The organism is Gemmatimonas groenlandica (assembly GCF_013004105.1).
Lineage (GTDB): Bacteria > Gemmatimonadota > Gemmatimonadetes > Gemmatimonadales > Gemmatimonadaceae > Gemmatimonas > Gemmatimonas groenlandica.
This window is the reverse complement of the sequence record NZ_CP053085.1, coordinates 2,477,761-2,593,103: the sequence shown is the minus strand read 5'-3', so window position 1 is coordinate 2,593,103 and position 115,343 is coordinate 2,477,761. Positions and strand designations below refer to the sequence as shown.

At 63.9% G+C, this 115,343-nt stretch carries 101 protein-coding genes, 4 tRNA genes and 1 riboswitch (2 of these 106 only partly in view); of the genes, 78 read left to right on the top strand and 27 right to left on the bottom strand.

Annotated features, from left to right (window positions below; genetic code table 11):
• Positions 1 to 1,068, bottom strand: partial view of an NAD-dependent DNA ligase LigA gene (gene ligA / locus HKW67_RS10990; protein WP_171225424.1) — the 5' portion only. It extends 957 nt beyond the left edge of the window; 1,068 of the gene's 2,025 nt are visible here — the first part of the coding sequence; the start codon lies at positions 1,066 to 1,068; its stop codon lies off the left edge, out of view.
• 110 nt (positions 1,069 to 1,178) lie between these two features.
• Between ligA and HKW67_RS10985 the strand changes: the two genes are divergently transcribed.
• A complete protein-coding gene (locus tag HKW67_RS10985; protein ID WP_171225423.1) occupies positions 1,179 to 1,451 on the top strand; it encodes a YtxH domain-containing protein in 273 nt (90 codons plus the stop codon).
• A gap of 15 nt (positions 1,452 to 1,466) precedes the next feature.
• On the opposite strand, the gene HKW67_RS10980 is transcribed toward HKW67_RS10985, so the two are convergent.
• Positions 1,467 to 2,291, bottom strand: a complete 825-nt coding sequence (locus HKW67_RS10980) for a tetratricopeptide repeat protein (protein ID WP_171225422.1) — start codon at positions 2,289 to 2,291, stop codon at positions 1,467 to 1,469.
• 9 nt (positions 2,292 to 2,300) lie between these two features.
• Between HKW67_RS10980 and HKW67_RS10975 the strand changes: the two genes are divergently transcribed.
• The 3 genes from HKW67_RS10975 (at position 2,301) to HKW67_RS10965 (ending at position 5,640) form a co-directional block, all read left to right on the top strand.
• The gene (locus HKW67_RS10975) at positions 2,301 to 3,629 is read left to right on the top strand and encodes a thymidine phosphorylase (RefSeq protein ID WP_171225421.1); all 1,329 of its coding nucleotides are present in this window, start codon (positions 2,301 to 2,303) and stop codon (positions 3,627 to 3,629) included.
• A gap of 75 nt (positions 3,630 to 3,704) precedes the next feature.
• Complete coding sequence (locus HKW67_RS10970) at positions 3,705 to 3,950, top strand: hypothetical protein (RefSeq protein WP_171225420.1); 246 nt, start codon at positions 3,705 to 3,707, stop codon at positions 3,948 to 3,950.
• A gap of 244 nt (positions 3,951 to 4,194) precedes the next feature.
• Positions 4,195 to 5,640 (top strand): cytochrome c peroxidase, encoded by a 1,446-nt coding sequence (locus HKW67_RS10965; RefSeq protein ID WP_171225419.1) that lies wholly within the window; start codon positions 4,195 to 4,197, stop codon positions 5,638 to 5,640.
• A 134-nt stretch (positions 5,641 to 5,774) separates the two neighbouring features.
• On the opposite strand, the gene gyrB is transcribed toward HKW67_RS10965, so the two are convergent.
• The 4 genes from gyrB to HKW67_RS10945 all read right to left on the bottom strand — a co-directional run bounded on the left by gyrB (position 5,775) and on the right by HKW67_RS10945 (position 10,143).
• Positions 5,775 to 7,739 (bottom strand): DNA topoisomerase (ATP-hydrolyzing) subunit B, encoded by a 1,965-nt coding sequence (gene gyrB / locus HKW67_RS10960; protein ID WP_171225418.1) that lies wholly within the window; start codon positions 7,737 to 7,739, stop codon positions 5,775 to 5,777.
• A 151-nt stretch (positions 7,740 to 7,890) separates the two neighbouring features.
• Entirely contained in the window at positions 7,891 to 8,205 is a 315-nt protein-coding gene (locus HKW67_RS10955) for a DciA family protein (RefSeq protein ID WP_171225417.1), read from the bottom strand.
• A complete protein-coding gene (gene recF / locus HKW67_RS10950) occupies positions 8,202 to 9,350 on the bottom strand; it encodes a DNA replication/repair protein RecF (protein ID WP_171225416.1) in 1,149 nt (382 codons plus the stop codon). Before recF ends, HKW67_RS10955 begins: the two co-directional genes overlap by 4 nt.
• A gap of 13 nt (positions 9,351 to 9,363) precedes the next feature.
• The gene (locus HKW67_RS10945; RefSeq protein ID WP_171225415.1) at positions 9,364 to 10,143 is read right to left on the bottom strand and encodes an enoyl-CoA hydratase/isomerase family protein; all 780 of its coding nucleotides are present in this window, start codon (positions 10,141 to 10,143) and stop codon (positions 9,364 to 9,366) included.
• A gap of 91 nt (positions 10,144 to 10,234) precedes the next feature.
• Here HKW67_RS10945 and mtnA point away from each other — a divergent pair, with 91 nt between their 5' ends.
• The 7 genes from mtnA (at position 10,235) to HKW67_RS10910 (ending at position 19,802) form a co-directional block, all read left to right on the top strand.
• A complete protein-coding gene (gene mtnA / locus HKW67_RS10940) occupies positions 10,235 to 11,245 on the top strand; it encodes an S-methyl-5-thioribose-1-phosphate isomerase (protein WP_171225414.1) in 1,011 nt (336 codons plus the stop codon).
• Positions 11,246 to 11,252: 7 nt separating this feature from the next.
• A complete protein-coding gene (glpK, locus tag HKW67_RS10935; RefSeq protein ID WP_171225413.1) occupies positions 11,253 to 12,734 on the top strand; it encodes a glycerol kinase GlpK in 1,482 nt (493 codons plus the stop codon).
• Between the two features lie 90 nt (positions 12,735 to 12,824).
• The gene (locus tag HKW67_RS10930) at positions 12,825 to 13,280 is read left to right on the top strand and encodes a cytochrome c maturation protein CcmE (protein WP_171225412.1); all 456 of its coding nucleotides are present in this window, start codon (positions 12,825 to 12,827) and stop codon (positions 13,278 to 13,280) included.
• Between the two features lie 33 nt (positions 13,281 to 13,313).
• Positions 13,314 to 15,350, top strand: a complete 2,037-nt coding sequence (locus HKW67_RS10925) for a heme lyase CcmF/NrfE family subunit (protein ID WP_171225411.1) — start codon at positions 13,314 to 13,316, stop codon at positions 15,348 to 15,350.
• A complete protein-coding gene (locus HKW67_RS10920; protein WP_171225410.1) occupies positions 15,347 to 16,000 on the top strand; it encodes a cytochrome c-type biogenesis protein in 654 nt (217 codons plus the stop codon). Before HKW67_RS10925 ends, HKW67_RS10920 begins: the two co-directional genes overlap by 4 nt.
• Positions 16,000 to 16,602: a zinc ribbon domain-containing protein gene (locus HKW67_RS10915; RefSeq protein WP_171225409.1), complete on the top strand. Its 603-nt coding sequence runs from the start codon at positions 16,000 to 16,002 to the stop codon at positions 16,600 to 16,602. The genes HKW67_RS10920 and HKW67_RS10915 overlap by 1 nt, the downstream gene beginning before the upstream one ends.
• Positions 16,603 to 16,841: 239 nt before the next feature.
• Positions 16,842 to 19,802 (top strand): DNA/RNA non-specific endonuclease, encoded by a 2,961-nt coding sequence (locus tag HKW67_RS10910; protein WP_171225408.1) that lies wholly within the window; start codon positions 16,842 to 16,844, stop codon positions 19,800 to 19,802.
• Here HKW67_RS10910 and HKW67_RS10905 read toward each other — a convergent pair.
• The 3 genes from HKW67_RS10905 to HKW67_RS10895 are packed head-to-tail and all read right to left on the bottom strand — an operon-like array spanning position 19,768 to position 23,126.
• A complete protein-coding gene (locus HKW67_RS10905) occupies positions 19,768 to 20,604 on the bottom strand; it encodes an A/G-specific adenine glycosylase (protein ID WP_171225407.1) in 837 nt (278 codons plus the stop codon). The two genes, HKW67_RS10910 and HKW67_RS10905, sit on opposite strands and share 35 nt — an antisense overlap.
• Positions 20,605 to 20,662: 58 nt before the next feature.
• Positions 20,663 to 22,378, bottom strand: a complete 1,716-nt coding sequence (locus HKW67_RS10900; RefSeq protein WP_171225406.1) for a putative ABC transporter permease subunit — start codon at positions 22,376 to 22,378, stop codon at positions 20,663 to 20,665.
• Positions 22,371 to 23,126 carry an ABC transporter ATP-binding protein gene (locus HKW67_RS10895; protein ID WP_171225405.1) on the bottom strand — a complete coding sequence of 252 codons (756 nt, stop codon included), beginning with the start codon at positions 23,124 to 23,126 and terminating at the stop codon, positions 22,371 to 22,373. Before HKW67_RS10895 ends, HKW67_RS10900 begins: the two co-directional genes overlap by 8 nt.
• Positions 23,127 to 23,270: 144 nt before the next feature.
• On the opposite strand from HKW67_RS10895, the gene uvrA reads away from it, so the two are divergent.
• The 8 genes from uvrA to HKW67_RS10855 all read left to right on the top strand — a co-directional run bounded on the left by uvrA (position 23,271) and on the right by HKW67_RS10855 (position 32,356).
• The gene (gene uvrA, locus HKW67_RS10890; RefSeq protein ID WP_171225404.1) at positions 23,271 to 26,183 is read left to right on the top strand and encodes an excinuclease ABC subunit UvrA; all 2,913 of its coding nucleotides are present in this window, start codon (positions 23,271 to 23,273) and stop codon (positions 26,181 to 26,183) included.
• Positions 26,184 to 26,470: 287 nt separating this feature from the next.
• A complete protein-coding gene (locus tag HKW67_RS10885) occupies positions 26,471 to 27,097 on the top strand; it encodes a PEP-CTERM sorting domain-containing protein (protein WP_171225403.1) in 627 nt (208 codons plus the stop codon).
• A gap of 97 nt (positions 27,098 to 27,194) precedes the next feature.
• On the top strand, positions 27,195 to 27,863 hold the full coding sequence (gene sdaAB, locus HKW67_RS10880) for an L-serine ammonia-lyase, iron-sulfur-dependent subunit beta (RefSeq protein WP_171225402.1): 669 nt from the start codon (positions 27,195 to 27,197) through the stop codon (positions 27,861 to 27,863).
• Entirely contained in the window at positions 27,863 to 28,747 is an 885-nt protein-coding gene (gene sdaAA, locus HKW67_RS10875) for an L-serine ammonia-lyase, iron-sulfur-dependent, subunit alpha (RefSeq protein ID WP_171225401.1), read from the top strand. The genes sdaAB and sdaAA overlap by 1 nt, the downstream gene beginning before the upstream one ends.
• 4 nt (positions 28,748 to 28,751) lie before the next feature.
• Positions 28,752 to 29,723 (top strand): hypothetical protein, encoded by a 972-nt coding sequence (locus HKW67_RS10870; protein WP_171225400.1) that lies wholly within the window; start codon positions 28,752 to 28,754, stop codon positions 29,721 to 29,723.
• A 100-nt stretch (positions 29,724 to 29,823) separates the two neighbouring features.
• Positions 29,824 to 30,228 carry a YbjN domain-containing protein gene (locus tag HKW67_RS10865; RefSeq protein WP_171225399.1) on the top strand — a complete coding sequence of 135 codons (405 nt, stop codon included), beginning with the start codon at positions 29,824 to 29,826 and terminating at the stop codon, positions 30,226 to 30,228.
• A gap of 3 nt (positions 30,229 to 30,231) precedes the next feature.
• The gene (locus tag HKW67_RS10860; protein WP_171225398.1) at positions 30,232 to 31,161 is read left to right on the top strand and encodes a PspA/IM30 family protein; all 930 of its coding nucleotides are present in this window, start codon (positions 30,232 to 30,234) and stop codon (positions 31,159 to 31,161) included.
• Positions 31,162 to 31,264: 103 nt separating this feature from the next.
• Positions 31,265 to 32,356, top strand: a complete 1,092-nt coding sequence (locus HKW67_RS10855; RefSeq protein ID WP_171225397.1) for an N-acetyltransferase DgcN family protein — start codon at positions 31,265 to 31,267, stop codon at positions 32,354 to 32,356.
• 696 nt (positions 32,357 to 33,052) lie between these two features.
• Here the strand turns inward: HKW67_RS10855 and HKW67_RS10850 are convergent.
• Positions 33,053 to 33,667, bottom strand: coding sequence for a hypothetical protein (locus HKW67_RS10850; protein ID WP_171225396.1), 615 nt, complete (start codon positions 33,665 to 33,667; stop codon positions 33,053 to 33,055).
• 139 nt (positions 33,668 to 33,806) lie between these two features.
• Between HKW67_RS10850 and cysS the strand changes: the two genes are divergently transcribed.
• The 18 genes from cysS (at position 33,807) to HKW67_RS10760 (ending at position 50,381) form a co-directional block, all read left to right on the top strand.
• The gene (cysS, locus tag HKW67_RS10845; protein WP_171225395.1) at positions 33,807 to 35,213 is read left to right on the top strand and encodes a cysteine--tRNA ligase; all 1,407 of its coding nucleotides are present in this window, start codon (positions 33,807 to 33,809) and stop codon (positions 35,211 to 35,213) included.
• 93 nt (positions 35,214 to 35,306) lie between these two features.
• Positions 35,307 to 35,379, top strand: a tRNA-Thr gene (locus HKW67_RS10840).
• A gap of 51 nt (positions 35,380 to 35,430) precedes the next feature.
• A tRNA-Tyr gene (locus tag HKW67_RS10835) sits at positions 35,431 to 35,513 on the top strand.
• A 42-nt stretch (positions 35,514 to 35,555) separates the two neighbouring features.
• Positions 35,556 to 35,628, top strand: a tRNA-Gly gene (locus HKW67_RS10830).
• 168 nt (positions 35,629 to 35,796) lie between these two features.
• A complete protein-coding gene (locus HKW67_RS10825; RefSeq protein WP_171225394.1) occupies positions 35,797 to 36,423 on the top strand; it encodes a hypothetical protein in 627 nt (208 codons plus the stop codon).
• 68 nt (positions 36,424 to 36,491) lie between these two features.
• Positions 36,492 to 37,190 (top strand): helix-turn-helix domain-containing protein, encoded by a 699-nt coding sequence (locus HKW67_RS22770; RefSeq protein WP_425486248.1) that lies wholly within the window; start codon positions 36,492 to 36,494, stop codon positions 37,188 to 37,190.
• Between the two features lie 183 nt (positions 37,191 to 37,373).
• Entirely contained in the window at positions 37,374 to 39,728 is a 2,355-nt protein-coding gene (locus tag HKW67_RS10815) for a chemotaxis protein CheA (protein WP_171225392.1), read from the top strand.
• Positions 39,721 to 40,161 carry a chemotaxis protein CheW gene (locus HKW67_RS10810; RefSeq protein ID WP_171225391.1) on the top strand — a complete coding sequence of 147 codons (441 nt, stop codon included), beginning with the start codon at positions 39,721 to 39,723 and terminating at the stop codon, positions 40,159 to 40,161. Before HKW67_RS10815 ends, HKW67_RS10810 begins: the two co-directional genes overlap by 8 nt.
• 35 nt (positions 40,162 to 40,196) lie before the next feature.
• Positions 40,197 to 41,810 carry a methyl-accepting chemotaxis protein gene (locus HKW67_RS10805; protein ID WP_171225390.1) on the top strand — a complete coding sequence of 538 codons (1,614 nt, stop codon included), beginning with the start codon at positions 40,197 to 40,199 and terminating at the stop codon, positions 41,808 to 41,810.
• Positions 41,811 to 41,817: 7 nt separating this feature from the next.
• Positions 41,818 to 42,198: a response regulator gene (locus HKW67_RS10800; RefSeq protein ID WP_171225389.1), complete on the top strand. Its 381-nt coding sequence runs from the start codon at positions 41,818 to 41,820 to the stop codon at positions 42,196 to 42,198.
• Positions 42,192 to 43,304, top strand: a complete 1,113-nt coding sequence (locus HKW67_RS10795; protein WP_171225388.1) for a protein-glutamate methylesterase/protein-glutamine glutaminase — start codon at positions 42,192 to 42,194, stop codon at positions 43,302 to 43,304. Before HKW67_RS10800 ends, HKW67_RS10795 begins: the two co-directional genes overlap by 7 nt.
• The gene (locus tag HKW67_RS10790; RefSeq protein ID WP_206044691.1) at positions 43,301 to 44,164 is read left to right on the top strand and encodes a CheR family methyltransferase; all 864 of its coding nucleotides are present in this window, start codon (positions 43,301 to 43,303) and stop codon (positions 44,162 to 44,164) included. Before HKW67_RS10795 ends, HKW67_RS10790 begins: the two co-directional genes overlap by 4 nt.
• Entirely contained in the window at positions 44,154 to 44,639 is a 486-nt protein-coding gene (locus HKW67_RS10785; RefSeq protein WP_171225387.1) for a chemotaxis protein CheX, read from the top strand. The genes HKW67_RS10790 and HKW67_RS10785 overlap by 11 nt, the downstream gene beginning before the upstream one ends.
• A gap of 57 nt (positions 44,640 to 44,696) precedes the next feature.
• Complete coding sequence (locus HKW67_RS10780) at positions 44,697 to 46,355, top strand: HD domain-containing phosphohydrolase (RefSeq protein ID WP_171225386.1); 1,659 nt, start codon at positions 44,697 to 44,699, stop codon at positions 46,353 to 46,355.
• Positions 46,356 to 46,573: 218 nt separating this feature from the next.
• Positions 46,574 to 47,008, top strand: a complete 435-nt coding sequence (locus HKW67_RS10775; RefSeq protein WP_171225385.1) for a BLUF domain-containing protein — start codon at positions 46,574 to 46,576, stop codon at positions 47,006 to 47,008.
• A 127-nt stretch (positions 47,009 to 47,135) separates the two neighbouring features.
• On the top strand, positions 47,136 to 48,950 hold the full coding sequence (locus HKW67_RS10770; RefSeq protein WP_171225384.1) for a sensor histidine kinase: 1,815 nt from the start codon (positions 47,136 to 47,138) through the stop codon (positions 48,948 to 48,950).
• A 29-nt stretch (positions 48,951 to 48,979) separates the two neighbouring features.
• Positions 48,980 to 49,417, top strand: coding sequence for a response regulator (locus HKW67_RS10765; RefSeq protein WP_171225383.1), 438 nt, complete (start codon positions 48,980 to 48,982; stop codon positions 49,415 to 49,417).
• Positions 49,404 to 50,381, top strand: coding sequence for a GGDEF domain-containing protein (locus HKW67_RS10760; protein ID WP_171225382.1), 978 nt, complete (start codon positions 49,404 to 49,406; stop codon positions 50,379 to 50,381). The genes HKW67_RS10765 and HKW67_RS10760 overlap by 14 nt, the downstream gene beginning before the upstream one ends.
• A gap of 1,004 nt (positions 50,382 to 51,385) precedes the next feature.
• On the opposite strand, the gene HKW67_RS10755 is transcribed toward HKW67_RS10760, so the two are convergent.
• Positions 51,386 to 51,589, bottom strand: a complete 204-nt coding sequence (locus HKW67_RS10755) for a hypothetical protein (protein ID WP_171225381.1) — start codon at positions 51,587 to 51,589, stop codon at positions 51,386 to 51,388.
• Here HKW67_RS10755 and HKW67_RS10750 point away from each other — a divergent pair.
• Positions 51,539 to 51,964, top strand: a complete 426-nt coding sequence (locus HKW67_RS10750; RefSeq protein WP_171227632.1) for a GGDEF domain-containing protein — start codon at positions 51,539 to 51,541, stop codon at positions 51,962 to 51,964. The two genes, HKW67_RS10755 and HKW67_RS10750, sit on opposite strands and share 51 nt — an antisense overlap.
• Before the next feature lie 373 nt (positions 51,965 to 52,337).
• Here the strand turns inward: HKW67_RS10750 and HKW67_RS10745 are convergent, their stop codons facing one another.
• Positions 52,338 to 55,505, bottom strand: coding sequence for a PAS domain S-box protein (locus tag HKW67_RS10745; RefSeq protein WP_171225380.1), 3,168 nt, complete (start codon positions 55,503 to 55,505; stop codon positions 52,338 to 52,340).
• 88 nt (positions 55,506 to 55,593) lie between these two features.
• Positions 55,594 to 56,025, bottom strand: a complete 432-nt coding sequence (locus HKW67_RS10740) for a pyridoxamine 5'-phosphate oxidase family protein (RefSeq protein ID WP_171225379.1) — start codon at positions 56,023 to 56,025, stop codon at positions 55,594 to 55,596.
• Between the two features lie 155 nt (positions 56,026 to 56,180).
• Between HKW67_RS10740 and HKW67_RS10735 the strand changes: the two genes are divergently transcribed.
• The 3 genes from HKW67_RS10735 to HKW67_RS10725 all read left to right on the top strand — a co-directional run bounded on the left by HKW67_RS10735 (position 56,181) and on the right by HKW67_RS10725 (position 62,671).
• Positions 56,181 to 60,683 carry a PAS domain-containing protein gene (locus HKW67_RS10735; protein ID WP_171225378.1) on the top strand — a complete coding sequence of 1,501 codons (4,503 nt, stop codon included), beginning with the start codon at positions 56,181 to 56,183 and terminating at the stop codon, positions 60,681 to 60,683.
• 158 nt (positions 60,684 to 60,841) lie between these two features.
• Positions 60,842 to 61,549, top strand: a complete 708-nt coding sequence (locus HKW67_RS10730; RefSeq protein WP_230981165.1) for a response regulator — start codon at positions 60,842 to 60,844, stop codon at positions 61,547 to 61,549.
• 162 nt (positions 61,550 to 61,711) lie between these two features.
• Entirely contained in the window at positions 61,712 to 62,671 is a 960-nt protein-coding gene (locus tag HKW67_RS10725) for a sigma-54 interaction domain-containing protein (protein ID WP_206044690.1), read from the top strand.
• Here HKW67_RS10725 and HKW67_RS10720 read toward each other — a convergent pair.
• Entirely contained in the window at positions 62,668 to 63,354 is a 687-nt protein-coding gene (locus HKW67_RS10720) for a hypothetical protein (protein WP_171225376.1), read from the bottom strand. The two genes, HKW67_RS10725 and HKW67_RS10720, sit on opposite strands and share 4 nt — an antisense overlap.
• A gap of 234 nt (positions 63,355 to 63,588) precedes the next feature.
• Between HKW67_RS10720 and HKW67_RS10715 the strand changes: the two genes are divergently transcribed.
• Positions 63,589 to 63,993, top strand: coding sequence for a response regulator (locus HKW67_RS10715; RefSeq protein WP_171225375.1), 405 nt, complete (start codon positions 63,589 to 63,591; stop codon positions 63,991 to 63,993).
• A gap of 475 nt (positions 63,994 to 64,468) precedes the next feature.
• Here HKW67_RS10715 and HKW67_RS10710 read toward each other — a convergent pair whose 3' ends face one another.
• Together HKW67_RS10710 and HKW67_RS10705 are read right to left on the bottom strand one after the other, a co-directional pair.
• Positions 64,469 to 64,849, bottom strand: a complete 381-nt coding sequence (locus HKW67_RS10710) for a response regulator (protein ID WP_171225374.1) — start codon at positions 64,847 to 64,849, stop codon at positions 64,469 to 64,471.
• A 59-nt stretch (positions 64,850 to 64,908) separates the two neighbouring features.
• On the bottom strand, positions 64,909 to 65,430 hold the full coding sequence (locus tag HKW67_RS10705) for a hypothetical protein (protein WP_171225373.1): 522 nt from the start codon (positions 65,428 to 65,430) through the stop codon (positions 64,909 to 64,911).
• A 305-nt stretch (positions 65,431 to 65,735) separates the two neighbouring features.
• Here HKW67_RS10705 and HKW67_RS10700 point away from each other — a divergent pair, with 305 nt between their 5' ends.
• Positions 65,736 to 66,158, top strand: coding sequence for a response regulator (locus tag HKW67_RS10700; protein WP_171225372.1), 423 nt, complete (start codon positions 65,736 to 65,738; stop codon positions 66,156 to 66,158).
• A gap of 2 nt (positions 66,159 to 66,160) precedes the next feature.
• Here the strand turns inward: HKW67_RS10700 and HKW67_RS10695 are convergent, their stop codons facing one another.
• From HKW67_RS10695 to HKW67_RS10680, 4 genes are all read right to left on the bottom strand, one after another.
• On the bottom strand, positions 66,161 to 68,113 hold the full coding sequence (locus HKW67_RS10695; RefSeq protein WP_206044689.1) for a sensor histidine kinase: 1,953 nt from the start codon (positions 68,111 to 68,113) through the stop codon (positions 66,161 to 66,163).
• An 85-nt stretch (positions 68,114 to 68,198) separates the two neighbouring features.
• A complete protein-coding gene (locus HKW67_RS10690; protein ID WP_171225370.1) occupies positions 68,199 to 68,630 on the bottom strand; it encodes a response regulator in 432 nt (143 codons plus the stop codon).
• Positions 68,631 to 68,737: 107 nt separating this feature from the next.
• Positions 68,738 to 69,952, bottom strand: a complete 1,215-nt coding sequence (locus HKW67_RS10685) for a hypothetical protein (RefSeq protein WP_171225369.1) — start codon at positions 69,950 to 69,952, stop codon at positions 68,738 to 68,740.
• A gap of 40 nt (positions 69,953 to 69,992) precedes the next feature.
• Positions 69,993 to 71,558, bottom strand: a complete 1,566-nt coding sequence (locus HKW67_RS10680; RefSeq protein ID WP_171225368.1) for a DUF4852 domain-containing protein — start codon at positions 71,556 to 71,558, stop codon at positions 69,993 to 69,995.
• A 176-nt stretch (positions 71,559 to 71,734) separates the two neighbouring features.
• On the opposite strand from HKW67_RS10680, the gene HKW67_RS10675 reads away from it, so the two are divergent.
• A complete protein-coding gene (locus HKW67_RS10675) occupies positions 71,735 to 72,265 on the top strand; it encodes an ECF-type sigma factor (RefSeq protein ID WP_171225367.1) in 531 nt (176 codons plus the stop codon).
• Positions 72,262 to 74,910, top strand: a complete 2,649-nt coding sequence (locus tag HKW67_RS10670; RefSeq protein ID WP_171225366.1) for a serine/threonine-protein kinase — start codon at positions 72,262 to 72,264, stop codon at positions 74,908 to 74,910. The genes HKW67_RS10675 and HKW67_RS10670 overlap by 4 nt, the downstream gene beginning before the upstream one ends.
• Before the next feature lie 292 nt (positions 74,911 to 75,202).
• Here the strand turns inward: HKW67_RS10670 and HKW67_RS10665 are convergent, their stop codons facing one another.
• Positions 75,203 to 76,432 carry an RNA polymerase sigma factor gene (locus tag HKW67_RS10665; RefSeq protein ID WP_171225365.1) on the bottom strand — a complete coding sequence of 410 codons (1,230 nt, stop codon included), beginning with the start codon at positions 76,430 to 76,432 and terminating at the stop codon, positions 75,203 to 75,205.
• Between the two features lie 37 nt (positions 76,433 to 76,469).
• Complete coding sequence (locus HKW67_RS10660; protein ID WP_171225364.1) at positions 76,470 to 76,823, bottom strand: YciI family protein; 354 nt, start codon at positions 76,821 to 76,823, stop codon at positions 76,470 to 76,472.
• Between the two features lie 352 nt (positions 76,824 to 77,175).
• Here HKW67_RS10660 and HKW67_RS10655 point away from each other — a divergent pair.
• Positions 77,176 to 77,248, top strand: a tRNA-Thr gene (locus tag HKW67_RS10655).
• Positions 77,249 to 77,408: 160 nt separating this feature from the next.
• Here HKW67_RS10655 and HKW67_RS10650 read toward each other — a convergent pair.
• Genes HKW67_RS10650 through HKW67_RS10640 form a run of 3 tightly spaced genes read right to left on the bottom strand, consistent with a single transcriptional unit; the run spans position 77,409 to position 80,920 of the window.
• Positions 77,409 to 78,908, bottom strand: a complete 1,500-nt coding sequence (locus tag HKW67_RS10650) for a sensor histidine kinase (protein ID WP_171225363.1) — start codon at positions 78,906 to 78,908, stop codon at positions 77,409 to 77,411.
• Positions 78,909 to 78,957: 49 nt separating this feature from the next.
• On the bottom strand, positions 78,958 to 79,242 hold the full coding sequence (locus HKW67_RS22655; RefSeq protein ID WP_171225362.1) for a ubiquitin carboxyl-terminal hydrolase 14: 285 nt from the start codon (positions 79,240 to 79,242) through the stop codon (positions 78,958 to 78,960).
• A gap of 28 nt (positions 79,243 to 79,270) precedes the next feature.
• Positions 79,271 to 80,920 carry an FAD-dependent oxidoreductase gene (locus tag HKW67_RS10640; RefSeq protein WP_206044688.1) on the bottom strand — a complete coding sequence of 550 codons (1,650 nt, stop codon included), beginning with the start codon at positions 80,918 to 80,920 and terminating at the stop codon, positions 79,271 to 79,273.
• 228 nt (positions 80,921 to 81,148) lie between these two features.
• Between HKW67_RS10640 and HKW67_RS10635 the strand changes: the two genes are divergently transcribed.
• The 11 genes from HKW67_RS10635 (at position 81,149) to rpoC (ending at position 95,306) form a co-directional block, all read left to right on the top strand.
• Complete coding sequence (locus HKW67_RS10635) at positions 81,149 to 81,556, top strand: metal-sensitive transcriptional regulator (protein ID WP_171225361.1); 408 nt, start codon at positions 81,149 to 81,151, stop codon at positions 81,554 to 81,556.
• An 11-nt stretch (positions 81,557 to 81,567) separates the two neighbouring features.
• Complete coding sequence (locus HKW67_RS10630) at positions 81,568 to 82,875, top strand: amidohydrolase family protein (protein ID WP_171227630.1); 1,308 nt, start codon at positions 81,568 to 81,570, stop codon at positions 82,873 to 82,875.
• Positions 82,876 to 83,102: 227 nt separating this feature from the next.
• Entirely contained in the window at positions 83,103 to 83,255 is a 153-nt protein-coding gene (gene rpmG / locus HKW67_RS10625) for a 50S ribosomal protein L33 (RefSeq protein WP_171225360.1), read from the top strand.
• 2 nt (positions 83,256 to 83,257) lie between these two features.
• On the top strand, positions 83,258 to 83,491 hold the full coding sequence (gene secE / locus HKW67_RS10620; protein WP_171225359.1) for a preprotein translocase subunit SecE: 234 nt from the start codon (positions 83,258 to 83,260) through the stop codon (positions 83,489 to 83,491).
• 8 nt (positions 83,492 to 83,499) lie between these two features.
• Positions 83,500 to 84,057: a transcription termination/antitermination protein NusG gene (nusG, locus tag HKW67_RS10615; RefSeq protein WP_171225358.1), complete on the top strand. Its 558-nt coding sequence runs from the start codon at positions 83,500 to 83,502 to the stop codon at positions 84,055 to 84,057.
• 100 nt (positions 84,058 to 84,157) lie between these two features.
• A complete protein-coding gene (rplK, locus tag HKW67_RS10610) occupies positions 84,158 to 84,580 on the top strand; it encodes a 50S ribosomal protein L11 (RefSeq protein ID WP_171225357.1) in 423 nt (140 codons plus the stop codon).
• A 5-nt stretch (positions 84,581 to 84,585) separates the two neighbouring features.
• Positions 84,586 to 85,275: a 50S ribosomal protein L1 gene (gene rplA / locus HKW67_RS10605; protein ID WP_171225356.1), complete on the top strand. Its 690-nt coding sequence runs from the start codon at positions 84,586 to 84,588 to the stop codon at positions 85,273 to 85,275.
• A 15-nt stretch (positions 85,276 to 85,290) separates the two neighbouring features.
• Positions 85,291 to 85,794, top strand: coding sequence for a 50S ribosomal protein L10 (rplJ, locus tag HKW67_RS10600; RefSeq protein WP_171225355.1), 504 nt, complete (start codon positions 85,291 to 85,293; stop codon positions 85,792 to 85,794).
• A gap of 66 nt (positions 85,795 to 85,860) precedes the next feature.
• Positions 85,861 to 86,244, top strand: coding sequence for a 50S ribosomal protein L7/L12 (gene rplL, locus HKW67_RS10595; RefSeq protein ID WP_206044686.1), 384 nt, complete (start codon positions 85,861 to 85,863; stop codon positions 86,242 to 86,244).
• Positions 86,245 to 86,412: 168 nt separating this feature from the next.
• A complete protein-coding gene (gene rpoB / locus HKW67_RS10590) occupies positions 86,413 to 90,972 on the top strand; it encodes a DNA-directed RNA polymerase subunit beta (RefSeq protein WP_171227628.1) in 4,560 nt (1,519 codons plus the stop codon).
• A 2-nt stretch (positions 90,973 to 90,974) separates the two neighbouring features.
• On the top strand, positions 90,975 to 95,306 hold the full coding sequence (gene rpoC / locus HKW67_RS10585) for a DNA-directed RNA polymerase subunit beta' (protein ID WP_171225354.1): 4,332 nt from the start codon (positions 90,975 to 90,977) through the stop codon (positions 95,304 to 95,306).
• A gap of 309 nt (positions 95,307 to 95,615) precedes the next feature.
• On the opposite strand, the gene HKW67_RS10580 is transcribed toward rpoC, so the two are convergent.
• Both HKW67_RS10580 and HKW67_RS10575 read right to left on the bottom strand, forming a co-directional pair.
• Positions 95,616 to 95,879: a four helix bundle protein gene (locus HKW67_RS10580; protein WP_171225353.1), complete on the bottom strand. Its 264-nt coding sequence runs from the start codon at positions 95,877 to 95,879 to the stop codon at positions 95,616 to 95,618.
• A 218-nt stretch (positions 95,880 to 96,097) separates the two neighbouring features.
• Positions 96,098 to 98,032 (bottom strand): serine/threonine-protein kinase, encoded by a 1,935-nt coding sequence (locus tag HKW67_RS10575; RefSeq protein ID WP_171225352.1) that lies wholly within the window; start codon positions 98,030 to 98,032, stop codon positions 96,098 to 96,100.
• A 248-nt stretch (positions 98,033 to 98,280) separates the two neighbouring features.
• Between HKW67_RS10575 and HKW67_RS10570 the strand changes: the two genes are divergently transcribed.
• The 21 genes from HKW67_RS10570 to rpsQ form a co-directional block, all read left to right on the top strand.
• Positions 98,281 to 98,826: a hypothetical protein gene (locus tag HKW67_RS10570; protein ID WP_206044685.1), complete on the top strand. Its 546-nt coding sequence runs from the start codon at positions 98,281 to 98,283 to the stop codon at positions 98,824 to 98,826.
• 175 nt (positions 98,827 to 99,001) lie between these two features.
• Positions 99,002 to 99,418, top strand: a complete 417-nt coding sequence (gene rpsL, locus HKW67_RS10565; protein WP_171225350.1) for a 30S ribosomal protein S12 — start codon at positions 99,002 to 99,004, stop codon at positions 99,416 to 99,418.
• Entirely contained in the window at positions 99,415 to 99,885 is a 471-nt protein-coding gene (gene rpsG, locus HKW67_RS10560) for a 30S ribosomal protein S7 (RefSeq protein ID WP_171225349.1), read from the top strand. Before rpsL ends, rpsG begins: the two co-directional genes overlap by 4 nt.
• Positions 99,886 to 100,055: 170 nt before the next feature.
• Positions 100,056 to 100,145, top strand: a riboswitch (cyclic di-GMP riboswitch).
• Between the two features lie 37 nt (positions 100,146 to 100,182).
• On the top strand, positions 100,183 to 100,968 hold the full coding sequence (locus HKW67_RS10555) for a hypothetical protein (RefSeq protein ID WP_171225348.1): 786 nt from the start codon (positions 100,183 to 100,185) through the stop codon (positions 100,966 to 100,968).
• Between the two features lie 312 nt (positions 100,969 to 101,280).
• The gene (locus HKW67_RS10550; RefSeq protein WP_171225347.1) at positions 101,281 to 102,561 is read left to right on the top strand and encodes a tetratricopeptide repeat protein; all 1,281 of its coding nucleotides are present in this window, start codon (positions 101,281 to 101,283) and stop codon (positions 102,559 to 102,561) included.
• Positions 102,562 to 102,572: 11 nt separating this feature from the next.
• A complete protein-coding gene (locus tag HKW67_RS10545; protein ID WP_171225346.1) occupies positions 102,573 to 104,102 on the top strand; it encodes a glycosyltransferase in 1,530 nt (509 codons plus the stop codon).
• Positions 104,099 to 105,301, top strand: coding sequence for a non-hydrolyzing UDP-N-acetylglucosamine 2-epimerase (gene wecB / locus HKW67_RS10540; RefSeq protein WP_206044684.1), 1,203 nt, complete (start codon positions 104,099 to 104,101; stop codon positions 105,299 to 105,301). The genes HKW67_RS10545 and wecB overlap by 4 nt, the downstream gene beginning before the upstream one ends.
• Before the next feature lie 243 nt (positions 105,302 to 105,544).
• Positions 105,545 to 106,408, top strand: a complete 864-nt coding sequence (locus HKW67_RS10535) for a PEP-CTERM sorting domain-containing protein (RefSeq protein WP_171225345.1) — start codon at positions 105,545 to 105,547, stop codon at positions 106,406 to 106,408.
• A 576-nt stretch (positions 106,409 to 106,984) separates the two neighbouring features.
• On the top strand, positions 106,985 to 109,105 hold the full coding sequence (fusA, locus tag HKW67_RS10530; protein WP_171225344.1) for an elongation factor G: 2,121 nt from the start codon (positions 106,985 to 106,987) through the stop codon (positions 109,103 to 109,105).
• Positions 109,106 to 109,147: 42 nt separating this feature from the next.
• The gene (gene tuf / locus HKW67_RS10525; RefSeq protein ID WP_171225343.1) at positions 109,148 to 110,347 is read left to right on the top strand and encodes an elongation factor Tu; all 1,200 of its coding nucleotides are present in this window, start codon (positions 109,148 to 109,150) and stop codon (positions 110,345 to 110,347) included.
• A 79-nt stretch (positions 110,348 to 110,426) separates the two neighbouring features.
• Entirely contained in the window at positions 110,427 to 110,735 is a 309-nt protein-coding gene (gene rpsJ / locus HKW67_RS10520; protein WP_171225342.1) for a 30S ribosomal protein S10, read from the top strand.
• A 129-nt stretch (positions 110,736 to 110,864) separates the two neighbouring features.
• Positions 110,865 to 111,548, top strand: coding sequence for a 50S ribosomal protein L3 (rplC, locus tag HKW67_RS10515; RefSeq protein ID WP_171225341.1), 684 nt, complete (start codon positions 110,865 to 110,867; stop codon positions 111,546 to 111,548).
• A 2-nt stretch (positions 111,549 to 111,550) separates the two neighbouring features.
• Complete coding sequence (gene rplD / locus HKW67_RS10510; RefSeq protein ID WP_171225340.1) at positions 111,551 to 112,192, top strand: 50S ribosomal protein L4; 642 nt, start codon at positions 111,551 to 111,553, stop codon at positions 112,190 to 112,192.
• 3 nt (positions 112,193 to 112,195) lie between these two features.
• Complete coding sequence (locus tag HKW67_RS10505; RefSeq protein WP_171225339.1) at positions 112,196 to 112,483, top strand: 50S ribosomal protein L23; 288 nt, start codon at positions 112,196 to 112,198, stop codon at positions 112,481 to 112,483.
• A 5-nt stretch (positions 112,484 to 112,488) separates the two neighbouring features.
• The gene (rplB, locus tag HKW67_RS10500) at positions 112,489 to 113,319 is read left to right on the top strand and encodes a 50S ribosomal protein L2 (protein ID WP_171225338.1); all 831 of its coding nucleotides are present in this window, start codon (positions 112,489 to 112,491) and stop codon (positions 113,317 to 113,319) included.
• Positions 113,320 to 113,343: 24 nt separating this feature from the next.
• Positions 113,344 to 113,643, top strand: coding sequence for a 30S ribosomal protein S19 (gene rpsS, locus HKW67_RS10495; RefSeq protein WP_171225337.1), 300 nt, complete (start codon positions 113,344 to 113,346; stop codon positions 113,641 to 113,643).
• A 3-nt stretch (positions 113,644 to 113,646) separates the two neighbouring features.
• Complete coding sequence (gene rplV / locus HKW67_RS10490; RefSeq protein ID WP_171225336.1) at positions 113,647 to 114,024, top strand: 50S ribosomal protein L22; 378 nt, start codon at positions 113,647 to 113,649, stop codon at positions 114,022 to 114,024.
• Positions 114,024 to 114,683, top strand: a complete 660-nt coding sequence (rpsC, locus tag HKW67_RS10485) for a 30S ribosomal protein S3 (RefSeq protein WP_171225335.1) — start codon at positions 114,024 to 114,026, stop codon at positions 114,681 to 114,683. Before rplV ends, rpsC begins: the two co-directional genes overlap by 1 nt.
• 11 nt (positions 114,684 to 114,694) lie before the next feature.
• On the top strand, positions 114,695 to 115,117 hold the full coding sequence (gene rplP, locus HKW67_RS10480; RefSeq protein WP_171225334.1) for a 50S ribosomal protein L16: 423 nt from the start codon (positions 114,695 to 114,697) through the stop codon (positions 115,115 to 115,117).
• Complete coding sequence (gene rpmC / locus HKW67_RS10475) at positions 115,114 to 115,317, top strand: 50S ribosomal protein L29 (RefSeq protein WP_171225333.1); 204 nt, start codon at positions 115,114 to 115,116, stop codon at positions 115,315 to 115,317. The genes rplP and rpmC overlap by 4 nt, the downstream gene beginning before the upstream one ends.
• 14 nt (positions 115,318 to 115,331) lie before the next feature.
• Positions 115,332 to 115,343: the start of a 30S ribosomal protein S17 gene (rpsQ, locus tag HKW67_RS10470; RefSeq protein WP_171225332.1), read on the top strand. The gene runs 285 nt beyond the window's last position; only the first 12 of its 297 coding nucleotides appear in the window; its start codon is at positions 115,332 to 115,334; the stop codon falls past the right edge of the window.

Below are 115,343 nucleotides of genomic sequence, written 5' to 3'. Positions count from 1 at the left end.
GCCCACATCCACCGGCTCCAGCACGGCGAAGGGCGTAAGGACGCCCGTTCGGCCAACGCTCACGTCGATGCGGATCAGCTTCGTGACCGCCATGTCGGGCGCGAACTTGCGGGCGATCGCCCAGCGCGGCGTGCGATCGTTGCGCACGCCAAGTTCGTCCTGCAGCGACATGTCGTTCACCTTGACGACCCCGCCGTCGATCGCGAAGCCGAGTTGTGCCCGCGTTTGATGCTCGACGGTATGCGCCCACACCGACACGTCGGCCATCGTGTGGCAGCGCTCGCGATGCGGCGCCACCGGAATGCCCCACGCGGTCAGTTGTTCGAGCAGATCCCACTGCGAGCGCACGGGCGCATTGCCGTCGGGAAGCACGGCGGCGTAACCAAAGAATCGCAACGGACGCTGCGCCGTAATCGACGGATCCAGCTGGCGCAGGGCACCGGCTGCCGCATTGCGCGGGTTTACGAACACCGGTTCGCCGGCGGCTACGCGTGCCTCGTTCATTGCCTCAAAGCCGGCGAACGGCATATAGACCTCGCCGCGTATTTCCATCAGCGGCGGATGACCGTCGCCCAGCAGCCTCAGCGGCACGCCGCGGATCGTGCGGATGTTGACCGTCACGTCTTCGCCTTCCGTCCCGTCGCCACGCGTGGTGCCTGTCACCAAGACGCCGTCTCGATACGTGAGCGCGATCGCCGCCCCGTCGATCTTGAGCTCGACGGTGTACCCGCTCTTGTGCACCGACGCACCCACCACACGCTCGATAGACTGCTCGAAGGCCAGCAACTCGGCATCGTCGAACGCGTTGTCCAGCGACAGCATCCGCACGAGGTGCCGATGGGTCTGGAACGCGCTTTGCACTGGTGCACCCACACGCAGCGTGGGAGAATCTTCTGTACGCAGTGTGGGGTGTGCCTGCTCGATGGCCTGCAACTCGCGGAATAGCCGGTCGTACTCGGCATCCGACAGGGCGGGACGGTCGAGCACGTAATACTCGTGCTGCGCGTTGGCCAGCTGTTCGCGCAATTCCGCCGCGCGCTGATCGATGGGAAGTGGAACGACGCTCATGTGCGGAATGTATCTCTTCAGGAGAGATGCGTCACCACGGGAAAATCACCGAACGATTCACGCGCTCCGGCGCGGGAGGTCGCATGTTCAACAGCGGTAAGCGAGATCGAATGGATGGCCGTGCACTCGGCCTTGGACTTCTCATCGGCGCTGCGATTGGTGCCGGCGCGGCATTGCTGATGGCACCGGCGACCGGCGAGCAGACCCGTCGCCAACTCCGACGCAATGCGCGGCGCCTGGCGGAGCAGGGCGGCGACACGCTCTCCGAATGGTGGGATGATGCCGACGAATCGGCGCGTCGTATGGCGCGTCGGGGCATGAAGGAGGGTCGCAAAGCGGCCGTGCGCGTCCGTGATCGTGCTCGTGATGTCGCGCCGTGGTAAACGCGCGGACCTTGCCTACTTGAGCTTCTTCAGCTCCTCGTCGGCGAGCTTGCGGTACTGATCATCGTTCGCGTCTTGGATCGGAGCGCGCAGTGCGGCCTGGTAGGCGCTGCGCGCTTCGTTCCGACGCCCGGCGTCGCGGTACACGCGCGCGAGGTCCAAATCGTGCACCAGTCGATTGGGCTCCGCCACAACGGCGAGCTCCATGTACCGGACGGCTTCCGCCCAGCTCGCGCTTCCCAGAACCTGACCGCCGAGAAAGGTCTTGGCGATCGCGCGCGAGAACCCGCTCAGTCGCATCACCTCGGCATTCCAGACGCCAAGCACGTGCAGCGCTCCGGGATGTTTGGGGTGCAGCTGTAGCGCCCGCAGCGCCTCGTCACGCACTTCGAGTGCGTACTTCACGCGCTCGCGCGGATTCGCCGCCAGTGCGGTGCGGCCGACCGCACGCGCCAACTGAAAATGCCCTTCGGCATCGTTCCCATTGGCCGCGACCGCCCGTCTTGCGTAGTCGGTCGCGCGCGCGTACAGCCCGGTGCGCGTTTCGGGATTCTTCTCGAACTCGCCGAGGTCCACGGCTTCGCGCGCAGACTTCCACAGCGCCACATAGGACGTCGGCTCCGCCTTCACCGCCCGCTCGTAGTTGCCGAGTGCGGCCGACGGCCGACGTGCGACGCTCTCCCGATCGCCCGCGCTGAGCAGATCGCTCACGCTCTGCGCCACGAGGACGCGCGGAGCGAATAGCAGTGCCGACAGCGCGACCGATGCGGCCCCGACGGTGAGTCCAAGCGCCCATCGGCGTGCGGTGCGGACGGCGAGGATGTAGGTTGGCTGCATCATGAGCACTCTATGTTGGCACGCGCGCTGATCGAGCGAAAGCGCGACGGCGGTCGAATTACTCCCGCTGAGTGGCGCACGCTCATGTCGCAGTACGCGACAGACGAGGTTCCGGACTACCAGATGGCTGCCCTGGCGATGGCCATCTACTTCAACGGGCTTGATCGCGACGAGATCGGCGCGCTCACCGATGCCATGCTGCACAGCGGCGCGATGCTCGATCTCGACCATCTGACGATGGCACGGGTCGACAAACATTCCACCGGTGGCGTAGGAGACAAGGTGTCGCTCGTTCTGGCACCGCTGGTCGCGTGCCTCGGCGTCGCGGTGCCCATGATGTCGGGTCGCGGACTGGGGCATACGGGCGGTACCCTCGACAAGCTCGAATCGATCCCCGGTTTTCGTACCGATCTCTCGTTGGCCCGTGCCACGGAGCAGCTGGAACGGATCGGTTGTGCGCTGATCGGCCAGACGCGCGAGATCGCACCGGCCGACCGCCGTCTGTATGCGTTGCGCGACGCCACCGCGACCGTGGAGAGCATTCCGCTGATCTCCGCGAGCATCATGTCGAAAAAGCTCGCCGAGGGCCTCACGGGGCTTGTGCTCGATGTGAAACGCGGCTCGGGGGCGTTTCTGCCGGAACTCGATCGCGGACTCGCCTTGGCCCGCACCATGATCGCGCTCGGGGCCGACCATGGCTGCCCCGTCGTGGCGCTGATTACCGCGATGGACCGGCCTCTTGGTCGGGCCTGCGGCAACGCCCTCGAAGTCGAGGAGTCGATCATGGCGCTCCGCGGTGAGGGCCCGCCTGATCTCATGAAGGTCACCTACGCGCTCGGTGCGGAGATGCTGGTACTGGCCGGGGTGGCCACGGACCGCGATGACGCTCTACGCCGCATGGAGGTCGCCATTTCAAGCGGGCGGGCGGCGGCCAAGTTCCAGGAGATCATCGCGGCCCAGGGCGGCGACCCAAAAGTCGTCGACGATCCATCGATCTTGCCGCAGGCCGCCGAGTGCGAGCTGTATTTGGCGCCCCGCGACGGCGTGATCGCGCAGGTGGAGCCCAGGGCGATCGGCCGCGGCATCACCGAGCTAGGTGGACAGCGAACGAAGGTCGAAGACGGCGTGGACCACAGCGTGGGCTTCGTGATCACCGCCCGGCCGGGTGACATCGTGCGGGCGGGAGAGCCCCTGGCGACGATATTCGCGAAGGATCGAGCCGGAGTGGATACCGGTGTGGCGGCCCTGCGCCGCTCGATCATCATCGGCGAAGAGGCCGAGCCCCCCTTGCCGCTGATCTCGCACCGGGTCACTGAGGCGGGGGTGGAACTGTACGACTAGACCGAATACCTTCCAGCTCGGCCGTAAATCGGCTGCCTTTCGATCACTGACGCCTCGCGTCCCCGTCGCCATACCATGATCGCTCCGAAGACGAACAGTCTGCTCAGTCTCGTGGCCGCCGCCGCCGTGCTGCCACTGCTCGGGTTATATGGGCTGCTGATGTACATCGCGACTCCGAGCCCGACGGGCGGTATGGAGCCAACCGTTACGACGATCTGCTATATCGCGTTCACGTTCATCTTCACGGCGCTGATCATCGTCGCGCTGAACTTCTCGAAGCAGCTCTCGCGTGAAGCGAAGGGCGTGTACCTCACGCCGTAATACGGGCGCTGGTCATAAGTGGAAGGGGTGCGGGATCAATGCGATCCCGCACCCTTTTTGTATTTGTACCCATAACTCCGGACCTCAACTCAAAACCCGACACTCACGTGAGTGCCGGGTTTTGAGTAAAAGTTCGGAGTTCTGGGTTCAAACCGCTCGGGCGTAGGGTTCAGCCGCATTGTCGGTGTTCAGGATCACAACATGAGAATGCCAGTGCACGATCTCCACGCCCGAGAATCCCGCCATGCGCCACGTCAGACTGATCGCTCTTCTCACGGCTTCGCTCGCGATCGGCGCGTGCGCCGGCGATGCGACGACGAGCCCTGCTGCAATCGATACCCCTACGGTCACACCGAGTACGGACGCGGTGAGCGTCGTGTCGCCGAATAGCACGCAGGCGGCGATGGTTGGCGTGCCGTTCGCGTACGACGCGACCAAGGCCGGCACGGCGTTCAGCGATCCGCGAAAGTCGGGGCTCACGTACACCGTATCGTTCACGCCGGCGGTCACTGGCATGACGGCGGCCAATGGCACCATCTCGGGCACGGCCAGTAATCCCGGTGTGTACACCGTGACGATCACGGCGCGGGATAACAGCGGCAGCAGCGCGTCGCACAGCTTCGCGATCGTGGTGTTTGCCGGTGATCTCACCGCACCGACGTTGCCGGCCACGACTCACCTGTATTCCGACGCCAGCAACCCGCTGCCGCGCCATTTCTCGCAGGCTGCACCGAACGCCGGCAGTCCGATCGGTGCCGACAACACCCCGGCATCGAACATCACGACCAACGCCGGTGCCACGCTCGGCCGCGTGTTGTTCTATGATCGCCGGCTCTCGGCCAACGACCGCGTGTCGTGCAGCTCGTGCCACCAGCAGCAGTTCGCCTTTTCCGACACGTCGCGACTCAGCCACGGCTTCGCCGGCGGATTCACCGGGCGCCACAGCATGGGGCTGGCCAACTCACGCTTCTATGCGAGCGCGAGATTCTTCTGGGATGAACGTGCGGCAAGCTTGGAAGCGCAGGTGCTGCAGCCGATTCAGGACGCCACCGAGATGGGGATGACGTTGCCGAACGTGATCGCCAAGCTGTCGGCGACCACGTACTACCCGGCGCTCTTCAGCGCCGCCTTCGGCACGAGCGAGATCACGAGTGATCGTGTGAGTCTCGCCCTCTCGCAGTTCGTGCGATCGCTGGTGTCGGTGAACTCGAAGTTCGATCGCGCGTTTGGCGTGAACGGTGTGCCCAACTTCGCCGCCACGTTCACCGCGCAGGAGCTGGCCGGCCAGGATCTGTTCAACGGCCGCGCCGGATGCGCGCGCTGTCATGGCACCAATGCGCACATCAGCGACGGTGTGCACAACACCGGCCTCGACGCCACGATCACCGATGCCGGCGCGGGCAACGGCCGCTTCAAAGCACCATCGTTGCGCAACATCGCCGTGCGCCCGCCATACATGCACGATGGTCGCTTCCAGACACTGGAGCAGGTGATCGCGTTCTACGACTCGGGCGTGCAGAACAATCCGGGGCTCGACAACCGCTTGCGTGGCGGCGGCGGAGGCAATGGGCCGCCATTGCGGCTCAATCTGTCGGCGGCCGAGCGTGCGTCGCTTGTGGCGTTCCTCGGGACGCTCACGGACAACACGTTCCTGACGGATGTACGGTTCTCGAATCCGTTTGGGCGGTAAAAGCAAACGTGAGTTTTGGGTTTTGAGTAAAAGTTCGGGGTGCTGAGTTTGCACTCACGACTCGGGACTTAAACTCAAAACCCGACACTCACGTGAGTGCCGGGTTTTGAGTGAACGTTTCGAGTCACGAGTTGCTAGATGTCGAGATTACTCACGAATCTCGCATTGGTTTCAATGAACAACCGGCGCGGCTCGACTTCGTCGCCCATGAGCGTCTGGAACGTCTGGTCGGCCAGCACGGCGTCTTCCATCGTCACGCGGAACATCGTGCGCGTCTCCGGATCCATCGTGGTCTTCCAGAGCTGCTCGGGGTTCATTTCACCGAGACCCTTGTAGCGCTGAATGTTGATGTTGCCGCGGCCTTCGGGACCACCGAGTCGCTCCACGTAGCCGTCGCGCTCCTTCTCGGTGTAGGCGTAGAACTCTTCCTTGCCCTTGGCCACGCGATAGAGGGGCGGCTGCGCGATGTACATGTAGCCGGCGTCGATCAGCTCCGGCATCTGACGGAAGAAGAACGTGAGCAGCAGCGTGCGAATGTGCGCGCCGTCCACGTCAGCGTCGGTCATGATGATGATCTTGTGATAGCGCGTCTTGGTCAGATCAAACTCTTCCTTGATCCCTGAACCAATGGCGGTGATGATCGTCCGGATTTCCTCGTTGTTCAGCACCTTGTCGAAGCGCGCCTTTTCCACGTTGATGATCTTGCCGCGCAGCGGCAAAATTGCCTGGAAGTCGCGCTTGCGACCCTGCTTGGCCGAACCGCCGGCCGAGTCACCCTCGACGAGATAGATCTCGCAAAGTGCCGGGTCGGAGAGTGAGCAGTCGGCCAGCTTACCGGGCAGGTTGGCCACGTCGAGCGCCGACTTCTTGCGCGTCAGGTCACGTGCCTTGCGCGCCGCTTCACGGGCACGCGCGGCCGACATCGCCTTGTCGATGATGATGTTGGCCGACTTCGGATGCTCGTCGAGATACTGCGAAAGCAATTCGTTCAGGACGCTGCGTACGGCGCCTTCGACTTCCGAGTTACCGAGCTTGGTCTTGGTCTGCCCTTCGAATTGCGGCTCGAGCACCTTCACCGACAGCACGGCCGTGAGCCCTTCACGCACGTCGTCGCCGGACAAGCGCGTTTCCTTGTCTTTCTTGTTGAGCGTCGACTTTTCCTGGATGTACTTGTTGATGACCGTCGTCAGCGCGCTCTTGAAGCCGGTCAGGTGCGTGCCGCCTTCGTGCGTGTTGATGTTGTTCACGAACGAAAACACGTTCTCGGCGTAGCTGTCGTTATACTGCAGCGCCATCTCGATGCCGATGTCGTCGCGCGTGGTATCGATGTAGACCACGTCCTGATGCAACGGCTTCTTGTTGCCGATGAGGTACGTCACGAACTCCTTGAGACCGCCACGCGCGAAGAACACTTCTTCACGGGCCTGACCGTCCTTCATTTCATCGGGGCGCTCGTCGCGCAGCGTGATCTGAATGCCCTTGTTCAGATACGCCAGTTCGCGGAGACGGCTGGCGAGGGTGACCCACTCGTAGCGCAGCGTTTCCTGAAAGATCTCAGCGTCGGGCTTGAACCACACTTTCGTGCCCGTTTCCTTTGCCGCGACAGTGCGCATGACTTTGAGCTTCGTCTGCGTGATGCCACGCTCGAAGTCCATGTAATGCTCCTTGCCGTCGCGCTTGATCCACACCTTGAGCTGCTTCGACAGCGCGTTCACCACCGACACGCCGACACCGTGGAGACCGCCGGACACTTTGTACGTGTCCTTGTCGAACTTGCCGCCGGCGTGCAGCACGGTCATGGCAAGCTCGACGCCCGGCATCTTTTCGACCGGGTGCATGTCCACGGGAATACCACGGCCGTTGTCTTCAACGGAGATGGAATCGTCTTCGTGAATGATCACGTGCACGCGGTCGGCATGGCCGGCCAACGCTTCGTCGATCGAGTTGTCCACCACTTCGTACACGAGGTGGTGAAGACCGCGCGCCGACGTGGAGCCGATGTACATGCCGGGGCGCTTGCGGACCGCTTCGAGCCCCTTGAGAACGGTAATGCTGTTTGCGCCGTACCCGTTCTCGGGCTGTTCGCTGCTATTCGCCATGAGGTGGGGATATCCCGAAGAAATGAACTGCTGCGGCCATTCAACTGGCCTGCAAACACAACCCCTAAATGTACTCGATCCGGCCGCCGCAAGCAACTCGGCCTTTATATCGCAAGTCATTGATGTGAAATAACTTGCGAGGGAGGCGAACTCAGCGCTGCAGCATCCAGCGTAGGCGCGTAACCGGCGGACGCGACGTGTCCCGGTTCAGCGAGCGCAGCAGGTCGGGCTCGAGAAATGTGAGCTCCTGCATCCACGCGTGGGTCTTCACCATCACCACCAAGGTGCCATCCTGCTGCAGCAGCAACGGCTCCGTCACCGTCGCGATCTGCACGCCCACCAGCGACGGCCACTCCGGTATCACCGCCGCCTGGGCCACGCGATCGGTGAGCCCCGCGTGCTGTAACACCGACGCGAGTACATCGCTGAGTTTGGCGGGCGCGCGCTTTTTGGGATCGGAACTCATGAAGGACTCGCCAGCGGCTGCAGCAAGCCGTCACACATTGAGCGCTGCTCGAGGCGCGTGAACGCCGCCGGAATGTCGTCCACGCGCGGCACCGCCAACAATACCTGCGAGGCGCCCGAATCTTCGAGCAACGCCAACACGCGGCCCGCCCGTCCGAGGTCAAGCTCGGCGAAGGGATCATCCAGCAGCAACAGGGGCGGATAACCAACGGCATCGCGCAGCGTGGCCAGCTCAAGCAGTCGAAGCGCGATCGCCGCGCTACGCTGTTGTCCAGCCGATCCGAACGTGCGCAGATCACGACCGCCCAACAGCAACTGAAGATCGTCGCGATGCGGTCCAACCAACGTGACGCCACGACGCAGCTCCTGCGTGCGCTGCTGCGCATAGGCCCGACGATACGCGTCGGCCTGCGCGTCTGCGCTCGTGAGCTGCTCGTCCGACGTCTCACCGCCGGTGGCCGCGTACTTCATGACCACCGCTTGTCGCTCGCCGATGGCGGCCGAGAGCTGCGTGAACCGCTCGGTGTGGTCGCGCACGAACGCATGCCGCGTGGCCGCCACGAAGCCGCCGTGTTCGGCCATCGCCGGCTCCCACACGCTTACCCGCGCTTCGTGCTCGGCGCTACGCGCCCCGTCGCGCTGCGCCGTACGAAGCGCCGCGTTGCGACGCAGCAGCGCGCCGCGATACAACTGCAGCGCCTGAAGATACGCCCGCGATGACAGCGCGAGCATGACGTCGAGATAGTGACGACGCTCACTGGGGCCACCGGCCACCAGCGCCACATCGGCCGGCGAGAATTCTACCGACGGCACCGCGCCGAGCGCGCTGGTGAGACGCGGCTGCTCCACGCCGTCGAGCGTCGCCCGTTTGCGTCGCGTGTTGCGTTCGAAGCCGACGGTCACGGTGTTGAACGCCGATGGGTGCGTCAGCTCGGCGCGCACGTGAAACGCTGGTGCACCAAAGCGCACGACGTCAGCGTCTCGCGCGCCGCGAAACGATCGCAGCAACGCGAGATACGCGACGGCTTCAAGCAGGTTCGTTTTGCCGTGACCGTTCTCGCCAATGATCACGAGCCCGGTCGAGGGGACCTCGAGGTCGAGCTGCGTGAAATTGCGGTAGTCCTTGGCGACCAGGCGGGCGAGCACGTCGTCGGTGCGATCAGCGCCCGGTGAAGTGGGGAGGGCGCTTCTCGAGGAACGCGCGCATCCCTTCCTTCATGTCGGCCGTGCTGGAGAGCAAGCCGAAGAAGTCGGACTCGATCGTGCACCCCTCTTCAAGCGGGACATCCTGTCCGCGGTTCACCGCCTCGATGCAGCCGGCGATCGCGAGCGGCGCGTTGGCCAGCATGCTCGTGAGTACGGCGCGCACGGTGGTGATCAGCTCGTCGGGCGTCGTGACCTGATCCACCAGGCCAAGTCGATGCGCTTCGGCCGCGTCGATCATGTCGCCCGTAAGCAGCAGGCGCAGCGCGGCGCCACGTCCGATCAAGCGGGGCAGGCGTTGCGTGCCACCGTACCCCGGCACGATGCCGAGCTTGGCTTCGGGCTGGCCGAGCTTCGCCTTCTCGCTCGCGATGCGCATGTGACAGGCCATCGCCAGCTCACAGCCGCCGCCGAGGGCGAATCCATTGATGGCCGCGATGGTGGGCTTGGGGCTCGTCTCGAAGCGCCGGAAGATCACCTGACCAGCCCGGGCTCGGCGCTGCGCCTCCAGCGGCGACTGGCTTTCGAGCTCCGAGATATCCGCGCCCGCCACGAACGCACGGCCCGCTCCCGTGAGCAGCACCGCGCCCACGTCGTCGCGCGCGTTGGCTTCATCGATGGCCACCCCGAGCTCGGCGATGGTGGCATCGTTGAGCGCGTTCAGCTTGTCCGGACGGTTGACCGTGATCGTGGCGATGCGGTCGGAGACGTCGAAGCTCAGGAACTGATAGGACATGGCGGACGGGTGCAAAGCGGGGTGAAAAGTGCGGAGCGTGAAATCTACACGGGACGCTGGCATCGACGCTCCGGCCTGCTACGTTTGGCCCGTGCTTCCCCTCCTCGCCGTCGGATGGTCGCCCGACCATCGCGCGCTCCGCATTCTTGATCAACGTCACCTCCCCGGCGCCGAGGTGATGCGGGACCTCGTCACGCTCGATGAGGTGATCGACGCCATTCGCACCCTGGCCGTTCGCGGCGCGCCGGCCATCGGCGTCGCGGCCGCCATCGGGCTGGCGGTGGCGCTCCATCACGAAAGTGAGGGGCACGGCGATCGCGCGCGGGCGGAGTTGGCGAACTACGCCGAGCGGCTCATCGCGGCACGCCCCACGGCGGTGAATCTGTCGTGGGCCGTGAATCGCCTGCTCGTGGTGGCGGCGGGCGTGGACGATGGCGCGTTGCTTGCCGCGCTGCGGGCCGACGCGGAGGCGATCCGCACCGAGGATGTGGCCATGTGCGAGGCCATCGGCCAGTTCGGTCTCGAGCTCATTCCCGACGGTGCGCGGGTGCTCACCCACTGCAATGCGGGTTCGCTGGCCACGGCCGGCATCGGCACCGCGCTCGCTCCCGTGCATCTCGCTCACGGGCAAGGCCGTCGGGTGCACGTGTACGCCGACGAAACGCGCCCCCTGCGTCAGGGGGCCCGACTTACGGCGTGGGAACTGCAGCGCGCCGGCATTCCCGTCACCGTGCTGCCCGATGGCGCGGCGGCGTCACTGCTGCGTAGTGGGGCGGTGGATCTCGTTATCGTGGGCGCCGACCGGATTACGGCCAACGGCGATGTCGCCAACAAGGTGGGCACCTACGGCGTGGCGCTCGCCGCCCGCGAACACGGCATTCCCTTCTATGTGGCGGCGCCGTGGAGTACGATCGATGCGGCCACGCCCACCGGCGCCGACATCGAGATCGAGCATCGCCACGCCGACGAACTCGGCGACCTTCCGCTGGGTGCTCGGGTATGGAACCCGGCATTCGACGTGACGCCGCGCGAACTCATCAGCGGTTACCTCACCGATCGCGGCTTCGTGAAGCCGCCCTTTTCCGGAGCCACCGGCGTATGAGCTGCCTATGACGTGCGTACTAGCCATCGACCAGGGCACGACGGGCACGACCTGCCTCGTGATAGGTCAGAACGGACGGATCCTCGGACGCGCGTATCGCGAGATTACGCAGTACTACCCTCAGCCGGGGTGGGTGGAACACGACGCCCACGAAATTCTCGATCGCACCGTAGCTGCCGCTCGTGAAGCGATCGCCGACGCCGGCGTGGACCCGATCGTCATCGGGATCACCAATCAGCGCGAAACGATTGTGGTGTGGGAGCGCGCCACAGGACGGGCGGTGCATCACGCCATCGTGTGGCAGGACCGCCGCACCGCCGATCGCTGTCTCGAGCTGGCGCCGCAGGCGGCGATGATCGCGGAGAAGACGGGACTGGTGACGGACCCGTACTTCAGCGCGACGAAGCTCGAGTGGCTGCTGCAGCAGCCGGGCATGCGCGAGCGGGCGAAACGCGGTGAGTTGGCGGCCGGCACGATCGACAGTTGGCTGGTATGGCATCTCACCGGCGGCGAGTCGCATGTGACTGACCATACGAATGCGTCGAGAACGATGCTGTACGATCTCGGTACACATGCGTGGTCGCCCGAGCTGTGCGCCCTGTTCGGTGTACCGGCCGACCTGCTGCCGCGCATCGTGCCCTCGAGCGGTTTGATCGGCACGGCCGTGGCCTCCGTGCTCGGCCACGAGATCCCGATCATGGGTATCGCCGGCGACCAGCAGGCGGCGCTCTTCGGGCAGGGCGGTTGGCACACCGGGAGCGGCAAGAACACCTATGGTACTGGGGCGTTCCTGCTGCTCAACACGGGCACCGTGCGTCCACAGAGTGCGACGGGTTTGCTGACCACGATTGCTTGTGATGAGCGCGGGAACCCGGTGTATGCGCTCGAGGCGTCGATCTTCATCGCCGGCGCCGCGGTCCAGTGGCTGCGTGACGGCTTGGGCATAATCGCCGACAGTAGCGAGACGGAAGGGCTGGCGCGTTCGCTCGATAGCAACGACGGCGTGTATTTCGTGCCGGCTCTGGTCGGCTTGGGCGCGCCCGACTGGGAGCCGAACGCCCGCGGCACGATCGTCGGCCTTACCCGCGGGTCCACGCGCGCGCATTTCGCTCGCGCGGCGCTCGAGGCCATGGCCTACGCGACCAACGATGTCTTGGGGGACATGCGTACACAGGGTGGGGTCCCGTTCGACCGGTTGCGCGTTGACGGCGGCGCCACCGCCAACGACTGGCTCATGCAGTTCCAGGCCGACGTGCTTGGGGTGCCGGTCGAGCGTCCCGACATCGTGGAGACCACGGCGATGGGCGCGGCCGGTTTGGCTGGTTTGGCCGTGGGGCTCTGGGCCAACGGGGATGAGTTTCTGGCCGGGCGTCATTTCACACGGTTCATCCCTACCGGCGACGCGACAGCGACGGCGGGATATGCCGGCTGGAGACGGGCGGTCCGTGGTGCCCTGAGTTGGGCCCGTGACACCGATCGGGCACTCTGAGCTTCTCGAGATCGTTTGCGCCGTAGCTGCCGCACGACCGTCCCGCAGCTATCTTCTACGAACACCATCCGGACGACGAGGACGGGTCCCGTGAAAGCTCGAAACAAATTTCTGTTCGGCGGCGTGCTGGTGCTGGGCACCGCCGGCTATCTGATGGCCAGCTCGATCGACGAGACGGCTACCTATTATCTCACGCCGGGCGAGCTCGCGAGCAAAGTCTCCGAGAACCCGCGCTTCGTGAATACGGGTGTGAAGGTCGGCGCCCGTGTCGTCAGCGGCACGATCGTGCGTGACCCGTCGGGACGTTCGCTCACGTTCAAGATGACCGACGGCACCAAAGTGTACGACGTGCAATACCGCGGCATCGCGCCGGATACGTTCACCGATGGTGTGGACGTCGTGGTCGAGGGCCGACTCGATGCCAACGGCACCTTCCAGGCTACTACGCTGCTGGCCAAGTGTGCGTCGCGCTACGAGAACGCTCCCGAGAAGTACAAGGACACGCCCGGCTACAAGCAGGGCACGTCGGCAACCCCCCGCGCGTAGCTGTCGCGCGCCTGCGCGTAAGCGCGAGGCCCCATGATTCTCGTTGGTGAATTGTCGCTCTGGGTCGCCCTGTTGATGGCGGCCTGGACGACTACCGTGTCGTTCTCCGGGGGCCTGCAGGGGCGCCCTGACCTTGTGAAGAGCGGTGAGCGGGCGCTGTACGCAACGTTCGGGTTCACGTTGCTCGCGTCCATCGGGTTGTGGACCGCCCTCTTCATGCACGACTTCTCGATCAAGTTCGTGGCCTCGTACACGAGCTCGAACCTGCCGAAGATCTATACGTTCACGGCCTTCTGGGCCGGGCAGTCCGGGTCGATGCTGTTCTGGGCGTTGATTCTGACCACGTATTCGGCGATCGCGGTCTTTTCGAATCGCAAGACGAATCGCGCCATGATGCCGTATGTCACCGGGACCTTGGGCATCATCTGCCTGTTCTTCCTGATGACGATGTGCTTCGGCGCCAATCCGTACGAGCGCCTCGATTGGATTCCGCCCGAAGGTCGCGGCATGAATCCGCAGCTGCAGAATCCGGGCATGGCGATCCATCCGCCGATGCTCTATCTAGGGCTTGTCGGCACGGCGATTCCGTTCGCCTTCGCGATCGGCGCACTGGTCACCCGAAAACTCGACACGCAGTGGCTTGGTGCCGTTCGCCGTTGGGCGTTGCTGTCGTGGTTCTTCCTGACCATCGGCATCGTGCTTGGTATGTGGTGGGCGTACGTAGAACTCGGCTGGGCCGGCTACTGGGCTTGGGATGCCGTCGAGAATTCGTCGTTCCTGCCCTGGCTCACGATCACGGCGTTCCTGCACAGCATCATGATCCAGGAAAAGCGCGGCATGCTGCGCAAGTGGAACGTGACACTGGTGGCGATGTCGTTCCTGCTCACGATCCTCGGCACGTTCATCACGCGTAGCGGCATCATCGAGAGCGTCCATGCCTTCGCGCAGTCGCCCGTGGGTGACTGGTTCCTCGGCTTCCTCATCGTCGCCGCGATCAGCACCGCGTATCTCGTGTCCACGCGCCTGAACGATCTGCAGGCGAACGCCGAACTCGAAAGCATGGTGAGCCGCGAGGCGGCGTTCTTGTACAACAACCTCGTGCTGGTCGGTATCTGCTTCGCCACGCTGTGGGGGGTGCTCTTCCCGATTCTCAGCGAGTGGGTGAAGGGCGACAAGATCACGGTGGGTCCGCCGTTCTTTAATGCGGTCAATGGCCCGCTCGGTCTGCTGCTGCTCGCGCTCACCGGCATCGGCCCGCTGATCGCGTGGCGTCGCGCATCCATTTCGAATCTCAAGCGGCAGTTCACTTGGCCGGTCATCTCCGGCGTGGTCACCTTCGCGGTGCTGTTCGCGATGGGCATGCGCCAGATGTATGCGCTGGTGTCGTACCTGCTGGCCGGTTTCGTCTTCGGCACGATCATTCAGGAGTTCGTCAAGGGCATCGGCGCGCGTCGCCGGATGTACGGCGAGGGCTTGTTCGGCGCCTCCATGCGCCTGATCGGCCGCAACCGTCGTCGCTACGGCGGCTATATCGTGCACTTCGGCGTGGTCATTCTCTTCTGCGCCTTCGCCGGTCTGATGTTCAAGAAGGACCTCACGGCCACGCTCAAGGCTGGCGAGTCGGTGAAGGCGAAGGATTCGTACGGCAGCGAGTGGGTGTTCACGAGTCAGGGCATCTCGTCGTTCGAGCAGCTCAACCGTCGGGTCGTGGCCGCGTCGTTCAGTGTCACGCGCGACGGCAAGAGCATGGGGATCCTCTCGAGCGAGAAGCGTCAGCACGTGAACGCCGCGGGCGAGCCCACGTTCGAGCCGTCCACCGAAGTCGGCATTCTCGAGTCGCCGAAGCAAGATGTGTATCTCGTGTTCACCGGAGCGGTCGACCGGGAAACGGCGGCGATTCACATCAACTTCAACCCGCTGGTGTGGTGGGTGTGGTTCGGCGGCATCATCATGGCGTTCGGTGGATTGATCGTGATGTGGCCGCAAGCAGTCCGAGCGGAGCGTGAAGGTGGCTACGTGGCGGAACTGCCGTCGGAGTCGACCATGACGTTGGTCGGGGCGGGCGCGTGAGCACGGTACGCGAATCGTCGGGCGGCTCACGCCGGGAGTTTCTCTCTCGCGCGGGATCGGTTGCCGTGATCGCCGTCGGGTCGCTGGTACTGGCGCGTACGGGGTGGGCGCAGGACGCCGCCACGCCGCAGGCCGCGACCGCGCCCGGCGGCGAAGAGATGACCTCCGATTCGTACAAGCCGGTGGTGCGACCGGCCAAGTCGAACGCCGTGAAGCAGATGGACGAGAAGCAACTCGAAGCGTTCGAGCGTAACCTCGCCTGTCCGTGTCCGTGCACGCTCGACATCTACACGTGCCGCACGACCGATTTCAATTGTGGCATCTCCCCAGCGGTGCACGGCGATATTCAGCGGCTGGTGGAAGGCGGCTACAACGCCGACGAAATCATGGCCGCGATGACGCAGACGTACGGGGACTTCATCCTCATGCAGCCGCGGAAGCAGGGGTTCAACTTGCTGGCCTGGTTTGCGCCGTTTGCCGCGATCGCGCTCGGTGCCGTTGCGATCGGCGCGCTGCTGCGCGGCTGGCGTCGGAATGCCGACGTGGCGGCGGCCAAGCGTGCCTCGGCGCCGGTGGAGATCGACACGTCGATCGATGCGACGCCCGATGAATTGGCGCGCCTCCAGGCGGCCTTGCGGGAGGAGCGCTGATGTCGCTGGTCGCGATGCCGGAAGGCTCCGTTCCGCTGGTCCTGGGGACGGTGCTGGCTCTTGGCGCCCTCACGCTGGTCCTCTCGCCGCTGTTGAGCGGTGAGGCCGAAGTGCGGGCGGACGACGACAAGAAAGCGGCGACGGAAGCGGCGCGCGTGAAGGCTGCGCGGGCCAAGCGCTCGGGCCGAGCAGAAGAGCAGCTGGACGGTGCCGTGGCCGCGCTTCGCGAAATCGAGTTTGATCGCGAGACCGGTAAGCTATCGGACAGCGACTACGCCGAGCTCAAGACGCGGTACACGCGCGAAGCGCTGGCGGAGTTACGTGCGGCCGACGTGCGGGATGCGGCGGCGGCTCCGGTCGCCGTGGCCATCGTGGCTTTGAGCCCTGCCGACGCCGCCGACCCCGTGGAAGCGGCGATCCGTCGGGCGCGCGAGAATCAGCGCTCCTGCGGCGTGTGCGGCCCGCGGCCGGAGCCCGACGCGACGTTCTGCTCGAGCTGTGGACGTTACCTGCCGGGCGCCTGCGCGAAGTGCGGCACAAGCGTGGATTTGGTCGGGTCCCGCTTCTGCAGCGGCTGCGGCGATCAGCTCGCGGCGGCCTGAATCGCGGCGGGCGTCACCGCGCGTTCCCGGAGCGGAATAGAGCGTCACGGATATCTCGCATGGGGCATATTTCATGCGTTTCGTCCCGCTCGTAAGCTCTTGTGTAGTAGTCGTTTGACGGTCTCAGCGGCGTGACGGGTAACATCACCGTCACGCCGCTTTTCTATTCCTTACAATGGATTTGTTGCGTCGCTACCATATGGCTCTACCTCTACACTCGCACTTCTGCACCGGTACCCATGAGATCTCGCCCATCCCGCGCCGCGCTGTTCGCGCTGGCCCTCGTTGCCTCGGCGTGTTCGAGCGCTGACGTCGTCACGCCTGACGCGGCGACACCGTCGGCGCCGCGCTTCTCGGTGACGTCCACGCGACCGTCGGTCGTGATCAGCCAGATCTATGGTGGCGGCGGCAATGGCGGCTCGGTCTACAAAAACGATTTTATCGAGCTGCACAACACCGGCTCGTCGTCGGTGAGCGTGGCGGGATGGAGTGTGCAGTACGCGTCGTCGGCCAATGCCGTGTCGTCGACCACGCCGTTGTCCGGCACGATCCCGGCAGGCGGCTACTATCTCGTGCAGGAAGCGGCGGGGACGGGGGGAACGACGAATCTTCCCACTCCAGATGCTGCGGGCACGATCACCATGAGCGGCACGAGCGGGAAGATTGTGCTGGTGTCAACACTGGCTGCGCAGACCGGCACATGCCCCGATGGCCCTGACGTCGTAGATCGCGTCGGCTACGGCCCAACAAGCTGCCCTGCCAGCGACAACACCGCGACGCTTTCCAACAGCACCGCGGCCCTCCGCGCCACCAACGGCTGCGCATGGACGCGTAACAACGCCGTCGACTTCACCACGGGTGCCGCCGCGCCGCGCAACAGCGCGACGACGCCGGTGCTCTGTGCATCCGGCCCCGTCGTCGGTCCGATCACAACGATCGTAGTCACGCCGGCCACCGCGTCGACGCCGATCGGTGGCACCCGCACCTTCACGGCCGTGGCGACCGATGCGAATGGCCTTACCGTGTCCAACCCGACGATCACGTGGAGCTCGAGCGCCCCGCTCGTCGCCAGCATCAGCACGACCGGCGTGGCTACGGCGCTCGATATCGGCACCACGACGATCACCGCCACGGCGGCCAACGGCGTAGCCAGTACGGCCACGATGACCGTGACCGAAGCGGCGTCGTTGCCCGCCGTGCGCATCAGTGAAGTCCACTACGACAACGCCAATACTGACGTCGGCGAAGCGATCGAAATCGAAGCGCCGGCTGGAACCAACCTCAGCGGATGGCAGCTGCTGCTGTACAACGGCAACGGTGGCACGGTGTACAACACCCGCGTGTTGAGCGGTATCGTGGCGTCCACCTGCAGCGGCCGCGGCGTGTTGTACTTCGAGTATCCGACCGACGGCATTCAGAACGGTTCGCCCGATGGCATCGCCCTCGTGAATGCGCAGGGCACCGTGGTTGAATTCCTGTCGTACGAAGGCGCCTTCACTGCGACCGACGGACCGGCGGCCGGTATCCCGTCTATCGACATCATTGCGAAGGAAGATCCGGCGCCGGGCGTAGGCAACTCGCTGCAGCGCTCACTCGCCAACACGTGGAGCGCCGGCCTGGAGAACTTCGGCGGCTGTAACGGGCGTACGCCCGGCGTGCTGCGAACGGCGTTCAGCTTCTCCGGTCGTGTACCGGCGGACCCCGCGCTTCCGGTCGGCTTCCAGGATCAGATTTTCGCCAATGCGTCGCGCCTGGGCGTGGCCGTTCCGGGCACGATTCTCTGGAACAGCGATACGCCAGCTATCGCCAGCATTGATGCGAACGGCGTCATCACCGGCCTCGCGGTCGGCACTGCGGTGCTCCGCGCCACGACGGCCGACGGCCTCTCGAGCGCGACGTACTCGTTGCCCATCGACGTCGCGACCGCCGGCAACACCGCCGCCTACGGCAACAACACGGAGTTCGGCACGCCGTTCGACGGCACGCCCGCTGATGACTTCATCATCGAGCGCCCGCAGTTCACCGTGTCGTACAGCAAGACGCGCAACACACCGAACTGGGTCGCGTACAATCTCGAGGCGACGCACATCGGTTCCTTCGATCGCTGCGATTGCTTCACCTACGATCCGGCGCTGCCGGCCGACTATCCGCGCTACACCACGGCCGACTACACCGGCGCTGGCGCCATCGCCGGCTATGGCATCGATCGCGGCCACCTGGCGCGCTCGTTCGACCGTACCACGGGCTCGCTCGACAACGCACGCACGTTCTACTTCAGCAACATCGTGCCGCAGGCCGCCGACAATAATCAGGGTCCGTGGGCAGCGCTGGAGAACGATCTCGGCGCACGCGCCCAGAGCAGCAACAAGGAAGTGTTCATCGTGGCCGGCGTGGCCGGCAACAAGGGTACGGTCAAGAACGAAGGCAAGATCGTGATCCCCGAGTATGTGTGGAAGGTCGCCGTGATCCTGCCGCGCAATCAGGGACTCGCCAATGTCACGTCGCTCGATGCGGCCGAGATCGTGGCCGTCGTGATGCCGAACGTGGCCGGTATCCGTAACGTCCCGTGGGCGACGTACAAGACCACGGTCGATTCCGTCGAGGCGCTGAGTGGCTACGATCTGCTCAGCCTCCTGCGCAACGACCTCGAGATCGCACTCGAGAGCAACACCAAGCCGCCGGTCGCGGTGGTGAACGGTCCGTTCAACTCCATCGAAGACGAATCCGTAGCCATGTCGGCGTCGGCGTCCACCGATCCCGACGGGGACGCGCTCACCTACGCCTGGAGCTTCGGTGACGGCACCACGGCCTCCGGCGTGAACACCTCGCACGTGTACACCACGTCGGGCGTGTTCACGGTGCGTCTGATCGCCACCGACATTCGCGGGCTCGCCGACACGGTAACGACCACGGCCACGGTGCTCTCGCCGGCGCAGGCGCTCGACAACACAGCCATCATGATCGACGCGCTTGCCGGCACCGGCCGCGTGAATAAAGGCGTGTTGAACTCGCTCAATGCCAAGCTCGGTGCAGCGGCCAACTCGATCCGTCGCGGCAACGAAACCGCGGCGATGAATCAGCTTGAAGCGCTGATCAATGAGCTCGATGCGCTGGTGCGCAGCCGCGGACTCACGGAACTGCAGGCTGCACCGATCCGCACCATGCTCAACCGCGTGATCCGCTCGCTGTCGATTTCGTAGTCGATTTCGTCATCGGCTTCTTCGCCCGCACACTGCGCCGCTTGCCCTTCGGGGTGAGCGGCGCAGATGCGTTGAGCGCCTCGGGTTCGGCCGCGTCGCGTTCGGCCGCTTCCAACAACGGAAACGTGGCGCAGCCGGCTTTCACTGGGCAGATCCCGCACCGAGGCACCCGCGCCGTGCACACCAGCGCGCCCAGCTCCATCAGCGCCTGATTGTGCGTCCACGTGGTCTTGCCCGTACGGGGTAGCAGCTGCTCGGCGATGAGCCACAACTGCTTCAGGCCGGGCCCCGATTTTGGATGCAGGTGCGGCGCGAAAACGCGTTGCAGCACACGGGCCACGTTGGTGTCCACCAAGGCGGCACGCTTCTCATACGCGAACGAGGCCACCGCACCGGCGGTGTAGGCACCGACACCGGGCAGTTCGCGCAGCGCGATCGGTTCGCTCGGGATCACACCATCCTGCTCGGTGGTCACATGCTTCGCGAGCGCGTGCAGATTGCGCGCGCGGGCGTAGTAGCCCAGCCCCTCCCACGCCTCCATGACCTTCTTCGGCCGTGCGTCGGCAAGCGAATAGAGATCGGGAAAACGATCGAGAAAGCGGCGATAGAAATCGAGGACGCGCGAGACCTGGGTCTGCTGGAGCATCAGCTCCGACACCAGGATCCGGTACGGGTCGCGCGTCTGCCGCCAGGGCAAGTCACGCGAATGCTTCTTGAACCAGGCGTGCAGCCGACGGCGAAACGCCGTCGCGGCAGCAGGTACGACCGTCAGGTCGATCGGGGCAGGGCGTCGTGTGGCCATCGCGCAAGAACCTAGTGGCCGGACACCGGAAAGAACAAAGCGGGACGACCGTGCGCCGTCAGGCCCGTTCGGTCGCGTCCAGCCGACGACGAGCCATCATGAGTGGGGCCACCGTGGCCGCCACACAGGCGGTGGCGGCCAGCGCGAACGGGAGTAGCATGTCAGTCGGCGTGCGTGCCCACCCGAAGTGCTCGGCCACCACGAATCGCGCGGCCGGCCGACCGGTGAGATAGGCCACCGCACCGATCAACACGATGGCCGTCATCATGAACAGCAGTCCGCCGAACGACGTCGGGATCTGGGCGGCATTCTCCGTGTCGAACTGCGGATAGAACGTGCCGTAGCTCAGCGCCAGCGCCGTGAGCGGGAACACCAGTGCCGTGATCGCCGTCAGCGACACGATGTGCACGAAGGTCCGGACGCCGAGCATCAGGTTCGTGCATCCGACCAGCACCAAGGCCAGCATCAGCAGCGGCACCGCGCCCACCCAGAACTTCGCCCAGAGCAGGTCCGACATGCGCAGGGGGCTCGAACGCAGGAGCCAGAGCGCGCGTCCTTCGAGACTGACACTCGGAAACACGAACCGCGCCGCGATCGACGCGAGTACGAAGCCAGCCAAGGCGAGATTCAGGAACGGAATCACGTTGCGCAGGAGCTCCGTCATGCCGGCGCCCGACAACGGCAGATACCGCACGTTCGCGACGTACACCACCAGCAACACGGCGAGCATGACCAGCTGTGACCATTGGGTACTGTCGCGCATGAATACGCGAAGTTCTTTCAGCACGAGTTCTCGCCGCGTGGTGCCAAGGAAAGACAGCATGCGGTCCAGGAACGGCCGTCCTGTGCGCTGCTTCGCCCGCGAATTCGCCCCTTCCTGGGCCATGCTGTACGCGCGGTGCCATCCGCGACCGTGCAGCAGCTGGCCGACCACAATCAACAGGGTCGCGACGCCCCACAGGCGCAGCATCGGCGACCACACACTTCGCCCATCGAGAAACTTCACGATCGACTCGGCCACCCACTCACTCGGCAGCCACGGAGACGACGGCGTATCCAGCGCGGCGATGAACTGCACGAAGTTCTGAAAGCCCTCCGGACGCGCCAGCTGCTCGGGACGGGCGGCGCGGAACATCAGCACGAGACCGCACACGGCCATTGCCGTGATCACACTGAGGAGGTCGCGCGTGCGACGCGCCGGGAACACGTTCACCAACAGGAGAGTGACCGTCGATCCCGCGGCAGCGGGGATCATCAGAAACGGCACGAGTACGGCGGTCGCGAAGAGCACGAACGACGCGTTCGCCTTGTAGGCCACGCCGTACGCGGCCACGAGCGGAATCAGGAGCAGCGCCACCATCCAACTCGAATGCAGCGCTGTTTCCAGCAATCGCGCACGATACAACGCACCAGCGCGAATCGGTGCGGCGGCGAGTTGATCGAGATCGCGAGCGAGAAAGAAGTTCGAGAGGGCCGCGATCGTGTTCGACAACAAGAGGATGGAACCGAACGACAACAGGATCATCGACAGCAGCTTGGCGGCCAGCAGCGCACCGATATCCTCGGCGCTGCGGAAGTAGCGCAGCAGCTTGAGTGAAATCGCGAACGCGGCTAGCCAGAAGAGTGCGCCGAGCGTGGCCACCACGAGCATGCGACGGATGTCGCCCTTCTCGTGCCGGCGCATGCGGTGTCGCGCCATCTGCCACTTGGGCTCCAGCAGTTGCCACGCGGTCGTCGCCGGCAACGATGCGACGGGTGCCGCCGCCTCAGGCATCCAGCACCTCGATCAGCTCGCGCGCCACGTGATCGCCGGTGAGGCGGAGGAAGATGTCTTCGAGCGCGTCGTCCTCACCCGACGTCCGACGTAGCTCGTCCATCGTGCCGCACGCCACCAGTTCGCCACGCTGCATGATCCCGATGCGATCACACATGCCCTCGGCGATTTCCAGGGTGTGGGTGGACATCATGACCGTGTGTCCGCGGCGCGTGTACTCGCGGAACAGATCCTTGAGAATCTTGGAGGATTTGGGGTCGAGTCCGACCATGGGTTCATCCACCACGATCACCGCCGGCCGGTGCACAAAGGCGCTGGCGATGATCAGCTTCTGGCGCATGCCGTGGCTGTAGCTCTCCACCAGCTCGTCCCGCCACGCCTCGAGGTCGAACAGTGCCAACAACTCCTGTCCCCGCTTCTCGACCTCCGGACCCTGCTCCCCGTACAAACCTGCGCTGAAGCGCAGGAACTCGATCCCGGTGAGCTTTTCGTAGATGAATGGCCGGTCGGGAATGAAGCCCAGTGCCTTTTTCGCGGCCAGCGGATCGACTCGCAGGTCGTGGCCGGCAATCCGGACCGAACCGGCGGTCGGCTGCAGGATGCCGGCGATCATGCGCATGGTGGTGGTCTTGCCAGCGCCGTTCGGTCCGAGAAACCCGAAGAGCTCGCCGGAGGGTACCACCAAATCCAGGGAGCGCACGGCCGTGAAGGACCCGTAGCGCTTGCAGAGCGAACTGATCTCGATCATGCCCGCAGGACGATCAAGCGGGACCCCGACGCAACTTCTTCGCGGCAATCCGCATTCCGGACCCGGGGAACGTTTCGGCACTGGCCCCGATTCGCACGCTGGCGGGGTTGTCTTGCCCGTCGGGTCCCCGCACCTTCAGAGACTATGTCCGAACCGGTCCGTCCGTCCGATGCGCTCGTGGTGCGTGGTGCCCGCGAGCATAACTTGCGCAACATCAGCGTCACCATCCCACGCGATAAGCTGACGGTCGTGACCGGCTTGTCCGGCTCCGGGAAGTCGTCGCTCGCGTTCGATACGATCTACGCCGAAGGGCAGCGACGCTACGTCGAGTCGCTCTCCGCGTACGCGCGACAGTTCTTGGGGCTGATGGAGAAGCCCGATGTCGACGCCATCGAGGGGCTCTCTCCGGCCATCTCGATCGAGCAGAAGTCGGCCGGTCACAACCCGCGCTCAACCGTGGGGACGGTGACGGAAGTGTACGACTATCTGCGCTTGCTCTACGCGCGCACCGGTACGCCGCATTGCCCGAATTGCGGACGTGCCGTGCAGCGACAGAGCCCCACGCAGATCGCCGAAATGGTGCTGGCTTGGCCGGAAGGCACGCGCCTCGAGATTCGCGCGCCGCTGGTGCAGGAGCGAAAGGGCGAGTTCAAGGATCTGTTCGAAAGTGCGCGGAAGCAGGGCTTCGTGCGGGCCGTCGTCGATGGTGAACTCATCGAGTTGGCCGATCCGCCGAAGCTGAACCGGCGTCTCAATCACTCCGTGTCGGTCGTCGTCGATCGCCTGGTCGTGCGCACGGAAGACCGTGGTCGCATCACGGACTCGCTGGAAACGGCCTTGCGACTGGCTGAAGGACTCGCCGAAGTCGTGCGCTACGATGGCTCGGAGCCGGTCACCGAAATGTTCTCGGAGCGCTACGGCTGCGCCACGTGCGGCATTTCCATGCCGGAACTCGAGCCACGTCACTTCTCGTTCAATTCGCCGTTCGGCGCCTGCGAGATGTGCAGCGGGCTGGGCACCACGCGAACGGTCAGCGAAGAACTGATGTTAGGCGATCCGAGCATCTCGATCCTCGAGGGCGTCGTGCTGCCCTGGGGAGAGCCCGACGGCTACATGCGGAAGGTGATCCTGCCCGGTCTCGCCAAGCAGTTGGGCTTCGATCTCAACAAGCCATGGGGACAGATCCCGGCCAAGGTGCGTCAGCAGCTGCTGCACGGTGTCGGTGATGCGCCGCCGCGTGCGCGCAAGGCGGTCAAGAAGGCGGTGAAGGGAGCGGTGGCGAAGACGGCGGCCAAGACCGCCGCGAAGGCGGCCGCCGAGAGCACCTGGGAAGGCATCGTCGCGCATGTGCAGCGTCGCTATGACGAGAGCAGCTCTGACGGTGTACGGCTCGATCTCGAGTCGTTCATGGTGGCGGGACCGTGCCCGGCGTGCGAAGGCCGACGGCTGCGCCCTCAATCGCTGGCGGTAACCGTGCACGGTCTCAACATCGGGCAGGTCGTCGAACGCAGCGTCGTCGATTCGCTGGCGTTCTTCGAAACCGTGCCCGTGCGCAGCGCTGGTCATCCGGGACTCGATCCCGGTATTGCCGGTCCGATTCTCAAGGAAGTGCGCGAGCGGCTGCGCTTTCTGGTGGATGTCGGGCTCGACTACCTCACACTCAATCGCAGCGCCGAGTCACTGTCAGGAGGCGAAGCGCAGCGCATCCGGCTCGCGACGCAGATCGGATCGCGTCTCGTTGGCGTGCTGTACATCCTCGACGAGCCCAGCATCGGCTTGCATCAGCGCGACAACGGCCGGTTGCTCTCTACGCTCAAGGCGCTCCGCGATCTCGGCAACACCGTGATCGTCGTCGAGCACGACGAGGAGACGATCCGTGAGGCCGATTACCTCATCGATCTCGGCCCCGGCGCCGGCAAGCACGGCGGTGAAGTGATCGCCGCGGGATCCGTGCAGGATGTCATCGATACGCCGGCATCAATCACGGGGCAGTACCTGCGCGGCACCCGCCGCATCGACGTACCGGTGCAGCGCCGTAAGCGAGACGTGGCACGGATGCTCACCGTGCAAGGAGCGCGGGAGCACAACCTGCGCGATGTCACCGCCGAGTTCCCGCTGGGTTTGTTCGTGGCGGTCACCGGCGTTTCAGGGTCGGGCAAGTCCACGCTCGTCACCGATATTCTGCAGCGCACACTGTCGCGTCACTTCTTCCGGGCACGCGTGCTGCCAGGTGCACACACGCGCATTACTGGCTTGGAGCATCTCGACAAGATCATCGATATCGACCAAAGCCCGATCGGTCGCACGCCACGCTCGAATCCGGCCACGTATACCGGCATCTTCACGCCGGTTCGTGAACTCTTCGCAGAACTGCCTGAATCGAAGATTCGCGGCTACGGACCCGGTCGCTTCTCGTTCAACGTCAAGGGTGGACGGTGCGAGAGCTGTCAGGGCGACGGACTCGTGAAGATCGAAATGCACTTTCTCCCCGATGTGTTCGTGCCCTGTGATGTGTGCAAGGGCAAACGCTTCAATCGCGAGACGATGGAAGTGCACTTCCGAGGGCGCAGTATCGCCGAGATTCTCGATCTCACTGTCGAGGAGGCGTGCACGGTGTTCGAAAATCAGCCGCGGATCCTGCAGAAGCTCGAAACGCTGCGCGATGTCGGATTGGGGTATATCCACCTTGGACAGAGCGCGACGACGCTCTCGGGTGGCGAAGCGCAGCGCGTCAAGCTGGCGACCGAGCTCTCGAAGCGTGATACGGGTCGCACGTTGTACATCCTGGACGAGCCGACCACCGGGTTGCACTTCGAGGACGTTCGCGTGTTGTTGGGTGTGCTGCACAAGCTGGTCGAGCGCGGAAACACGGTGTTGGTGATCGAGCACAATCTCGATGTGATCAAGACCGCCGACTGGATCGTCGATCTGGGACCGGAAGGTGGCGTGCGCGGCGGTACCATCGTGGCACAGGGCACTCCGGAAGAGGTCGCCCGCGTGAAGGAGAGCCACACCGGGCGCTATCTGGCGCCGATGCTGTCAAGCACTGGTGCGTGAGCGCTGGCGGCGTTGCACGAGCAGTCGCGAGGCTGCATCGCATTTTGCCAATTGCAGTAGGTCAAAATTCTTGCAATGAATTGTCGATGCCGAGTGTGACGGCGTCGCGTCCGATCAACGTGCGATATGTCACCGTGTGAAGCGGACGGGACAATGCATCACGCTATCGTAGATGGGGCACGGCTATTGCTCTAGTGTGGTTGACGTCACGATTGCGCACTGCAGTCGCACAGAGACTTCCAACCGAGAGAGCAATCCAAATGCAGCTCACATCCCTAGTTCGTTCAATGCACCGTCTCGCCGCCGCGTCGCTGTTCGTCGCCGGTAGCGCAGCGAGCGTGAGCGCGCAGGTCCCGACGGCCGTGGATTTCCTCGGAAACAACAGCATCGTCACGGTGCGCTTTGTTGGCTCCGAGGCCGCAGATCGCAGCACTTTGGCCTACCAGATCGGCGCTATCGGCAGCTTTAACGCAGCCGGTACGTGGACAGATCTGTTCACTAACAACGGTGTAGGCGCCTCGGCGCCCGGCACGCAAATGCAGATCGGGAATGTCTCCTCAGGGCAAAACGTGTTCTTTCGTTTAACCAACACGACGCAGGGCGTAGGGCCGACGTTCACCAACTTCAGGTTCTACAGCGGCCTCGCATCGCGGAATCCTGACAACGCTCTCCACATGGCTGTTTCAGCCGGCTCCGGCTTGGCAGCATCGGGCGGAGGAACCTTCACGACAGCCTTCAGCTTCGAGGACCGCTCGGGTACCATCGTGCCGATCTCAGACTTCGACTACAACGACCTGCGCTTTGAGATCTCGAACGTCTCCACGGTAGTCCCCGAGCCGGGCACGTACATCCTGATGGCCTCGGGCCTCGCTGGCTTGGGCATGATGGCGCGCCGTCGTCGCAACAACGCGTAATCACGCGCTGTGACGCAGGTCTGAAGCAGGCGTCCGGCGAGTATCGCCGGGCGCCTGCTTTCTGTTGTACGGCACCGACCGCAAGTAGATTCCCCGCATGGTCTCTCTCCTCGATATCATCGGTCCCGTTATGGTCGGACCGAGCAGCTCGCATACTGCAGGTGCGTGCCGCCTCGGACTCCTCGCGCGCTGTCTGGTCGGTGGCACGCCCGAAAAGGCCCACATCGAATTGCATGGGTCCTTTGCCCGAACCGGTGAAGGGCACGGTACCGACAAGGCGATCGTAGGCGGCCTCATGGGATTTCGCCCCGACGACGAACGCCTGCGCACCGCGCTCGACATCATGGAGCGTGAAGGACTCGACTATCAGTTCGAGAAAACGTCGCTTGGTGATGATGCGCACCCCAATACCGTTCGCATCACGCTCGACCGCGGCGACCGCACGGCGCAGATGGTCGGTGCGTCGCTCGGCGCCGGACGCATCATGATCACCGAGATCGATGGGTACCCGGTGGAGATTCCGGGCAACCTGCACACCATCGTACTCGTGGCCGAAGATGTGAAAGGATCCGTCGCCCGTATCGCGGGCATTCTCGCCGATGCGAGCTGCAACATTGCCACGCTCAAGCTCTCGAGAAAGGAGCGCGGTGGTGATGCCTTCATGGTCATCGAGGTCGACGAGCAACCCGATGAGTCTGTTCGCGATGCGATCCGCGCGCTCAGCTGGGTGAAGTGGGCGTTCCGTCTCGACAAGGTGAGTGCCTGATGTATAAAGCGTTAGCTGACGCCATTCGCGACGCGGAAGCGCGCGGTGTGACCCTCTCGAAGGTCGCCCTCGAGGCCGAGGCGAAGGATCAGGGGCGCACCGTGGAGAGCATCCGCGATGCGCTGCGGCGCGCGCTGGTGGTGATGCGTGAAGCGGTCGACCGCGGCATGATCGGCGATCTCAAGTCGTCGTCGGGTTTGGTTGGCGGTGACGCCGCCAAGCTGCGCACCGGTCCGGATGGTCCGCTGGCCAACACGCCGTTCCGCGACGTGCTCGCGCGCGCCATTGCGGTGCAGGAAGTGAACGCGGCAATGGGCGTCATTGTCGCGGCACCGACCGCTGGTGGCGCCGGCGTGTTGCCGGCGGTGCTCACCGGCATTGCGAACGCGCGTGGCATCGACGACGAGCGGGTCATTGACGCGCTCGCGACGGCGGGACTGATCGGCGCGGTCGTCGCGGAACGGGCCTCGCTGTCAGGCGCCGAAGGTGGATGTCAGGCCGAGACTGGTGCGGCGGCGGGAATGGCTGCAGGGGCAGCCGTGGAGATGCTGGGCGGCTCACCGCGACAGGTCGGACACGCCACGGCACTCGCGCAGCAGGGTACGCTTGGTCTGGTGTGCGACCCGCTCGGCGGTCTCGTCGAACTCCCTTGCGTGTTCCGCAACGCGACCGGTGCCGCGATCGCGATGGCGGCCATCGAAATGGCCATGGCGGGCATCGAGTTCGCCATACCGGCCGACGAGGTCATCGACACGATGGGCGAAATCGGTGCAAACATGGACGTGCGTTACCGCGAAACGGCTGGTGGCGGACTCGCCGCGACGCCGACCGGGCGTCGGCTGGCCAAAGAACGTCTATACGAGATCAAGCGCGCGGGTGCCTGATTGCATGCGGATGCGAGCCGGCTCACTGCTCCTGCTCGCGCTGGCGTTCGCGAACGCCTGCACCGGCGGCGAGAAGGAGAGTAACTCCGCGAAACCCAAGCAGGACCGCTGGACGGTGCCGGGAGAGCCGCCACTCCGCGAACTGGTGCGCACGGGTGCGTTCGGTGATTCACGTCTCACTGAAGCCTCCGGAGTTGCGGCGAGTGTGACCGAGCCGGGCGTGTTCTGGTCGCAGAATGATCGCGGCAACGCGGCGACGCTATACGCGTATGACTCGACCGGCGTATCGCTCGGCACGGTCCGCGTACGAGGCGCCGAGAATACCGACTGGGAAGCGATCGCGCTCGGTCCATGCGCCAACGGATTGTGTCTGTATATCGGTGACGTGGGCGACAACTATGCGGCGCGCGCAGAGGTGCGCGTATGGCGCGTAGCCGCGCCGGTCACGAGCGCGCGTGACACCGAAGCTCCTGCATCGCTGCGCATCGTCTATCCCGGTGGAGCGCGCGACGTCGAAGCGATGTGGGTCGCACCTGATACGAGCCTCTGGTTCGCCACCAAGCGTCCGAATCCTGACGCCAGCGGGCAATTGCGCGCCTCGCAACTGTATCGCGTGGCGGCCGCGGCGTGGTCCGTCAATGCCGTCGCGACGGCCGAGTGGATCGATTCGCTGCCGATCGTGCCGGGTACGTCGGTGTCGCGCGATTGGGTGACCGACGCCTCACTGTCGGCCGTCATGCCCGGCGGGCGGCGTCGGCTCGCGATCCTCACGTACGGCTCGGTGTATGTCTTCGATGCCGACCCCGTGACCGGACGACCTGGAGCGCAGATGGCCCGCTGCGCCGTTCCACCGGGCGAACGGAATGCCGAGGGCGTCACCTGGCTTCCCGATGGCCGGCTGATGCTGGTGAACGAGGGGCGCGGCGCGAAGCTCTATCGCGGACACTGTCCAGGAGCGGATTTGCTAGGCAGATGATGCGATGGCCATACTTCAGCGGTACAATTCGACACACCTGACGAAACGATTTGGCGGGCACCGCCGTACGGACCGATATCCGAACCTCAAGGAATCGAACATGGTCACGCGAGAAGATATCGAGGCATTCCTCGATCGACTGAGTGCCGACGGCGCCTCCCATCAAGAACTGGAGCCGGGGCTGTGGCTCGTGCGCCCGAGTGGCGCGCTGGAATTCGATGTGGTGGTCACGCACAATCCGCCCGTGGTGTTGCTCCGGGTGAAGGTGATGCCACTCCCGGCCGAGGCGTCCGATCAGGCCGCGCTCAACCGGCGGCTGCTCGAGCTCAATGCCAGCGACCTGCTGCACGGCTCCTACGGCATCGACCAGGAAAACGTCGTACTGACCGAGGCACTCGAACTCGCGCATCTCGATTTCGAGGAATTTCTCGCGTCGTACGAAAGCATGACTCTCTCGCTCACATCGCATCTTCGTGAGCTGGCCGCCTTCCGCGAGGCTCGCTGAACCATGGGTATCTTCGATCGTCTTTCGACTCTCATCAAGTCGAATCTGAATGAGCTCATTTCCTCGGCGGAAAACCCCGAGAAGATGCTCAATCAGATCATCGTCGACATGCGCAACCAGTTGGCCAAGGCCAAGCAGCAGGTTGCCGCGTCCATCGCTGACGAAAAGCGCCTGAAGGATCAGGCCGACGCTGAATTCAAGCTGGCCGACGAATGGGAGCGGCGGGCCATGCTCGCCGTGCAGGAGGGCCGCGACGATCTCGCGAAGCAGGCGCTACTTCGCGGGCAGGAACACCTCGAGCATGGCCAGCAGCTCGCCAGCACGTGGGAAACGCACCGCATGGAAACGGAGAAGCTCAAGCAGTCGCTCCGTGACCTGAACGACAAGATCGAAGAAGCGAAGCGCAAGAAGAATCTGCTGCTCGCCCGTCAACGTCGTGCTGAGGCGCAGGCGCGTATCTCGCAGACGATGTCCGGACTCTCCGACAATTCGGCGTTCGATGCGTTCAACCGCATGGAAGAGAAGATCACGGCCAACGAGCGGCAGCTGCAGGCGGCCCAGGAGATTGACGAGGAGTTCAGCGGCGATCGGCTGGCCGGCGAGTTCAAGCAGCTCGAGCGTGCGTCGGGCGGCGTGAATGCCGATCAGCAGTTGCTGCAGCTCAAGCAGCGTATGGGCATGCTGGGCGCCGGTGCACCGGCCGCCTCGCGTCAACTCGCCGCTGGAGCTACCGAGGCGGCCTCGGCCGCCGCGCCAGCGCAGCTCGCCGCGGGTCCGGATGCCGCCGCGGTCGCTGCTGCTCAAGCCGCTGCCGCCGCTCAGGCCGCTGCCGCCCAAGCCGCTGCGGCCGCCGCTAAGGAACAGGCCAAGACGGGAGAAGCGGAATTGATCGCGGAAATCGAACGGCTCAGCAGCATTCAGCCGAGGTCGTAATTCGCGAGATCGTGGCTCAGCGGTAGATTACCGGTTTCCCTTCCGGTCGCCGACGGCGGCTCCCTATCAGGGGCCGCCGTCGGTGAATTCGCCCCTCCGCATCATGGCTCTGTCGCGTCGCTTTCTGATCCTCGCCGAAGGCAGCTTCGGCCCGCTCAGCTCCAAGACAGCAAACGCCTGCATCCGCTATGTGCCGGATGAGGTGGCCGCCGTTCTCGATAGTAGAACGGCCGGTCGCAAGGCGCAGGACGTGCTTGGGTTTGGTGGCAACATTCCGGTCGTCGACAGCTTCGCGGCCGGCATGATCCATCTGCCCAATGCGCTACTGATCGGCATCGCGCCCGCCGGCGGACAGTTCCCCGACGCGTGGCGCTCCATCGTCTGCGACGCGTTGCGCGCCGGACTCGATGTCTGGAGCGGCCTGCACACGATGCTCGGTGACGACCCCGAGTTCGCCGCACTCGCCGCGGTTTCGGGTGCGACGATTCGTGACCTGCGGCGGATGCCCTCAGGACTCGAAGTGGCGTCCGGTCGCGTGCGCGACGTTGAGGCGACGGTGGTGCTCACCGTGGGCACGGATTGCAACATCGGGAAGATGACCGCGCAGCTCCAGGTGCAATCGTCCGTACGGCAACTCGGGCATCGCGTGAATTTCGCGGCCACGGGACAGACTGGGATTCTGGTGGAAGGTCGCGGGATCGCGGTGGACGCCGTCATAGCCGATTTCATCGCCGGCGCCGCCGAGTCGCTCACGATCGAGGCGGCGGCCGAGGCGGATATCGTGTTGGTGGAAGGGCAGGGATCGATCATTCATCCCGCCTACTCCGGCGTAACGCTCGGGCTGATGCACGGCGCATTGCCGCACGCCATGGTGCTCTGTGCGCAACCGTCACGCACCTCGATACATCGCAATCCCTGGGTCTCGATCCCGTCGCTCAGCGAGATGATCCGATTGTACGAGGCGGCCATGGAGCCCCTTCGGCCGTCGCCGGTGATCGCGATTGCGCTCAACACCTTCGACCTCGACGATCGCGAGGCCCGCCTCGCGGTCGAGCGCGTGCGGTCCGAGACCGGCTTGCCCACGACCGATCCCGTGCGCTACGAACCACTGGTCATCGCCGAGGCCATCGCCGCGTTTCACGTGGAGCGTGTGTCCGAACGCAATGTTTTGAGCCCGCCCGCAATGATCGGGTGACACGCGCTGGACGACACGGCAACATCGTGTCGTCCATGACGCATCCACATTTGCTTTCGCTGGCGCGCGCGAGCGCTGAAATCTCGGCCGGCATTCCCGGACGCTGCGCCGTCAGCGTCCGCGTGCTCGATGACGTGACGCTGCGCATTCACGCCGGCGAGCTGCTCTTACTTCAGGCGCCCGAGGCGCTCGGTCAATCCATGCTGCTTGCGGCGCTGGCGGGACGCGAGCATTCGCCGCAGCATCGATACGTGCGCTCCGTACGCGATGCCGCGCCCGGACTTCGGATTCGGCGTGCCGCCCTGCACGTCGATGCCGTAGAGGCAATCACGCGCGGCTGGCAGGACGCGCGCGTGCTATCGACGGCCCCCGCATCACGCACGCTGTACTTGCTGCGCGCGACACGTGCCGGTGTCCTCACGCCGCGTGAAGCCGCCGAATGGCGGCGATGGGGCCGACAAGCGCACGAGCGCCGCGACGGCGTCGTGATCGCCTGTCCGCCACGCGCTGCGGGTTGCTACCGCGCATCGCATGCGCCGCCGGTGCAGTCGGCGCACGAGCCGTCCGCGTGGTACGCGACCGACGCGACGGACACCCCCGTCGAGCCATCACGCAGTATTCGTCTATTTGAACTGCGAGCGGGGCGCCTGCACAGTGTCAGGACGCCCCGCCGAGGTCCAGCGAATGCTGAGCGACTTACTGCTGGCCCAGTGCCGCGCCTGTGGTCTGGGGACGGTAGTGGCGACGCTCACGCGCCGACCGCTTCCCATCGATCGACCACAGCGTCGACTGAATCATGATGCCGCGCATGCGGCGCGTGTGTTCTGGCGCAGGCACGGTGTACGAGCTCCCCACGTTCGCGGCCTCGGGCGCGGTCGGCTCTCCATCGTACTGCGCCTGCCACTTGCCCAGCTTCACCGTGCCGTCCGTCTTCTGCATGATGAACACGCGGCCGACGACCGGCTCGCCGTTGATGATCGTCTGACCGGTCACCGGGTCTACCGGCCACATGGCCGACGCCTGAGGGGCCGGTGCGGCCGCCGTATGCTGCATCATCATGCTGTCGGGCATGGCCAGCATCGAGTCGGCCTTCGCCGTGGTGTCTGCACGCTGGGTGGAGTCCTGCATGGTCGAGTCGGTAGCGGCCGGCGCTGCACTCGGCGCGGCCACCGGCGGCTGCGGAGCCGACGGCGGTGTGGCCTGCTGGCCACCCTGACTGCGCGCCGCCATGGCGACCGCCACGAGGGCGCCGATGCCGACAACGGTGGAAACGCGCGAGAGAACGCGTGGGCGATCCTGGCGAAGCATCATGGAGACGGTCCGGGTGGAAGTGGGGGAGCAACATGGGTGACTTACCTTCTACATTCAACGAACGCAAGAAATCGTCGGGAGATCCCAGAAGGAAATCCCGAACGGGAACCCTATCCGCACCACGCCCGCTTTCACGCCGATGCCTGAATTCCGCCTGTACAACACGCTCGCGCGCCGCGTCGAGCCGTTCGCACCCGCCGATGGACAGACGGTGCGCATGTACACGTGTGGGCCGACGGTCTATAACCCGGCACACCTGGGCAATTTCCGCACGTTTCTCTTCGAGGATCTGCTGCGGCGTGTCATTCGCTTGGCCGGCTGGCAGGTCGAGCAGGTCATGAACCTGACCGACGTCGACGACAAGATCATTCGGAAGGCGGCTGCGACCGGCGCCAACATTCTCGAGGTGACGGAGCCGTTCACGGAGCTCTTTCATCGTGACCGGCGGTATCTCCGTATCGAAGATGCGGAGCGGTATCCGAAGGCTACCGAGCACATCCCCGAGATGATCGCGCTGGTGGCGCGTCTGGTGGCCAACAACGTGGCGTACATCGCCGACGATGGCTCCGTGTACTTCGCGATCGATCGCTTCCCCGACTACGGCAAGCTGTCGCAGCTCGACAAGCGTGAGATCCGCGCCGGCGCGCGCGTGGCACAGGATGAGTACGCCAAAGAAAACGCGCAGGACTTCGCGCTTTGGAAAGCGGCCAAGCCGGAAGACGAAGCCACCGGCGCCGCCTGGGATTCGCCATGGGGCCGCGGACGCCCGGGATGGCACCTCGAGTGCTCCGCCATGGCCATGAAGTACCTCGGTGAAACCTTCGATCTGCATGCCGGCGGCATCGATCTCATCTTCCCGCATCACGAAGACGAAATCGCGCAGTCGGAAGCGGCCACCGGTAAGCAGTTCGCCCGCTGCTGGTGCCACGGGGAGTTCCTGCTCACCGACGGTGCCAAGATGGCCAAGCGGGTCGGCAACGTCGCCAACGTCGTCGAGATGCGCGATCAGGGCATCAGCGGCACGGTGTATCGCCATTTTGTCTTCAACGCGCACTATCGCAAGCAGCTGAACCTGGGCGACGACTCCCTCGAGCAGTCGCGAGCGGCGGTGAATCGCATCGGCGCGTTTGCGCGGCGGCTGTCCGAAGCCACGTCGGGCACCGCGGCGCTCGCCGACGCCGCCACGAAGGCCGAGAAGGCGTTTCTGGAGGCGTTGTTCGACGACCTCAACGCCCCGGAGGCGTTGGCCGCGCTGTTCACGTTCATCAGCGAAGCCAACAAGGAGCTCGACGAACAGGGTACCGACCTCCCGGCGCTGGAGCGGGCCCGGGCCGCCTTCCGGCTCATGGATAGCGTGCTGGACCTCGTGCCGGAGCAAGAGGTCGACGCGGAATTGGCCGCCTGGGTCGAGGAGCGACTGGAGGCTCGTCGTGCGGCCCGCGAGCGCCGGGATTTCGCGGCGGCCGATGCGGCGCGGGCCGAACTGACCGCCCGCGGCATCCTGATCGAGGACGGCCCCGAGGGGACCCGCTGGCGGAAGGGGTAAATCCCATCGGGTATCCGCGCGGGGCTGCTTGAATTCGGGGCCCCGTCGGATTATCCTGCTCGTCTTGTCCGGAGTGGGCGGTATGCCCGTTCTGCTGACGTAGCTCAGTTGGTAGAGCAGCTGATTTGTAATCAGCAGGTCGTCGGTTCAATCCCGACCGTCAGCTCTTTCAAAGCTCGGCAGCCGCGCCCGCAATGGCGCGTCGGAGAGAGCCCCCGGTGGGGTACTCAAGTGGCCAACGAGAACAGACTGTAAATCTGTCGGCGCAAGCCTTCGAAGGTTCGAATCCTTCCCCCACCACTGCAGGACCGCTGGTCATTCCAGCGGGTAGCATAGAAGAACGCGGGAGTAGCTCAGTTGGTAGAGCGCTAGCCTTCCAAGCTTGATGTCGCGGGTTCGAGTCCCGTCTCCCGCTCTTGTTTCATCGTTGATTTTAAACGACTTAACCGCCGGCCTCGATCGCTTGAGGCCGGCGGTTTTGCGTTGGTTCCACCGTGGTTCCGCCGCCGCTCGTCGAGTTCGCGCGCAAAGGCGAAAACAAGTTCACCAATGAGAGAATGTTAATCACAAAGTGAATGTAAACATGTTGACATTTTATCCCTTGTCTAGAAACCTTGGCAGACTCGGCGTTGCCGATTTCGAGGACGAACTGACTCCAATACGACGAGAAATGGGATCGAAAAGGACTGACAGTAAAAATCCTCGCGCTGAAATGAGGCCCGTTCGAGCCACACCGACTGCCGTTCTCCTGTCGTGCACTCTCCGTCCCTGTGAGGGAAGCGATGAGGCGGTTCTCAGGGAACTCTGGAATGACGATCCGACCTTTTCTAAGGCCGTAGTGCAGGATTCGAGTTCGGATCTCTCGTTCGTACGCCTCTTCGACCAGTCGGTCATCAGTATCGTAGAAGCGGGCGGGTTGCCCGTGGGCAGCATCTGGCTTGACAAGCATGTGCCGCACATCGAAGTACTCGCCATTCAGCTCCGTGCCGGTTGGCGAACCCTTGAACTATACGAGCGGATACTGAGCCGAATTCTGCTCGAGGCGAGTGACCTCGTCCTTGTGGCAAAGGTGCGGGCGTCTCAAAGCGACCACACGCTCTTACAAGCCTGCCACTCCCTTTCGTTGGAAATCGCTTTCGCCGACGAGCACGAGGTTGTCTTCGTCTACGCCGACGGGCCTGAGGAACGGCCGGCGACAGGCAGAATATGATATTGGACTTACAGTCCTAAGTAGGATCGGCAGTTGTCACTTTCAAGCGGGAGCCGCTAGTGTTGGGCATGGGCTTTCAAACACCGTCGGCTTCGGCCGAGATGAGTTCCACTCCAGTACGCGTTTCCCGAGCGTCGCCGCGGCGGAACGCGGAACTGACCCGGTTGGCGATCCGTCGCGCCGCTCGCCAACTCTGGGCGGAGCGGCCGTATGACATGGTTGGCGTTCGAGAAATCGCGGCGCGGGCGGGAGTCACGGCATCGCTCGTCAATCGGTACTTCGGTACGAAGGCCGAGCTCTTTCGACAGTCGCTCGAGTCAGACCCCGACCCGGCCGATTTAGATCGGCGACGAGGCGAGGATCCGAAAGGGACCGGCGCCCGGGTCTCAGCGAGACTACACGGGCCACTTGGAGAAGTCGTCGCGAACATCGCCTCTGCAGATCCGGCGGTCTCCGCCGAATCCGAGCGGTCCCCGTTCGATCCCACACTCCTCCTTCTGCGCTCGACGCCGAGTTTGGCCGCTCGAACCATGGTTAGTGACCGTGTCGCTGGACTACTGCTGAAACCGCTCATCTCGAGTATTCGGGCCCAGGGCCGCTCGCACCCCGAGGCTAGAGCGGCTGCGCTGTTGTCGATCGCCCTCGGGATATCGGGACTCTCGGAGATTTTCGGTCAGCTCGTGCCAGAAGGCGAGGATAATGAGCCATTCCGGAGCTTGTTGGTGTGTATTGTCGACGCGATTACGAGATGGGCTCCAGTAGTCTAAAGTAATAAATAGCAACTACTTGGAGCCCCCGCCGTGCAATAGCGCGTCGGGGGCTTTTGCATTCCCCAATCCGAAATTGAGCAGTTTGGTTACCGGAATGAAAGACTCTCGTCCATAAGTACACAAGCGTTTACTTGTAGTAAATGAGCGTAAACATTAACCCGCGACGCAGCGGAGCGACTAATGGACGGAGTCAACGACACCGCCGAAATCGTCAAGGACTTCTTGATCGAAAGTCTCGAGGGACTCGATCAGGTGGACCAAGACCTGATGGACCTGGAACGAGAAGGCCCTGACGCGGAGCGCATCGGACGGATCTTTCGATGTGTGCACACGCTGAAAGGCACCTGCGGCTTTCTCGGGTTTTCCGTGTTGGAGTCGGTGACGCATGTTGGCGAGAACCTGCTGGTAGAGCTGCGAGACGGCACGACCGCAGTGACGCCGGAGGTGGTGGATGCGCTCCTCGCCTTGGTCGACGCCATCCGCTTGATGTTGAACCTCATCGAGCAAACTGGCACCGACGGCGAGCCCACGTTTCAGGCGCTCATCGCTCGGCTCACCGCGCTCACTCGCGAGCACGCTGACGCCCACGGCGCTGCCGCTGCCGCTGCAGCGTCCATGCCGACCTCAGAAACGGCCGAGGGGACACATCCTCCAATCGGCGAGCTGATGGTCGCGCGCGGCGACGTCACCGCCAGCGACGTATCCGCCGCCCTCCATGAGCAGGAGCAATCCGACGCCCTGCTCGGAGAGATTCTCGTGCAGCGTGGCTACACGTCACCCGCCGCTGTTCGTGAGGCACTGGACGTCCAGGAAAACAACGTCGACATCAAGTCAAGCGCGATCGCGGACTCCTCCATACGGGTTGATGTCGCGCTACTCGACAAGTTGATGAACTTGGTCGGTGAGTTGGTGCTCGCGCGTAACCAACTGCTGCAATCGGATGGTCGTTTTGACGCCGCCGCGCACACGGGAACGACCCAACGACTGAACCTGATCACGACCGAACTGCAGGAAGGGGTCATGAAGACCCGGATGCAGCCCATCGGCAACGTGTGGAACAAGTTTCCGCGCGTCGTGCGCGATCTTGCACAGGCATGCGGAAAGCAAGTGGTGCTCGAGATGGCCGGCGCCGAGACAGAACTCGACAAGACGATCATCGAGGCAATCAAAGACCCACTGACGCACATCGTGCGGAATGCCGTCGACCACGGCGTCGAAACGCCGATCGAGCGTGTCCGCCATGGGAAAAGCCCTGAGGGCCGACTCATCATCCGAGCGTTCCATGAGGGCGGCAAAGTCAACATCGAAATCCGCGATGACGGGCGAGGCATCGACCCCGAGGCCATCAAAGCCAAGGCGATCTCGATGGGCGCGGTGCGCGCTGATGCAGCGGCGCAGATGTCGGATCGCGAGGCACTCCACCTCATCTTCCACGCTGGTCTCTCCACCGCAAAAACCGTCACCAACGTGTCGGGGCGCGGCGTGGGCATGGATGTCGTGCGCACCAATATCGAGCGCATCGGCGGTTCGCTCGAGGTCTCGAGTGTCGTGGGGAATGGTACCACACTCCGCATCAAGATCCCTCTCACGCTGGCGATTATTCCCGGGCTGATCGTGACCACGGGAGGAAGTCGGTTCGTCATCCCGCAAGTCAATCTGCTCGAGCTGGTGCGGCTCGAGGGCGCTGACGCCGTCGCGCGCATCGAGCGCGTCTACGATGCGCCGGTTCTCCGGCTACGCGGTCGACTTCTCCCGTTGATCACGCTGACCGAAGCGCTCGGCGTTGATCGTCACTGCGGCAAGTCCACGGACGATGTCACCAACATCGTTGTGGTGCAGGCCGAAGGAACGGCATTCGGTGTCATCGTCGATGCCATCAACGACACGGAAGAAATTGTCGTGAAGCCGCTGAGTGTTCAGCTCAAGGGCATCGCCGCATTCGCCGGTGCCACAATCATGGGCGATGGACGCGTCGCGCTGATCTTGGATGTCCACGGGCTGGCGCAATCACGCGGCTTGTTGGCCAGGGGCGATCGCCAAGCCGAGAGCCGCGTTGATCAGCGGGCGCAGGAAGCGCACTCACAGCAGCTCCTGCTGGTAGCCGTCGACGACACCCATATCGTAGCCTTTCCGCTCGATGCGATCGCGCGACTCGAGGAGATTCGGTCCAGTCAGATCGAGTGGACCGGATCGCAGGAGGTCGTCCAGTATCGTAAGCGCATCCTGCCCGTCGTCCGGCTCGACGAGATGCTCGAGGGCATCATCCCATCGCTCGGTCGAGCGGAGTCCATGCCGCTCATCGTCTATGAGGATTCCACGCGGTCGATCGGCTTCGCCGTGCAGCGCATCCTTGACGTGGTTGCCGTAGAAATGGACACCGTCGGTGCGTCAGGTACCGGCATGGTTGCCAGAACGGCCGTGATTCAGGGGCGAGTCACTGACGTGCTCGATGTGCAATCGTTGCTCGCCACGCTTGACGGTCGACTGCCGGCGTCCCTTGACACCGTCCACCATGACGAGGCCGCCCATGCCTGAGACAACACAGTTCTGCACGTTCCGAGTCGACGACCTCTTTCTCGGCATCGACGTGCAGCGCGTCCAAGAGGTCATTCGTTCACTGGAAATCACCAGTGTTCCGCTTGCTCCTTCGTCTGTCGAAGGGCTCATCAATTTGCGCGGCCAGATCGTGACCGCCATCGACCTTCGTCGGCGGCTTGGGCTGACATCGCGTCTGTCCGAGCACGAGCCGATGCACGTGGTGGTGCGGGGAGACGACGGGGCGGTGAGCCTCATGGTGGATTCGATCGAAGATGTCATCGAGGTCGACCCGCGCGACTTCGAGCGCGTACCCGAATCCATCGAGCCATCCGTCCGCGACCTCCTCGCGGGGGTCTACAAGCTCGACACTGGTCTCCTGCTCGCGCTGCAAACCGATCGGGCCGTCGCCGTCACGACGGCCACCATCTAATCCAACTCTCTCCCCAATTCCGAGGAAATCGCATCATGGCAACGTCTGTCCGTCCCACCAGCCGTCGGTCCGTTGGCACGACCACTCCACGCTCGGCCGCGTCCAAGGTCGATCAGCATGCACTGCAGGCATCCCTGGCCGCACTGGACCGAGTGCAGGCGATTATCGAGTTCGATCTTGATGGTACGGTTATCACGGCCAATGACAACTTTCTCCACGCGCTTGGCTATTCGCTTGACGAGATCCAGGGTCGTCATCACCGGATGTTCGTCGAGCCGGCCTATGCGCAGAGCGAAGACTACCGCCGATTTTGGGAGAAGCTGGGTCGTGGTGAATTCGAGAAGGCGGAATACAAGCGGATCGGCAAGGGTGGCCGTGAGGTTTGGATCGACGCCTCGTACAATCCCGTCTTCGACCTGAACGGAAGGCCGTTCAAGATCGTGAAGTTCGCAAACGATGTCACCGTGGCGAAGCTCAGAAATGCGGACTTCGAGGGGCAGATCGCCGCCATCAGCAAGGCCCAGGCGGTCATCTCGTTTCACGTCGACGGCACCATCATCGACGCCAACCATCACTTCCTGAACGCGCTCGGCTATTCCCTCGACGAGATTCGTGGCAAGCATCATCGGATGTTCATGGATCCCGCCGAAGCCGCCTTGCCGACATACGCACAATTCTGGGGCGACCTGGCCACCGGTGAATTCAAAGCTGGCGAATTCCGCCGGATCGGGAAAAGCGGGAACGAAGTCTGGATCAACGCCTCGTACAATCCCATTTATGACCTGAACGGCAAGCCGTACAAGATCGTGAAGTACGCCCGGGAGGTATCAAATGCCGTTCAGCAGCGCCTGCTGCTCAAGACCGTCACCGAAAGTGCGGCGCAGCTGTCCGTCGCCGCGGACGAACTGACCACGGCAAGTCAGTCGATGAGCGCGAGCGCCGAGGAAACGAGTGCGCAAGCCAACGTCGTGACGGCGGCTTCTGAACAGGTCAGCAACAACGTGGTCACCGTTGCGACGGGTACCGAGGAAATGAGTGCGTCGATCCGTGAAATTGCGCTCAATGCGTCGGAAGCGAGCAAAGTGGCGTCGCATGCTGTACGTGTGGCGGATTCCACCAACGGCCTTGTTGCCAAGCTCGGTGAATCCAGTGCTGAGATCGGGAAGGTGGTGAAGGTGATTACGTCAATCGCGCAGCAGACCAATCTCCTCGCATTGAATGCCACCATCGAAGCCGCTCGAGCTGGAGAAGCGGGGAAGGGCTTCGCCGTCGTCGCGAATGAGGTCAAGGAGCTCGCGAAGGAGACGGCGAAGGCAACGGAGGACATCTCCCAGAAGATCGACGCGATCCAGACGGATACAGCAGGAGCTGTCAGCGCGATCCGTGAAATCGGTGAGATCATCAATCGCATCGCGGACATTCAGACCACGATTGCGAGTGCCGTCGAGGAGCAGACCGCCACGACCACGGAAATGAGTCGCAACGTGGCCGAAGCGGCGAAGGGCTCGTCGGAAATTGCAGGAAACATCGTCGGTGTGGCCCAAGCGGCCGTCGAGACGTCCCGAGGGGCGACGAAGACTATGGAAAGTGCTGCGCAGCTGACCGAGATGGCCGCGTATCTGCAGTCGGTTCTCGCCCAATTCAACTGAGACGCCCATGTACGCTCTCATCATCGATGACTCGCGCGCCATCCGCACGTTGATTGGTCGGATGGTCACGTCCTTCGGCCTCGAGCCGCGATACGCCGCCAACGGACTCGAGGCCCTCGGCATGCTGGGCGCGTCGGAGCAACCCACCGTGGTCCTCGTCGACTGGAACATGCCGGTCATGAATGGCATCGACTTTGTGCGCGCTATGAGGGCGAACACAGCCAACGCCGACGTACGGGTTGTGATGGTAACGAGCGAGACCGATCCTGCCCAAATGCAGGAGGCTCTTGCTTGTGGCGCCAACGAATGGGTCATGAAGCCGTTCAACGGCGACATGCTGCGTGACAAGTTGCTTCAGCTCAACGTGATCGAGAGTCTGCCGTGCTGAAAATTCGAGCCCTGGTCGTCGACGACTCCGTCGCGATGCGGCGCCTGGTAACGCTCGCGCTCAGCGACTGTGTCAACATCGACGTGATCGGATCGGCAGCGAACGGCCGCCTCGCACTCCAAAAGGTGGAACAGCTGTCTCCGGATGTGGTCATCATGGACGTGGAGATGCCGGAGATGAACGGCCTGGATGCTATCGTCGCGCTTCGCAAGACGCATCCGCGCCTTCCGATCATCGTCTTTTCGAGTATCACCGACGGCACAGCCGTACTGGCGGTCCAGGCGCTTTCGCGCGGGGCGAGTGAACTCGTACTGAAGCCTTCGGAGTGCGGTGACTTGTTGATCGCCCGGCAGCGGGTGCGACAGGAGCTCGAATCGCGGATCCTCGCGCTTTGTGCACCGTCTCGCCAAACGGCTGCGTCAGAACGCGCGCGCCCGAACCCCTCCAAGCTGGCAACGAAGGCAACAGTGAATCCTGCGCGTCGAACGCCGCGTGTGGCAGCGATCGGCACATCCACCGGTGGGCCCAAGGCGCTGGCGACCATCATGGCAGCGCTGCCTGCGGACTTTCCTGTTCCCGTTCTGATCACGCAACACATGCCACCGATGTTCACGCGTATGCTTGCCGAGCGCCTCTCGCAGCTCTCACCGCTGGAGGTACGCGAGGCGGAGAGCGGCGCGCGCCTCGTTCCGGGGGTGGCGTGGGTCGCGCCCGGAGATCGCCATCTCGGCCTGCGTCGCGACGGAGGGCACGTATACATCGCTCTCGGAGATGGCCCCCCCGAGCATTCATGCCGTCCCGCGGTCGACGTGATGTTCAGGGCGGTGCACGCCGCGTACGGAGGAGACGCGCTCGCCGTTGTGCTGACCGGCATGGGACGTGATGGGGCCGCTGGTGCGACGCTCCTCCGGTCCGCCGGAGCAACGGTTTTTGCGCAGGATGAGAGCTCTTCCGTCGTCTGGGGTATGCCCGGGGCAGTCGTGGCGAGTGACGCAGCGGATCGCATTGTCGAGCTCGACGACATGGCTCGCGAAATCGACGGGCATTTTCGGCCCCGTGCAAATCGACCGACCACTCCCATGCGACGTTCAGAGGTTATGACATGAGCTCCCTAATGACGGACCAAACCTTTCGCTTCTTCCGAACCTTCGCCGAAACCCATACCGGCATCGTTCTCGACGCGGACAAGGAGTACTTGGTGGAGTCGCGCCTCGTACCTGTTGCTCGCGCCCACGGCTTTGCGTCACTCGACGCGATGGCCGCCGCGTTGATGAAAAGGCTTCCCGGGGCTCTGAACAAGGAGGTCCAGGAGGCGCTTACCACCAACGAAACGAGCTTCTTCCGCGACATTCATCCATTCGAGATGCTGCGCACGGTGATCTTGCCGGACGTGATCGCGCGCCGACGAAACGATCGCTCGCTGACCATCTGGTGCGCGGCTGCATCTACCGGACAGGAGCCGTTCAGCGTCGCCATGCTCATCCGGGAACACTTCCCGGATCTCGTGGACTGGAAGATCAAGTTCATCGCCACTGATCTATCTCGCCCCGTGCTCGCCCGTGCGCGCGAGGGACTCTTCTCGCAACTCGAAGTCAACCGCGGCTTGCCGGCGCCACTCCTCGTCAAGTACTTCACCCGGCAGGGAGCGCAATGGCAGCTGCGCGAGGACATTCGACAGATGGTCGAGTTTCGTGAGCTGAATCTGCTCGAACGATGGCCCGCGCTGGGCAAGTGCGACGTCGTGATGATGCGCAATGTGCTCATTTACTTCGACGTCGAGACGAAGCGCGAGATTCTTGCGCGCTGCCGAGAGCTGATGCCGGCGCACGGATATCTGATGCTGGGCTCGGCCGAAACGACGCTGATGATCGACAACTCGCTTCGCCGAGTCACCGGGCACAAGGGCATTGCCTATCAACTTACCACCGATGCGCCGATCGGCCGAGGACAACTGCATGTCGCATGATGCTGCACCCGTAGGTCTTCACGATGCCGTGGAATCGAGTATCGTCGACCTGTTCGACACCATGCTCGGGCTTCCGATTCGCCCCAGCAGCGTATTGCCGTTCAGCGCCAGCGAGACCAGCAGCTACACAGGTGTGGTTGCCTTCGATGGTGCATGGAGCGGCATGATCACGGTGCAGATGACGCCGAGCATCGCCAGGGCGTGCGCGCTGACCCTGATGAATGTACGCGGCGAGGATTTGACGTACGACGATATCGTCGTCGTCGTCGGCGAGATCGCCAATATGATCGGTGGAAATCTCAAATCGGTCCTCGTTGCACCGGCCACCCTGAGTCTACCGTGGGTGGTCGACGGAAAGGAGTTCCGCATCGGGATGCCTGATCGGCAGGAACTCGCGCTGTGTGCGTTCGAGTGTGTGGGTTCGCAGGTGCACGTCGGTGTCTTTCGGCGCGACGTGCGCGTGCTCGCGGCGTAAGCAGTGGAAGAGCGCCGTCTTCCATAGACCGTTCAATTTCAGTTTCGGTGCCACCTGATGTCCTCTCACGACGATGTGTTGCGTGACCCCAATCGCCTCGCTGCTCTCACGCACAGCGGCCTGCTCGCGGAGCGGGTACCGGATCAAGCACTGGACCGCCTTACACGGCTCGCCTCCAGTCTTCTCGGCACGCCCATGATACTCTTGTCGCTCCTGACCGATGAGCATCAGGTCATCACGAGCGCCCAGGGGCTCACCGGCACATTAGCGGCGCAGCGGGGGGTGCCTTTGTCGCACTCGCTCTGTCGCTACGTCGTGGGTTCCGGAAAGGAGCTCGTTCTCGACGATGCGCAGGCGCATGCGGTAGTGTGCGATCATCCCGGCGTGAGGGCACATCAGGTTCGAGCCTATGCCGGCGCCCCCATCACCCTCTCCGACGGTCGGACGCTGGGATCGTTCTGCGCGGTAGACACGGAGCCGCGGGTGTGGTCGAATGCCGAGATCGCAGCGTTACGCGACCTCGCTTCCATTGCGAGTGCAGAAATTGAGGCGCGCGTGAACGCCGGTGAAGCGACCGTCGCTCGCCGAGATGCAGGTCTCGCGGAAGAGCGATTTCGCGCAACGTTTGAGCAGGCGGCGGTCGGCATTGCGCACGTCGGGCTGGACGGCCGCTGGCTGCACGTCAATCGCCGACTCTGCGAGACTCTCGGCTATGCGTACCACGAACTACAGACGCGCACTGCGCGAGACTTCGATCACGACGCTGACGAGTCGGAGGAGGCTACGCAGATCTCGGGTCTGCTCACCGGCGTGGTGATGTGGTACCAGCGTGAGAAGTGCTATCGGCATCGCGATGGGCACGCCGTCTGGGGCCTGCTCACGGTTTCGCTCGTACGCGACGACGCGGGTGAGCCGGCTTACTTCATCGAAGTGATCGAAGACATCAGCGCACGGAGGCAGGCGGCCGCCGCACTCGAAGCGAGCGAGGCCGGCCTGCGTGCATCGCAGGCTGAGGTACTGGCGCGACTCGCGCGCGCCGGGGAGGTCCGCGACGATGAGACCGGTCTGCATACGCGCCGCGTCGGTGAGCTCTCCGCGCTCATCGCACACGAGCTCGGATGGGCACCTGCCGAGGTCGAGCTCATCCGCCAAGCCGCTCCGCTCCACGACGTCGGCAAGATCGGAGTTCCGGACGCTATTCTCCTCAAGGAGGGCCCGTTGACTGCGAAGGAACGCGAGCAGATGCAAGCCCACGCCGCGCTCGGAGCCGCGCTCCTGTCCGGTGGCAACGCGCCCGTCGTTCGTCTCGCCGAACAGATCGCCCATGCGCATCACGAGCGTTGGGACGGCACCGGTTATCCGCGCCAACTCGCCGGGACGGAGATCCCGTTGGGTGCACGGATAGTCGCGGTCGCGGATGCCTACGATGCGCTCGCGAATGCACGACCGTACCGGCCCGCATGGCCAGTCGATCGCGCGCTCGCCTTCTTACGCGAGGGTGCCGGCTCACACTTCGACCCGACCGTGGTCGCCGCGTTCATGCGTGTGCAGGCGAACGATCTCGCACGGCGACCTGCCTCGACGGAGTTGAACCCATCGGAAGACTTTATTTTTCCTCTAGTCGCATCACGCGACGCGGCGCAGATGGATGTTGCGGGGGATAGCACGGAATTCGTCGCCTTCGCAGCGATTGCCATGCACTCACGTGCGAGTTAGTCGGTGAGCGCGTCACGACAGACGGCACGGCGCTGCGGCGGTCGGTTGATTCGCTCGCGGTACGGCGACGATCGGCTCGCTTTTCGGAATTGCCGACTGATGCGTAACCGAAGAGCCGGGTACGGGGCGCCCAAGCATCTCGTCTCCGCGTCGGCGACCGAGTTTCTACGCGGCAACGCGCGCTCCGATAGCGTTTCCGCCGCCGGCCGAGCGATCCCATGACTTATCTCGCGCACCTGTTATACACGAGCCACTCAACCCAGCGCGTCACGACGGATGATTTGCGCACGCTGACCGCAGAAAGTGCAGCACGAAATCATTCCGTGGCCGTAACCGGCATGCTGCTCTACAGCGCTGGCACATTTCTGCAGTTGCTGGAAGGGCGCGCCCGTATCCTGGATGCACTGATGAAGCGTATCGCGATCGACCCGCGGCACACCGACGTGCGCGTGCTGATCCATGCACCGGCACCGCAGCGCCTCTTTCCGCGCTGGTATATGGGGGCGCTTGACCTCGACACGGCGGGCACCGCGGACGATCGGGCCCGCGTGTCGGCCGCGCTCAGTGAGGGGCTCGGGCAAGTCGAAGCGGGACAGCGCGCCCTGACCGTGTTGCGCGAATTTCGGCGCCTCCTACCGGCACGTCACGGCTGACGCACGCCCGTCACTCGCGACATCTAAGTCTCGCGCTCGATTGCAGGACCCATTGCGTGCTCATGCCGCCCGACTGTTCCGGGCTTTCCGTTTACCATCGCGCTGGTCGCGATGCTGCAGACCCCTGATGCCAAGAAGTAGCCTCGTTCCACTGCTCGCCGCCGCAGCGGTGAGCCCCCCCCTCGATCCGGCGGTCGCCGGTGACGCGAATAATGCCGAAGCCCTCAGTGCCGATGAGCCGTTCACGCGGCGCGGCGGTGCGCTGGAGCGCGCGCACAGCCGACTCCATCGACAGCGTGCTGCACTTGCTGCACTCGCGCGGAGCAGCCGACTTGAAAGTGGCGACCTGGCGCTGGCCGGCGCGGAGATCACCGAGACGGCCGCTCGGACGCTCTCGGTTGCGCGGGCCAGCGTGTGGATGTCCGCCGACGAGCGCGACGGCATCCGTTGTGCCGACCTGTTCGATGCGCTGACGGGAGTACATTCGCACGGCATGGTATTGCCGCGAGCCGGCCTGTCGAAGTACTTCACGGCGATGGAAACGGAGCGGATCGTCGCGGCGCATTGCGCTCAAGCCGATCCGCGCACGGCGGAGTTCGCCGATTCGTACCTTATTCCCCTCGGCATCACATCGATGCTCGACGCGCCCGTGTGGGCGAATGGCGTGCTGACGGGCGTCGTGTGCCTCGAACACATCGGGGGCCCTCGCGAGTGGACCGACGACGAACAGTCCTTCGCGGGGTCGGTCGCCGACTTGCTGTCACGGGCCCTTGCCGCGCGCGAACGCGTCCAGGCAAAGGCTGCGCTGCTGCGCAGCGAGGAGCGCTTTCGTTCGATGATCGAGCGTGCTGCCGACGTCGTGACCATCCTGAGCGGCGACGGCACGATCAGCTACGAGAGCCCGTCCGTCGCACGGGTGCTTGGATACGCGCATCAGCAGCTCGTGGGCGCGTCGCTCTTTGACTACGTGCATCCCGATGACCGCACGAGCGTCAAGCGTGCACTGGAGCAAGTGATGTCGGTTCCGAACATGGGCGTGACGATCGAGTTTCGCTTTCGCCATGCCGACGGTTCCTGGCGAGTCCTTGAGTCACTCGGCACGAATCTGGTCAATAATCCAGCCATCAACGGAATTATCGCGAATTCGCGCGACGTGACCGATCGACGCGCTGTGGAGGCAGAGCTCGAACGGCAGCGTCGGGAGTTGGCGCGATCGAATCAGGAGCTCGAGCAGTTCGCGTATGTGGCGTCGCATGACCTTCAGGAGCCGCTGCGAAAGATTCAGGCATTTGGTGACCGTCTGCTCGAAGACTACGACGCGGCATTGGCCGGACCTGGCCAACACTATCTGTCTCGCATGCGCGATGCTGCACGCCGTATGCAGGATCTCATCTCGGATCTCTTGTCGTTTTCACGCGTCGCCACCAAGCCCAATCCATTACGGCCGGTTGACCTCAACGAGATCGCGGAGGACGTCCGGCGCGATTTGGACGTCCTGATGCAGCAGCCAGGCGCACGGCTCTCGCTCGATCTGCCGGTGGTCATGCTGGCTGACCAGATGCAGTGCCGCCAGCTCCTGCAGAATCTCATCGGCAACGCGCTGAAGTTTCATCGCGAAGGCATTCCGCCGATGGTCGACGTCCGGGCCCGGCTAGAGGACGGCACGGACACCAGGGGGTTGCCGACCGGACGCTGGTGCCGCATCGCGGTGGAGGATAACGGCATCGGCTTCGACGAGAAATTTCTCGACCGGATCTTCAATCCGTTTCAGCGCCTGCATGGCCGCGGAGTGTTCGACGGCACGGGCATGGGACTCGCTATCTGCCGCAAGATCGTGGAACGGCACGGAGGCAACATCACGGCAACAAGCACGGTGGGCGTCGGGACGACGTTCATCGTGCGGCTGCCCGTTCACGACAGCGGACAGGGAGCGACGGCGTGAATCCCACCTTTCGACCTACCGTCATCCTGATGGCTGAGGATGACGCAGATGACCGGCAGTTGGCGCGGGATGCGTTCGAGCGGAGTCGAGTCGCCAATCTGTTGCAGTTCGTCGAGGACGGGGAAGAGTTGCTCGAGTATCTGCATGGTCGTGGACGATACGCCGAGCATGGCTCCGCGCCGAGGCCCGGCCTCATCCTCCTCGACCTTAATATGCCGCGCAAGGACGGACGCGAAGCGCTGCGCGAGATTAAGGCCGATCCGGCGCTGCGCAGCATTCCTGTCGTCGTGCTGACGACATCGAAAGACGAGGAGGACATTTTGCGGACCTACGAGCTCGGCGCCAACTCGTTCATCATGAAACCGGTGTCGTTCAATGGGTTGGTGGGCGTGATGCAGGTCTTGGATCGCTACTGGTTCCAGATGGTCGAACTTCCCACCAGGGCGGGGTCGCGTGCTGGTTACTGAGGCTCCGGAGGTCGTCTCGAACGACGGTGAGGACGTCCATCGGCCCATTCGGGTTCTCCTCATTGAAGATGATATCGACGACTTTTTGCTCACGTGGACGCTGCTCGACCGTGTGCCGGGCGCCTTGTTCTCGCTCGAGTGGACCGATAGCTACGAAACTGGATTAGCGGCGCTCCGTCGTGAGGCACATGACGTCTGCCTGCTCGATTGCCAGCTTGGCGCCCGCACCGGCCTCGAGCTTCTCACCGCCGCCGCCGAGTTTGGATGTCGCACTCCCATCCTGCTCCTCACCGGTGTCGAAGACCGGGACACCGATCTCGCGGCCCTGCGGGCGGGCGCAGCCGAGTACCTCGTGAAGCAGGAGATCACGGGTCCTGTACTGGAGCGGGCGCTGCGCTACGCACGGCAGCGGGCCGCACTGCTCGAGGAAATTCGGCGCCTCTCGGTGACGGACGAACTCACCGGCCTCAAGAACCGACGGGGGTTTCACCTCCTCGGCTCGCAGCGAATTCGCGAGTACCCGGCCGACACCCAGGTGCTGTTGATGTATGCGGATCTTGACGGGCTCAAGTCGATCAATGACCAATTCGGTCACGAGGCAGGGGATCGCGCGATCCAGGCAGTCGGCAGCGTACTCAGCCGCGCGTTTCGTGCGTCGGACGTGATCGCGCGTCTGGGCGGCGACGAGTTTGTCGTTCTGGCAGTCGACGTGCCGTTGCACGCCGAACGGGATATCGCCTGGCGTATCCGGCATCATCTAGCTGCGCAAAATCTCGCTTGGACGCCAGCGTTTGAACTGTCGATCAGTTTTGGCTTTGTGCGGCACGTCTTGTCGTCGACTCTTTCACTGACGGAGCTGGTCGCCGAGGCCGACGCGCGAATGTATGAAGAGAAGTCGGCACGGCGTCGGCAGCGAGAGGTCGCGCGAGCGCCGGTCCCGCAGCCGAGTGAAAGCGCCGCCTAGCACCACCGGCGTTCCGGGCAGGCCATCGTGGGAACGTTACCGCTCGGACGCGAGCGCAGGCAGACCACTCGCGAGAATCGTTCAAAATGCGGCAACGACGGCTGGATCGAAGTGCCGTCCCATCCGGCGTGCGGAAGTCGCGCTTGAGGAAAATCGAATCCGGGATGCCGACCTTTCCGACGTCGTGCAGCTGATCCGCGAAGCGGCTCCGCTATAAGCCCTCCAAGCACCGGCCCCCTGTTGGGGGCCGGTTTGCTGAGGTGGGCTCGGTGCGTCCGGGAAACACCCCGTATCCGTCGCCGTCGCAACGCGTGTACTGAGCAGACTCTTGTCGCTCGCGAAGTCCGGAGGCGCCCGCCCGAATGGACGCGATCGCGCGATCCGATCGATCGCGATAGCCCGGCACCCTTCATGACTGCTACCCCACCTCTGCAGACCCGGCAATGGCCTGCGCTCGGCTCGCACAGTTCAACGAGGTGATCCGGCACCTCCCCGAGAGTCGGACTGCCATTCCGTCGCCGGATGGCACCAATGCCGATATCGATCGTCTGGACGAGTACCTTCTCAATCTGGCCAACCGGATGGCCACACGGCAGAAGGCGGATGCAATCGTAGCCGCCTTCAGTCAGCAGGCGGTGCAGGGTCTTTATGTCGAGGACATCCTCGATCACGGGTCGCGATCGAAAAGGGTAGGGTTTTGCCGCGAAACTCGCCGACACCTCACTGGCGTCGGTGATGGAATCGGGTCGTCCTCGTATTCTCAACGACCTCTCGGATTCCACCGCTGATCATCCAGTGTCACCCGCGACTGAGTTGCTCCTCAAGGAAGGGGTGCGAAGTAGCCTGACGTGCCCCCTGATCGCGTTGGGTCAGCCGGTCGGAATACTTTTTTCAGCAGTTGCACACCGTCTCAGTATGCAACGATCCACACGGAGATCTTCCTGCAACTGGCCGGAATCATCTCGGTCGCGATCGAAAAGGGTGTGCTCTATGAGCGGCTTTCGTCAGCCAACGAAGCGCTGCGAGCAGCGCGCGATGCACTCGCCATCGAAGCCACGAACGACGCCCTGACCGGGATCAAGAATCGCCGTGCCATCATGCGCAGAGCGGGCGAGATGCAACAACCCTGACGGCGCCACGTTCGCGAGGCTGCCCTCATCCTCATCGACATCGATCATTTCAAGGCCGTCAACGACACGCTTGGTCATTCCGCTGGAGACGAAGTGCTTCGCGAGGTGGCCCGACGAATCGCAGCCGTACTGCGCGCAGGTGACGAAGTCGGTCGCTACGGTGGTGAAGAATTTCTGGTGTGTCTGGACGAGGTCTCGCACGAGGGTCTTCAGATCACTGCTACCCGCATTCTTCAGTCGATCCGCGAGCACCCGATCATCATCGCCAATCAGCCCATTCGCGTGACCGAGAGCGCGGGTCTTGCGCACAGCGCTGACTTCGGACGTGTCAATCTGGAAAGGATGATCGATCAGGCCGATCGAGGCTTGTATGAGGCCAGGGAGAAGGGCCGCGACCGGTATCGTGAGGTGTCGCCGGATGAATCCGTGCGTGCACTGGAGTATGGGCCGTAGTTCACGCCGCATTGTGCGAACAGGTCGCCGCGCTCCGTGGTCGATTTGCTCGGCGCTGCCGCGAAAGCTCGGCTCGGCTCCGCGAGAGCGGCCACGTCAAATAGCTCGTACACGCCCGTGGCTTCCAGTACGATCAACGGCGGACGGCTCTCGGCGATGCGCTGCGCCAGCGTACGTACGCCCGGTTCGTCGTTCTCCACAGTGAATCGCTCTGCACTCGGCAGCGCGCTGATCACCAGTTCCGCTTTCGCCACATCGTGGGTGGCCCCCGGCTATTCTGCGCCGCGGCACCCGTGCACATCACGGGGCCACGGTAAGGCAAGTGCATTCCGGTCATCCGCGCTGGTAGGCTGATCGCCAGCGGTACGACGTATCACGTCGCCGTCGCTCGCACGCTCGTCAGCAACTCGATGAGCTGATTGATCTCGACGGGCTTCACGAGGTGATGATTGAATCCGGCGTCCGCACTCTGTGTGCGGTTCTGCTCCTGACCCAATCCGGTCAGCGCGATCAGCAGCACGTCGCTTCCCCACGCGTGGTCACGGATACGTCTCGCGGCGTCGTATCCGTTCAAGGTCGGCATGCTGATGTCGAGCAGGATGACGTTGGGGCGGAACGCCTCGGCGGTCTGCACCGCCTGCAGGCCATCGTTGGCGGTGCGCACGTTGTGCCCGAGCAGCCCGAGTACGCGTGCGAGCGTCTCGACGGCATCCACATTGTCGTCCGCGACCAGGATGCGGAGGCTGCTGGACGTGGTCACCGGCGGTTCCACGGTCATCGACAACGCGTGTCGGTCGCCCAGAGGCAGCACCGGCAATCGCATCACGAACTCGCTGCCACGACCTTCACCCTCGCTGCGCGCCTCGATGGTGCCGCCGTGCAATTCGACCAATCGCTTCACCAGTGACAATCCGATGCCGAGCCCACCCGTCGTCCGCTCCAGCGACCGGTCCACCTGGGTGAACATGTCGAAGACCTTGTCGAGCATGGCGGCAGGGATGCCGGTGCCGTCGTCCGCCACGGATACCACGGCCATGTCGTCTTCACGGACGACGGACAGACGCACGTGCCCCCCTCGTTGCATGTACTTCGCGCTGTTGTTGAGCAGGTTGGAAAGCGCTTGCGCCAGACGCGTGGTGTCGCCGTACAGCCAGATCGGCTCATCCGGCAGGGTGGCCGTGAGCTCGTGCGCCGCCTCGTCGATGATGTGACGGCTCGCCTCCAGCGCCGCGTCGATCACGGCCCGTATCTCGACTGTGTCTCTACGAAGCTCTAGCTTGTCGCTCGTGATGCGGCTGATGTCGAGAAGATCATCGACCAGCCGGACCAGCTGAGTAACCTGTCGCTCCATGATCGCCCGGGTCTGATCAATGGTCCCGTCCGGGGCGATCATCCGGATCACCTGAAGGCCATTACGGATCGGAGCCAGGGGATTGCGCAACTCGTGCGCCAGCGTCGCCAGGAACTCGTCCTTCCGCCGGTCGGCATCCCGCAACGCGGACTCGGCGTTCTTGTACTCGGTCACGTCGATGCACGACCCGATGTACCCATCGAACATACCGTCGGTGCCGTATCGCGGCACGCCATGGTCGATCAGCCAACGATACTCACCATCGTGCCGCTGGAGCCGGTACTCCATTGAGAACGGCACGCGCGCGTCGAAGGCTGACGTGTAGACGCGAAGGCAGAGGTCGACGTCATCCGGGTGAACTCTTTCCACCCATCCGTTGCCGACTTCGTGTGCCATCGACCGGCCCGTGAAGGCCAGCCACGGCTGGTTGAACCAGTTGCACAGCTTGTCCGTGCCGCTCAGCCAGATCAGCACCGGGGCCGCGTCGGCCACCACGCGGAAGCGCTGCTCGCTCTCGCGCAAGGCGGCGTCGAACCGCTTCTGGTCCGTGACGTCCATGGTCACGCCGTCGAAGCGCAGTGGCGTACCGTCCGGCGCGTAGAATGTCCGCCCGATGGCGCGAAGCCACGTGATGACGCCGGTCGTCGGGTGCACGGTGCGGTAGTCGATCTTGTAGGGAGTGTGTCTCTCGATGGACTGTGCGATGGCGAGGCGTGTCGGCTCGCGGTCGTCCGGATGGAGTCGGTCGTAGAACGTGTGGATCGTAACGGTCGCGTCGGGCGGCAAATGGAAATGCGCCTTCACCAAGTCGTCCCATTCGAGGACGTCGAACGGCAGGTCGCAGTACCAGAACCCGACGCCGCTGCTTTGCCGCACGAACGCCGCACGCTCCTCGCTCCGTCGCAGCGCGGCCTCTGCGCGCACCCGTTCGACCGACGCCCATGTCCGCTCCGCCGTCTCCTCGATGGTCGCGATCTCCGTCGCCGTCCACATCCGCACGTCGGCCGAGTGGACTACGAGGCCGGCGACGAAGACGCCGTTCTTCACCAGCGGCACGGCAGCCCAGGAGCGGACGCCGAGCGCAGCGTACGCCTCCTTTTCGGAGCGTGAGCGGGAAGGCACGGCGTCCACATCCGTTTCCACCATCGTGCGTCCGGCGTAGAACGCGGCGAGTTGATCCAGTCCGAACGACGCGATGGCGTGGCGACCGGCGATTGACGGCACCGCGTCCGCGTGATCCTGCTCGATCACGAAGTCGTCGCCCGCGACCTCGAAGTACGCGCATCGTTTTGCACCGAGCCACTCACAGAGCGACCGGCTGGCCGACGCCTGCACGACGGACGGCTCGGACAGCGGCCGTAAGGTGTCGGCGAGCGTGGCCAGAAACAGCTGGCGGCCCTGATTCTCGTGCTGCTCCGTGACGTCACGGGAGGTACAGGCCACGGTCGTGACCTCGCCATTCGCCCCGAGCACGGGCACGAAGACGTATTCGTACTCTCGTCGCCCGCTCGTCCCGGCGAGCGACACTACGCCGCGGATCGGCTGCCGCGTGGCGCTGACCTGATCGATCGCTTGTTCATGTCTCGGCGCGCGCGACGGCCCATACCCGATCTCGAGCAGCGTCTTCCCGATCACGTCGTCGCGGACGCGCCCCCACATCCTGAGCTGCGCCTCATTCGCGTAGAGCACGCGGTGGTCGAGGCTGAACACGGATACGAGATCGAGGGTGCTGTTGAGGATTGTCTCGTACTCCTGCCGCTTCCCCTCCGCGTCGGCGGCAAGCACGCTGATGCGCCGCTCGGCCCGCTTTTGTTCGGTGATGTCGAGGAATGTGAACACCACGCCGGCGATGTGATCATCCGCCGTGAGGTACGGTAGCGCACGTGCGACGAACCATCGCTCGCCGGCGCTGACCTCGCGCTGCGTGGGCTGCAGCTGCCGCAACGCCTGCTCCGCATCCGCCACCAGCTCCGGATACGCAAGTTCCCGGTTCAGGTCGGCAAGCGGGCGGCCGACATCGGAGGCGATGATGCTGAAGAGTGCCTTGGCCGACGGGGTGAAGCGCGTGATCCGCAACTCGCGATCCAAGAACACCGTCGCGATCTGTGTCGCCGCGATGATATCCATCTCGTCGACCGGAGACCCATCGCGCTCATGCGCGTCAGACGCCGGGCTCTCCGTGTTCGTCATGAGATAAAGGCGGTGATGGCAGTGTGGAAATCTTGCAGCGGGCAATTCTACGGCCTGCCTTTGTTCGAGCGCTAGTCTGGACCGATGTTCAGGCGAGCTCGAGTTCGCCGTCTTCGTCGCCCATCCAGTACGCGACCTTCGTCGGCGTCACCTTGATCAGCACCACATCGTCGCTGTCGGGTCCGTCGGTGAACCAGCGTTCGAGCTCCTTCTGCCACAGCTCGCGCTTCTTCGCGGCGTCGCGTACGATATGCGCCGTGCCCGACATCGCGATGAAGGTGAAGTCCTCCACCTGTGCGTAGTTCAGCACCACCTCGGGTGTCGCCTCGATGTCGGCGACTTTGCGCGTCGCCGCCCCGCTGAAGAACCACACGTCGCCGTCGAACTCCACCTCGCCGTTGTTCGACATCGGACGCGAGCGCAGGGCACCGTGTAAGTCCTGCGTGGTCATCAGGCAGAAGTCGAGGTCCCGCATCATGTCGGCTACCTGCGTGATCATCGCCTGCCGTTCGTCGCTCATGTGTCGTGCTCCATGCAGTGCGTTGTGCGCCAGGCTTTGCGGCCGGCATTCGGCCGTGTGTGGTCGACGCGCACACCACGCTCTTCAAGTTCCGTGCTCGATAAAGGCCGCGTGGCCATGTCCGAAGCCCAGCGGAAGCGCGTCGATTCCAGTTTGTGGGAAACACAGCGCCGTCACACTGGCGGCAACATATTTGCGATTCCGAATGCATAAGTCCTATATGGATGTCCAAGGCGAGTCGCTGTTCGGGCGATATCCCTCAGGAAAGTCAAACGCGAAATGGGTCGAGGGAGCGCATAGTGATTGGCGCGGAGCACGGGTCGATGAACGAAGCATTATCAGCAAAATCACTGCGTCGGATGCGCGCCTGGTGGATCGACGCCGCGACCGCCGCGGGTGCTGTTGCTGTCGCTACCATGGTGCGATTCGCTGTCGATCCCGTCTTGGAAAGCAACTACCCGTACCTCACGTACTTTGGGGCCGTTGCGCTGGTTGCTTGGCTTGGACGCACGGCGTCCGCCGTGCTCACACTCGCTGTGGGTGCAGTACTCTCCACAACGCTATTCGCTCCGCAGGATGCCAGCAGGTGGCTGGGAACGGGGCTGTTTCTCATGTCGGCCTCCGTGATCGTGGCGATGAGTCACGCGCTGCGACGCGAACGCGTACGCTGCGAAGACCTGCTTGATCAATCCGTCCAACGCGAAGACGAGATGCGGCGACTCGCGGTGGCCGAGACGGAGCAGCGCGAGAAACTGAGCACCACGCTCGCCAGTATTGGCGATGCCGTCGTCACGACCGATGCCGAGGGCCGCGTCACGCTGCTGAACGCCGTCGCCGAGCACTTGACCGGTTGGACGAACGCGGAAGCCGCCGGCGTGCCGCTTTCGCGGGTCTTCCAGATCGTCAATGAGGAGACTCGTCTGCCGGTCGAAAGCCCGGCGATGAGAGCGCTGAATGAGGGGGTTGTTGTTGGCCTCGCGAATCACACGGTGTTGATCGCCAAGGATGGTACGGAGCGACCGATCGACGACAGCGCGGCACCGATCCGCGGTAAGGACGGCGCGATCGTTGGCTGCGTGCTGGTGTTCCGGGACATCTCCGAACGACACGCGATCGAGGCTGCGCGCCGCGACGCGCAGGAACAGATCGCGGCCACACTAGAAAGCGTAACCGATGGCTTCATTCGCTATGACCGCGCGTGGAGAATGGTATATGTCAACGCCGAGGCCGAACGCATCAACCGACTCGATCGTACGCAGATGCTTGGCGGCATACTCTGGGAGTTGTTCCCCGCAGTGGTCGGCACGACGTTGGACCGTGAGCTTCGGCGAGCCATGGAGGAGCGCGTCACCGTCGAATTCGAGAACCGCTACGAGCCGTGGGGACGGTGGTATGCGCTGAAAGCGTACCCGATGCCCGACGGCGGGATCACGACGTTCATTCGCGACATCACCGAGCAGAAGGCGCAGCGAGATGCGCTGGAGGCAAGCGAGACTCGATTTCGCGAACTCGCCGACGCCATGCCGCAGATCGTCTACACGAACGGCGCGGACGGACGGGTCGACTTCGCCAATCGCCAATGGCTGGAGTACACCGGACAAGCCGACGCGCAAACGGCGGATCTATCGTCCGTGGTGCATCCCGACGATCTGACCGACATGCTGCGGCACTGGGATTCGGCGAAGAGCACCGGAACGGCGCTGCAGGCGGAATTCCGGCTGCAGCGGGCGGCGGACGGTGAGTACCGCTGGTTTCTCACACGAAGCGTGCCGGTGCGCGATGCATCGGGTCAGATCGTCAAGTGGTTCGGTACGTCGACCGACATCCACGACCAGAAGCGCGTCGAGCAGCAACTCGCGGAGAGCGAGGCGCGCTACCGCGCCATCGGCGAGTCCATCGACTTCGGTGTGTGGGTGTGCGACGCCACCGGCCGGAACACGTATGCGAGCGAGTCGTTCCTTCGCATGGTCGGACTGACCCAGCAGCAGTGCTCCGACTTCGGCTGGGGAGACGTGTTGCACCCCGACGACGCCGCGGAGACCATTGCCGCGTGGCAGACGTGTGTGCAAACGCAGGGCACGTGGGACCGCGTGCACCGGTTCCGCGGCGCGGACGGCCGTTGGTATTCGGTGTTGGCCAGAGGCGTCCCCTTGAGGAGTGCAGACGGCGACGTGCTGGGTTGGGCCGGGATCAACCTCGACGTCACCCGCATGCTGCAAACCGAGCACGAGGTGGAGCGACTTGCCGCCGAGTCGGAACAGCAGCGCCGATTGTACGAGACCGTGCTCACGAACACGCCCGACTTCGTCTACGTGTTCAGTCTCGATCACAAGGTGGTCTATGCCAACGACGCCCTGATTCAGATGTGGGGGAGAGGGCGAGAGGGGGCGATCGGCAAGACCTTTCTCGAGATCGGGTACGAGTCATGGCACGCGGACATGCACCACCGCGAGATCGATCAGGTGCGCGCCACGCGACAGCCAATTCGCGGCGAGGTCCCGTTCAACGGAACGCACGGACGTCGGCAATACGAGTACATCTTCGTCCCCGTCCTCGATGCGGATGGCGAAGTGGAAGCGGTGGCGGGCACCACGCGCGACATTACCGATCGCTTGCAGGCGGAGCAACGGCTCAGGGAGAGCGAGGACCGGCAAACGTTCCTCGTGAATCTGGCCGACGCGCTGCGGCCATTGGCCGACCCCGCGGCCGTACAGTCAGAGGCCGCCAGAGTGCTGGGAGAGCGGCTGGGTGCGAACCGCGTGGCGTATTTCGAGATCCGCGGCGAGCACTACGTGATTGAGCGGGACTATACGGCCGATGTGGCGACACTTGCTGGTACCTATCCGGTATCGTCATTCGGCCCGACGCTGCACGACACCTTGCTGACAGGCCACACCGTCGTCGAGACGGACGCGACCATCGCGCCGGGGCGGTCGGCCGATGAGCGGGCCGCGTTCGCGGCGATACAGGTGCGAGGCCATGTGGACGTGCCGCTGGTCAAAGGCGGCCGGTTCGTGGCCGGGATGGCAGTTCAAATGGTGGAGGCGCGCGAGTGGACCGCGCAGGAGGTCGCCATCATCGAGGACACCGCCGAAAGGACGTGGGCTGCCGTCGAACGAGCACGGGTCGAAGTGGCGTTACGCGAGAGTGAGCAGCGATTCCGCACCCTGTTCAGCACGATGGACGAAGGATTCTGCGTCGTTGAGATGGTGTTTGATCAGGACGGCCGAGCGATCGATTACCGCATCGAGGTGATGAACGCGGCGTTCGAGAAGCACACCGGCATGAGCGGATTGGTGGGCAAGTCGGTGCGGGAAGCACTACCGACGCTCGAGGAGTTTTGGTACGAGACGTACGGAAGGGTGGCGACAACCGGCATTCCAGCCGAGTTCGTTCACAATGCAGCACCCATGGACGGCCGATGGTTCGACGTGTCCGCGTTCAGGCTTGGCGGGCCCGGGAGCAACAAGGTTGCTATCCTCTTCAACGACATCAGTCGCCGCAAGTTGGCGGAGGCCGAGCGTGAAGCGCTGGTGCATCAGCTGAAAGATCGGGACAAGCGGAAGGACGAGTTTCTGGCCACCTTGGCTCACGAACTCCGGAATCCACTGGCGCCGCTATACAATGGCCTGCAGGTGATCCGATTGGCGGGCGCTGAGGGTCTCGTCGAGCAGGCGCGTTCGATGATGGAGCGCCAGTTGACGCAAATGACCCGCCTGGTGGATGACCTGCTGGATGTGAGCCGAGTGACGACGGGGATGCTGGAACTCCGTCGTGAGCGGCTCGAGCTGCGGACCGTGATCGCTGCCGCTCTGGAGACGAGTCGGCCTCTCATAGACCAGGGAGCACACTATCTGGTCGTGGATCTGCCAGATGAGCCAGTGTTCGTGGACGGCGATCCCGTGCGCCTCGCGCAGATTGTGTCCAACCTGCTCACGAACTCCGCTAAATACACCAATCGCGGTGGGCACATCCGATTGTCCGTTGCGCGCGACAATCAGATGGGCATCGTATCCGTGGCGGACGACGGGATCGGTATTCCGGAGGATATGCTCGACGCCGTGTTTGGCATGTTCACGCAAGTCGATCGTACGCTCGAAAAGACGACCGGTGGGCTCGGTATCGGGTTGGCGTTGGTGAAGGGGTTGGTTGAAATGCATGGCGGCAGTATCGAAGCCCGAAGCGCGGGGGAAGGCCACGGCAGCGAGTTCGTGGTGCGCCTGCCCTTGGCCAAAGCGGCGTCGGCTGAAACGGTACCGCGGCGCGAGGTAGCGCACATGGTCGACCCTCGCCGAATCCTGGTCGTGGACGATAACGTCGACTCGGCCGACTCACTCGGACAAGTCCTCAGGCTGATGGGTCACGAGGTTCGTACCGCGTACGACGGGGAGGAGGGCATTCGGGCAGCTGAAGAGTTCCGACCCAGCGTCGTGCTGTGCGACATCGCGATGCCGAAGGTGAACGGATACGATACGGCCCGCCACATCCGCGCTGAGCCGTGGGGTAAACACATTGTGCTGGTCGCACTCAGCGGGTGGAGTCAGGATAACAACCTGCAGCGGAGCGCGACCGCCGGATTCGATCATCATCTGGTCAAGCCCGTCGAGGGCGACGCGCTCAATGCACTGTTGTCAGGGTTGATCTCGTCGGCTGGATGATCGTGCGCTCGGCGAACGCGCTCGAGACGGTTGCCGACGGCCCGCAACGGCAAGCTCACGTCTCGCCGCGCAAGCCCGTATAATTCGACATTCGCCAACGCCTCGATTCGTCCGCCGGCGGTTCATGCCGCGCAAAGCGAATCGTCCCTTCGCTGCTCGTGCCGACGCAGACCGTTCACCGAGGACGTACCGTGATGGAGAGTGGGGGAATGACGAGCGTGGAGGGCGGCAGCCCGGCGGTAAGCAAGCCCATCCGCCTGTTGCTTGTCGACGACCACTGCATCATGCGCGAGGGTCTTGCTGCGCTGCTCAGTCAGAAGCCTGGGCTTGAGGTCGTCGGACAGGCCTCGAATGGGGAGGAGGCGCTCGAGCTCTTCCGTACGCTTCAGCCCGACCTCGCGATCGTCGATTTGCGTATGGAGCCAATGGATGGAGCCGAGATCACGGAGGCCATGCGTGAGATGAATCCCAATGCGCGCGTCGTCCTGCTGACGACGTATGACACCGACGACGAAGTGTTTCGTGGCCTGCGTGCGGGAGCCGCGAGCTACTTGCTCAAGGACGTTGGTACCGCGCAGCTCATCGACACCATTCACGCCGTCCACGCTGGCAGAAAGGCGATTTCACCTGAGATCGCGGCGAAGCTGGCGGATCATGTCGCCTCGGATGCGCTGACCGGACGCCAACAGGAAGTGCTGCTCTGTGTCGCGCAAGGTAAGTCGAATCTGGAGATCGCCAACACGCTTTATATCAGCGAGGGTACGGTCAAAGCACATGTGAAGGCGATACTGAAGAAGCTGGAGGCGCGCGATCGCACGCAGGCCATCACCATTGCGATCAGGCGCGGTCTCGTTCGCACGTTGTGAAGCCGACAAGGCGACCGAGCTACGACCAGGGGGATGCAGGTATCCCCTAAAAGGGGTAGGCAAAGTCTGAACCGCCGGGGACGATCATTTTGGGCGAGCGCATCGTATCGTGCGGTCGTACAAGAGGCCCAACGTTTCCCCATGTTCCATCGGGTTCCTGCCATGACTGTCGCGGTCGCCTCCCAGCACGTCGACGTGGTTCTTCCCGCGCGTGAGTTCGTTGACGCGCCCGGTCGTCAGCAGCCGGAAGCATTTCACGGCATGTACGCCACCAGCCCCGTCATGCGTCGATGCTTCAGCACGGTACGCCGCGCCGGAAGCAACGACATCACGGTGCTGGTGACGGGCGAAAGTGGGACGGGAAAGGAGCTTGTCGCGCGCGCGTTGCACGAGGAAAGCGCGCGCGCGAAGAAGCCCTTCATCGCCATCAACTGTTCGGCGTTGCCGGAGCAGCTCGTGGAGAGTGAACTGTTCGGCCACGTGCGTGGCGCGTTCACGGGCGCGGTCAAAGATCACACCGGTTACTTCGAAGCGGCGCACGGCGGCACGCTCTTCCTCGACGAAATCGGCGACTTGAGTCAGGCGGCGCAGGCCAAAGTGCTCCGCGCTCTCGAGAGCGGCGAGATCTCACCCGTCGGCGGTACGCGGCGAATTCACGTCAACGTTCGTGTGATCGCGGCCACCAATCGCCCCCTCGAGCAAATGGTGGCGCAGCAGCGCTTCCGTGAAGACCTCATGTATCGGCTGAAGGTCGTTCCCTTGGAACTTCCCGCGCTGCGCGAACGGGTCGAGGACATCGCGATGCTGGCGGACCTCTTTCTTGGCCGCTTCAGTGCGCGTCACCGTCTTGCACCACGCACGCTCTCGCCGGAGGCGCTCGCCATGGTACTGGCGCACCGGTGGCCTGGCAACGTACGGGAACTCCGTAACGCGATGGAACATGCGCTCGTGATGGCCGATGGGGCGTTCATCACGCCGTACGATTTGCCGGACGGCGTACGGGCCGGCGCTCGTGGTCATTCTGAGCCGGACAACGTCGGTCGCACATCGTCCTCGGCTGGGCGCGCCACCGTTGGTCGCGTGATGTATCCGGAGCGGCGAAAGATGGCCGCGGCAGTCTAAGCGCGATCCGCCGGTTTGTCCGCTCCAATGGCGCACCGCCAGCGAGCGCCCGACTCCTCGGATGTCCACCAGGCGAGCGTGGCGTGATGTTTTGCTGCGACGCCTGACGCGTATCGCTGCCAGCGGCTCGCCCTGCCGCTGACGGGGAGCCACTGCTCCGCTGGAATGATCGCTTCGACTTCGCGGAAGTCGTCCTCGGCTCGATGCCGGATGGACAAGAGAACAGTCGGTCGCGTGACCCCCGCGTCCCGCAGCTCCTCGCAGGCGAGCAGCCATAAGACACAGAGAACATGCGCTGCTCGCGGTGAAAATTCCGTGCTCGCGATATCGGTGGCGACGCGCGTTCCGCGCGGTACGATCGCCGAGGCCAAGCGGGCCGTGAGCCGCCACCAGTCGGCGGCTGGCAGCACGCGGCCTGGCATCAGGGCATCGTCGGCATCAGGACCCTTGAGCAAGCGCGTCATGCGTGTCACGTCTCGCAGCTGCACGGCGAGTGAACCGAGTGCAGCCGTGTCCGACGGGCCGGCTCCAGTGGCCAGCGACTCAGCGCGAAGTTCGAGTGCCGCAGCGATGCCGACGGCGTCGTGCGTAATGGCCAGCATAGCGTGACGGTGTAGCCGTGCGAGTTCCGCCGACGGCGCGGCAGATACGGTGGCGAGTTCGCGCGTTCGGGGAGCCGGCATGCGGAGCAGTGACAAGCGATTGGGGTGCGTCAGGAGGAAGTCGCGCCTGCATACAATTCATCGCGACGACCATGCCGGCAAGTGGGTGCGACAGACTTTACGCCGCGGCTCTCACGAAGCAACTGCGATCTGAGACACCTTCGCCGATTCGACCTGCACCGGCAGGGCACGATACATGACCTTTTCACCTTCAGGCACTGCTAGGCAGTCGAACCTCGCCGGGGAGCGCAGCCAGTGCCGTATCAGACATCATCGATTGCCACCCGTTTACGCATTGTCGTGGCCGACGACAATCGAGACGCTGCAGAAACACTCGCGCTCTTGCTCGAGTTGCGCGGGCACGCAGTGGTTACGGTCAACGATGGTGACGCAGCCATCGCCGCGTTCACGAACGACCGGCCCGATGTCATGATCCTCGACGTCGGAATGCCGAGGCTCAGCGGTCACGAGGCCTGCAGTGCCATTCGCGCGCTGCCGGACGGCGACCGTGTCTTGATGGTTGCTCTGACGGGCTGGGGACAGACGAGCGATCGAGAGCGGTCGCGTGACGCCGGTTTCGATGCGCACTTGGTGAAGCCGGTGCCTCACGAAGTACTCCTGCACGCGATCGAACGTCGACCGGAGCAAAGTCGCTCGTGATTGCGTGATGCGCGTCGCACGCGCGTCTGATCCCTACGAGAAACGCTGCGACCCTCCTGGAGAGCAAGGCAATTGTGCTCTCGAGGACGATGGTGCGCGAAGTCGATCGGTCGCACACTGTGCGATCACCCAACATCGTCTTCGCCCCATGAACGAGGCCACTCGAATGATCAGTTCATACTGTGTTGCCCGCCGTCAATCGGCACGTTGCCCCGCGTCCTGCCATGGTTCGAACGGGAGTGCCGATGTGTGTCAATGGGCACTGGATATGGTGGGGTTCCTCGAAGCGGTGACGGTCGGTGTCGTTGCTTACGATCGTGTACTCCAGATCGCTCCGTGCCGGGAACGTTCGATGCCCGTCGCCGGGCTCGCCGTGCGTGCCGGGTCCGCGTCGGCTGCACCGACGGCGAAAGCGAGGCACTTGCGTCTCGTCTGAGCGCTCGCGCGACGTGGTTCGGAGGGGCAAGCTGGCCCGCTAGTCGTGCAACTCGATGACGGCTTCGCCGCGTAGCACGCGGTGGATGGACTCGATCAGACGATCGGCGCGCACACCCTTGCTCACAAAACCCCAGGCGCCGATGGACATCGATTGAGCGACGAGTGCCGCGGTCGGGTGACCCGTGAGGATGATCACGCGCGATTCCGGGACCTGCGCGACGATGTCGCCCAATATGCTGAGGGCGTCCATCCCATTCGGCAGGTCGATGTCGAGTACCACGATACTGGGATGCGCTCTCGCCACCGAGCCAATTGCGTCGTCGAAGTCGATCAGTCGATGAAGTTGCGTGAATCCAGGCTCCAGCATCAACCGCCGCTCCAATGCATCGACCAATGCAACATTGTCGTCGATGCACATGAGATCGAAGGGTGGATGGGCATCGAGGTGGCCAGGCGCTCCTGATTGCGGGCGAGGCATCATCGCAGCAGCGCGCCAAGCTTCGGCAGGTCGCGCGACTCCAGCCAACTGACATTGGCGCGCGCGGGCTGACCATCGCTGCTGCCGAGCACGACCACGCGGCAGCCTGCCGTCTCCAACGACCGAAGCCAGGTGGCCTGCTCGGACTGCCCGTCGAAGTGTTCCGCATCGCACAGCAATAGGTCCGCGCCTGCTGCTTCTGACGGTTCAGTTTCGCTCCACCCCCACTGCGACAGGAGCATGCGCGCTACCGCCACCTGACGAGGATCGTCCATCAGCAGGCGCACGCGAACCCCCGGCACCGACGCGGTCATATTGTCCAACGGCGCCATCTGACTCTCGGGCCCGTCCAATCCCGCCGCCAGACGCTCGAGTCGCAGCACCATGTCGCGAATAACGCCGATGTCCACTTGTGCCTTGGGCGAGAGCGGCTCCGTGGCCCGCAACACGTCGAGACGCAGCAGGATCGGCATCACGAGATTGCGGAGTTCGTGGCCGAGTCCTTCGTCCGCGATGGTCATCTGGGCAACGGTCCGCGCGCCGACGCGGTCCGACGCGTGGTCGCCCGTTGGCGGAGGCGTTGACGCAGGCGTTGGCGAGCTGGCTCGTTCCGGACGCGGCATGACGTATCCTGACGAAGGGCACGAACGAAGTTGGGACACGGCAGTCGCTCGTGACGGTCGATCGTGACGAATAACTACTACGCGCACGCCGCGGGAGAAGTTGCCGAGAGGCTCATTCTTGGCTATTCCTTTGTGGGTAGCGCGTACGGTGTGGATACGCCCGCCGGAGCCATGATCTTCTTTCGCCGCACGAGTGTCACCCCATGAGCGGCCCTCCGCCGACCGCACGCCTCGCCACGGCGCATCGAGTTCTCGTCGTCGATGACAGCTTGGACATGCTTGAGAGCATGTCGCTGGTGTTGCGTTTGCTCGGACACGAGGTGATGACGGCCTCGAGCGGCGAAGATGCGCTCGAGGTGATAGCGAATTGGCAGCCACACATCGCGCTGATCGATGTCGGCATGCCAGGAATGTCTGGGTACGAGCTCGCACGACGCGTACGCGCCGGCGCGGCGCCGCGACAGGCGGTGCTGATCGCCGTCACCGGATGGGGCCGCGACGCTGATCGTGCCCGTGCCGCGGCTGCTGGCTTCGACCGACATGTCGTGAAGCCGGTGGATCTGCCGCGACTAGAGGCCCTGCTCAGTGAATTTCCTGTCGAGCTCGCTCCGCCGGTCGCTGAATAGCGTCAGGCGGACGTACCAGCGCGGCTCATCGGAATCGCGACCACGCCGCGCGCCAGGGTGACGGTGAAGGTCGAGCCGATGCCGGGTTCGCTGGCCAACGTCAGCGTGCCGCCCATGGCTTCGCAGAAGCGGCGACTGATCGCCAGTCCGAGTCCCGTGCCTTGGGTGCGACGCGCCATGCCACCGTCTACTTGAACGAACGGTTCGAACACCAGCTCCTGTTTGTCCTGCGGTATGCCGATGCCCGAGTCGATGACGTCAATCGAGACATGCGCGGAGGAAAGCCGGGCGCCGATCTGTACGGAGCCGCCGGTATCGGTATACCGCACCGCATTCGCGACAAGGTTGACCAGTACCTGCAGCAAGCGTTCGTGGTCGGCGATCGCGCAGGCCTCCAGCACGGCTGGATGAATTCGAAACTCGATCTGCCGCTCGTCCACGAGCGTACGAACGATGGGTTCGAGACTCGCGATCACGTCGGGGAGTGGAAGCGGCTCGAGGGTCATCACCAGTTGCCCCGACTCGACCTGCGTGAGATCAAGCATGTCGTTGATGATATGCAGCAGGTGCGTCTGATTCGCCTGAATGCGGGCGAGATCCGCGCGCTGGGCGGGGTTGAGGTCGCCGCGCACACCGAGCTGCAGAATTTCGGCGTATCCGGCAATGGCGCTCAGCGGTGTGCGCAACTCATGACTCATCATCGCGAGAAAGTCCGACTTGGCGGCGTTCGCGCGCTGCGCCTCGGCGCGCGACGCATCGCTGGCCACGCGAGCGTCCGTGGCCAACTGCTCGGCGACTTGTAGTAAGTGATTCCGCGTGCGTAGCTCGGCGGCGAGCGCCTCGGATTCACGCATTCGCGTCGCGAGCAATTCATAGGAGTGACCCGTCTGCACCGCCATACGATTGAACGCGGCAGCGAGCACGCCGAACTCATTGTCTTCATTGCCATTCGCGTGAGCGCGTGGCGTGAAATCGCCGCGGGCGATCGTGAGTGCGCCGTCGGCGAGAGACATGAGCGGACGCGTCACGCGCCGGCTCACCAACCACGCACCGATGGTCCCGATGAGCAGCAGCAGTACAGCGACGACGATCATCTGTCGCAGAAATGCCATCGCGGGCTTCTGTACCGACGCTTCCGACACGACGAAGACCATGCGCCACGGCGTGCCTCGGACTGGCGATTGGTGCCCCATCAGGCGTTGACCATCCGCAGTCGTCACGCGGAACTCCGCTCCCGCGGTCGGCACGGCGAATCCCGCTGGCACGTTACGCCCTGATAGATCAATCCAGACGGGCGTGGTGTCGGTCGCCGAGGCGAGGGGAGACTGCTCGCGCGAATCCACGCCCGGCGCGTTCGTGAAGAACACGGAGAATGCGTAGCCGGTCAGTGCCCGCACTTGTTGCTCGACGGCAGGCGAGGCGATCACCCGCCGCGATTCGGCGTAAAATCCGATGCGTTCGCCGCCAGCCTGAACCGGCGTCAGCAGCCAGTAGTGGTGCTCCGCTCCATCGCGGAAGAGCGGACTCACCTGCGCTTCGTTTCGTTCTGCGGCGAGACGGGCTGTAACGTCGAGCCACGCCCGATCGGTCGCGCTTGGCGTCGAACCACGGAGCACCTGTGTCCCGCCGTCGCGGCGAAGCACGAGCTGGGTGACCTGCGTGACACTGTCGTTGGAGAGACGCCGACGCTGGAGCATCGCCGCCATGCGAGCGCTGTCGCCGGCTACGGAGCGCGCGTCGTTACCAGCGCTGGCAATTCGCGCCACGATCGAGTCTGACGCGATGGATTTGATGAAATCGAGTCGCGCTGCTCCCGATCGATTGGAGGATTCAGCGGTCTGGGCGATCACGGTGCGGAGCTGAGCGGCCGCTGCCGTGGTCGCCGTGCGTAATACGGTCGTGAAGGCAAGCAGCCCGAACGCGCCAAGTGTCAGCGCGAGGAGCACCGAGATCATCAGCGGAAGACGTCGGTCCAGTGAGCGCGCAGGACGCACGGGCGCGTCGGGCAGCGGGGCGGTCTGCGTGAACGGCACGTTCTTGTTAACCTCGCGGTTGCGGGCCGTCGGGCGGCGGCGGTGACGACCTGTCTCCGCCGAGCGCACGCTCGACGGCCGCGACGAGCTCGTCACTCGACACGGGCTTGACGAGATAGCCGGTCACGCCCGCCAGTTGGGCGCGCTGCCGTTCATCGCGGAGTGCGTGGGCCGTCAGCACCACGATTGGAATCGTCGCCGTCGTCGGATCAGACTTGAGCAGGCGCGTGGCATCCAACCCATCCATTATTGGCAGCCCGATATCCATGAGGACGAGGTCGGGGCATTCACGACGCGCGGTCGCAACGCCGCTCTCGCCGTCGGTCGATTCGAGCACCGCGTACCCGCGCGCCCGAAGCATCGTGCCATAGATGGCGCGATTGTCCTCGTTGTCCTCCACGATCAGGATCGTGCGATCTCGGCTGTCCCGCGCATTCACGCACGAAACATGAGGGCCAGGGACCAGCGCGCAATTACACCTGAGAGATAGAAGTTAGGGACGAAGCGTTCATGCCGCGCTCCGACCGCTCGCTCGCGGCCTTTCTGCTAGCGGACCGGTGGCTTCTTCTTCTTTCCCGACAGCGCGTCGAGAATCCCCTTGGCCGCCTTGTTCGCGGCGTCGCTGCCGGCGGCCTTCACCGCATCGCCGGCTGAGGGTGTTACGTCGGCGACCTGCACCGCGAACTCGCGCCCGGTGCGGATCTGCCGGCTGGGGGTGATTTCGAGCTGAACCAGCGTGGCGTTCCACGTGAACGACGTGCCGCGCTCGGCTCGCCCGGCATCAAACCGTGTCACATTGAACGTCGCGTTGCGTGATTCGCCGGGACGCAGCGCGAACTGTGGGTCGGCTGCCTGGCCCGTGACCACTCCGATACCGCTCGCGCTCACGTCGTGCGTCCCGGGGCGGCCGAAGTAGTAGCGGTTGCCGAGGTTGTCGATCGCGCCGCTCGACGTGCCCTTGTAGCCAATGATGATGGGCTCGTTCGACATGTTGCGCACACGGACATTCAAGCGAACGCCGTGATAGCGCCCGTTACCAATATCGCCGGCGCTCATCTGCACGATGTCTACGCGCACGGGTCCACTGGCGTAGCACCGCTCGACTCCCGCGCAGACATTGATCTCATCAGCCATCGCCACCTGTGCGGCGCCCGCCATCGCGGTGCTGCTCGGCGTTGACGAGGTCGCTGCTGTCGCCGCCGCCGCGTTGCCAGTGGCCATCTGCGCCGTCACGCCTTTACCGTCGAAGCCGGTAAACCGCAGCGCGTGTTCACGCCCTAGTCGCCATTGATTACCCGCAATCGGATTGATCTCGCGTAACGCAATGTCCATGGCATACGTCGTTCCCAGAATGACGTTGCGCGACGCCGGACGGAACAGGAACTCCACGCGCGCATCGGCGCGCTCGCCGGGTTGCAGCTGAAACTTCGCGTCGAAACTGTTGCTGGTGATCAATCCGATGCCGCGAACGGATTCCGGGCTGGCCACTTCGTAGCGGTTGCCTTGGTCGTCGGTCACGACGCCGGATCCCGATAGATAGCCGAGCGTCAGGGGTCGCGGTGTGCGATTCTGAATGCGGATCGTGGCGGTGATCACGCGATTCGCGCCCGATACACTCGACCGGAGATCAGAGACAACGGCCGTCAAATTCGTGGTCTCGTAGCAGCTGGCTTGGCCGGCGCATCCCGCGCTCTGCGCGCTGAGCGGTAATGCGGCGGCGATAGCGACGAACGCGGCCGCCGTGAATAGCTGATGTCGCATCGTTCAGTCCTCGAAGTCGTGACAGTAAGTAGGCAGTCGGCTAGCGCGACTGTGCGGCGATCCAAGTGGCGTCGGTCAGTTGCAGCGTCACACGAATGCGTGGGGCGGCGTTGAGGCTCCGTGACATCATGTCCTCGTCTTCGCTCCACGTGGCGGTGAGCGCATTGTGCGGGCCGCTGCGGAGGTAGGCTGTCGTGCTGTCGGTGACGGGACCCCACGCCAGCGTATAGCCAGTACGCTGCGCGGCGTCGGCTACAGGCCCGTAGCGCTGCACCAATACCTTCCGGAACGCTTCGCCGTCGATGAACGGAAAGACCCGTTCGATGCGGATCGAGCGCACGATGTCGTCGCCGTCGAGGAACGCGGTGGCACACACCGCGCCGGACTTCACGCGTCCGCGACCCGGGATCGACGAGCATCCCATCTCGTTGACGGCAATGATGCTCGTGAATCCTGCGTAGCCGCTGCCCTTGTTGGCGCGACGCTCGGTCTTACCATACAAGCGCGACGCCGAACGCTCGAACAGATCGCCGGCGGTGCCCACGCGAAGGCCGGCCACATCGGCTGCGGCGAGGTCGAATGCCGTTGGGTTATTCTGTGCCGTCGGTGACGCCGACAACGCTGGCGAGAAGAGCTCCACTTCTTGACGATCGCGCACGTGCACCTCCACCAGCTCGGCGCGAACAACGCGCGCGCCGGTCACGGCGCCAGCCGGATCACCTTGGCCCGTGACGCGGAACGTGATGTCGGTGAGTACGCCGCGCCCCTGCGCCCGCAGCGATTCGTCGAATGGTCGCGCCGCATCCTTGGACATGTTGATGAAGCGCGCCGCGTCGGCGTTGGAGAACACGACGCGATATTCCTCGCCGAAGACCTGCAGCGGCAGATACGTGCCCGGCTCGAAGAAGTGCACCGAGAAACGCTGCTGCGCGTGGTCGTACTCCGAAACGTTATCGTTCACGCGCACGCGAAATGTGGCGTCGGTCGGCAACGTGGTGAGTCGCGCGTCGAGCTGTTGTGCCCACACGCGCGCCGAGTCGGGGCGGTCGAACGCGGGCAGCTGCTGCAGCGACTTGTTGCGCGAGGTCACCGCAGCGGCGTCGAATGGCACGCGCGCCACCTTGTGCCACGTCAGCGCGACCGCCTCGTCGTCGAGCTCCGGCGGCGCCTGCCACGATGACGACCCGTCGCCGAAGGATGGGTAGCCCGCCCAGTGTGCGACGACCCGTCGCGGCCCAGCCGCCGCACCGGTGCCCGCCTGTCTCACGAGCGGCAGGGTCGCGCCACTCGGTAAGTGCAACACGAGTGCACTGTCGCTCCTGTCCAGCGCGGCACGAGCGCCGCCGGGTAGCGTCAATGACCACGTGCCATCGGGCTGCTTTGCCAGCGCGCTACGCGCGGAGCCCGCGTACGCATCGTCGCCGTCGGTAAGCAGTATGTGAGCGCCGTACACCATCGCCTCGAGCGCCGCGGCCGCGCTGGCGCGATTCTCCGGACTCGAGATCGTCCAGACGACGCCATTGTCGGGAAGTGCGGTCGCCGCGCGTCCACCGGCTGCGCCATCGCCGCGGCATCCTTCCAGAAATGAGAAAGCGAGCCCGAGCATAAGGAGCGCGTTGCGCCCGAGTGGTTGCGACCTCCCCGAACGTGGTGATAGCCTCTGCATGCGATTCGCCCGTGTCGGCGCCGTCGAGGCTGAGAGCAGCCGGAGCGCGCTGGCGCGTACACGCGTCTCCGCACCGCATTGCGTAGGATTGGCTCAAACCCCGTCATCCGGTTCGCATGACTCATTCGGACGTGCTTCGCGCCGAGCTCGACCATCTCTTCAGTGTCACCTACGAAGAGCTGCGTCGTCTGGCGTCCAGCGTGCGCCGAAGCGATCCGCGCGCGTCGATTACCCCCACGGCGCTGGTGAACGAGGCGTGGCTCAAGCTGGCCGGTTCGCCCGAGGTCGCGCACACCTCGCCCATGCATTTCAAGCGCATCGCCGCGCGCGCCATGCGGCAGGTGCTCATCGAGGCCGCGCGGCGTCGCCAGGCCGGCAAGCGCGGCGCCGACGAACTCCACGTCACCTTTGATGATGCCGTGAACGCCGTCGCGACCGATGCCGAGGGGCTGCTCGCCCTCGATGACGCACTCACGAGGTTGGCGGCGCAGGCGCCACGACAGGCGTTGCTGGTGGAGAGCCGCTTCTTCGGTGGGCTCAGCGTTCCGGACACGGCCGCCCTGCTCGACGTCAGTGAATCCACCGTACTGCGTGAGTGGCGCCTCGCTCGCGCATGGCTCGCCCGGGAACTGGCCGTCGAGGCATGAGCTGGGAGAGACTGCAGGCTGCGTTTGATGACATCATCGACGCGCTGCCATCGCAGCGCGACGCGATGGTGCGCAGCGCCGCGGCCGGCGACGCTGAATTCGAACGTGAGCTTCGCGAACTGCTTACGGCCGATGCGGTGCACCTGCCGCTCCTCGACCGCAGCAACGCCGAATGGGCATCGGCATTGCTGACTGACGCTCCCTGGCCAGCAGACGAACTGCCGCAATTCGGACCGTATCGCCTGCTCCGATTGCTCGGCGAAGGCGGTATGGGTGTCGTGTATCTGGGCGAACGCGTCGACGTGCAGCGGCAGGTCGCGGTGAAGTTGTTGCGCGACGCGTGGCTCTCGCCGGCGCGCCGAGCCCGCTTCAGCACCGAGCAGCGGGCGTTGGCGCAGTTGGATCATCCGAACATCGCGCGACTGTACGACGCTGGTACGCTTGCCAACGGCACGCCGTGGTTCGTGATGGAGTACGTCGACGGCGTGCCGTTGCGTCGCTATTGCGATGAGAACCGGTGCACGGTGGCGCAACGTCTACAGCTGTTTCGCGCGGTGTGCAGCGCCGTCCAACATGCGCACGATCAGGCGATCATTCATCGCGACATCAAGCCGTCGAACATCCTGGTCACTGCCGATGGTACGGTAAAGCTGCTCGATTTTGGCATCGCCAAGCAGCTCGGCGAAGAGCATCGTGACAGCGAGCGTACGCACACCGGGCTGCGCATGATGACGCCGGCGTACGCGGCGCCCGAGCAGGTACGCGGCGAACGCATCGGTGTGTTCACCGACGTCTACGCACTCGGTGTCGTGCTGTACGAACTGCTCGCCGAGCGACTGCCGCTCGATTTGTCGGCGCGCACGCCGGGTCAGGTCGAGGCGATGATTCTCGACACGGAACCGCTGCCGGCGTCGAAGGCGGCCCGTGCGCAGGGAGCGGCCAGTGCGAACGCCCTGAAACGCAGCGAGTGGAACGACCTCGATGTGTTGTGCCTCACCGCGATGCACAAGGATCCCGCGCGACGCTACCGCTCGGTCGATGCGCTGCTGCGCGACGTCGACCACTTCACTGCGCGCGAGCCGCTCGACGCGCACCCGGACGCGTATTCGTATCGCGCCAGCCGCTTCCTGCGCCGGCGCTGGAAGGAAACGGCGCTCGCGGCCACACTCTTCGTACTCGTGGCCGGCGCGGCCACGAGCTACACCGTGCGACTCGGCCGCGCCCGTGATGCCGCGGTGCGGGAAGCCGAGCGTCGCACTCGTTTACAGCAGTTCATGCTCGCGCTGTTCACCGGTGGCGACGAGGCTGGACCTGCCGATAGCCTGCGCGTGGTCACCCTCGTTGATCGGGGCGTGCAGGAAGCGCGTATGCTGGATGGCGACGCCGCAGGGCAGGCCGACCTCTACGCCACACTGGGTAGCGTGTACCAGAAACTCGGTCGCTTCGAGCGGGCCGACACTATGCTGCAGGCCGCGTTGACGGCGCACGATCGGGCCGGGAATCACGACGCCATGTCGCGAGCGGCCGTTTTGCTCACCCTCGGGGATTTGCGCATCGATCAGGCGCAGTACCTCGGCGCCGACAGCGCCCTCACGCAAGCGGCCGCTCTGCTTACCACGGCCGCCGTGGCGCCGGATGACAACACGGCGCTACTGGACGCGCGAATTCGCGGCACTGTGGGAAGACGACAGGAAGAGCAGGGGCTCTACGATTCGGCCACGGTTACGCTGCAGCAGGCGGTGGCTCGCTATCCCGCCAGCGATCCCGATCCCCTGGAGCGCGCGTCACTACTGGGCGAGCTGGCCAACGTCCACTTCTACGCTGGCCGCTACGCCGAGAGCGATTCACTCAATCGGCTCGTCCTCGCCGCGCAGCTCACTCGTTCGGGCGAGCGTCATCCGGCGGTGGCGGAGGTGTACATCAACCTTGGCGCCACCGAGTTCGAACGCGGGCGATTCACCGAGGCCGAGCGCTGGTACCGCAAGGCCATCGACATCGATTCGGCGTACTACGGCGTCGCGCACTTTCGAACGGCGGCGCACCTCTCGATGCTGGGGCGCGCGCTCGTGTCACAGGATCGCTACGACGATGCCACCGGCGTCTTGCGGCGAGCGCTCGCCATTCAGCAGGCAACCTTCGGCAGCGCCCATCCCCGCGTCGCCAGTGTGCTCAATGACCTCGGCAATGTGGCCCTGAAGCATCGGGCGTTCGACAGCGCCGACGCGTACTTCACCCGCATGGCGAACGTCTATGGCGCCGCGAATGGCGACGCGCATTTCACGGTGGCCGTGGCCCTGTCCAACCGCGCGACGGTCTTCAACGAGCAGCAGCAGTATGCACGTGCCGAGGCGATCTATCGCGAGGTGGTCACGCGCTTTGCGAAGGCGCAGGGCGCCGCGCACATGAACACCGGTATCGCCCGCATCAAACTCGGACGCTCGCTGGTGCGACAGAGGCGCTGGGCCGCAGGCGCCGCCGAGTCGGAAGCCGGTTATGCGATCGTGGCGCGACAGGCCGAACCCGGCGTGAGTTTCCTGCAGGCGGCGCGCAAGGACATCGCCGAAGCGCTCACGGCACTGGGGCGAACCACCGAAGCCGCCAAGTGGACCCGGGAGTGGGAGGCCAACGCGCCACCAAAGCCGTAAGCAAGGGGTTGCCGATGACCTCGGATTCGTGTTGCGGATCCTGCTTCGAAGTAAGCCCGGCGCACTCTAGGCACCGACTTTTTAGTCAGAACGCGCGTCATGGCACGGCGAATATCCGATGAGTGAGCGCGTGAGCATGCTGCCCGCGACATTAGCGTCACCTTGAGCGTCCGCGTGAAAGTAGTGGCCTTGCACGAACAGCTTGCGTGTATGTTGGCGGACCACGGGATGCAGATCTCGCGCGGCGAACAGAGCCATCTGCTCGTGTCGGACCAGTGATGCGCGTTGCTGGCTAAGACACCGACGCTGCTCGTGCGAGAAGAAAACTTCGCACCGCGACCTCGTCACTGAGGTGGATCGCACGATTGTACGCGATGTGCGCTTCAGGCGCCCGACCGGCGTGGGCAAGCAGGTGACCTCGAACGGCCCAGTACGGCTGGTAGTCGGTGATGTCGGCGTCATTCAGGCCGTTGAGCACCGTAAGTCCAATGTCCGGCCCGCGCGCTTCGCCGAGCGCGGCGGCCATCCCAACATAGGCGCCGACCGTCGGAGCGATCGCGACCAACGAGCCGTAAAACATCGCTACCGCATCCCAGCGGACGGGCGCGCCGAACAGTCGTTGCGCATGGACGCTTTGAATCGCTGCCTCGATTTGAAAGCGCCCCGGCGCAGTCAACGCGCTCGCCGTCCGTAGCGCACGCTCGGCCTCGGCGATCATCGGCGCGGACCAGAGCGAAACATCCTGCTGATCGAGCGGTACGAACGCACCCGACGACGAACGTCGCGCGGCGCGGCGCGATTCGCAAAAGAGCATCAGTGCCAGCAGGCCGTGCGCCTCGGCGTTCTCGGGCATGGTTTCGGTGAGTACGCGGGCGAGCCAAATCGCTTCTTCGGCCAGGCCGCGCCGCTTCGCATCGACGCCAAAGGCGTCATCCCACGCCGTTCCGTATGCCGCGTAGATCGCCTCCATCACCGCTTCAACGCGTTCCGGAAGTTCGCGGGCCGACGGAATATCGAACGGCACGCCGGCATCACGGATCTTCGTTTTCGCTCGGACCAGACGCTGCGACATCGCCGCCGGCGCGACGAGGAATGCCCCCGCAATGCGCGTCGCGTCGAGCCCGAGCACCGTTTGCAGCATGAGGGGCGTACGGGCGGCCTCGTCGATCGCGGGATGCGCGCAGCAGAACAGCAAACCGAGTCGCTCGTCGGGAAAGTCTCGCACGGCATCGGCCTCGCGTTGGGCATCGAGCGCGGCAAATTCGAGTGCCGGGAATGCCGCGTCGGCCGTGGCGCTTCGGCGCGACGCGTCGATCATTCGACGGCGTGCCGCCGTGAGGAGCCAGGCTTCGGGCTTTTGCGGCACGCCATCGCGCGGCCACTGATCGAGCGCCGCGAGAAAGGCGTCGCCAAGTGCGTCTTCGGCGGCGGCGAGATCGCGGGAGCGGACCGCGAGGAAGGCGACGAGACGTCCGTACGAATTGCGAGCGACCTGCTCGACGGTCTGCACGGTGTCCGTCATGGTGCGACCCGCTCCGGCACGATTCCCGGCCGACGACTTACTGCACCGACATGATCGGGCGAATCTCGACGACCGTGCCGCTGTCGACGCCCGGAACCTTCGCTGCCCACTCAAGGACCGGATCGATGCTCGTCACCTCGAGGATGAAGTAGCCGGCGAGCTGCTCCTTGGCGTCGGCGAACGGACCGTCCTGCACGACGCGCTTGCCGTTCGTGAATCGTACCGTCGTCGCCGTCGTTTTGTCTTGCAGCGCGTTTCCTTCGATCACCAGACCGCTCTCGTTGATCGACTTCGCAAAGGCGCTCCACGCCGCCCAGTACGCCGGCGCGTCGGCTGACGTTCGCTGCAAAATGTGGTGCTCGGGCTCGGCGAACAGCATCATGTACTTCATTGGAAACCCCGTGGTAAGAAAGTCTGCGGGTTCGGCCCGATGCCTCACCCGTGACTATGTCGGGCGAGGCGACGCGATTTCGACAGACGCCGGAATGTAGGGGAAATCTGCTGGTGCGGTGCTCTGGAGGCCCTTTCCATGAGCGGCGGCGCGATTCTTCGCCCGAGCGAGGAGGCTCGCTTGGTACGTCGAGCTGGATACATGGGTTCCTCGGGCGACGTTCCAGATATCCGAGACCGCCGGTGCGTGCCTTGATCCGTCCGCAGCAGGGCAGTAGGTTGCAACAATACCGGAGAGGGTTGTTCGTGCAATGCTCGTCCACTCGCCGGTTGGACGTCGCTAAGTCGTTGCCGCTCACATAGCTCAGTCGGCAGAGCACATCCTTGGTAAGGATGAGGTCACCGGTTCGATCCCGGTTGTGAGCTCTCTAGACATAACCCCGTAAACCGTTCTGGTTTATGGGGTTATTGTTTTTGGAAGTACCCGGGGCTCACGGCGATTTGCTTCTGGTGGCCTCTAACAGAGACCCGAATCTGCCGCTCTATCGTCGGATCAGCGCGGGATCAGGCTGCGCCGGCCGCGCCGCTACGTCATCGTGAAGAAGAACGTGGCGCCGTGCCCCGTCGCGCCCTCGGCCCAGATGTGGCCGCCGTGGCGCTCGATGATGCGTTGCACGGCGGCGAGGCCCACTCCTGTCCCGTCGAACTCGTGCGCCGCATGAAGCCGCTGGAACGGCGCAAAGAGGCGATGCGCCTGTGTCATGTCGAAGCCAGCGCCGTTGTCGCGCACGAAGAAGACGTCTCGGCCATCGACGGCCATCGTGCCGATCTTGATGCGTGCGTGCGCAGCCCGCGCCGAGTATTTCCACGCGTTGCCGATCAGGTTTTCCATGGCGGCGCGCATCAGGCTGACATCAACGTTGCAGCGTAGTCCGGGCGCGACCTCGACCTTCACCTGACGTTCCGGGGACGCGAGACGCAGGTTCGCCACGATTTCCTCGCACAGCTGCGACAGGTCGATCTCGGCGCGTTCGAGCGGCGCATTGCCCACCTGCGCAAGCGCCAACAAGTCGTTGACGAGCTGGGTCATGTACGACACCGAGCGCTGGATGCGGGCCAGGCTGTCCACGACTGGCTGCGGCAGATCGTCGCCCGCGCTCTTCGAGATGGCCGCGCAGTTCAGCGAGATCACTGAGAGGGGCGCGCGCAAGTCGTGGCTCACGGTGGCGTTGAAGGCCTCGACGTCACGCAATGAAGCTTCGATGGTGCGGGTGCGCTCGGCCACGCGGAGTTCGAGCGCGGCGTTGAGCTGCCGCACTTCCTCCTCGGCGAGCTTCCGGTCCGTGATGTCCTGACAGACGCCGACGAGGCGCGTGAGGGCGCCGTCGTCGTCGAGCACGGGATGCGCCCACGTATGCAGATACCGCAGCGATCCATCGGGGCGGAAGATCCGCTCGTCGTGCGAGTAAGCCACGTGCTCGTGGAAGACCCGGTTGGTCGCGTCGATCACCCGCTGCCGATCGTCCGGGTGCACCATGGCGAGGTAGGCGTCGTAGCTTGGGGTGTACTGCGCGCGCGTCAGCCCGTAGATCTGATAGAGCTCGTCCGACCACTCGGCGGTCGGCTCGCTGATGTCCCATTCCCACGTGCCTAGGTGCGCGACGCCTTGGGTATCGACCATCAGCTGTTCGCTGCGCCGGAGGCGGAGCTCGGCGCGCTTGAGCGCCGTGATGTCAGTGCCGATGCAGAGATAGCCGATGATGGTGTCGCCTTCTCGCAGCGGCGAAACCGTGTAGGTCTCCCACGCCCGCACGCCGCTTACACCGTGCTCACCGGAGTCAAAGGTGGCGGCCTCTCCAATGGCGAGGACCTGCGCCGAAAGGGAGACGAGGTGCCCCCTCGTCTCACCAGCGAAGAGCCCGGCGGCCGACGCGCCCACCGTGGCCGCTTCGCCCCAGCGCGCGCGGCCTGCGGCATTGACGTAGGTGATGCGGCCGTCGGCGCCAGCGGCGTACACTTGGTTCGGACTCGAGTCGAGCGCCCACGTGAGCGCGGCGGTCCGGGAAGCGGAAGGCGGCGAGCTCATGGCAAAGGTTGGGGCGTGGGATAGAAGGAAACTGCGAGTTGCGGTAGCCTCAGTGCGGGCGCGGCGCCGGTTCGATGAATAACTCGTCGACGTAACACCACCCCCAGTCTTCGCCGCGCTCAAAGCTCCGCATGACCGCGTGCGACGTCTCGTGAAAATGCTTGGTGGCGTGTTGTCCTGGAGACTGATCACAGCACCCCACGTGCCCACACAGCAAACACATCCGCAAGTGCACCCAACGGCCACCAGTCGCCAAGCACTCGGCGCATCCGTTGGGCGTACCGGGGGACACCGGCTGCAGCTGACCAAGATGTGTGCACGTGGAACGCGTCATGTGGTACTCCAGGGAAGCCGCATCCGAGTCACCGCAGAGGACCCAGATGCGCGTGGACAAATGAGACAGCCATCGCGCCTTCACCGACGGCTGAGGCGACACGTTTCACGGAGCCACTGCGCACGTCACCCACCGCGAAGACGCCGGGAATGCTCGTTTCCAAAAAGTGCGGCGCGCGACGCACGCGGCGCCAGGCGTCCGTATCCAGCGAGGAGGCGGAAAGCGCCGGGCCGGTCACGACAAACCCGGCGCGATCGAGCTCCACACAGTCGGTGAGCCAGGCTGTATGCGGCACCGCGCCGATAAAGATGAACAGCGCGCGGGCGGCGATGTGGGTCCGCTGACCGGAGAGCCGGCGCATGGTCACGCCGGCGAGTCGGTCAGTACCCTCGAGCGCGTCGATTTCGGTGAACGGATGCACGGTGACGTTTTCCAGTCTGGCGAGCCGCTCCACGAGATATCGCGACATACTTTTGCCGAGGTCATCACCGCGGATCACGATGTGCACGCGTCGCGCGTGGCGCGCAAGGAACACGGCCGCCTGTCCCGCGGAATTTCCGCCGCCCACCACGATGACTTCATCGCCGCCGCACAGCCTCGCCTCCATTTCGCCGGCCGCGTAGTACACACCGGCGCCTTCGAACTCCTGCAGACGCGCGATCTCCAATCGTCGGTACTCCACGCCGGTAGCCACCACCACCGTTCGTGCACGAATAAGTGATCCATCGCTCAACAACACACACTGTTGTCCGCCGTCCAGTTTCAAACTGACCGCCGTCTGCGGTACACCCAGCTGCGCACCAAACTTCTGCGCTTGCAGCAGCGCCTGCCGGGCGAGGTCGGCGCCAGAAATGCCAGTGGCGAAGCCAAGGTAATTCTCAATTTTGGAGCTGGTCGCCGCCTGTCCGCCCGGCGCAATCTCGTCCAGGAGCAGCGTTGAGAGCCCTTCGGACGCGCCGTACACGGCTGTGCCCAATCCGGCAGGACCGGCGCCCACTACGACGAGGTCGTGCACCGTATCGGTGGCGAGCCCACCGTCGAGCCCCATGTAGCGTGCGAATTCGGCCACGCTTGGGTTTCGCTTGAACTGACCGCCTCGTCCGATCACCAACGGGGTGTCGGCCGGCGCCACGCCGAGCTCCCGCAACAACACCTCCGCCTGAGTGTCGGACTCCACGTCCAGCCACGTGAACGGAATGGAGTTACGCATCGAAAACTCGCGGAGCGCATGGGCGGCCGGGGAGAAACGCGACCCGACAATCTTGATACCGGAGTAACCCTCACCCACCAGAATCGCCCGCCGCATGAGGAATGCGCTGAGCAGCGTCTCGCTGACGTCAGGCAGTTCGGCAATCACGCGGCGGAAGTTGTCCGGCGCAATTTCCAGAATGCGACCGCTGGCCCCCACGCGCGCGGTCACCAGACTGGCCCGCCCCGTCAGCAGATCCGCATCACCAACGAACTCACCGGGTTGATGCACCGTGACCATCTGGATCCGGTCGGGATACCCGCTCAGAATCTCCACCGTCCCGTCGAGCACCACCGAAAACGGATAGTGCGTGGCCCCTTCGGCAAACAATACATCGCCGGCGACGGTGGGGCGTTCGGTCCCCCAAGCACGCAGCGCCGTGATTTGGCTTGGCGTGAGTTGGGCAAATGCGATCTCTTGATCGTTCATTGATGCTCGGAGGATTGAGCCCGACGTCGCGGATGCCCGCTGTGCTACGCGTTGACCAAAAGATTGCGCCGCCGACAGCGAATCTCAACCAGCAAAGGGTCATGGAGGCTGCGGCCGGCTCGCAGCCGCATCGCTTCACGACTCATGCATTGACATAGGGGTCCGGGGTATCTCAATATAAATGTACGGCGCCCTCGCGCCGGTCCACGTATTTCCGGAACCATACGGATGACCGCTACATCGAGTCCGACCGCCAATCAGCCGGCGTTCGAGCCGCCCGACGAGAGGGCGCCGCACGATGCGTTGGCCGCGCCCGGCTGCGGCTGTGGCACGCACGACGAAACCGGCCGCAAGGCCGTCGCCGTCGACCCCGACACCAAAACCCGCAATCTCAAGCGATTGCGGCGCATTGAAGGACAGATCCGCGGATTGCAGAAGATGGTCGAGGACGATCGCTACTGCGCCGATATCCTGACGCAGATCTCGTCCGCGCATGAAGCACTACGCGCCGTCGGGCGTGAGCTCATGCGCAATCACCTCAAGCACTGCGCCGCGTCGGCCATCGCCGCCGGTGGCGCCGAGCGCGACGCCATGTACGACGAGCTGGTGGACATGATGTACAAGCACAGCCGGTGATGAACGTGACTATGCCTCGCCGCATCGTCGGCGCGATACGCGCGGCCACGCTGTGCGCGACCTTCGTCGCCACGCCCACGTTGGCTCGCGCGCAGTCACCGGTCACCGCCCTGCGCTTCGGCGCGATGGCCGATCCATCCGGGCGCACCACGAAGAACGTCACGATTCTCGTGCACGCCGATACGGTGCTGCGTGTCGGTACCGGCACCGCCATGATTCCGAAGGGCGCGACGATCATCGATCTGCGGCGCTACACGGCAATTCCCGGCCTCATCGATGTGCACACGCACATGACATTCGTGCGCGACAAGGCCAACCCGTTGGTGAACAGCGCGCGCTCGCGAGACTCCGTCATTGCCGCGGCCGCCACCAATTTGCGGCGCACCTTGGAAACGGGCGTGACGACCGTGCGCGATCTCGGGGCCAGCAACTACGCGGACATCGGCATCCGCGACGCCGTGAACAGCGGCGCGATGATCGGGCCGCGCATGTTCGTGGCCGGCTACGGTCTCTCCAACGTCACCACGCCAGTCACCACTCCAGTCACCACGCCGGCGGTGGCGGGTCAGCCGTCGCTCGCGTCACGCGGCCGTGTGCGCGATACACTGGAGATCAAAGAAGCAATTCAGGCGCAGGTCGACGCCGGTGCCGATTGGATCAAGATGTACGGATCCACCGGCACCTATGCCAACGTCACTGGCGTGCAGACGTTTACCGATGTGGAGATGCGCGTCGCCGCCGAAACGGCGCACCGCCTCAAGCGCCCGATCGCGATCCATTCCTACGGTGATTCTGGCGGCCGTGCCGCGCTACGTGCCGGCGCCGAATCGGTCGAGCATCCGGCTGGATTCGATGATGCGACGCTGGCCGAGTGGGCGAAACGCGGCACCATGTACGTGCCAACCATCGATCACAATCGCTTCTACGCCGAGAATGCCGCACTGTTGGGCTACTCGCGCGAACAGGTGGCCGGTCTCGATTCCTTCCGCCTGCTCAATCTCGAAACGGCCCGTCGGGCGCACCGAGCCGGCGTGCGATTCGCCATGGGATCGGACGCCGTGTACTGGATGTTCGGCGAGAACACCCGCGAACTCGGGTGGTTCGTGAAGGCTGGCATGACGCCGGCTCAGGCGCTGGCCACCGCGACCACGAATGGTGCGCTGCTGCTGGGGCAGCCCACCAAGCTCGGACGCATCGCACCGGGCTTCTACGCCGACATCGTGGCGGTAGAGGGCGACCCGCTGCGCAGCATCAATGTGATCCTGAACGGCGTGCGGTGGGTCATGAAGGACGGCCGGGTCGTCGTCGACAAGCGCTGACCGCCGCTCTGGTTTCGTGGTTTATTCGGGTTGCAATTCGAGGCGTCGGTGCAACCTGCTCTCAGCACGCGACTTGCGAGCGCGTCCGGGTCACACTACGTTGCAAGGCTCACCCCATTCGGGGGGAGATCCATCGGGGAGCCTGAAAATGGCTAAGCGCGCCCAGCGAATGCAGGCGGCGCACCCGGTGCAGAAGACGTCTGTGTGCTGTAGCACGGAGCCGGAACATGGCGCGCGAAAAGATCATTCTCGGTTGCACCGAGTGCAAAAACCGCAACTACTTCGTGATGAAGAACAAGCGTCTTCACCCCGAGCGGGTGGAGTGGAAGAAGTATTGCCCGCGCTGCAACGGGCACAAAACGCATAAGGAAACGAAGTAGAGATGACGGCTCCCGTCGAGGTTTCCCGTCCGGGACTCGGCACGCGGTTGGTCACGTTCTATCATGACGTGATCGCCGAGATGAAGAAGGTGACGTGGCCCGATCGCCCGCAGCTCCAGCAGGCGACGATCCAGATCATCATCTTCGTGCTGCTCCTTGGTGCGGTGATCGCCCTGGTCGATGTTGCGTTGCAGGCGCTGCTCGTGCGCCTGCCCGCGATGTTGCTCGGCCGCTGACCCCGCATATGTCCTTGTCGATGCTCGAGCACCGGTGGTACACGGTCCAGACCACGTCTGGCCACGAGAACAAGGTGCAGCGCTTGATCCAGCGAAAGATCGACATGGATCCGGCTACGCCCGAAGATCGCCTGATTCGTCAGGCGCTCGTGCCCACACAGGAAGTCGTGGAAATCAAGAACGGCAAGAAGGTAACGGTCGAGCGGAAGATCTTCCCGGGCTACGTGCTCGTGGAGATGGTCGCCAGCCAGGACACCTTGCACGAGGTCAACGCCATTCAGGGCGTGATCAAGTTTGTTGGGAAGGAAAAGGAGCCGACGCCGCTGCGTGACGACGAAGTCCGTCGTTTGCTGGGGCAGGCGGATCCGACCGAGGAAGCGCCGACACGTGAGGAGATTCCGTTCCTCATCGGTCAGGCGGTGGCGATCACGGAAGGTCCGTTCGCCGACTTCAACGGGACCGTCGAAGAGATCCTGTCCGACAAGGGCAAGGTCAGGGTATCGGTCAGCCTGTTCGGCCGGCCGACCAGTGTGGAGCTCGACTACCTGCAGTTACGCGGGTACTGAGTTCTTCGCCGGACGTCGCCACCACTCGACGCAAAACACCGTGGTAGCACGACCGCAGCGCCGGATGGTCCGGCCGCGGAACTTGCGATGAGGAAGACGCATGGCCAAGAAGGTCACTGGATTCGTCAAGCTGCAGATTCCTGCAGGCAAGGCGAACCCGGCGCCCCCAGTAGGTACGGCCCTCGGTCCGCAGGGTATCAACATCATGGGCTTCTGCAAAGAGTTTAATGCTCGGACGCAGGGCGGTGATATGATCATCCCGGTCGAGGTCACGATCTACGGCGACAAGTCGTTCACCTTCATTTTGAAGACTCCGCCGGCGGCGGAACTCATCAAGAAGGAGCTCGGCGTTGCAAAGGGCTCGGGTCAGCCGAATAAGGTGAAGGTCGGTACGATCACGAAGGCGCAGCTCGAAAAGCTCGCCACCGTGAAGATGCCGGATCTGAACTGCGATTCGATGGAGAGCGCAATCGCCATGATGGCGGGTGCCGCGCGCTCCATGGGCATTGTGGTCAAGGATTGAGTCTCATGGCACAGAACGGGAAGAAGTACCGCAGCGCGAGCGAGCGCCGCGAACTCGGAAAGCCCTATGAGGCCAGCAAGGCGATCGACCTCGTGAAGCAGATGAGCTTCGCGAAGTTCGACGAGACGGTTGAAGTCGCGATCCGTCTTGGCGTCGATCCCCGCCATGCCGATCAGGTGGTGCGTGGCACCGTCGTGCTGCCCGAAGGAACGGGTAAGACGATGCGTGTCCTCGTCATCGCGGCTGGTGCCAAGGTGCAGGAAGCGCAGGACGCGGGCGCCGATTACGTCGGCACCGAATACCTCGCCAAGATCAAGGAAGGCTGGTTGGACTTCGACGTGCTGATCGCCACGCCGGACCAGATGGGACAGCTCGGCCAGCTCGGCCGCGTCCTTGGTCCTCGCGGCCTGATGCCGAATCCGAAGGCGGGCACCGTCACGTTCGACGTGGCGAAGGCCGTCAAGGAATCGAAGGGCGGTAAGATCGAATTCCGCGTCGACAAGGGTGGCAATGTGCACGCCCCGATCGGCAAGGTCTCGTTCGGACCGGAGCAGCTCGCGACCAACCTCGCCGCGCTGATGGATACCATCGTTCGCTCGAAGCCGTCCGCGGCGAAGGGCGTGTACATTCGGAACGTCGCGATCTCGAGCTCCATGGGACCTGGCGTCACCATCGACACCACGCCGTACCGGTAAGAGGGAGACGCAACCATGAAAGCAAAGGCCAAGGCCAAGAAGAGCGATAAGCAGCTCCTCGTCGACGGTTTGAGCGCGAAGCTTGGATCGGCGCAGGCACTGTTTTACACCGACTTCACCGGTTTGAACGTGAAGCGCATGACGGATCTCCGACGCCGCCTGAAGAAGGCCGGTGTCGAGTACGTCGTGATCAAGAACACGCTGGCGCTCCGTGCGGTTAACGAGAGCGGGCTGGTGTCCCAGCGTCTGAAGGGCCCGACGGGGGTGGTGGTGGCCAAGGATGGCATCACTGCGGCCAAGGTCCTCTCCGATTTTGCCAAGGAGAACGATCAGCGGCCGTCCGTGAAGGGCGGGATCTATGAGGGCAACGCCGTAGACGAAGCGATGGTCAAGAAGTTGGCCTCGCTCCCGACGCGCGACGAAGCTCTGTCGATCTTCGCTGGCTACCTCAACAGCATCCCGATGATGTTTGCCCTCGCCCTCGACGCCCGCAAGACGCAGCTCGAAGGCTCCAACTAAGTCCCCAGGCGTTCGCCTGATCACACGCCCCAGGCTCCCTGGGGGGCATTTACGGAGAGTACGACCATGGCTAACACGACCCTGAGCAAGGACGAGATCCTCGACGCGATCGGCGCGATGAGCGTCATCGATCTGTCGGAGCTCATCGAAGCGTTCAAGACGAAGTTCAACGTCACGATCGCCGCAGTTGCGGCGGGCGGCGGCGGCGCGGCGGCCCCGGCGGCCGCAGTGGAAGAGCAGACGGAGTTCGCGGTCATCCTCAAGGAAGCCGGCGGCAAGAAGATCCAGGTCATCAAGGTCGTGCGCGAGCTGACCGGCCTGGGCCTGAAGGAAGCCAAGGACCTGGTGGACGGCGCGCCGAAGGCCGTGAAGGAAAACGTCACGAAGGACGAAGCTGCCGCGATCAAGGCCAAGCTCGAGGCCGAGGGCGCGACCGTCGAAGTCAAGTAAGGCTGTCGACCGATCGCCGTTTTAACTGCAGTTCCGTCGTTGTAACGCTCCTCCCCGGGGGAGCTGGTCACCGAAAAGTGACCGGCTCCGTCGGGGACGGAGCGCTTTGCGCCTCCGGTCTCGCCGGATTCGGTGCGCCCCGTACGCGGGTGAGCCCCTAAGGATATGATGAACCAGATCTCGTTCGCGAAGCTCGAGACGGGCATGGATATGCCCCATCTGCTCGACATCCAGACGCGCGCTTTTGAGTCGCTGCTCCAACTGGATGCTGCCTCGCAAGAGCGCGAGGATGTTGGCCTCGAGCGTGTTTTCAAGGACCTGTTCCCGATCTCGGACGTCCACGAGAATTTCTCGTTGGAGTTCGTTCGGTACAGCCTTGGTGAGCCCAAGTACTCTGTCGCCGAGTGTATCGAGCGCGACATGACCTACTCGGCGCCTCTCAAGGCCACGTTGCAGCTGGTCATCTTCGAGGATACCGGGGACGGCAAACGCCCCCGCAATATCATCGAGAAGGAGGTCTACCTCGGCGAGCTTCCGCTCCTGACTGAGTTGGGCACCTTCGTGATCAATGGCGCCGAACGCGTCATTGTCTCACAGTTGCACCGCTCACCCGGCGTCGTGTTCGAAGAGAGCACGCACCCCAACGGGCAGCGGCTGCTCTCGTCGCGCATCATCCCCTTCCGGGGATCGTGGGTCGAGTTCACCGTGGACATCCACGATGTGATCTACGTCCACATCGACAAGAAGAAGAAGTTCCCCGCCACGGCGCTCCTGCGTGCGTTCGGCTACGGCGAGAACCGGGACATCCTGCGCCTGTTCTTCGCCGAGCGCGAACTCGATCTCACGATGAAGCGTGAGACGCGTATCGAGCTCCGTGAGTTGCTTGGTGCCATCATCGCCGAGGACATCACCCTCGAAGGTGAAGTCACGCCCGATGACGCGCCGAAGGCCAAGACCAAGAAGGCCAAGGCCGAGCGCGAACGCGCCGAGGCCGAGCTGCTGGTGCGTGAGGGTGACGAGCTGACCGAAGAAGTGCTCAACCGCCTCGTGCGGCAGGGACTCGACAAGGTCAAGGTCTTCGCCTCGTACACGCAGATCGACCTGCGCGACGAACAGGACGCGATCGACCGCGGCGAGCGCGAAGTGCGCCGCACGCTGGCGCGCGACGTCGTCGATGCCGACACCGGTGAGGTCGTGGCCGAAAAGGGCACGGTGCTCGCCGATGCCGTCATCAAGCGTATCCGCAAGGCCGACCTCACCAAGGTGCAGGTCTTCGTCGCCTCCGGTCGTGCCGAGTCGACGTTGATCAAGAACACACTCGCCAAGGATCCGACGAAGCACGAGGAGGAAGCGCTCAAGCAGATCTACGCGCTCCTCCGTCCGGGCGACGCGCCCAACCGCGAGACGGCCAAGCAGGCGCTCGAGCGTCTGTTCTTCTCGCCCAAGCGCTACGACCTCGGTCGTGTCGGTCGCTACAAGATCAACCAGCGTCTGCGTCTCAACACGGCAATGTCGACCACCGTCCTCACGAAGGAAGACTTCGTCGAGATCATGCGTCAGCTCGTGGAACTCCACGAGGGCCGCGGCGATGTGGACGACATCGATCAGCTGGGCAACCGTCGTATCCGCTCAGTGGGTGAGTTGATCGCCAACCAGTTCTCCGTTGGTCTCTCGCGCATGGCGCGACTGGTCAAGGAGCGCATGTCGATCAACACCGATCCCGAGAAGATCTCGCTCGACGATCTCGTGAATGCGCGCACCGTGTCCGCCGTCATTCAGGCGTTCTTCGGCTCGTCGCAGCTCTCGCAGTTCATGGACCAGACCAATCCGCTCGCCGAACTGACGCACAAGCGTCGTTTGTCTGCGCTCGGACCTGGCGGCCTCACGCGCGAGCGTGCCGGCTTCGAAGTGCGAGACGTGCACTACTCGCAGTACGGTCGCATGTGCCCCATCGAGACGCCGGAAGGCCCGAACATCGGCCTGATCACGTCGCTGGCCTGCTACGCCCGCGTGAACGATCTCGGCTTCATCGAGACCCCGTACCGCATCGTGAAGGACAGCCGGGTGACCGGCGAAATCGTGTGGCTCGACGCGAACCGCGAAGAAGACGCGATCATCGCGCAGGCCAATTCGAAGCTCAATCCCGACGGGACGTTCGTCGATGATCTCGTGCTGTCGCGTAAGCGTGGAGACCTCCCGCTCACGCCGCCGGCCGACATCGACTACATGGACGTAGCGCCGGAACAGCTCGTGTCGATCGCCGCCGCGCTCATTCCGTTCCTCGAGCACGACGACGCCAACCGCGCGCTGATGGGCTCGAACATGCAGCGTCAGGCCGTGCCGCTCCTGAACCCGCGCACGCCGTTCGTTGGTACCGGTCTCGAAGCGACGGTTGCCGTTGACTCGGGCGCGGTCATCATCGCGCGTCGTCCGGGCATCGTGACCAGCGTGACGGCCGACGAAATCATCGTCGATGCCGGACTGATCGAGGGTGCGGTCGATTCCGACCGTCCGCTCGCCCGTCTCGGCCATCTCGATCGGTACAAGCTCAAGAAGTACTGGCGCACCAACCAGGACACCGCCATCAACCAGCGCCCGCTCGTGCGCATGGGACAGACGGTGGCCAAGGGTGAAGTGCTGGCCGACGGTGCCGCCACGGAAATGGGGCAGCTCGCGCTTGGCGCGAACGTCACGGTGGCGTTCATGCCCTGGTACGGCCACAACTTCGAAGATGCCATCGTGCTCTCCGAGCGCCTGGTGAAGTTCGACGTATTCTCGTCGATTCACATCCAGGAACTCGAATTGCACGTGCGCGACACGAAGCGTGGTCAGGAAGAAATCACGCGCGAAATTCCGAACGTCGCCGAAGAGTCGCTGGTCGACCTCGACGAGCGTGGCATCGTGCGCATCGGCGCCCAGGTGAAGCCGGGTGACATCCTCGTCGGCAAGATCACGCCGAAGGGTGAAACCGAGCTCTCGCCCGAAGAGAAGCTCCTTACCGCGATCTTCGGCGAAAAGGCCAAGGACGTGAAGGACAGCTCGCTCAAGGTGCCGCCCGGTATGGAAGGCGTGGTCATCGACGTGAAGATCTTCTCGCGTGTCGAAGACCAGGTCGTCGAAAAGGATCGTGGTGAGCGCATCGGTGAAGTGCGTCGTCTCGAGGGCGAGGAGAAGATCCGCGTCAACGAAGTGCGCGACATGGAACTGGCCGCGCTGCTCGATGGCGAAACCATCTCGCTGGCCCTCAAGGCCGGCACGGTGGAAGAGGCGATCGCCGCCGGCACCACCCTCACGAAGGATGTCCTGAGCGGCCTGCGTTTCGCGACGCTCGACCTCAAGACGTTCCGCGTGGAAAGCAAGAAGGCCAACGATCGCGTGCGCGAGATCATCGATGCCGCGAACGAAGAGAAGGCCCGTATCGAAGAGCGCGCCGAAGAGCGCATCGACCGCATTCTGCAGCCCGATGAGCTCCCGCCTGGCGTGATCCAGCTGGTCAAGGTGTATCTGGCCGAGAAGCGCAAGATCTCGGTCGGCGACAAGATGGCCGGACGCCACGGTAACAAGGGTATCGTCGCCCGTATCGTCCCCGAAGAAGACATGCCGTTCATGCCGAACGGTCGTCCGGTGGACATCGTGCTCAACCCGCTCGGTGTGCCGTCGCGAATGAACGTCGGACAGATTCTCGAAACCCACCTCGGGTGGGCCGCGAAGCTGCTCAACTTCTACGCGAAGACGCCGGTATTCGAAGGCGCGAACGAGCGCGAAATCGGCTTGCTGATGAAGCTCGCCGGTCTCCGCTGGGCGCGCGAAACGCTCGAACTCGGCGCGTCGTCGTTCGATGCCACGCCGCAGGATGTGCGTCATCTGCTCTCCGACATCAAGCCGGATCGTCGTCTGCCGGATAAGGTCGAACTGCTGGGTGATGCGAACCTGAACGACTTGTCGATGAAGGTCATGTCGGCCGAGACGAAGTCGCTGTTCAGCCGCGTGAAGGAGTTCGTGACGCAGGGTGCTCGTACCGTCGCCGAGCGTGAGCTCGAAGGCGTGCGTGCGTCGCTGGCGATCCACCAGACGGCCGAGGGTGAGGCGGATGCCGATCTCAAGGCGGGTATCGCGTCGCTCGAGGCCGAAGCGGCCATGAGCCCGGTGGAAACGCTCCTGCGCATCGGTCAGCCGGCGCTCGCCGCCGTGCTTGCCGGCAAGGATGTCGATGTCGATGCGGCGGGTTCAGAGCTCATCCGCTTGGCGGGCCTCACGCCCACCGGCAAGGTGCGCCTGCGCGACGGTCGTACCGGTGAAACGTTCAACGCGCCGGTCACGGTTGGCGAGATCTACGTGCTGAAGCTCAGCCACTTGGTCGACGACAAGATTCACGCGCGCTCGATCGGACCGTACTCGCTCGTCACGCAGCAGCCGCTGGCGGGTAAGGCGCAGTTCGGTGGACAGCGCTTCGGAGAAATGGAAGTGTGGGCGCTCGAGGCCTATGGCGCGGCGCACACGCTGCAGGAAATCCTGACGGTCAAGTCCGACGACGTGAACGGCCGGAGCCGTGTCTACGAGGCGATCGTGAAGGGTCAGAACCTGCCGGAGCCGGGTATCCCGGAATCGTTCAACGTGCTGGTGAAGGAACTGCAGGCGTTGGGTATCAAGGTCACGCTCGGCGCCAGCGATGGCACGGGCGTCGAGCTGATCGACGCCGGCGGCAACGGTAACGGCGGGGAGGAGTAATCATGATCGACTTCCGCAGTTCGCGCGAAGCCCGCGCGTCGGCGTTTGACTACATGTCGGTCCGTATCGCCTCACCTGAGGAGATCCGCGGACCGAAGGACCCCAAGGAGCGCGAACGGCTGGAAATGGCCGGCTTGCGCACCTGGTGGTCGTGGGGCGAAGTCACCAAGCCCGAAACCATCAACTACCGCTCGTTCAAGCCCGAGAAGGACGGCTTGTTCTGCGAGCGCATCTTCGGTCCGGTCAAGGACTGGGAATGCCATTGCGGTAAGTACAAGCGCATCCGCTATCGCGGCGTGATCTGTGACCGATGCGGCGTGGAAGTCACGCTCAGCAAGGTCCGGCGCGAGCGCATGGGTCATATCGAACTGGCCGTGCCGGTCGCGCACATCTGGTTCTTCAAGACCCTGCCATCCCCGATGGGCAACCTGCTCGACGTCACGCTCCGTGACCTCGAGAAGGTGATCTACTATTCGAATTACATCGTCATCGATCCGGGCTCGCAGGAAGTGCGTGAGCGCCAGCTGCTCGACGAAGACGAGTATCTGCAGCTGCGCCAGAAGGCCAAGGCAGACGGCGATGCGGCGTTCCAGTGCGACATCGGCGCGCCGGCCGTGCGTGAACTGCTCAAGCGTCTCGACGTCGATACGACGGCTGAGGAGCTGCGCGCGTCTGTGGTTGGCGAGACGTCGCAGCATCGCAAGAAGCAGATGCTGAAGCGCCTCAAGATCGTCGACGCGTTCCGCACCAGCGGCGAGGGCGGAGAAATCCGCAACCGTCCGGAGTGGATGATCCTCGACGTGATTCCGGTGATCCCGCCCGATCTGCGGCCGCTCGTGCCGCTCGACGGCGGACGCTTCGCCACGTCCGACCTGAACGACCTGTACCGTCGCGTCATCAACCGCAACAACCGTCTCCAGAAGCTCATCTCGCATCGCGCGCCGGAAGTCATCCTGCGCAACGAAAAGCGAATGCTGCAGGAAGCGGTCGACGCGTTGTTCGACAACGGCCGTCGCTCCAAGGCCATTCGTGGCCGTGGCAAGCGTCCGCTCAAGTCGCTGTCCGACATGCTCAAGGGCAAGCAGGGCCGGTTCCGTCAGAACCTGCTCGGCAAGCGCGTGGACTACTCGGGCCGTTCGGTCATCGTCGTGGGTCCGGAGCTCAAGCTGCACCAGTGCGGCTTGCCGAAGGCCATGGCGCTCGAACTCTTCAAGCCGTTCATCATCCACAAGCTGGTGGAGAGCGGAGAAGCCGAGACCGTGAAGCGCGCCAAGAAGATCGTCGAGCGTGAAAACGCGATGGTCTTCGAAGTGCTCGAAGGCATCATCAAGGATCACCCGGTGCTGCTGAATCGCGCGCCGACGCTCCACCGTCTGGGTATCCAGGCGTTCGAGCCGGTGCTCGTGGAAGGCAAGGCCATTCGTATTCACCCGCTCGTCTGCGCGGCGTTCAACGCCGACTTCGACGGTGACCAGATGGCCGTGCACGTGCCGCTCTCGTTCGAAGCGCAGATCGAAGCGCGTGTGCTCATGCTGTCGTCGAACAACATTCTGAAGCCGTCCGACGGACGCCCGGTGGCCGAGCCTTCACAGGACATCGTGTTGGGTTGCTACGTGGCGACGAAGGCGCCGACGAGCTTCGACAACATCACGATGAAGGACCCGGTTGCGGTCGCCAAGCTCCCGTCGATGACGACCATCGCGGAAGTGGAACTCGCGATCGCGAACGGCCGCGCCACGTACCAGACGCCGATCCGCTGGCTCGACAAGACGGACAGTGGCGTGACGTGGATCCCGACGACGACCGGACGCGTGCTGTTCAACGCGATCGTGCCGAAGGGACTGCCGTTCCTGAACAAGGACATGAAGAAGAAGGCCCTCGGCGAACTCGTCTTCCAGAGCTACCGGAATGCGGGCCTCGCGGAAACGGTGGCGCTGCTCGATCGCCTGAAGGAGTTCGGTTTCCGCAACGCGACGCGCGGCGGTGTCTCCATCGGTATCGAAGACCTGCACATCCCGAAGGAAAAGGAAACGTTGCTCAAGGAAGCGTCGGAGCGTGTCGAACGCTTCCAGCGCGCCTACGCGACGGGCAACATCACGAACGGTGAGCGCTACAATAAGGTCATCGATACGTGGACGCACGCTAACACGGACGTCGCCGACGCCATGGTCAAGACCATGCGCGAATCGCAGGGTGGCTTCAATCCCGTGTTCATGATGTTCGACTCCGGCTCTCGTGGTTCGCGCGACCAGATCCGTCAGTTGGCTGGTATGCGCGGCCTGATGGCCAAGCCGCAGAAGAAGCTCACGGGTGGTATCGGCGAAATCATCGAAAATCCGATCAAGTCGAACTTCCGTGAAGGCTTGTCGGTGCTCGAGTACTTCTCGTCGACGCACGGAGCCCGTAAGGGTCTGGCCGACACGGCACTCAAGACGGCCGATGCCGGTTATCTCACGCGTCGACTCGTCGACGTGGCGCAGGACATGACGATCCAGGAAGAGGATTGCGGGACGATCCTCGGCCTCGACACGGCGGCGCTGAAGGAAGGCGAAGACGTGATCGAGCCGCTGGCCGAGCGTCTGGTCGGTAACGTGGCGGCCGAGGATATCCTCGACCCCATGGAACGCGACGAGGCGGGACGTCCGCGCATGCTGGCTGAAGCGGGCACGCTGATCTCGGAAGAGACGGCGCAGCTCATCGAAGATTCGGGCATCGAAACGGTGAAGATCCGTTCCGTGCTCACCTGTGAAGCGAAGCGCGGCCTGTGCCGCATGTGCTACGGCCGCAACCTGGCTACCATGCAGATGGTGGATCTGGGCGAAGCCGTCGGCATCATCGCAGCGCAGTCCATCGGCGAGCCGGGTACGCAGCTGACGCTCCGTACCTTCCACGTCGGTGGTACGGCCTCGCGTATCGCCGAGCAGACGATCAAGCGCGTGAAGTACGACGGTGACATCGTCGAGTATGGCGATCGCCTCGTGTACGTCATCAACAAGGACGGAGACAGCATCGTCACGTCGTACGAAGGCGACGTGAACATCAAGTCGGCGAAGGATGGACACGTGCTCGCACGCGTTCAGGTGCCGCTCGGTGCCACGATGCTCGTGCCCAACGGTGGCAAGCTGGTTCGTGACGAAGACCGTCGCGACGCCCGCCTGTTCTCCTGGGACCCGTACACCAACCCCATCATCGCGGACGTCGAGGGCACGATTCGCTTCGTGGACCTCGTCGAAGACGAGTCGTTGTCGGAAGAGCTCGACGAACTGACCGGTCTGCGTCAGCGCGTCGTGATCGAAGACCGCGAGAAGAAGCTCCACCCGCACATCGAGATCTGGCAGTCCAAGGGCGGCAAGGAGAAGCGCGTGCGCGACTTCATTCTGCCTGTGGGTGCCATCATCACGATCGAGGATGGACAGGAAATCACGGCGGGTCTCACGATCGCCAAGGTCAGCCGCGAGGCGTACAAGACGCGCGACATCACGGGTGGTCTGCCGCGAGTCGCCGAACTGTTCGAAGCGCGTCGTCCGAAGGATCCGGCCACGATCTCCGAGATCGACGGCTTCGTCCGCTTCGGCGAGATCAAGCGTGGCAAGCGCGAGGTGTTCGTGCGCCCCGCCAGCATCGAGAACGGTCAGTGGATCGTCGACGAAGCGCAGGCGGAGCAGGTGTACGAAGTGCCGTCGGGCAAGCACTTGCGTGTGCACGAGGGCGACCGCGTGCGCGCCGGTGACCGTATCTCGGAAGGACCGGTCAACCCGCACGACATTCTGCGCATCAAGGGACCGCGCGCGGTGCAGGAGTATCTGCTGAACGAAGTGCAGGAGGTCTATCGCCTGCAGGGCGTGAAGATCAACGACAAGCACATTGGCGTGATCGTGAAGCAGATGTTGCAGAAGGTGCGCATTGTGGAGTCCGGCGATACCGAGATGCTCGAAGGCGAGCATGTCGATCGCGCCGCGTTCCGCCTGGGCAACGATGCGGCCAAGAAGGCGAAGATCCGTCCGGCAACGGCGGAACCGCTCCTCCTCGGCATCACGAAGGCCTCGCTCACCACGCAGTCGTTCGTGTCGGCGGCTTCCTTCCAGGAAACCACGCGCGTCCTTACCGACGCGGCCATTCGTGGCTCGCGCGACGACTTGCTGGGTCTCAAGGAGAACATCATCATCGGTCACCTCATCCCTGCCGGTACGGGTATGTACCGTTACCAGGAAGTGGATGTGGAATCGGATGCGCTCCCCGAGCCGGAACCGCTGCCGGAAGCACTGGAGCCGAACTTCGAAGCGTTGCTGCCGGCATTCGAGCCGAGCGCGTTTACTATGCCGGATCTGGAGTAGTCGCTGACGACGGATAGAAAAGGGCGGCCCGCAAGGGCCGCCCTTTTTGCGTCTGGCAACTGGCAACTGGCAACTGGCAACTGGCAACTCAAAACTGAAAACTCAAAACCCAGTACTCAGTACTCTCTGGTCTGAATTCAGGCGTCAGACTGGGTATAGTGGTCAGCGTTCAGCAACGAAAGTCCACAGTGCCGAGCGGGTTTCCTAGTCGATACTCTGCAGACGTTTGCGCAATCCGTACAGCATCATGCGGATTTCGCGACACTCATCGAGGAGTGGGTCGATCTCGACGTCGAACAGCGCCAACGCCTAGGCGAGGAGCATCTGCTGCTCGACTTCATTGGCGGACCCAATGGCGTGACCCACGAATTGCGCGAACTCGGCGCGCGTATCCTTCCCCGCGCCCTCGGCGATGTTGAGCGGAATCGACATCGATGCGCGGAGCATCTGATTGCGCAGGCCAGGCGACGCTCTGCCGATCAGCCGCTCCCGCCGCTCCACCGCGCGATGGAGGTCGACCGCAAGCGCGCGCGCCCGCGCGAGCACGAGGAGGTTGTTCGGATTGTTCGGCATAGAGCGAGCATACCATCCTCGCCAGCCACTGCGTGACCATTCGTACGCACACGATACCCTCGCCACGCCCCATTAAACCCGCTCGGCACTGTGGACTGTCGTTGCTGAAAGCTGACCACTATACCCAGTCTGACGCCAGAACTCTGAACACTGAGTACTGAGTCGTGAGTCGTGAGTCGTGAGTCGTGAGTCGCGAGTCGCGAGTTGTCAGTATCGAGTCAGTCCGGTTGCAGTCCCCGCGGCCTTCTCCCCCTGTTCACTTTCGCCGTGTCCAGCCACGCATTCACTTGCGTCGCCGCCATCGGAAAGGCCTTCCGCGGGTCCGCCGACGGCGCCAGCGCTTCCGACATGCGTGTGAATCGCCCATCGCGGACGTCGGTGAAAATCGTGAGGACGACCACCGAGTCACCGCGCGTGCTGACCATGCCGCTGACGACGTAATCGGCTCGCAATCCCCAACCCACGCTCATGCGGTCGGGCATGTTGCGTGTGGCGCGGTCGGTGAGTTCGTCGGAGACCACATCGTACTTGTCCGTCGGCAGCGCGGCCCGCACCTGGTTCGCGACCTCGCGCGTAACACCCATGAACTCGCGCTTGCCGGTCGCGTTGGAGTAGTTCGTCACGACCACGCGCACGCGTCCGTCGGTGGGCGGCGCCATCATCGGCGTCAACGTCATCGGGGCGCGGGGGACCTCGACCCGAGCGCCCTGCGGCAGGCGCATCATGGCGCTGTCCATGTGTAGGAGCGCGCGCGACAGCGAGTCGGCAAAGATGCGTCCGACTTCCGCCATGAGCAGCTCGCGGTCCACCGAGGTCGTCACGCCGTTCGCGCTGCGCACGAAGATGCGCGTTTCGGATTTGGGCGCGGACATGCCCGGATTGACGGCGGACGGCGCGTCGGTCGCCGTGGCCGCCGCACTGCGCTGTACCGTCGCGGTGGCGGCCTGTCGCTGAGTCACCGCGGCGGCGATCGCCAGCGATTCCGCTCGGGTGAGTACCACGGCGACCGGCATCGCGTTCGCGCCGTCGGTCAGATCGCGGTACACCGTGTCCACGCGCGCCGCTCCCGTTTCCGGCGGCGCCACCGACATCGCGCGCGCGCGATCCCCGCCCGGGCCCGCATCGCGCGCGTCGGGCATCGAGTCGGCCGCGGCAAGCTCGGCGTCGCCCTGCGCGTCTCGTTGCGCACGCTGAATGCGCTGCGCGGCCACGTAGGAGCCGACAGCGAGCACGATGCCGCCCACGAGCAGCGCGGCGCGCGACGCGACGCTGGAGCGCGGTCGGCGCATCGGCAGGGCCGGGCCGCTCGACATCGGCGGCAGCGCCTCCAGTTCGGCCAGCAGCACCCGCGCCGAGACCGGCCGCTTGTTCGCGTCCTTCTCGAGGCACTGCATGATGAGCCGCGACAGCGGCTCGGGAATGTCGGCGTACGAGAGGTGTGGCGCCGCCGGCATCTGTGTGAGCTGCGCTGCGAGCGTGGCCTGCGGTGAGGTCCCCGTGAACGGCGAGCTGCCCGTGAGCAGCTCATAGGCCAGCAAGCCGACCCCGTAGATGTCGACGCGGTGGTCGGCCGCCGGATCCGCCGCCAATTGCTCGGGCGCCATGTACGCCGGCGTGCCGATCGCCATGCCGGTGGTGGTGCCGCCGTGCACGGGAATCGAAGCGCTGAGTGCCTTCGCCACGCCGAAGTCCGTGACCAGCGCGTGCATGCCCGACGTCAGAATGTTGTCGGGTTTGATATCACGATGCACCACGCCGCGCTCGTGCGCGTAGGCCAGCGCGTCGACCACGTCATGCAGAATGCGCACGACATCGCGCGGCGCGAGACGCTTCGCCTTGTTCAGCGTACCGCGCAACGACTCGCCCTCGATGTACGGCATCGAGAACCACAGTAACCCGTCGTCGTCGCCGGCAGAGAGTAACGGCACGATATGCGGATGCTGCAATTGCGCCGCCAGTTGGATCTCGCGGCGGAAGCGCTCAACGTTCACGCCCGCCGCCAGCTCTGGTGGCAGCACCTTGACCACGACGCGGCGCTGGAGGGCGCGCTCCGTGGCCACAAAGACACGGGACATGCCGGCCCCGCCGAGTTCCCGTTCGATCAGGAACTCGCCGTCGAGGGCGCGTTGGAGTCGGTCTTGGAAGTCGCTCACGGCATTCTCACGGAAAACCAATGGTCCGGTGTGGTCACTGCGCGTCACCCTCCAGTCTACCACCGGAGGTGACTCGGGACCTGATTAGCGCACCTTCCTACCCTCAGGTACGTTACCCCAGTCCCGCTGTTAAGACACCCGAAGGAGCCGGCAGCGATGCCGCGGAGTCCCCAATGATTACGTCGAAACGTCTGCTGGCGATTCACCGCGATGCCGGGCGTCGTGTCTCGGTGGTGCTTTCCGCGGCTGTGTTGCTCGCCGCGATGACGGGCTGCGCAAGCAAGTCCGCCAGCAAGAGCGGGGACTTCGGAACCAGTAGCGTGCAGACGGCGGTCATTCAGAACGCGCAAGGCTCCGCCACCGGGATCAACATGGTCTCGACCACGGAGGTCAATAGCGTCCTGATCAACGCGCCCGTCGAGAAAGCCTGGGCGGCGCTGCAGGAAGCCTATGCCTCGCTCACGATTCCGGTCACCGAGTTGAACCAGCAGACGCGGACGATCGGAAACAACGCGTACCGGGTGCGCCGCCGGATCGGCGATGTGCCGACGATGCGGGCGCTGGACTGCGGCGGGGACTCGGGCATGCCGAACGCGGAAACCTACCAGCTCCTGCTGACGGTGAAGTCGCGCATCATCCCGAACGACGCCGGCGGGAGTGTCGTCCAAACCACGCTCGAGGGAACAGGGAAGAACGCCACCACGGCCGCCAGCAGCGACGTGCGCTGCTCGTCGATGGGCGCCTTGGAAAAGAAGATCGCCGACCTGGTCAAGGCCAAAGTCGCCGCCAAGTAGTCCGCCCGGCTCGCGGGAGCTTGCCGGACCCGGTTGACCCACCCGCCGACCCGGACTAAGCTTAGGGTTCTGTTCCGTGCCGCCGTGGCCTCCAGTACCTCTGGCTGCGGCGATCCACGTAGATGTCGGAGTTCGAACACCCGGCCGGCCAGGCCGTCCGGGCAACCATCCTAGAATGCCTACGATCAATCAGCTGGTCCGCCGCGCCCGTAAGGACGTGGTGGAGAAGTCCAAGGCACCCGCGCTCAAGAGCAATCCGTTCAAGCGTGGCGTGTGCACCCGCGTCTACACCACGACGCCCAAGAAGCCCAACTCGGCGCTGCGCAAGGTTGCGCGTGTTCGTCTCACGAACCAGCTCGAGGTGACGGCCTACATCCCCGGCGAAGGACACAACCTGCAGGAGCACTCGATCGTGCTCGTGCGCGGTGGTCGTGTGAAGGACCTTCCCGGCGTGCGTTACCACATCGTTCGCGGCACGCTTGACGCATCGGGCGTCAACGGCCGTAACCAGAGCCGTTCGAAGTACGGCACCAAGCGCCCCAAGAAGGGCGCCGCGGCTGCTGCAGCCGCCAAGGGAGGTAAGAAGAAGTGAGCCGCCGCAAAAGTGCAGTAAAGCGCACCATCCTTCCTGACGCACGCTACGACAGCCAGACCGTCTCGAAGTTCATCAACAACCTGATGATTCAGGGTAAGAAGTCCACCGCCGAAGGCATCTTCTATGGCGCGATGGACATTGTTGAGGCCAAGACCAGCCAGCCGGGCGTGGGCGTGTTCAAGCAGGCGTTGAACAACCTCAAGCCGGTGGTCGAAGTGAAGAGCCGCCGTGTTGGTGGCGCCACGTACCAGGTGCCGGTCGAAGTCCGTCAGGATCGCCGGTCCGCCCTCGCCATGCGTTGGCTCATCGGGTATTCGCGCGACCGTAACGAGAAGTCGATGGCCGAGAAGCTGGCCGCCGAAGTACTCGCCGCGAGCCGTGGCGAAGGCAATGCGATCAAGAAGAAAGAAGACACGCATCGCATGGCCGAAGCCAACAAGGCGTTCGCGCACTATCGCTGGTAGTCACACAGCCGGCACGATTATTTCAACTGCCTCGGGATATCCCGAGGCAGTTGTCGTTTCAGGGTGGGCATCGTCACAGGTTCGGCCGCGTTGTTTTACGCACGGCATGAAGCGTTGCCCGCCTGAAATGGCCGCGTCAACTTGATGTGGTGCGCTGCCTCACTACCGAGGTCGCGAAACGGCAAACCCGACGGAAGTCGGGGACGCAAAGCTCCGGGGCTTACACGTGGTCCGCCACGTCAGCCGGCCGAGTTACCGAACGAACCCGCTCGCGGAGTTGCAGTGCTCAATCGTGCGATGTCGCACACCCGACTCATCGCGCTCGCTGGGGCGATGCTGTTGCTGGCATCCTGCCGGTCGGCCAACCCGACGACGGCGCTGGACCCCAGCGGTGGCAGTCAGGTGTCCCTGGATGCGATGGTCTCCGGACCATCGATGCGTAACGACGCGGCGTCGCAGCTGGCCGTGCTCCGCTACGCCAATCGCCTCCCCCGCATCGACTTCCCGACCGTCCGCCCGGAGTGCCTGACGCAAGGCGAAGACTTCGGGTCGTGGACCGTGCGCTTCGATGGATACGGTTGTGTGGCCGTAGACGGCGAAGGACGGCAGGCGTCGCTCGCGATGGGCCCAAAGGCGGCGCAGAAGGACTATATGACCCACGCGCCGATGGTGCTCGGTCCGCAGTACGGCAGTCGCCTGGTGATGCATACCCGCCTCGAGACGACGGCACAGTTGCGAAACGGCACCCCGAACCCCTGGGAAGTCGGGTGGGTCATCTGGCAGTATACCGACGATCAGCGGTTCTACTACTTCATCCCGAAGCCCAACGGGTGGGAACTCGGCAAGCGCGATCCGGCCTACCCGGGTGGCCAGCGGTTCCTGGGCTCGGGCTCGGAGCAGACCTTCCCGATCGGCCGAACCTATGATGTCACGATCGTTCAGGTCGATGAAGCGATCGCGGTGTTCGTCGATGGCCATGAGATCATACGGCTCCGTGATCAGGAGAGCCCGTATCGGCAGGGGCGCATCGGCATCTATGCCGAGGATGCGACGGTGAAGGTGCATTCCGTGCGGGCGCTCTAGCGCGAAACCGCTGGTGAGGGCCATCACATGATGGCGCTATCACACTGCGCGGTAGGTGTGGGCTAGCCCGCATGTGTGCTGGGACAGGAAATCTGCTGACGGTGACCTTGCCTGACGTTGTGACGTCTATCGCAGAACGTCACACTGCTGGTATTGTCATCCAGTCAACATCCCGAGAATCGGCGGGCCCAGCCAGGGACCGCTCAATCCGACCAGTAGGATTCGGTTCGCGGGTAGTCCCTGTCCCCTGTTCCATTGCCGCTCCTCTCCGACTCTCCGGAGCCGTCGCGCCGTCGCGTTCGGGCATCGAGAGTGACCCTTGCGGTCGCACTCGTCTGTCTGGCTGCGGCACCGGCTCGTGCTCAGGGCACTCCTGCTGAGCGCTACACTGCTGCCCTGAATGTGGGCTACGCCGCCAAAGCGCGCGGCGACACGGCCGCCGCCCGACTGAGTTTCGAGCAGGCGATTGCCGCCGACACGAGTCAGGCGCTGCCGCGAATCGAACTCGGCTATCTCGCGCTCGCCGGTGGTGATCGACCGCGCGCGGCCGACTATCTGCGTCAAGGCGTCGATCGCGACGCGTCGCGCCCCGAAGTCCATCGACAGCTTGGCTACGTGCTGATCAGTCTCAAGCGCACGCGCGAAGCCATCACGGCGTTCGAGGGCATCGCGAAGACGACCAGCGGACTCACGCCGGTCGACCATCTGGCGCTCGGCTATCTGTACGACGACGTCGGTCGCGAAAAGAGTGCGCTCGCCGCGTTCAAGGCGGCGTCGCTGGCCGAAGACACCGTCGTCTCGATGCCGGCGCAGCGCGCGTTGCGCGTCAAGCAGGGCCCCGGCACGTCGTATTTTTCCGAAGGCTACATCGCGCCGTTCTATCAGACGCGATTCAAGAACACGATTGCCACCGGGTTCACGCGGCTCGGGATCGAGAGCGGCAGTTCCTGGGGCCAAGCGCTGTATACGTCGCTCCGCGTGACACGTGATTCGAAATCGTCGGGCGGCCTTCAGTCGCGGGTACTCAGCGACAATGCCGCGATCCTCGCCGGCGGCGTGCGCGTGCGACCGGCGCGCGGTCCGATCTGGTTCTACGCCGAAGCGGGCGGCGCGCGATCGCTGCTCTCCGGCGCCGAGAATTCGTGGACGCGCGACATCCGTGCGGGCGCGTACGTGATCCTCGCGCACGAACTGCAGCTTGGTGACGGCGCCAACGTGCGTCTGCTCACCGATCTTTCGGGCGACGTGAGCTGGTACGAGCGTTTCGACAAGAACGTGATCGGGTACATGCAGCTGCGAGAAGGATTCCGCGTAGGATCGCTCGCCACCAAGGCCGTCGATTTCTTCGCCCGCGGTTGGGTGGGGTACGACAGTCGGGCGGATTTTTTCAATCGCGCGGCTGAAATCGGTGGTGGCGTCGCGCTGCGGCCGGGTCACGGATTCGTCTTCCTCGCCGAAGGCATCGCCGGTCGCTACATCATGGAGCCCCCTGCCGCCACGAACCGGCGGTATCAGGACTGGCGATTCACGGCGGTCTATGGTTGGCGCAAGCTCAAGCCGCTGCATGACCCGACGATGGGAGACCGCAAGTGACGAATTATGAAATGGCGATCGCTATCATCGCCGTGTTCTATCTGATCTTCGCACTCGATGACTTGTTCTTCGACTGCGTGTATTGGCTTGGCCGCATGTTCAATTGGTGGGAGCGGCCCGTCGTCACGACCAAGGAGCTGAAGGACGTCAGCGAGTGGCGTATCGCGATCGTGACGCCGGCATGGAAGGAACAGGACGTCATCGCGCGCATGCTGATGTACAACCTGCCGCGCATCGACTACCAGCGATACGACTACTGGATCGGCACATACAAGAACGACCCTGATACGCGTCGCGAAGTCGACAAGGTACGCTCGGTCTATCCGAACGTGCGCAAGGTCGTCACCGACAACGATGGGCCGACGTCGAAAGCCGATTGCGTGAACGCGGTGCTCGCGGCGATCGCCGAGCACGAAGAGCGGGCGGGACTCCGCTACGACCTCATCATCTTCCACGATGTCGAAGACCTGATCCATCCGCAGGAGCTGCGGCTGCTCAACTGGTATTTCCGTGGTGAAGGTGCGGATTTCGTGCAGCTGCCGGTGCTCTCCACGCCGCCGTACTGGTACGACTTCGTGGCCGGCACGTACATCGATGAATTCGCCGAGCAGTACACGAAGAACATGTTCGTGCGCGAGAAGGTGTGGGGCTTCGTGCCGTCGGCGGGTGTGGCAACGTGTGTGCGCCGCAGCGTGATCGATCAGCTGATGGAAGAGCGAAACGGCGTGCCCTTCGCCACCAACTCGCTCACCGAAGACTACGACCTCGGACTCGGTCTGACGGTGCAGGGGCGCCCGACGCGCTATCTGCACCAATACGTGAAGTCGAGCGAAGAGCCGAGTGCGCCTGAGGAGCTGGTGGCCACGTGGGCACCGTTCCCGCAGACGTTCAAGACGGCTGTGCGTCAGCGCACGCGCTGGATGGCCGGTATCGTGTTTCAGGGGTGGGAGCACTGGGGCTGGCCCACGGGATTGAACTGGATCCTGGCGCACGATCGCCGCGGTCCGCTGGGATATCTCGTGGTGCTCGCGGGCTACATCCTGGTCGTGTACTACGCCGGGTATCAGTGGATCAAGACCTTCAGTCGGCCGGAGCTGCCCGATCTCGTGCAGAGCCCGTGGTTCCAGTGGCTCTTCTGGATCGGCTTCCTGTTCATGCTGAATCGGTTGCTGCAGCGTGCGCTCGCGACCGGACGACTGTACGGTTTCTGGCAGGCGATGTTGGCGATTTTCCGGACACCGTTCAGCAACATCGTGAACCTGGTGGCGACGATGCGCGCCGCATTGCAGTACACGCGTTCGCGGCGCACCGGTATTCCGATGAGCTGGGACAAGACCGAGCACTCACTGCCGCCGCAGGTCGGTGCGCAGATGCGACTGGGCGAGCGTCTGATCGAGGAGCGCAAGCTCACCACGCAGCAGCTGGTGCTGGCGCTCAAGCAGCAGCGCGAGCACGGCGGTCAGCTGGGCGCCATTCTGGTGAATCAAGGTGTCGTCTCGCGTGACGACATCGAGATCATCGTCAAGACCACGAAATCATGAATACATCGCGCTGGCTGACTCCGATGCGTGGCGGGATGCGCGCGATCGAACCCAACGAACCGCCTCACGTGCTGGCGGTCGTGGGCACGCGCCCCGAGGTGATCAAGATGGCGCCGGTGGTACGGGCGATCCGCGAACGCGGGCGCATGCGCGTCACGCTGGTGTCCACGGGTCAGCATCGCGAACTGCTCACGCGCGCCTTCGACGATGTCGGTATTCAGCCCGATATCGCCTTGACGCTGATGACGACGAATCAGACGCCGAGCGAGTTCGTATCGCGGTGTATCACGGCACTGGACGAGGTAATGGTGCAGGCGAAGGCGAGTGTGGTGCTGGTGCAGGGTGACACCAGCAGCGCGATTGCCGGCGCGATGGCGGCGACGTGGCGGTCGATTCCGGTGGGGCATGTCGAAGCGGGGCTGCGCTCCTTCAACTTCCAGGAGCCGTTCCCCGAGGAATTCCATCGTCGCGTGGTGGGGGTCGCCTCCCAGTGGCATTTCACCCCGACGCCGGAAAGCCGCGACAATCTGCTCCGCGAAGGCGTGCCGATGCATCGCATCTTCGTCACGGGCAACACCATCGTCGATGCCGTGCGACAGATGGATCTGTCGCATCCGTACGAAAATCCGGCATTGGCCGCGCTGGGTGAAGGGCGTGTGGCGCTGGTCACGGCGCACCGTCGCGAGAATCACGGGGCGGCGATGCGCGACGTGGCCCGGGCGGTGCGTCGGCTGATCGATGCGGTGCCTGACTTACAGGTGGTGTTTCCGCTGCACCCGAATCCGAACGTGCGTGGCATGTTCATCGAGACACTCGGTACGACGCCGCGCGTGCTGCTCACGGAGCCGCTGGCCTATCGCGATCTGCTCAAATTGATGCACCGCAGTACGCTGATCCTGTCCGACTCCGGTGGCTTGCAGGAAGAAGCGCCGTCGATGGGGCGCCCGATCCTGATTCTGCGCGAGCGGACGGAACGCCCGGAGGTGGTGCAGGTGGGGGCGGGGATTCTCGTGGGCACGGACCCGGATCTGATCGTGAAGGAGGCGCTGAGCATCCTCTGCGACCCGGTGGTCTATCAGCGAATGGTGTCGGGGCCGAACCCGTTCGGCGACGGGCGGGCCGGCCAGCACATCTCGGAGATCCTCGAGTCAGCGCTGATCGAAGAGCACGACAGCTCGCCGGTGGAGATGGTGATCTAGGGACGAATGGTTGAGTTCGCTGCGGACACTGTTGTGGCGGAGTGGCAGCAGCGGCAGGTTTGTTGTAGTGTTCTTGCCACATCCGTCACCAATCGGTCGGCGTAACATTCCCGATTGAGGGCGTGAAAGCGGGGTTTAGGGCCGAAAACTGCCTTTTTATGGTCCAGCTCGCCATATGGCACGCCTTATGCTCCGGTCTGGTGCAGGAAGAAGTCGTAACCGTCCCAAATTTGAGAGTGTCCCATGCGCGTTCTTGAGACTATCCGCCGCTCCCTGCTCCCTACGCTCGCCGTGGGAACGCTGCTCGTGAGCGCGCCGCTGTCGGCGCAGCCGATCACGCCGGTCACGTTTGAAGAGCTTGGCTACAACAGCCAGGTCAATTCCAATTACCTGGCTGGCAGCCAGACGAACAGCAATAATTACAACTGCAACTGGAACGGCCAGACGGTTCAGAATGGCTTCTCCGGTTTCAATTGGAGTGGCTTCGGGGCTCTCGACCTTCAGGACTATCTGTATTCGGACGGTCAGCAAGCCTATGGCCGGTGCTTTGTCAACGGACGTCAGGGTTCGCTCTATGCCATTCAGAACAATCAGATCCTGACGGGCTACCAGCAGAAATACTCAGGCTATAACCCCAACGCGACGCAGGTCGTCGCGGTCTCCGGTGCACAGGGGCCGAACGGTGCCAGTTTCTCGAGCTCGTCGCTGTTCGAGCTCAAGTCGATGCAGCTCGGTGGCGGTTGGGGCAACGTCGCGAATCTTCGCGTGACGGGCCTGAACAACGGAAACGAAGTCTGGTCGCAGGATTTCAATTTTCTCGGAATCGGCGGCGGCTTCTCGTCGATGATGGCGAAACTTGGCCTCATCAACGAGGTCCGTTTCAACGCGACGTACTCGACTGCACTCGGCACGTACGACCCATATGGCTCCGTGGACGAACTCCGTGGCTACGGCGACAAGCGAATGAATCCCGATCCCTACCGCACCTTCTGGATCGACAACATCAACATTCAGACGTCGACCGTGCCCGAGCCCAGCACCTGGGCACTCATGGCAACCGGCCTCGCCGGACTGGCCTTCGCGGCCCGCCGTCGCCGGAAGAGCTGAGACCCGTCGCTCCAGCTGACCACGCACGCCGCTCGGCACTCCGGGCGGCGCGCCGTGCCTCTGGGGTGCGGCCAGCAGGCGTCGACGGATAAGTACCGCGCGCACCAGTATTTCCGCTGCCAAAGGCGGGTTGACATCCCCGCCAGAGTCCACCATGTTAGGTGTCTGTCGCGAAACGCCCTCAACAGGCGCCCGCAGCAGTAAGCAGTACCGCACCACTATCTCGGCGATCTGCGGCCGAGAGCCCTATGGGCCACCTTTCGAGGTGGGGGCGCGAAGCAAAGGGCGCGAACACTGCGGCCCGGGACTGAGCGCACGCTGTACCGGCTTCGGCGTCTGAGACGATTCGAAGCTCCCGAAAAGCAACGCAGCCAATTTAACGTCGGTCACGGAGTCAGCTGTTCTCTGTAACCGGCGCGCTTGGGTCCCCACTCGCGCACCAGCGGCGAGCGCACCCGGCGGCAGCGGATGGATACCGGTCTCGCGCAAAGGCGAGGCGACAGGTCCAGCCGTTTTTTTGCTGGTCCACTTTTCGTCAAAGATTGGCGCCGCGTAAGCGAGTCGCCGCCGAAAACTATGCCGCGTACGACCCCGCTCGAGCACTATCGCAACATCGGCATCATGGCCCACATCGATGCCGGTAAGACCACGACCACTGAGCGCATCCTCTACTACACGGGGAAGTCGCACAAGATCGGTGAAGTCCATGACGGCGCAGCCACCATGGACTGGATGGAGCAGGAACAGGAGCGCGGCATCACGATCACGTCGGCCGCGACGACCTGCTTCTGGCAGCGCCATGGGCAGAGCGACACGAAGGGCGATGGCCCCGAGTATCGCATCAACATCATCGACACGCCGGGCCACGTGGACTTCACCGTCGAAGTGCAGCGCTCCTTGCGCGTGCTCGACGGCGCCGTCACGCTGCTCGACTCCGTTGCCGGCGTAGAGCCGCAGACGGAAACGGTCTGGCGCCAGGCTGACGGCTATGCCGTACCGCGCATGATCTTCGCGAACAAGATGGATCGCGTTGGTGCCAACTTCGAACGTTGCGTCGCGATGATTCACGACCGGTTGTCCAAGAGCGCTCAGCCGCTCCAGCTGCCCGTTGGTTCGGGCGAGCTGTTCACCGGTCACCTCGACGTCATCGAACGCAAGCAGTACATCTTCGACGAGCAGACGCTCGGCAAGACGTTCACGGTGACCGATATCCCGGCCGAGTTTCATGACGCCGTGGAAGAAGCCCGTCACAAGCTCATCGACACGGTAGTCGAATACGACGAAGCGTTGATGGAGAAGTACCTCGCCGGTGAAGAGCTGTCCGTGCCGGAGATCCGCAAGGCGATCCGCATCGCGACGTGCGCTGGCAAGTTCATTCCGATCCTGTGCGGCGCCTCGTTCAAGAACAAGGGTGTGCAGGCGCTGCTCGATGCCGTCATCGACTACTTGCCGGCGCCGCTCGACGTGCCCGCCATCAAGGGGCATCTGCCGCACCAGGACGAAACGTTCGTCGAGTGCCCGGTCACGGACGACGCGCCGTTTGCCGGCCTCGCGTTCAAGATTGCCACCGACCCGTTCGTCGGAAAGCTGACGTTCTTCCGTTGCTACTCGGGCGTGCTCACGTCCGGCTCGTACGTCTACAACAGCACGAAGGACAAGCGTGAGCGTGTCGGTCGTCTGCTGCAGATGCATGCCAACAAGCGTGAAGAAATTCCGGAAGTGCGTTGTGGCGACATCGCCGCGGCGATCGGCCTGAAGGACACGCGGACCGGCGACACGATGTGCACGGAAGACGCGCCGATCATCCTCGAAGCGATGAAGTTCCCGGCCCCCGTCATCGACGTCGCGATCGAGCCGAAGACGAAGGCGGATCAGGACAAGCTGGCGATCGCTCTGCAGAAACTGGCCGAAGAAGATCCGACGTTCCGCGTGCGCTCCGACCCGGAAACGGGCCAGACGATCATCGCCGGCATGGGCGAGCTGCACCTCGAGATCATCGTCGATCGTATGCAGCGCGAGTTCAAGGTCGACGCGAACGTGGGTCGCCCGCAGGTGGCCTACCGCGAAACGATCAAGAAGCGCGTCGAGAAGATCGAAGGCAAGTTCATCCGCCAGTCGGGTGGTAAGGGTCAGTACGGCCATGTGGTCATCAACATGGAGCCGAGCGAGCCCGGTCAGGGCTTCGTGTTCGAAGACAAGGTCGTCGGTGGTGTGATTCCCCGTGAGTTCATCGGCCCGACCGAAGCGGGTATCAAGGAAGCGCTGGATACGGGTGTGCTCGCGGGCTACCCGGTGGTGGACATCAAGGTGCAGCTGGTGTACGGCTCGTACCACGACGTCGACTCGTCCGAAATGGCGTTCAAAATCGCTGGCTCGATGGCATTCAAGGAAGCGGCGCGTCTCGCGAATCCGTGTCTCCTTGAGCCGGTGATGAAGGTCGAGGTCGTGTGCCCGGAAGCGTACATGGGCGACGTCCTCGGTGACCTGTCCTCGCGTCGCGGCAAGATCGGCGGTATGACGCAGCGCGGCGAGGCACAGGTGATCTCGGCAAGTGTCCCTCTTTCCGAGATGTTCGGTTACTCGACCAAGCTGCGCAGCATGTCGCAGGGGCGAGCGGTCTACTCGATGGAGTTTGCGCTCTACGAGGAAGTGCCGAAGTCGAAGGCCGAAGAGATCATCAGCAAGGTGAAGGCGTAAGCCTCACCCACTCATTCACTACCCAATTACAAGAACCGAACCATGGGCAAGGCAAAGTTCGAGCGGAACAAGCCGCACGTGAACGTGGGAACGATCGGCCACGTCGACCACGGCAAGACGACGACGACGGCTGCTCTCACGAAGATCTCGGCGGAATCCTACGGCACGAAGTACATCGCGTACGACGAAGTCGCCAAGGCGTCCGAGTCGCAGGGTCGTCGTGACTCCACGAAGATCATGACGATCGCCACGTCGCACGTCGAGTACGAGACGGCCAACCGTCACTACGCGCACGTCGACTGCCCGGGCCACGCCGACTACGTGAAGAACATGATCACGGGTGCTGCGCAGATGGACGGCGCGATCCTGGTCGTGTCCGCCGTCGACGGTCCGATGCCGCAGACGCGTGAGCACATCCTCCTGGCTCGCCAGGTGAACGTGCCCTCGGTCGTGGTGTTCCTGAACAAGTGCGACCTCGTCGAAGACGAAGAGCTCCTCGACCTCGTCGAGCTCGAAGTCCGCGAGCTCCTCTCGAAGTACAACTATCCTGGTGACGACGCCCCGGTGATCCGTGGCTCGGCCATCAACGCGATCAACGGCGACCCGAAGTGGGTGGCCGAGTTCATGAAGCTGTACGAGGCGCTGGACAACTACATCCCGCAGCCGATGCGCGAAGTCGACAAGCCGTTCCTCCTCCCGGTCGAAGACGTCTTCTCGATCACGGGTCGTGGTACGGTGGCGACGGGACGTATCGAGCGCGGCATCGTGAAGGTCGGCGAAGAAGTGCAGGTCGTCGGCTACAACAGCGAGCGCAAGACGATCGTCACGGGCGTCGAAATGTTCCGCAAGCTGCTGGACGAAGGACAGGCCGGTGACAACGTCGGTCTCCTCCTCCGCGGCATCGACAAGAAGGAAATCGAGCGCGGTATGGTGTTGGCCAAGCCGAACTCGATCAAGCCGCACACGAAGTTCCTGGCCGAAGTGTACGTCCTCACGAAGGAAGAGGGTGGCCGCCACACGCCGTTCTTCAAGGGCTACCGTCCGCAGTTCTACTTCCGCACGACGGACGTGACGGGCACCATCGAGCTTCCCGAAGGGATGGAGATGGTGATGCCGGGCGACAACATCCAGATGACGATCGAACTCATCATCCCGATCGCGATGGAAGAGGCGATTCGCTTCGCCATCCGTGAGGGTGGTCGTACGGTCGGCGCCGGCGTCGTCACCAAGATCCTCGCCTAATCAGAAACATCGGGTGGGCAGTGGCCGGTTCGTATGAATCGGCCACTGTGTACCGGGTGGTTCTCTACCAGGAATTCAGATGGCTGGCCGCATTCGTATTCGCCTCAAGGCTTTTGACCACGCCGTGATCGACCAGGCGTCGGCCGATATCGTTCGCACCGCTGAAAAGACGGGAGCGTCGGTGTCGGGACCGATTCCTCTTCCCACGAAGACGCAGCGTTGGACGGTGCTCCGCTCGCCGCACGTGGACAAGAAGTCACGCGAGCAGTTCGAACTGAAGACACACAAGCGCGTGATCGATATTCTCGATTCGCGTCCCGGCACGGTAGACGCGCTCACGAAGCTCGATCTCCCGGCTGGTGTCGACGTCGAAATCAAGGTCGAGTAGTAGTAGTAGGAGCAGGGTGCAGGTGCAGCTGCAGGGTGAGTACAGAGGGCATCGCATAGGGCGTTGTCCTCCTCAGTCCAACGGTGTGGATCGCACGATCCCCCGCGACTCGTACGGAGTAGACTTTTCATGATCGGCATTATCGGCAAGAAGCTGGGGATGACCCAGCTGTTCAACGAGCAGGGGCAACAAGTGCCCTGCACCGTGGTGGAGGCCACGCCCAATCCCGTCGTGAAGGTGATGACGCAGGAGAAGGCGGGGTTTGCCGCGGTGGAGCTCGGATACGGCGCGCAGAAGCTCGCGCGAGAGAATAAGAAGGGTGAGCGCACGCCGCGCGGACGTCGCGCGACGCAGGCGGAAGTCGGACATGCGAAGAAGGCCGGGCTCGACGCCCCGCCAACCGTACTCCGCAGCTTCCGTCTCGACGATGCCCCGGGCAAGAACGCCGAGGCTCCGACGTACACGGTGGGCGATACGATCACGGTCGGTATCTTCGCGCCTGGCGAAAAGGTCAAGGTCGAAGGCACCTCGAAGGGCCGTGGCTTCCAAGGCGTCGTGAAGCGTTATGGCTTCCACGGCGGACCGAACACGCACGGTAACACGAAGCACCGCAAGCCTGGCTCGATCGGCGCGGGCACGGATCCGTCGCGCGTTATCAAGGGCAAGAAGATGCCGGGCCAGTACGGCAACGTCCGTCACACGGCCATCGGCATTCGCATCGAGAAGATCGATGCTGAGCGCAACCTTATTTATCTGCGCGGCAGCGTGGCGGGGCCGACGAACGGCATCGTCTTCGTGCGGAAGCAGAGCTGATCATGACCACGGAAACTCAGACCTTTCAGGCGCCTGTGTTCTCGGCGCAGGGCAAGCAGGGCGGTACCCGCCAGCTGCCCGAAGGCATGTTCGACGGCACGGTGAATGTGCCGGTCATGCACCAGGCGGTGAAGGCGTTCCTCGCCAACCGCCGCCAGGGCACGGCCAAGACCAAGACGCGCGGTGAAGTGACCGGCGGCAACCAGAAGCCGTGGAAGCAGAAGGGCACCGGTCGCGCCCGTCAGGGCTCGATTCGCGCGCCGAACTGGCCGGGTGGTGGTACGGTGTTTGGTCCGATCCCGCGCAAGTACACGCAGATCGTGCCGAAGCAGGTTCGTGCCTTGGCGCGGAAGAGCGCGCTGAATGCCCGTGCCCGCGAGAACGCGGTCATGCTGGTGGATGCGCTGACCTACAGCGCTCCCAAGACGAAGTCGATACTCAGCCTGTTCGAGTCGCTTGGTGTGGCCGGGAAGAAGGTGCTGCTCCTCACGGACGGTGTGAAGCCGAACGTGTACCTGAGCGCCCGCAACGTCGCCCACGCGCACGTGATGCCGTTCAGCGATGTGAGCACCTATCACATCCTGTGGTCGGATGTCGTGGTGATCGAGTCGTCGGCACTCACCCAGACTTCGGCGGAGGCGTAACCGATGGCGACTATTCATCGCACTATCATGCGCCCGATCATCACGGAGCGCAGCTCGGCTGCGTACCAGGATCGTGGCGAGTACACGTTCGAAGTGGCGCCCGACGCCAATAAGTATTCCATCAAGGCGGCCGTCGAGCAGCTGTTCGGCGTGAAGGTGACTGGTGTCTGGACGTCGAATGCGCGTGGTAAGTCGCGTCGCGTCGGCCAGTCGATCGGTCGCCGTCCACATACCAAGAAGGCGATAGTGAAGCTGCGTGACGGCGACACCATCGCGATCTTCGAGGGCTGATTCGCATGGGTATTCGTCAGTTCAAGCCGGTCAGCAAGGGTTCGCGCTTCCGCTCGGTGTCGGATTTCGCCGAGATCACGCGTTCGACGCCCGAGAAGTCGCTGGTCGAGCCTCTCAAGAAGTCGGGTGGCCGCGACAATCACGGTCACATCTCCATGCGCCGCATCGGCGGTGGACACAAGCGGATGTACCGCCTCATCGATTTCAAGCGCAACAAGCACGGCATGCCGGCGGTTGTGAAGGAGATCGAGTACGATCCGAATCGCTCGGCGCGTATCGCGCTGGTCGAGTACACGGACGGCGAGAAGCGCTACATTCTGCACCCGAAGGGACTCAAGCAGGGTGATACGATCGTGGCGGGCCCGGGAAGCGATTTCCGCGTCGGCAACGCGATGCCCCTGAAGGAAGTGCCGCTCGGTACGCAGGTGCACAACATCGAGCTGAAGATCGGCAAGGGCGGTCAGATGGCGCGCTCGGCCGGCACCTTTGCCCAGGTCGTGGCGAAGGAAGGCGAGTACGTGACGCTCCGTCTGAGCAGCACCGAAATGCGCCTGGTGCACGGTAACTGCACCGCGACGATCGGCGAAGTCGGCAACTCGGAGCATGAGTTGCAGTCGCACGGCAAGGCGGGTAAGAGCCGCTGGCTGGGCAAGCGTCCGAAGGTTCGTGGTGAAGTGATGAACCCGGTGGATCACCCGCACGGTGGACGTACGCGCGGCGGCCGGAACGTGGTCAGCCCGTGGGGCAAGCCCGAGGGCGTCAAGACGCGCAACAAGAAGAAGGCTTCAACGCGTCTCATCGTGCGCGGCCGCAAGCGCGGCCGGGCGACGCAGTAACCGCCAGGCGAATCGAGAACCTATATGTCCAGAAGCATTAAGAAGGGTCCGTTCGTCGCTGAGCGCCTCGAAGCTAAGGTGATCGCCATGAACGGCCGCAGCGAGAAGAAGGTGGTGAAGACGTGGTCTCGAGCGAGCACGATTCTCCCCGAGTTCGTCGGCCACACGTTCGCGGTGCACAACGGGAACAAGTTCATCCCCGTGTACGTGACGGAAAACATGGTCGGCCATAAGCTCGGCGAATTCTCGCCGACGCGTCTGTTCCGCGGTCACGCGGGCCAGAAGGTCGACGCGAAGAAGCCCGCTGGTAAGGGAGGCAAGTAATCCATGGCCAAGGCTTTGAAGACCGGCACTGAAGCGCGCGCGATTCAGCGCACGGCGCGTCAGTCTCCGTACAAGATGCGGCTGGTGATCGACCAGATCCGCGGTCAGCGTGTGAACGACGCGCTGGCGATTCTCAAGTTCTCGAAGAAGGGTGCGGCCAAGCAGATCGAGAAGACGCTGGCCAGCGCCGTCGCGAACGCAGAGCAGGCAGCCCGTGCTGCCAACACGTCGCTGGATGTCGACGCGCTGGTGATCACGAAGGCTATCGTGAACGAGGGTCCGAAGCTGAAGCGTTGGATGCCGGCGGCCATGGGTCGTGCGACGCCAATTGCCAAGCGGACGAGCCACATCGAGATCATCGTGGCGGAGGCGGTGCGCTAATGGGACAAAAGACTAATCCGATCGGGTTCCGCCTCGGTGTCACGAAGAACTGGCGCTCGACCTGGTACGCGAAGAAGGAGATGCCGGCGCTGTTGAAGGAAGACGCGCTGCTCCGCAAGTACCTGAAGGCTCGTCTCGAGAATGCGGCCATTTCGGACGTGACGATCGAGCGCAAGCCGGGCAAGGTCGTAGTCACGATTCACACCGGCCGTCCGGGCGTGGTGATCGGCAAGAAGGGCGCGGAGGTCGACAAGCTGCGTGACGAGCTGGCACAGCTCACGGGCAAGGAAGTCGGCATCAACGTCGAAGAGATCAAGCGTCCGGAAGTCGAGGCGCAGCTGGTGGCCGACAACATTGCGGCGCAGCTGTCTCAGCGTATCTCGTTCCGTCGCGCCATGAAGCGCGCGGTGCAGAGCGCGATGCGGATGGGCGCGCTTGGTATCAAGGTGAAGGCCGGCGGCCGTCTTGGCGGTGCCGAAATCGCGCGAACGGAAGGGTACATGGAAGGCCGGGTGCCCCTTCATACACTGCGCGCCGACATCGATTACGCCACGAGCACCGCGAAGACCACGTACGGCACCATTGGTGTCAAGGTGTGGATCTTCAAGGGTGAGATCGTGGAAGATCGTCGCGGCAAGACCTACTCGACCGGCAACTGAGGAACTAAGAGATGCTGAGTCCGAAGCGGGTCAAGTTCCGCAAGATGTTCAAGGGCCGCATGACCGGGCTCGCGCACCGTGGATCGGAGGTGTCGTTCGGCACCTTCGGTTTGCAGGCGCTGGAGCCGGCTTGGGTCACGAGCCGTCAGATCGAAGCGTGCCGCGTCGCGATGACGCGTCACATCAAGCGTGGCGGTAAGGTGTGGATCCGGATTTTCCCGGACAAGCCGATCACGAAGAAGCCGGCCGAAACGCGCATGGGTAAGGGCAAGGGATCGCCCGAGATGTGGGTGGCGGTGGTGAAGCCGGGCCGAGTGATGTTCGAGATCGAAGGCGTGACGCGGGAACTTGCCGAAACGGCAATGGGCCTGGCTGCCGCGAAGCTCGGCGTAAAGACCAAGTTTGTTGCCCGTGAGGAGGCGGTGACCGAATGAAGAGTGAAGAGATCCGCGCGCTCGCGGAAAACGAACTGGTGGCCCGTATCGCCGAACTCGAGGAGGAGCGTTTCCGCCTCAAGTTCCGGAGCGGCACCGAAGCGCTGGAAGAGCCGCTGCGGTTGCGCAGCATCCGCAGGGACATTGCGCGCCTCAAGACGGTGCAGCGCGAGCGTCAGCTCGCGACCCGTGGCCGCTAACCGGAATCCGATCGATGGCTGAGATG

What these genes read in the sequence shown, in the direction of transcription:
- rplC (WP_171225341.1), top strand. Translation starts at nt 110,865, where the DNA reads ATGATCGGCATTATCGGCAAGAAGCTGGGGATGACCCAGCTGTTCAAC.
- HKW67_RS22655 (WP_171225362.1), bottom strand. Translation starts at nt 79,242, where the DNA reads ATGACGCGTTCCACGTGCACACATCTTGGTCAGCTGCAGCCGGTGTCC.
- HKW67_RS10905 (WP_171225407.1), bottom strand. Translation starts at nt 20,604, where the DNA reads ATGGCCACACGACGCCCTGCCCCGATCGACCTGACGGTCGTACCTGCT.
- HKW67_RS22770 (WP_425486248.1), top strand. Translation starts at nt 36,492, where the DNA reads ATGGGCTTTCAAACACCGTCGGCTTCGGCCGAGATGAGTTCCACTCCA.
- HKW67_RS10800 (WP_171225389.1), top strand. Translation starts at nt 41,818, where the DNA reads ATGTACGCTCTCATCATCGATGACTCGCGCGCCATCCGCACGTTGATT.
- glpK (WP_171225413.1), top strand. Translation starts at nt 11,253, where the DNA reads ATGACGTGCGTACTAGCCATCGACCAGGGCACGACGGGCACGACCTGC.
- HKW67_RS10705 (WP_171225373.1), bottom strand. Translation starts at nt 65,430, where the DNA reads ATGACCATCGCGGACGAAGGACTCGGCCACGAACTCCGCAATCTCGTG.
- HKW67_RS10925 (WP_171225411.1), top strand. Translation starts at nt 13,314, where the DNA reads ATGATTCTCGTTGGTGAATTGTCGCTCTGGGTCGCCCTGTTGATGGCG.
- wecB (WP_206044684.1), top strand. Translation starts at nt 104,099, where the DNA reads ATGAATACATCGCGCTGGCTGACTCCGATGCGTGGCGGGATGCGCGCG.
- HKW67_RS10965 (WP_171225419.1), top strand. Translation starts at nt 4,195, where the DNA reads ATGCGCCACGTCAGACTGATCGCTCTTCTCACGGCTTCGCTCGCGATC.
- rplD (WP_171225340.1), top strand. Translation starts at nt 111,551, where the DNA reads ATGACCACGGAAACTCAGACCTTTCAGGCGCCTGTGTTCTCGGCGCAG.
- HKW67_RS10725 (WP_206044690.1), top strand. Translation starts at nt 61,712, where the DNA reads ATGACTGTCGCGGTCGCCTCCCAGCACGTCGACGTGGTTCTTCCCGCG.
- cysS (WP_171225395.1), top strand. Translation starts at nt 33,807, where the DNA reads ATGCCTGAATTCCGCCTGTACAACACGCTCGCGCGCCGCGTCGAGCCG.
- HKW67_RS10955 (WP_171225417.1), bottom strand. Translation starts at nt 8,205, where the DNA reads ATGAGTTCCGATCCCAAAAAGCGCGCGCCCGCCAAACTCAGCGATGTA.
- HKW67_RS10895 (WP_171225405.1), bottom strand. Translation starts at nt 23,126, where the DNA reads ATGATCGAGATCAGTTCGCTCTGCAAGCGCTACGGGTCCTTCACGGCC.
- HKW67_RS10815 (WP_171225392.1), top strand. Translation starts at nt 37,374, where the DNA reads ATGGACGGAGTCAACGACACCGCCGAAATCGTCAAGGACTTCTTGATC.
- gyrB (WP_171225418.1), bottom strand. Translation starts at nt 7,739, where the DNA reads ATGGCGAATAGCAGCGAACAGCCCGAGAACGGGTACGGCGCAAACAGC.
- sdaAB (WP_171225402.1), top strand. Translation starts at nt 27,195, where the DNA reads ATGGTCTCTCTCCTCGATATCATCGGTCCCGTTATGGTCGGACCGAGC.
- HKW67_RS10915 (WP_171225409.1), top strand. Translation starts at nt 16,000, where the DNA reads ATGTCGCTGGTCGCGATGCCGGAAGGCTCCGTTCCGCTGGTCCTGGGG.
- HKW67_RS10780 (WP_171225386.1), top strand. Translation starts at nt 44,697, where the DNA reads ATGTCCTCTCACGACGATGTGTTGCGTGACCCCAATCGCCTCGCTGCT.
- nusG (WP_171225358.1), top strand. Translation starts at nt 83,500, where the DNA reads ATGTCCTTGTCGATGCTCGAGCACCGGTGGTACACGGTCCAGACCACG.
- HKW67_RS10580 (WP_171225353.1), bottom strand. Translation starts at nt 95,879, where the DNA reads ATGCCGAACAATCCGAACAACCTCCTCGTGCTCGCGCGGGCGCGCGCG.
- HKW67_RS10505 (WP_171225339.1), top strand. Translation starts at nt 112,196, where the DNA reads ATGGCGACTATTCATCGCACTATCATGCGCCCGATCATCACGGAGCGC.
- rpsS (WP_171225337.1), top strand. Translation starts at nt 113,344, where the DNA reads ATGTCCAGAAGCATTAAGAAGGGTCCGTTCGTCGCTGAGCGCCTCGAA.
- uvrA (WP_171225404.1), top strand. Translation starts at nt 23,271, where the DNA reads ATGTCCGAACCGGTCCGTCCGTCCGATGCGCTCGTGGTGCGTGGTGCC.
- HKW67_RS10945 (WP_171225415.1), bottom strand. Translation starts at nt 10,143, where the DNA reads ATGTCCTATCAGTTCCTGAGCTTCGACGTCTCCGACCGCATCGCCACG.
- rpmC (WP_171225333.1), top strand. Translation starts at nt 115,114, where the DNA reads ATGAAGAGTGAAGAGATCCGCGCGCTCGCGGAAAACGAACTGGTGGCC.
- HKW67_RS10660 (WP_171225364.1), bottom strand. Translation starts at nt 76,823, where the DNA reads ATGAAGTACATGATGCTGTTCGCCGAGCCCGAGCACCACATTTTGCAG.
- HKW67_RS10765 (WP_171225383.1), top strand. Translation starts at nt 48,980, where the DNA reads ATGGCTGAGGATGACGCAGATGACCGGCAGTTGGCGCGGGATGCGTTC.
- HKW67_RS10985 (WP_171225423.1), top strand. Translation starts at nt 1,179, where the DNA reads ATGGATGGCCGTGCACTCGGCCTTGGACTTCTCATCGGCGCTGCGATT.
- HKW67_RS10860 (WP_171225398.1), top strand. Translation starts at nt 30,232, where the DNA reads ATGGGTATCTTCGATCGTCTTTCGACTCTCATCAAGTCGAATCTGAAT.
- HKW67_RS10535 (WP_171225345.1), top strand. Translation starts at nt 105,545, where the DNA reads ATGCGCGTTCTTGAGACTATCCGCCGCTCCCTGCTCCCTACGCTCGCC.
- rpmG (WP_171225360.1), top strand. Translation starts at nt 83,103, where the DNA reads ATGGCGCGCGAAAAGATCATTCTCGGTTGCACCGAGTGCAAAAACCGC.
- HKW67_RS10805 (WP_171225390.1), top strand. Translation starts at nt 40,197, where the DNA reads ATGGCAACGTCTGTCCGTCCCACCAGCCGTCGGTCCGTTGGCACGACC.
- HKW67_RS10545 (WP_171225346.1), top strand. Translation starts at nt 102,573, where the DNA reads ATGGCGATCGCTATCATCGCCGTGTTCTATCTGATCTTCGCACTCGAT.
- rpoC (WP_171225354.1), top strand. Translation starts at nt 90,975, where the DNA reads ATGATCGACTTCCGCAGTTCGCGCGAAGCCCGCGCGTCGGCGTTTGAC.
- HKW67_RS10910 (WP_171225408.1), top strand. Translation starts at nt 16,842, where the DNA reads ATGAGATCTCGCCCATCCCGCGCCGCGCTGTTCGCGCTGGCCCTCGTT.
- HKW67_RS10675 (WP_171225367.1), top strand. Translation starts at nt 71,735, where the DNA reads ATGACTCATTCGGACGTGCTTCGCGCCGAGCTCGACCATCTCTTCAGT.
- rplP (WP_171225334.1), top strand. Translation starts at nt 114,695, where the DNA reads ATGCTGAGTCCGAAGCGGGTCAAGTTCCGCAAGATGTTCAAGGGCCGC.
- HKW67_RS10900 (WP_171225406.1), bottom strand. Translation starts at nt 22,378, where the DNA reads ATGCCTGAGGCGGCGGCACCCGTCGCATCGTTGCCGGCGACGACCGCG.
- rplV (WP_171225336.1), top strand. Translation starts at nt 113,647, where the DNA reads ATGGCCAAGGCTTTGAAGACCGGCACTGAAGCGCGCGCGATTCAGCGC.
- HKW67_RS10720 (WP_171225376.1), bottom strand. Translation starts at nt 63,354, where the DNA reads ATGCCGGCTCCCCGAACGCGCGAACTCGCCACCGTATCTGCCGCGCCG.
- HKW67_RS10975 (WP_171225421.1), top strand. Translation starts at nt 2,301, where the DNA reads ATGTTGGCACGCGCGCTGATCGAGCGAAAGCGCGACGGCGGTCGAATT.
- HKW67_RS10665 (WP_171225365.1), bottom strand. Translation starts at nt 76,432, where the DNA reads ATGACGGACACCGTGCAGACCGTCGAGCAGGTCGCTCGCAATTCGTAC.
- HKW67_RS10885 (WP_171225403.1), top strand. Translation starts at nt 26,471, where the DNA reads ATGCACCGTCTCGCCGCCGCGTCGCTGTTCGTCGCCGGTAGCGCAGCG.
- rplB (WP_171225338.1), top strand. Translation starts at nt 112,489, where the DNA reads ATGGGTATTCGTCAGTTCAAGCCGGTCAGCAAGGGTTCGCGCTTCCGC.
- HKW67_RS10640 (WP_206044688.1), bottom strand. Translation starts at nt 80,920, where the DNA reads ATGAACGATCAAGAGATCGCATTTGCCCAACTCACGCCAAGCCAAATC.
- HKW67_RS10630 (WP_171227630.1), top strand. Translation starts at nt 81,568, where the DNA reads ATGCCTCGCCGCATCGTCGGCGCGATACGCGCGGCCACGCTGTGCGCG.
- HKW67_RS10785 (WP_171225387.1), top strand. Translation starts at nt 44,154, where the DNA reads ATGTCGCATGATGCTGCACCCGTAGGTCTTCACGATGCCGTGGAATCG.
- rpoB (WP_171227628.1), top strand. Translation starts at nt 86,413, where the DNA reads ATGAACCAGATCTCGTTCGCGAAGCTCGAGACGGGCATGGATATGCCC.
- rplK (WP_171225357.1), top strand. Translation starts at nt 84,158, where the DNA reads ATGGCCAAGAAGGTCACTGGATTCGTCAAGCTGCAGATTCCTGCAGGC.
- HKW67_RS10790 (WP_206044691.1), top strand. Translation starts at nt 43,301, where the DNA reads ATGAGCTCCCTAATGACGGACCAAACCTTTCGCTTCTTCCGAACCTTC.
- HKW67_RS10695 (WP_206044689.1), bottom strand. Translation starts at nt 68,113, where the DNA reads ATGATCTCGGTGCTCCTCGCGCTGACACTTGGCGCGTTCGGGCTGCTT.
- HKW67_RS10970 (WP_171225420.1), top strand. Translation starts at nt 3,705, where the DNA reads ATGATCGCTCCGAAGACGAACAGTCTGCTCAGTCTCGTGGCCGCCGCC.
- rplJ (WP_171225355.1), top strand. Translation starts at nt 85,291, where the DNA reads ATGAAAGCAAAGGCCAAGGCCAAGAAGAGCGATAAGCAGCTCCTCGTC.
- fusA (WP_171225344.1), top strand. Translation starts at nt 106,985, where the DNA reads ATGCCGCGTACGACCCCGCTCGAGCACTATCGCAACATCGGCATCATG.
- HKW67_RS10870 (WP_171225400.1), top strand. Translation starts at nt 28,752, where the DNA reads ATGCGGATGCGAGCCGGCTCACTGCTCCTGCTCGCGCTGGCGTTCGCG.
- HKW67_RS10700 (WP_171225372.1), top strand. Translation starts at nt 65,736, where the DNA reads ATGAGCGGCCCTCCGCCGACCGCACGCCTCGCCACGGCGCATCGAGTT.
- rpsL (WP_171225350.1), top strand. Translation starts at nt 99,002, where the DNA reads ATGCCTACGATCAATCAGCTGGTCCGCCGCGCCCGTAAGGACGTGGTG.
- HKW67_RS10850 (WP_171225396.1), bottom strand. Translation starts at nt 33,667, where the DNA reads ATGATGCTTCGCCAGGATCGCCCACGCGTTCTCTCGCGCGTTTCCACC.
- HKW67_RS10810 (WP_171225391.1), top strand. Translation starts at nt 39,721, where the DNA reads ATGCCTGAGACAACACAGTTCTGCACGTTCCGAGTCGACGACCTCTTT.
- HKW67_RS10825 (WP_171225394.1), top strand. Translation starts at nt 35,797, where the DNA reads ATGTTGACATTTTATCCCTTGTCTAGAAACCTTGGCAGACTCGGCGTT.
- HKW67_RS10710 (WP_171225374.1), bottom strand. Translation starts at nt 64,849, where the DNA reads ATGTGCATCGACGACAATGTTGCATTGGTCGATGCATTGGAGCGGCGG.
- HKW67_RS10650 (WP_171225363.1), bottom strand. Translation starts at nt 78,908, where the DNA reads ATGAGCTCGCCGCCTTCCGCTTCCCGGACCGCCGCGCTCACGTGGGCG.
- secE (WP_171225359.1), top strand. Translation starts at nt 83,258, where the DNA reads ATGACGGCTCCCGTCGAGGTTTCCCGTCCGGGACTCGGCACGCGGTTG.
- HKW67_RS10745 (WP_171225380.1), bottom strand. Translation starts at nt 55,505, where the DNA reads ATGACGAACACGGAGAGCCCGGCGTCTGACGCGCATGAGCGCGATGGG.
- HKW67_RS10555 (WP_171225348.1), top strand. Translation starts at nt 100,183, where the DNA reads ATGTCGCACACCCGACTCATCGCGCTCGCTGGGGCGATGCTGTTGCTG.
- HKW67_RS10775 (WP_171225385.1), top strand. Translation starts at nt 46,574, where the DNA reads ATGACTTATCTCGCGCACCTGTTATACACGAGCCACTCAACCCAGCGC.
- HKW67_RS10685 (WP_171225369.1), bottom strand. Translation starts at nt 69,952, where the DNA reads ATGCGACATCAGCTATTCACGGCGGCCGCGTTCGTCGCTATCGCCGCC.
- rplL (WP_206044686.1), top strand. Translation starts at nt 85,861, where the DNA reads ATGGCTAACACGACCCTGAGCAAGGACGAGATCCTCGACGCGATCGGC.
- HKW67_RS10855 (WP_171225397.1), top strand. Translation starts at nt 31,265, where the DNA reads ATGGCTCTGTCGCGTCGCTTTCTGATCCTCGCCGAAGGCAGCTTCGGC.
- tuf (WP_171225343.1), top strand. Translation starts at nt 109,148, where the DNA reads ATGGGCAAGGCAAAGTTCGAGCGGAACAAGCCGCACGTGAACGTGGGA.
- rpsC (WP_171225335.1), top strand. Translation starts at nt 114,024, where the DNA reads ATGGGACAAAAGACTAATCCGATCGGGTTCCGCCTCGGTGTCACGAAG.
- rpsJ (WP_171225342.1), top strand. Translation starts at nt 110,427, where the DNA reads ATGGCTGGCCGCATTCGTATTCGCCTCAAGGCTTTTGACCACGCCGTG.
- HKW67_RS10740 (WP_171225379.1), bottom strand. Translation starts at nt 56,025, where the DNA reads ATGAGCGACGAACGGCAGGCGATGATCACGCAGGTAGCCGACATGATG.
- HKW67_RS10670 (WP_171225366.1), top strand. Translation starts at nt 72,262, where the DNA reads ATGAGCTGGGAGAGACTGCAGGCTGCGTTTGATGACATCATCGACGCG.
- HKW67_RS10680 (WP_171225368.1), bottom strand. Translation starts at nt 71,558, where the DNA reads ATGCTCGGGCTCGCTTTCTCATTTCTGGAAGGATGCCGCGGCGATGGC.
- HKW67_RS10865 (WP_171225399.1), top strand. Translation starts at nt 29,824, where the DNA reads ATGGTCACGCGAGAAGATATCGAGGCATTCCTCGATCGACTGAGTGCC.
- rplA (WP_171225356.1), top strand. Translation starts at nt 84,586, where the DNA reads ATGGCACAGAACGGGAAGAAGTACCGCAGCGCGAGCGAGCGCCGCGAA.
- HKW67_RS10770 (WP_171225384.1), top strand. Translation starts at nt 47,136, where the DNA reads ATGCCAAGAAGTAGCCTCGTTCCACTGCTCGCCGCCGCAGCGGTGAGC.
- sdaAA (WP_171225401.1), top strand. Translation starts at nt 27,863, where the DNA reads ATGTATAAAGCGTTAGCTGACGCCATTCGCGACGCGGAAGCGCGCGGT.
- HKW67_RS10635 (WP_171225361.1), top strand. Translation starts at nt 81,149, where the DNA reads ATGACCGCTACATCGAGTCCGACCGCCAATCAGCCGGCGTTCGAGCCG.
- HKW67_RS10755 (WP_171225381.1), bottom strand. Translation starts at nt 51,589, where the DNA reads ATGACCAAGCGTGTCGTTGACGGCCTTGAAATGATCGATGTCGATGAG.
- HKW67_RS10980 (WP_171225422.1), bottom strand. Translation starts at nt 2,291, where the DNA reads ATGATGCAGCCAACCTACATCCTCGCCGTCCGCACCGCACGCCGATGG.